This window comes from Selenomonas sp. oral taxon 920 (genome assembly GCF_001717585.1).
Taxonomy (GTDB): domain Bacteria; phylum Bacillota; class Negativicutes; order Selenomonadales; family Selenomonadaceae; genus Centipeda.
The window spans coordinates 1,130,344-1,245,686 of sequence record NZ_CP017042.1 but is presented as its reverse complement, the minus strand read 5'-3'; the positions used below and the strand labels follow the sequence as shown (position 1 = coordinate 1,245,686).

Sequence of the window (115,343 nt, the reverse complement as noted above, 5' to 3'; positions counted from 1 at the left end):
GGCGCCTCCTTTCTCGGCGAGGCGGCACTCGTACCATACGACTCGCCGATCTCACGCAGCGGTATCCTCTTTTACAACACGCTCTTCGATGAGAATGCCTCTTGTCATCTTGCCTTTGGAAAGGCGTATCCAACCTGCATAGAGAATGGCGAAAACATGACAGAGGATGAACTGCGTCAGCACGGCGTCAATCATTCGCTCGTTCATGAGGATTTTATGATTGGTACAGCAGACCTTAGGGTTATCGGGCAAAAGCCGTCTGGTGAGTTGGTTGTCATTATGGAGAACGGAAACTTTACCTTTTAATGAAATGGGGTGGAGAATATGCAGAGATATTTTCGTTACAGTACGCTGATGATCCTATGCTTTATTTTCTTGCTGTTCGCTGGAAATGGAGAGGCGGCAGGCAAGATCAAGGCCGAGGATTTTTCCTATCAAAACATTTCTTTAGGAGACTCTGAGGAGACACTTCGCGCGAAATGGGGTGAGCCCGATGTTCAGAATGAGCAGGTCATCTGGGGGATCCATCTTAAGACGTTTACCTATGGGGATATTGTCGTATCATCTTCTGTTGCAAGTGGAAAAATTGTAGACATTAACCTCATCGGTGAGAAATATCGCTTGCGTAAGGATGTTCACTACGGATCGACGAGCAGCTATCTCCTAAAGGTATACGGCAAGGCACAGCGTCAATTTCTAGACGGAAATGCATGTTATGTGTTCTCGCATCCGGAACATCCGCGTGAACGCCTTATCCTGAACCTGGATGCAGAGAACGGGGCATTGCAGTCGGCGCGCATTACCATGCTCCCGCTCAGCGACGAGGAGGCTGATGAGATGGCGCTGTCCGATGATGAGACCTTTGTCGAGCTCGATCTAAAGAGCGGCTTTATTGCATCCAAGGAAATCGATGTGTCTGACCTTCCGAAAAATGAGCACGTGCAGTTGGGAGGATATGTTCCATGACGCACGATCTGCATATGCGCGTACTGGGACATCAAGTCATGCGCTATGCCGGAATCACCCTCGGTTGCCTAATTGCCAGCTCTGCGATCAATCTCTTCTTGATTCCGGCGCATCTCCTTACAGGAGGTGCAACCGGCATTGCAATGATTGTGTACTATCTCTTCGGGCTGCCGATCGGTCTCCAGACCTTCGTCTATAATATTCCGCTGCTCTTTATGGCGTGGAAATTGATGGGGAAGACCTACACCGTCGATATCATCATCGGTACGACGATTTTCTCATTCCTCCTTGATCTGACACGCCCACTCAATGCCTATGCGCCTGTGAGTGACATGATGCTGACTACTGTATACGGCGGTGTATTTGCGGGACTCGGCTATGGACTTGTCTTTCGTATGAACGGCAGTACAGGCGGGTTTGACATTCTCGCCGCGATTGTTCGGAAATATTACGATCTGCATATGGGCGGTGTTCTCTTTTCGATGAACTGCCTGATCATGCTCATTGCGGCATTCTTGTTCGGTATGGCCCCTGCGATGTTCACTCTCATCTATATGTTCATCAATGCAACGGTGATGGATAAAATTGTTGCAGGATTTAATCATCGCAAGGCGGTTCTTATCATCTCGGATAGGCACAAGGAGATTGCCGCGAGCATTATTGATGAAATGCACAGAGGAGTCACTTTCCTGCATGGGCAAGGGGCATACACACGCCGTGAACGCAATGTTGTCTTTGTTGCCGTCGGTACAACGCAGGTAGGGAAGCTGAAATTCATTGTTCACAATGTCGACCCCCATGCGTTTGTGATCATTATGTCGGCAAACGAGGTCATGGGGCGTGGATTTGGCCGCATCAATCAAAATGATGCCTCGGCATCGGATGAAAGTTTTGAGGAGGAGAGAGAAAGGAGATGAGTTCCTATAATGGAAGTAATCTATCTGCTAAACAGCGGTTTTTTGGTTCACGTGGATGATGTATTGCTCGTATTCGATGCATTTGACGATCCTGCGGGGGTAATTCCGCAGGAGTTGGAGAAGGGGCGTTATGAGTGGTTGTATTTCTTTGCTTCTCATGCACATTTTGATCACTTTAATCCGGAGATTGCCAAATTTTCCACAAAGACTAGGCGCTATTTGCTGAGCGAGGATATTCGTTCCAACGGGGGTGCCAACCGCATGCCAAAGGAACAGACAAGCTGGATTGGGACATATGACAGCTGGCAGGACGACGTAGTTTCCGTCACATCATTTTCCTCGACCGATGAGGGGACATCGTTCCTGGTCGAGGTAAACGGAAAGCAGATTTTCCATGCCGGAGATTTCAACTGGTGGGATTGGACGGGAGATACGGCAGAGAATCGAAAACTCGCAGAGAATGCCTTTCGCAAGCAGATGAAGCACCTTGCAGGACGCAGTTTTGATCTCGTATTTTTCCCGGTGGATGGACGTCTCGGCCCCTCGATGGAGCGAGGCGCAAAGGTGTTCTGTGCCGAGACCCATCCGAAGGCATTTGTAGCGATGCACTCGGTCGGATATCCCGCATGGCAGCCATCTGCGGGATTCTTTGCTGCAGGACATGAGATTCCCGTATGGGCACCAACAAAGGCGGGCGAGCGGCATAGTTTTTGAAATATAGGTTGAAATATAGGAAGGCTTTCGGTAGAATGGGGAAGAAATTTTATCTCCTAGCGCTCGGAATCGCTGTTGCTGCTGCCGCCGTATTATTCGCGGCACACAGCGGGAGTGCAGGGATGTCATTCAACATGCTTTTGGATCACAACAAAGGAGAGAACAGCACTGTGACAAATCGCATTGCAGTATTTACGACCAAGAAGGGTACGTTTGAGGTGGAACTCTTTGAAGACAAAGCACCCGTTACGACGAAGAATTTTATTGATCTCATTGAAAAGGGCTTCTATGACGGACTGATCTTTCACCGCGTCATCGATGGTTTTATGATTCAGGGCGGTGATCCGAACGGAAACGGAACGGGCGGTCCAGGTTATACTATTCCGGATGAGTTCGATCCATCGCTGAGACATGATGATGAGGGCATTCTTTCGATGGCAAATGCGGGTCCCAATACGGGCGGCAGCCAGTTCTTCATTACACTCGCTGCGACACCGTGGCTCGATAACCATCATGCGGTCTTTGGCAAGGTTGTCGAGGGGATGGATGTTGTCCGCGACATTGGTCATACACAAACGGGTTATGGTGATCGCCCCGTACATGATGTTGTGATCGAGAGAATCACCATCAAAGATGCAGAAAAATGAACTATGCATATCTTTTATTGTGTGCGGATGGGAGCCTTTATGCCGGCTGGACAAATGACCTGCAGCGCCGGCTCCATGCACATAATGAAGGACGCGGGGCAAAATATACGCGCAGCCGCAGGCCTGTTCGCCTCGTATATGCAGAGGCATTTGAAACGAAAGAAGAAGCGCAGAAACGAGAATATCAATTCAAGAAGCTGCGCCGCCCACAGCGGCTTTCGCTCATTCATGCAGGCCAGGAAGATGCAGAGATTACTGCATTGGTAGAAAGCATCAATACAGTGAAAATACAATAAAGGGGATTATTTCATGACAGAGAAGAAGGTCATGCTGACCGAGGACGGCTACAACAAGCTCGTCGAAAAACTCAACTATCTCAAGAGTGTCCGCCGCATCGAGGTTGCCGAACGGCTGAAAGCCGCGATTGCGCTCGGTGATCTCTCTGAGAACTCCGAATACGACGATGCAAAGAATGAGCAGGCATTCCTCGAGGGCGAGATTCAGGAGCTCGAAACGAAGATCCGAAATTCCGACATCATCAAGGCAGGCGACGGCAAGACCGTCACCATGGGCAGCCGTGTGACGGTAAAGGATCTGGAGTTCGACGAGGAGGAAACCTTCCTCATTGTCGGTTCTACAGAGGCGGACCCTGATGAGGGAAAGATCTCAAATGAGTCTCCGCTTGGCATGGCACTGCTCGGACAGAAAATTAATCATACGGTCAATGTCAATGCGCCAGCAGGTGTAATACAGTACAAGATTATGGATATTAAGAAGTAAGAGGGGCAAGGATGGCTGACGAAAGAGAAAATACGGCGAATGCGCCGGAGCAGGATATAAATGAGATGATGCGTGTCCGCCGCGAAAAGATGGACGCATTTCGTGCGATGGGCGTTGCTCCGTTTGGACATCGCTTTGAAGTCACGGATTATGCGGCGGATCTCAAGGAAAAATATGACTATCTTGCCGAAGATCAAGAAGGAACAGAGGTGCGTATCGCAGGTCGTTTGATGGCAATACGTGGACACGGCAAGGCATCCTTTTCTACGCTGAACGATCGCACAGGAAATATACAGATCTATTTCAAGATGGATGTTCTCGGCGAGCAAAAATATAGGGAAGAATTCAAGCGGCTCGACATCGGCGATATCATTGGGATTCGCGGCGTTGTATTCAAGACGCGGCGCGGAGAGATTACTGTGCGCGTGGAGGATTTCGACCTGCTTTCGAAGTCGCTGCGTCCGCTGCCCGAGAAGTTCCATGGTCTGAAGGATGTGGACACGCGCTATCGTCAGCGTTATCTTGATCTCATGGTCAACCATGAGGTGCGCGAGACCTTCCGCAAGCGGACAAAGATTATTCAGTCCATCCGCCGCTATCTGGACGAGCGTGACTTCCTCGAAGTCGAGACACCTGTACTCTCGACGCTTGCGGGCGGCGCTGCCGCACGCCCCTTTATCACACATCACAACGCACTCGACATCGATCTCTATCTCCGTATTGCGACGGAGCTCAGCCTCAAGCGTCTCATCGTCGGGGGACTGGATCGCGTCTATGAGATGGGACGTATCTTCCGTAATGAGGGCATGGATGTACGGCACAATCCTGAGTTTACCTCTATCGAAATCTATCAGGCATTTGCTGACCATCGTGATCTTATGGAAATCACGGAGGGGATTGTCCGTCAGGCGGCAGAGGACGTCCTCGGCACGACGAAGATTACGTATCAGGGCATCGAGATCGACTTGAACAATGTTCGTACGATCAGCATGAATGACGCTGTGCGTGAAGAAACAGGGAAGGACTTCCTCTCCTGTCAGACCGTTGATGAGGCGCGTACGATGGCACGTGAGATCAGTGTTCCCTTTGAGGCGCGTCATGGCATCGGCGGCATTCTGAATGCAGCATTCGAGGAGAAGGTCGAGGAATCCTTACTTCAGCCGACCTTTATCACGGGACATCCGACGGAGATTTCCCCCCTCGCCAAGCGTAATGCGGACGATCCGCGCATCACGGATCGCTTCGAGTTCTTCATCTATGGACGCGAGCTCGCGAACGGCTTTACGGAGTTGAACGACCCAATCGATCAGGAGCAGCGATTCTTGGAGCAGCTCGCGCAGAGAGAGGCGGGGGATGCAGAGGCGCATGTCATGGATCATGACTTCATTACGGCACTCGAGTACGGGCTTCCGCCGACAGGCGGTCTTGGCATTGGTGTGGATCGGCTCGTCATGCTGCTGACCGACAGTGCCTCCATCCGTGATGTACTTTTGTTCCCGACAATGAAGCCCTTAGCAGAGTAAGGGGACAAAGAATTTGAGAAACGCCTTGACAAGAGCGCGCGTTATCGCATATACTTGTCACGGTCCATGGGTAGGTGGCCGAGTGGTTAAAGGCAACAGACTGTAAATCTGTCATCTTCGGATTACGATGGTTCGAATCCATCCCTGCCCACCACCGGCGGCATAGCTCAGTTGGCTAGAGCATGCGGTTCATACCCGCAGTGTCCGGAGTTCAAATCTCTGTGCCGCCACCATATGATAATCGAACTCAGTCGATAAAAGAAATCGGCTGAGTTTTTTCGTGTCTAGGAAAAATTCTGTACAAAATCTTTATCAGATAAAAAGAATATATTTTTCCACGAAGGTTTGAACAATTCTCCAAAATCTAATTGATTTTTCTGAATGAGAATGCTATAATGATTCCATAGTTAAGAACTATTGGTATACCCTGTTCCAAATGATGTCACTTATTGCTAGGGATGGGTGACAGGAGAGTTTTTAAGGAGGAAGTACTTATGAAGGTAACTGTTGTTGGTGCAGGTAACGTAGGCGCAACCGTAGCAAATGTCGTCGCGCTCAAGAAGTTCGCGCAGGAAGTTGTCCTCATTGACATCAAAGAGGGTGTCTCCGAGGGTAAGGCGATGGACATGATGCAGTGTTCGCACGCGCTCAACTTTGACACGACGGTCAAGGGGGTTACGAACGACTATGCTGCTACGGCAAACTCCGATGTCGTGGTCGTTACCTCCGGTCTGCCGCGCAAGCCGGGCATGACGCGCGAGGAGCTCGTCGGCGTCAACGCTAAGATTGTCAAGAGCGTGGTGGAGCAGGCGCTCAAGCACTCCCCGAACGCAATCTTCATCATTATCTCCAATCCGATGGATGCAATGACCTATCTGGCACTGAAGTCCACAGGACTGCCGCGCAATCGCGTCATCGGCATGGGCGGCATGCTCGACAGCAGCCGTTTCCGTTATTATCTCTCCGAGGCACTCAATGCAGCAGGACATCCTGCAACGCCGTCTGATGTGGATGGAATGGTTATCGGCGGACACAATGACAAGACGATGGTTCCTCTCGTCAGCATTGCAACGCTTCGCGGTATTCCTGTCACGCAGCTCCTCTCGAAGGAAGTGCTCGCAGATGTCGTTCAGAAGACGAAGGTCGGCGGCGCGACGCTGACGGGTCTGCTTGGCACGTCCGCATGGTATGCACCAGGCGCATCCGCGGCAACGCTCGTTGAGGCGATTGCCCTCGATGCAAAGAAGGTTATTCCGTGCTGCGTCTATCTTGAGGGCGAGTACGGCGAGAAGGAACTCTGCGTCGGTGTTCCTATCGTGCTCGGCAAGGGCGGCTTTGAGAAGGTTGTCGATGTGAAGCTCGAGGGCGAGGAGAAGGCAAAGTTTGATGAGAGCGTTCAGGCAGCTCGTGAAGTCAACGCACAGCTTGGCGATGCGCTGAAGTAATCTATTTCCTTAGCAAAACTCAAAAGGTCTTTGCAGCAGGTCTGTAAAGGCCTTTTTCTATGATATGGGGGGGCTTTTTCTGTGCGAAGGAACATTGCCCCTTGACATTCCCTCTGTATTTCCACTATAATAGCTATGCGCTCGGGGAGCGTATATGACTCACTAGCTCAACTGGCAGAGCAACTGACTCTTAATCAGTAGGTTCACGGTTCGATTCCGTGGTGGGTCACCATGTGCATTTTATCCGCATGACGGTTCTGGAAAGCAGGTTGGTATGCCCAACCTGTTTTTTGTATATGAGAATAGGAGGGCGCATTTTGAATATCCTGATTCTGAATGATGACGGCATTGCGGCAGAGGGAATCCGAACGCTCGCACGTCATCTGGCACAGCGTCATGCCGTCACTGTCGCAGCTCCCATGCACCAGCAGAGCGGTACATCGCACGCGCTGACGATTGGTCGCGCGATTGAGGTGCGTGCCGATGAAAATTTTGATGCAGAATATGAGATTCGGGCATGGGCAATTGATGGGACACCGACGGACTGCGGCAAGCTTTACCTCGATGCGATCGCCGAGGAGCGGCCGGATGTTGTTCTTTCAGGGATCAATCACGGCTCGAATCTCGGGACGGATGTGATTTACTCGGGGACGGTCGGTGCAGCTTTTGAGGGGTTCTTTCACGGGATTCCGTCGTTTGCGCTCTCTCTGATCGAAGGCAGTGAAATCTCGTACGCAGCGGCAGCGGCGTATTTCGAGCCATTTATGGATAATGTATTGGCGACAATGGCTCAGCCGTTTCTGCTCAACATTAACTTTCCAAAAGCTCTTGCAGGAGATGCCCCGCAGTTTGTCTTCTGCCGACAGGGCGGGCGCGACTACATCAATGCGTTCGAGCGCATCGAGGAGAACGGGCGCGTGCACTACAAGGTCGCGGGCGAGGTGTCCGATACGGACAAGGGCGCAGGCACGGATATCTATGCCGTAGAGCACGGTCTGATCTCTGTGACGCCGGTCGGCGTAGATATGACGGATTATCCACTGCTGGAGGAATTCGGCAGACTAGGGAAGCACTGATAAATTCAGTACCGCCATCTTGACGCATCTTTTTGTCCGCACTTCGACGAAAAATCCTCTACACAGCGTTGGCTATGCGCCCGGTTTTCTTCCTCGTTCGGACGAAAAATCTGGGCCAATCTGAGGGGCTATTTTATCAGCGGCTGCCTAGTTGTACCTGACTAATATACTCATTGATAATCACTATAAAGAGAGGGGATTGCTGCTTCTCCTCTTTTATTTTCTGCCTATTTGCGGTATAATACGAACGTGAATAGGATTCATGTTTTTGGTTAGGGGGATCTGCGTGCTGTATCCGCTCAATGTTGATCTCACGGGACGTCTGATCGTTGTCGTCGGCGGCGGCATTGTGGCAGAGCGCAAGGTTGTCGGGATTCTTGCAGCGGGGGAAAGGTCACTGGTGCGAGTGATTGCGCCTGCGGTGACGACGCAGCTTCGCGCGCTTGCGGACAGTGGTCGTATTGATTGGCATTCGGTGCGCTATGCACACGGTATGCTCGCAGGAGCGTTTTTGGTCTATGCTGCGACGGACTGCCCTGCGGTCAATGCCGAGGTTGCAGCGGAAGCAGAGGAGCGTGACATTCTTGTCAACGTCATCGACGATCCGTCTGCGTCCTCCTTTCAGATTCCATCGAGCGTTCGGCGCGGTGATTTCCTGCTGACTGTCTCAACGGGTGGGGAAAGCCCCGCGCTTTCGCGCGCGATACGGATGGAGCTTGAGCAACTCTATCCGGAGGCTTTTGGTCAATGGCTCGAACGCGTTGCACATCTGCGCCGCGAGATGCGGGCGATGCTGTCAACGAGCAGAGAGCGAACGGCGTTTTGGCGCATGGCACTGCGCCCTTATATTTTGAACATGGTTCACGATGGAGAGTTAGAGAAAGCGGAGGTTGAGTTACGCAATGCAGCTCTTGACATTGGGGCTAAATCATCGGACGGCTCCGATTGATGTGCGTGAGCGGGTATCATTTTCCCGCGAGGAACTGCGTTCAGGACTGATGAGTCTTGGAGAATATGATGGTCTGAGCGGTCTGGTGGTTCTGTCCACCTGCAACCGCACAGAGCTCTATGCATCCGTGGATGATCACGAATGCGGCGCACAGGCACTGCGGCAGTTTTTGAACGATCTTGCGCAGGGCGGAGACGACCTTGACGAATATCTTTATACCTACGTCGATGATGAGGCGATTCGTCACCTCTTCCGCGTTGCCTCCAGTCTTGATTCCCTGGTGCTCGGTGAGGGGCAGATACTCTCGCAGGTGAAGGAAGCCTATGCGATTGCACGCGAGGCAGGAGCGACGAGTACAGTGCTCAACTTGCTCTTTCACCGTGCGATTGCGACGGGCAAGCGTGTACGGACGGAGACGCGCATCGCGTATCGCTCGGTATCTGTGAGCTACGCTGCGGTGGAGCTTGCGGCAGCCTCGCTCGGCGGACTGGGCGGATGCAGCGGTCTGATCTTTGGCGCGGGCAAGATGGCGGAGCTGACGGCAGAGCACCTGCGTTCCCATGGGATTGAAACAATCTTTGTCGCCAATCGCCATATTGAGCGTGCTGAACGTCTTGCCGAACGCATCGGAGGCGAGGCAATTCCCTTTGACCGCGCACTGGACTATATGACCTGTGTCGATGTGGTCGTTACCTCGACAGGAGCACCGCACTATGTCATCAAGGCATGGGAGGCGCGCCGTGTCATGGCGCGGCGGCAGGGGCGCAAGCTCTTCCTCATCGACATTGCTGTTCCGCGTGATGTCGATCCCGATGTCGCGGCCATCAAGGGGATTGAACTCTATAACATCGATGCCCTCGAGGCTGTTGTGGACGAGCATCTCAGTGAGCGTCAGGCAGAGGCGGTCAAGGCGGAGAAGATCGTGAACGAGGAGGTGGCATCCCTTCTCGAACGTTTCAAATATCTGTCCTTTCAGCCGCTCATGGCTCTTCTCTCGGGACGCTGTGAGCGGATCCGCGAGCGTGAGCTCAAGCGCGTGAGCGCAAAGCTTCCGGATCTCTCGGAGGAGGAACGGCGGCAGGTGGAGCATATGAGCCGCATGATCGTACGAAAGATTTTGCGAACGCCCATGATGAAGATCCGCGCCTCGGCGGGTACAAAGGACGAGGCATTCTACATTGAGGCGATGCGTGCCCTCTTTAAGTTGGATGCGATAGGAGAGACAGGGACAAGTGAACAGCGACACAATCACTATCGGTACGCGGGCAAGTAAGCTGGCTCTGTGGCAGGCGGAATACGTTGCTGCAGAGATTGAAAAACATCATCCCGCTGTGCGTGTGGAGCTCAGGAAAATGACGACAAAGGGCGACCGCATCCTCGATGCCCCGCTCGCAAAGATCGGGGGCAAGGGGCTCTTTACAAAGGAGCTTGAGCAGGCGATGCTGGGGGGGGAGATCGATCTTGCCGTACACAGCCTGAAGGATATGCCGACGGAAGTCCCTGCAGGGCTCGTCATTGGGGCAATTACAGAGCGCTTGGATGCAGGCGATGCATTTGTCAGCGCTCGCTATCGGTCGATGGAGGAGCTCCCACAAGGCGCGAGGGTCGGCACATCGAGTCTTCGGCGGCGCGCCCAGCTGCTTGCCGTGCGCCCCGATCTTACGATCCTTGACCTGCGCGGCAATGTCAATACACGCCTTGCGAAGCTCGATGCAGGGGAGTTCGATGCAATCGTCCTTGCGGCAGCCGGGCTGAAACGCCTTGGGCTTGGTAATCGTATTCGTACGATTCTCCCGCGAGCCATGATTCTTCCCGCCGTCGGACAGGGGGCACTCGCGATTGAGTGTCGTGCGGACGATATGCGGATTCTGGAGTTGATCGACTTCCTGCGTGATCCGCAGATGACGGCAGCAGCAGCGGCGGAGCGTGCATTTCTGCGGCGCGTCGAGGGGGGCTGTCAGATCCCCGTCGGTGTCTATGCTGAGGTCGGCGAGGGGAATGTGCTCCATGTCGAGGCGATGATCGCCTCCGTCGACGGGATGCGTGTCTGTCGGTCGCGTTCCATGGGGGCTGTGGATGCGGCGGAGAAGATCGGAATTGCTCTGGCAGAGGAGCTGCTGGATGCAGGCGGTCGGGATATTTTGAAAGAGATAGGAATTGCAGTATGAGCGGAAAAGTATTTCTTGTCGGCGCGGGTCCGGGCGATCCGCGCCTTTTGACGGTTGGCGCAATGAACTGCCTGAAGCAGGCGGATGTCGTCGTCTATGACCACCTCGCGGACGAGAGTATTCTCTCCTATGTACCCTCCAACGCAGAGTGCATCTATGTCGGAAAGCAGTCCTGCAAGCATACGATGCGGCAGGAGGATATCAACGTCCTGTTGGCGGACAAGGCGGACGAGGGCAAGATTGTCGTTCGGCTCAAGGGCGGTGACCCATTCGTTTTCGGACGTGGTGGAGAGGAAGCACTTGTGCTTCTCGAACGCAATATTCCATTTGAGGTATTGCCGGGCGTGACCTCGGCGATCAGTGTTCCCGCCTATGCGGGCATCCCCGTGACACATCGCGGTGTCGCAGTCTCCTTTGCCGTTATCACGGGACACGAAGATCCGACAAAAGCAGAATCCCATATACAATGGAAGCATCTCGCGACGGGTGTCGATACGCTGGTATTCTTGATGGGGGTCGCAAATCTCCCTGTCATAACAAAGAATTTGATCGAAAACGGCCGCCCTGCCGATACTCCTGCGGCAATCATCCGCTGGGGGACGCGTGCCAATCAGGAGACCTACGTCACGACCGTGGGCGAGGCGGCGGAGATGGTACAGCGCGACGGCATTCGTCCGCCCGCGATCTTCATCGTCGGTGAGGTAGTAAAGCTGCGCGAGCAGCTGCGCTGGTTCGATCGTGCGGATATCCGCCCGCTGCACGGCAAGCGTATTCTCGTGACGCGCGCACGCGCACAGGCATCTGCACTGACGGAACAGCTGGCGGCACTTGGTGCGTCCTGCATCGAGACACCCGTGATCCGCATTGCTCCGCCGGCAGATGGCTATGCAGCACTGGATCACGCCATCGAAGGCATTCATGTCTATCAATGGCTGATCTTTACGAGCGTGAACGGGGTGGAACATTTCTTTGCTCGCCTTCACCATGCAGGAAAGGACACGCGTGCACTCGGCTATGCGAAGATTGCAGCGATCGGCTCTGCAACGGCGAAAAGACTCCGTTCGTTCGGCATTCACGCGGACATTGTCCCCGAGGAGTTCCGTGCCGAGGCTCTTGTCGATGCACTGACTCCCATTTTGCCGCCGCGTGCGCGTATCCTGCTGGCACGCGCACAGGAGGCGCGTGACGTGCTGCCCGAGTCCCTGCGTGCGCATGGGGCGACAGTCGATGTCGCCTCTGCCTATGAGACAGTGCCTGAACTGGACGGTGGTTCGGAACTCGCTGAGCGACTGCTGCGCGGCGAGATTGACGTTGTCACCTTTACCAGTTCCTCCACGGTCAAGAATCTCGTACAGCAGTTGGGGAACATCACGCCGCTGCAGCAGACAAAAATTGCCTGCATCGGACCTGTTACAGCAGATACAGCGCGGAATTATGCGCTCGAACCTGACATTGTGGCAGAGAATTATACGATTGATGGCTTGGTGAATGCGATAAAGGAGCATGTGCAATGAATCTGATACAGCGTCCGCGCCGTTTACGTATTTCCTCAGGGATGCGCGATCTCGTACGCGAGACAGAGCTCTCGCCGCGTGATTTTGTCTATCCGATCTTCGTCGTGCCGGGAGAGCATGTCAAGGAAGAGATTCCAAGTATGCCCGGCTGCTATCACTACTCCGTGGATCAGGTCGCTGATCTTGCACGCGAGATTGCAGCGCGCGGGATTCCTGCGGTCGAGGTCTTTGGTCTTCCTGCTTACAAGGACGAGATCGGTTCGAGTGCGTGGGATATGACGAGCCCTGTGCAGCGTGCAATCGCGGCGATTAAGGAGGCTGTTCCGCAGCTGCTTGTGGTCGGTGATGTCTGCCTTTGCCAGTATACGAGTCACGGACATTGCGGTGAGCTGCACGATCACTATGTGGACAACGACGCGACACTGCCACACCTCGTTCAGACTGCAGTCAGTCAGGCGCGTGCGGGCGCGGACATCGTTGCGCCGTCTGATATGATGGACGGCCGCATTGCCGCCATTCGCACGGGGCTCGATGCGGAGGGTTTTGTCAATACGAGCATCATGAGCTATGCGGTAAAGTATGCCTCGGGCTACTACGGTCCATTCCGCGATGCGGCGGACAGTGCGCCATCCTTCGGTGACCGCCGCCAGTATCAGATGGATCCCGCTAATGTACGCGAGGCTCTGAAAGAAGCGGCACTTGACGTGCAGGAGGGAGCGGACATCATCATGGTGAAGCCTGCGCTCGCCTATCTGGATGTCGTGCGACAGGTCTACGAGGTGACAGATCGCCCAATCGCCGTCTACAATGTCAGCGGCGAATATGCGATGGTAAAAGCCGCCGCTGCAAACGGTTGGATTGATGAGCAGCGCATCGTCCTGGAAACTCTCACGAGCATGAAGCGTGCCGGCGCAAAGATCATCATTTCCTACCATGCGATGGATGCCGCTGATTGGCTCAGTGCATAAGGAGGTTTGCTATGCGGAGTACAGAAAAATCGAAGGCCGCCTTTTCCGAGGCGAAGCAGCATATGCCGGGCGGCGTGAACAGCCCCGTTCGTTCCTTTGCCAATGTGGGCGGGAATCCGCCCTTTATTGGGCGTGCCGAAGGTTCTAAGATCTACGATATCGACGGGAACGAATATATTGACTATGTCGGCTCATGGGGACCGATGGTTGTCGGGCATGCACATCCGCAGGTAGTCAAGGCTCTGCAGGAAGCGGTGACGCGCGGCACAAGCTATGGTGCACCGACCCTTCTCGAAACGGAACTAGCAAAACTTGTGCAGTCGGTCTATCCGTCCATCGAAGTCATTCGCATGGTGAACTCAGGGACAGAGGCGACAATGAGTGCACTTCGTCTGGCTCGCGGCTATACGGGGCGTGACAAAATTGTAAAATTTATCGGCTGCTATCACGGGCACAGTGACAGTCTGCTTGTCAGTGCAGGATCGGGACTGGCTACGTTCGGCGTGCCAAGCTCTCCAGGTGTGACGAAGGGGACAGCGGCGGATACAATCGCTGTGCCGTACAACGATGAGGATGCCATTCGCTCTGTCATGGAGCGTGATGGCGACCAGATCGCAGCGGTTATTGTAGAGCCGGTCGCGGGCAATATGGGGCTTGTCCTGCCGCGTCAGGGTTATCTCTCCCTGCTGCGTGAACTCACCCAAAAGCATGGAACACTTCTCATCTTTGACGAGGTCATGTGCGGATTCCGCGCCTCGCTCGGCGGTGCACAGGCAGCGTACGGCATTCGTCCTGACCTCACCTGTCTCGGCAAGATCATTGGCGGCGGGCTTCCCGTTGCCGCATACGGCGGACGGCGCGAGATCATGGAACGCGTTTCACCGGCGGGTCCCGTCTATCAGGCGGGCACGCTCTCAGGAAATCCGCTTGCGATGACGGCGGGGATCGAGACGCTGAAGATCCTCACGGCAGAACCAGAGGATGGAAAAGCGGACTACAGCCGCGAGCTGACAATCCAAACGAAGAATCTGCTGCTTGGCTGGCAGAGTGCCGCAAAGGATGTCGGTGTTTCGATCTGTGCGCATCAGGCGGGCTCAATGTTCGGCATCTTCTTCATCGACCGTGAGGTCTATGACTATGCGGATGCAGAGGCAGCCGATCAGGAAGCGTTCCGTATCTGGTTCGAGACGATGCTCGATGAGGGCATCTATCTTGCACCGTCGCAGTTCGAGACGCTCTTCCTCTCGGGTGCACATACGGCAGAGGATATTGAGCGTACAATTGTCGCTGCCAAGAAAGGCTTTGCAGCCGTAAAAACAACACGCAGATGAATTTCATCAGCGCACCTCCTGTAAGCAAAGCCTGCCTGCAGGAGGTTTTGTTTTGAGAAAAGTGCGATTGCTCGAAGGGGTGGCATATGCTATAATTCAAGTGAAGTAGTTTATGTTCAAAATATCGTATTGAGGCGGTGTTTCTCATTCATGAGATAGATATTGCTGAGGGGAAAAGCAGCAAGGGAGAATCCTTCCTCAAGGGAACCTTTGTCCTGACGATCGCGGGATTTGTCGTCAAGGTCATCGGTTCGCTCAACTGGATCTTTGTTTCCCGCATTCTCGGCGGTGAGGGAATTGGTCTCTATCAGATGGCTTTTCCCATTTATTTTTTTGCTATGACGGTTTCACAGGCGGGCGTGCCTGTTGCTATCTCTATCATTACGGCGGAGCGTGTGGCTCTGAATGATATATACGGCGCAAAGCGTGTCTTTCGTATTTCGATGATGTTGATGCTCCTCACAGGGCTGCTCTTCTCGATTCTGACCTATTTGGCTGCGGACTGGCTGATCGATTGGCATCTGATCCGCGATGCGCGTGCCTACAAGGCTGTGGTTGTGCTTGCACCGACGGTCTTTTTCGTGACTCTGCTCGCCAGTTCCCGCGGCTATTTGCAGGGCTGGCAGCGCATGACGCCGACGGCGGTGTCGCAGATCGTGGAGCAGATCTTCCGCGTGGTGACGATGATCGTGCTCGCTAGCCTCCTCATGCCCTGGGGACTCGACTATGCGGCGGCAGGAGCCTCACTCGGTGCCTTTGCTGGAGCAGTCACGGGACTCATTGTGCTCGTCTACTTTCACATCAAGCTCGAACGGGATATTGCCCGCGACTACGGTACGGATCTAACTCCCCTGCCGGGTGCAGCCTATGAATCGCGGCGTTCCATCATCAAGCGGATCTTCAAGTTGTCCCTGCCTGTATCGGCGGCAAGCATCATGCTGCCCGTAGTGTCGAACCTCGATCTCATGATCGTGCCGCAGCGACTCGAGGCTGCAGGATACAGCATCAGTGAGGCTACGGAGCTCTTCGGCTACCTTAACGGCATGGCAGTGCCGCTTGTCAATCTTGCGACCATCCTGACTGCGTCGATGGCAATGAGCATTGTGCCCGCGATCTCAGAGTCTCGCGTACTCGGCGATCAGGCGCGTGTCTACGATCAGACAGCAGCATCGGTACGCATTTCCAATTTCGTTTGTTTTCCTGCATTTGTCATTGTCTTTATGCTGGCCACACCGATTTCGTCGCTCATCTACAATGCACCGGGAGCGGGGCCTGCCGTGATGATCTCGGCGGTGAGCATCATCCTTCTGGGGCTTCATCAGGTATCAACAGGGATCTTGCAGGGGCTAGGACATCCGACCATTCCAATGGTGAATATGCTGCTCGCTGCTGCGGCAAAGGTCTTTCTGAACTGGCACCTCACTGCGATCCCGTGGCTCGGCATCATGGGTGCGGCATGGGCGACGGCGGCAGATATGGGGGTGGCGGCGCTCATCAATCTGTATTTTATATACCGCTTTATCGGCTATCGAATTGAACTGCTGCAGCTCATCAAGACAATCTGTGCCGCTGCGATCATGGCAGGAGCAGTCTATCTGTTCTACACATGGACGATTACATGGTGGGGGATTGCCGCGATCTCGACGTTTGGTGCGGTATTCTTTGGCTGTGCAGTCTATGTTGCGGCGATGATTCTCCTGCGTGCACTGATTGAAGACGACCTTCGTCGTCTGCCGATGATCGGTGCGGTCGGGATTCGCTTCTTACAGCGGATTGGAGTTTTTAAAGCATGAAAAAACTTGGGCTGATCTACAACCCCGTTTCGGGTCATGCACTCTTCAAGGGGAAACTCGACTCACTGATCGATATGTTCCAGCGGCATGGGATTGTGCTCTGTCCCTATCGCACACGCGGAGGAGGACAGGATGACCTCGGACGCTTTCTTCGCGAGATGTGTCCCGATGGTGTACTTGCTGCCGGCGGAGACGGAACGGTGCATGCCGTGGTAAATGCCATACTGGAATCCGATATCGATGTACCCCTCGGCATCCTCGGCAGCGGTACATCCAATGACTTTGCAACGCACCTCGGTATCCACGGGGATTGGGAGGCCTATATCGAACGGATTGCAGCAGATGAATCCCGCCGCGTGGATTTGGGGCAGATTGAGGAGACAGGGCAGTACTTCGTCAATGTCGTCAGTGCAGGCGTACTCACGGGCATTGCCCACGAGGTAAAATCCACCTATAAGAATGCGTTGGGAAAACTTGCCTACTATCTGAAGGGGATTGGCGAGATTCCGCGTCTGAGATCCTTCTCCGTACAGATTACGGCAGATCATGTCCGTTACGAAGAGGAGATATTCCTTTTCGTCATCGCAAACAGTCCTGTGGTCGCGGGAATGAAGAAGATTGGGCAGGACATCGCAATTGATGACGGGATGCTTGATCTTCTCGCCGTCAAAAAAACAGGTCTGCCGCAATTTATGTCTGTTGCGGCAGACCTGTTTTCGGGAAAACCTGTGACGGAACGTGAGAACATCCTGCACGTTCGTGCAAAAAACTTTGAGATTCACGCGGAAGAAGTGCTCCACAGCGATATCGACGGAGAATGTGGGCCCATGCTTCCCCTGCGTGTGCGGACACTGCCGCTCTCACTCTCCGTCTACTGCTGAGTGTATTCAGTGGATCCCAAGATAGTGGGCAACGAATTGCTGTGCTGTGCGCCCGCTGCGTCCGCTGTGGGTCATCTCCCATCGCAGCCCCGCAATGCGAAGCTCTTCCGGTGAGAGATGGATGCCTCTCTGAGACAGCATGTGGTCGATGATCGCCAGATATTCATCCTGATCTGGTGTATGGTAGTGGATGATGAGTCCGAAGCGATCCGAGAGTGAGATCGTTTCATTGACCGTGTCATCGCGATAGAGCTCGTCCTCACGATCGCGCCACGTCTCACGCACAAGGTGACGGCGGTTGGAGGTTGCGTAGAGGCATACGTTCGGGGGACAGGAGGAAACACCCCCCTCAATGGCAGACTTGACCGCCTTGAACTCGGCATCGGAGTCCTCAAATGAAATATCGTCGAGGAAGAGAATGAATTTTCGTCCAGCATAATTTCGCAGGGCGGTCATGATCTCTGGCAGCTTGCGCAGCTGTTCCTTTGTGACCTGCACGAGGCGGAGACCACTCTCCTCATACTCACTGACGAGAGCCTTGACCCCAGAGGACTTTCCCGTCCCGCGTGCGCCGACGAGAAGAACGTGGTTCGCAGGCTTTCCGTCAACGAATGCGCGCGTATTTTGGAGCAGTTGCTCTTTCTGACGCTGGTACCCAATAAGATTCTTCATCTGTGGGCGCTCAAAATACGATATGCCGCGGATTCGGTTTGCATCATCATCCCAACGGAAAACGACATGCGCCGCAATATCCCCGTAACCGTAGCGCGCATAGAAGGTGAGCAGCGCCTCAGCATAGTCCCGCGGTGTTTGTGCCGCTTCGATCCACGGGAGAAGGAAGTCCTCTGTCTTGTCATATCGATTCTCGGTTGGCTCGTAATTGTCCAGTAGCCGTTCCCCGAGAAATGTGCTCGTTGGCTTGGTGAGAATCGGATAGAGGAGCTCAATGTCCTGATAGAATGCCTGCCGCAGACTGCTTCCAGGCGGCAGTCCTGTCCGCTCCATTGTCTCTGAGACGAGGTTGCCCTGATGTGTGAGCACATGAAGAAGGTAGCGGGGCAGTAAATTCCCACTGAGTCCGAGATTCTCCGCCGCGCGGATGAGATGTCCGACACACTCTGCTCGAATCTCTGCATCGTCTGCATCCCATTCAAGGAAGCTGAGAATCGGATCGCAATCCAGAGAGTTCAGTACAAAGAGAGTTGAGAGCTTCAAATTCTGGCTCATAAGTCTGTCCTTTCTTTTATGGAATATATGTGGGGGCTGTGATGAAGTCTGTGCGTCGTCGGTCATCGGCTGCTCTGCCTCTGGTGAGCAGCCGCAATTCCGTCGCGCGAGTGTCAAACGACAGCATTTGCTGTAGCTGTGAAAGCGGTGCCGTATCTCTTCGCGTGTCTGATGAGAGGAATTCTGCCACACGTGTGATGATCGGCAGCGTCGTATCACCTTTGATTGCACGTAGGAGCTTTCGCCCCTGTGGATTGAATGCGAGAGGTCGGATATAGGATGCGCCGTCCGCATCAAAGCGTGCTGCCTGTATTTTTTTTAAGTGCAGGAGCAAATAAATCATGAGACGGGCAATCCGGCTCTGTGCATAGCGTTTTGTTGAGACTTTTAGGAGAAATTCCTCATAATTTCGAGCCGATTCCAGAGAGCGGATCAGTCGGTTTTCGATACCTTCTGTAATGCCGTAGATCTCCGACAGTATGGAGAAATCCGTCATGAGCAGGAGATAGCGCAAAAGCTCAAGAAGTGTATCCAAACTCGGAACGCCCGCATGATGCGTCCTCTGCAGGTCATCCAACACAGACGGCATGACGCTTTTCCGCAGTTCATCCCACGGAGGCACCGTTTTGTTGAGTGACGTGCGGATGGACGAGGAACTTGTAACCCCCGTATGCAGCCTTATATCGTTATGCCGCACTGCCGTCCGTTGGATCGCGATTGGGGTGATCTGCGGTGCAAGGGTTCGAAGTGCACGGAGATACTCTATGGCTAGAATATTGTTCGGTGCACGGAGCACCTCCTCAGATACATCTGCACAATCTATCAGTACAGACGTGAGTGCAGCCGCATAGGAAAGCCCCTCACCAAGTTTTTCATGCAGCCGTATCTGGATGGGGTCCGAATCAATCATTGCTGCAGCCTCAGCAAGCGGGAGGAGCTCCTCCGCCTCCATGCCAAATGCAAGATGTGTGACGATACCGAGATGTGAGAGCAGGGAGATACTGCCGCGTGCAAAGTCCTGTGCACTGCGGCAGGCAAAGGCAAATGGGAGCTCTAAAATGAGATCCGCACCGCCCTCTACAGCGTGTGCCGCCCGTGTCCATTTGTCAAGGATCGATGGTGCTCCCCGCTGGGTAAAGCTGCCGCTCATGACGGCGACGACATGTGCGGCAGGATATCGCTGCCGCACAGCCGCAATATGGTAACGATGTCCGTGGTGGAACGGGTTATATTCGGCAACAATGCCAATGACTTGCATAACGCCCCTCCCACAGATAATCTCTGCATATTTTAACAAAAAAAACAGCATTTGTGTAGGCCTCTGGAACAAATACAATTTCTTGTATTTTCAAGGCGTGAATGCTATACTAAACGAACATTTGAGGAAATAGACAGATCAGTGGAGCAAATGATGAAACAGGAGCGTGTTGTGGTCGCAATGAGCGGCGGGGTCGACAGTTCGTTGGCTGCGGCGCTGCTCATGGAGCAGGGATACGAAGTCGTAGGCGTTACCATGCGTCTTTCGAATGAGAATCGCGATGCATCTCCGGACGACCGCAGCTGCTGTTCTCTGAGCAGTGTTGATGATGCACGTCGCGTGGCGGATGTACTCGGGATCCCACATTATGTTATGGATTTTACGGCAATGTTTGAGCATACGGTCATCGATTATTTTTTTGACGAGTATCTGCGCGGACGAACGCCGAATCCGTGTATTGTCTGCAACCGCTATATTAAATTCGAGGGACTTCTCAATAAAGCCGAGGAACTCGGTGCATCCAGCATTGCAACGGGGCATTATGCGCGAATTGACTGCTGCAGAGATGGAATATACCGTCTGCGCAAAGGACAGGATGCTGAGAAGGATCAGTCCTATGTGCTCTATCATCTCAATCAGAAAACATTGAGACACGTCCTGCTTCCCCTTGGCAGTTTCAGTAAGGGCGAAACGCGTCGCATGGCGGAGGCATATCATCTGCCTGTGGCGCATAAGGCGGAGAGTCAGGAAATCTGCTTTGTGCCGCACGACGACTACAAGGCATATCTGCGTGACAAACGTCCGCTTTCTGTGTGCAGCGGTGAGATCGTGGATCTGGCAGGAAATGTACTCGGCAGGCATGATGGTATTGCCTTTTACACCATCGGTCAGCGCAAGGGGCTCGGCATTGCCGCGCCGCAGCCGCTGTATGTCACAGCTCTGGACGCAAAGGAGAACCGTGTCATTGTCGGGACAGCAGACGATGTTTACGCACAGGAACTTACAGCATCGGATCTGAACTGGACGATGTGGAACGTACTCCAAAAAGCACGTACGGTACAGGCGAAGATCCGTTATGGGAAACGGGAAGCTGAAGCTGTAATTACCCCATGTGGTACAGAGTGTGTACAGGTACACTTTTCAGAACCACAGCGTGCTGTAACTAAGGGACAGTCTGTTGTATTTTATGAAAATGATATTGTGCTGGGCGGTGGGGTCATCGACGAGGTGACTGCCTGAATCAGAATGCACTTGATAGGGAGGGATGACAATGATGAGCCGCACAATGAAAGTAAAGATTGTCTGTGCTGCAATTCTCAGCGTGACTGTATTGCTGATGGGGGCCTTTTGGTATTTCCGTGTATATACAAAGACACCGGAATATGCACTTCATTCCATTGAGTCCGCACTTGAGAAGCAGGACGAGGCGCTTTTTCTGCGTCATGTCCAACTGGACACAGTCCTGAATACAGGATATGATGATTTCATGCAAGGGACAATGGATGCCGAGTTTGGTCACTCAAAGGAGGCATCTGCGGCACTCGAGGATTTCTCCAAAATGCTCAAGCCTGCGTTCATAGTGATGCTAAAGGACGCTGTACACACGCGTCTGACAACGGGGGAATGGCCCTCTGCAGATCCGGCTGAGGAGGGAACGGATACTGAAAATATTCTTTCCCGTATCGGTGTGCGCGATCTCATGTTTCGTGAAATATCCAATCTGACGCTGCACGAGGATACCCGAACAGCAGAGGCGGATATCGTTGCACATCAGGAAGAGGTGGACACCGATTTTACCTTTAAAATCCTGCTTAGTCCATCTGACGAAGGGGATTGGCAGGTCGTATCCATCCAAAATCTGCATGAATATGCCGCACTGCTGGAACAGGCACGCCGGTTGCGCGTAGAGTCCTATCTGAAAGAAACAGATGCGATTATGGCGCGTCATGATCAGGCGGCAAAGTCGGCGCAGCTTCGGCTCTACACCGTACTCGGGGCGGGTGCACTTGGCAGTCAGGCAACGCGTGATATGGCACGGCAGATCATGGAGCAGGACATTCTTGCCGACTGGCAGGAACGTAAAGATGAGCTGAGTGCAGTGTCTGCACCGCGAAGTGTCCAGAGCCTGCATCAACTGCGTCTTAAAATCTGCGATCTGCACATTGCCTACGGACAGGGCTATGCTGCATGGATGACAGACAAGAATGCAGCGACTATTCGCAGTGCGGAGAGCAGTCTGCACCAAGCTGAGGTGCTTGAAGCAGAGGCATCGTTCCTCGTACAGCGCGCAAAGCGTTCCTTTGTTGACAAGACGGAATAAGGAGAGAGACGATGCTCGACTCGAGCAATGATACGGTAGCAATTCTCTATGATATTGAGAACGCACCGATTGAGATGCTTCAATATACAATTGACAAGGCGCAGCGTTATCAGCCCTGCCGCATAATTGTAGTTTCCGATTGGGAGGCACATCCGGAGCAGAAACGTTGGGATCGGCTCATGGAATATCCAGATTTCACCTTTCGGCAGATCAGCCGGACGTTCTTTGGAAAAAATTCTCTGGATTCCGCGCTCTATGATTCGGCGCAGATCCTCTATCAAGAAGGGGTCCGCAAGTATTTCATCATTACAACAGATTCGGATTTCGTCCGCATTGCAGAATCTCTGAATGCGGAGGATCCTTCCTATATCATCGGCGTCGGAACGAAACAGGCGAGTGAGGATCTGCGCAACGCATACAATGAGTTCTTTGTCTATCCGCCGGAGCCAAAATCCAACAGGAGCGGGAGGAAGACCAAGAAAACAGAGCAGAATACAGAGGTGAAGACCGTGGCAAAGAAGAAATCGTCAGAGGATAAGGGGACAAAGCAGAAGCCCATTGTGGAACAGGCGGCAAAAACGGCAGAGCAGAAAAAAAACACGGGCAATTCTTCGAAGAAGACACCCATACCTGAGAAGCCTACAGAGGAGTCAACGAAAACTGCTGCCAAAGCAAAGAAAAAGCAGTCGCAGAAAGCTGCTTCTCCCGTTGAAAATACATCTGCCCCTACGATGGCTGGTTTTCTGACGGTACGGCTTCCGAAGACCCTGCGCAGTTCGTTGGAGCAGAAGATGCTTGAGGAAGAGGTCTCTCTGGACGAACTCGTGACCTATCTACTGATGCGCGGACTCGCGGCAAAATAACGGATTCAATGGCGATGAAAAAAGAAGAGCGTGCACTGCTCTATCAATTTCCCGAAGAGCAGATTGCGGCGGTACAGAATGTATTCCGTACGCTTGGAATTCGTTTGCTGGTGCTTCCGGCAGATGCGTGGCGCGAAAAGATCGGCTTTCTGCTTGGAATCAAGGGATACAAGAAAGCTCTGCGGCAGACGGACGAACATTTCTCCTTTTCGCATCGGCTTTTGCTTCTGGAGCATATTCAGGGCAAACGTTTGACGAAAGTTCTGGAAGCTCTGCAGGACGCAGGAGTTCCCCGTATCTCCTATAAATCTGCAATTACACCGTACAATACGCTCTGGACGCTGCGCTATCTATGCGAGCATATGGCAAAGGAACACGCGGCATCTGCCGAAAGGGCAGATCGGGAGGGAAATGAATGATGAAGAAACTTCTTTCCATGGCGCTGTCCCTCGTACTCCTCTTTTCTGCAGGATGTGGAGGAGCAACGCAGGAAAAAGAGTCGAAGCTCGCAAAGTTAACCATTGGTCTGATGCCGGATACGGATTCCATTCCATTCATCATTGCTGCAGAGCGCGGATATTTTGTGGAGGAAGGCATCGAGGTCGAGCTCGTCCAATTTAAGAGTGCAATGGAGCGTGACGCCGCTCTGCAGAGCGGCAATCTCGACGGTGCTGTCTCCGACCTGCTTGCCGTCATTTTTGCGCGGTCAGGCGGCTTCTCCGTGCGTGCGACCTCTTATACAGACGGAAACTACAATCTCGTTGCTTCCGGAAGTGCCCCCATATCTTCTGCAGCAGATCTGCGGGGAAAGGAAATTGCCATCTCCCGTAATACCATTATCGAGTATGTGACGGATGAAATACTTGCCGTCAATGGTATGGAGGAGCAGAATGTCTCCAAGGTGGTCATTCCGCAGATTCCCGTACGACTTGAGATGCTGCAGAGCGGGAATCTTGCGGCGGCAGTGCTGCCGGAACCGATGGCGAGCGTTGCTGTGGCATCGGGAAGTCGCTATATTACCGGCTCGGGGGATCTCGGGATCAATCCGGGGGTGATCGTGTTTACGGACTCCTCCATCAAGGACAAGGCGCAGTCCATTCGAGCAATGTACCGTTCCTATAATAAGGCAGTCAAATATCTCAATGATACGCCGCATGCAGAATATATTGATCTTGTGATGGAAAAGAGCGGTTTCCCTGAGCCCGCACGTGATGCACTTGAATTGAAACCCTATCGTCCTGCCGGACTCCCAGCAGAAAAGGATGTTGAAGAGGCAGTACACTGGGTAAAGAGTAAGGACTTAGGTGGGGATTATCGCTATGACGATCTCGTATCCAAGGTACTCACGGAGGAGAAGTAATGCCGTACCTCTTGCAGACGAGTGCGCCCATCCAGGAGGCTCTTGAGCGGATGAAGCGCGCTCGTCTTGTTCCCTTTGATGTACCGGGACATAAGCGCGGGCGCGGGAACCCAGAGCTTGCAGCATTCCTCGGTTCCCCCTGTCTCGATGTCGACGTGAACTCCATGAAGATGCTCGACAATCTCTGTCATCCAGTCTCAGTGATTCGGGATGCGGAGATTTTGGCAGCAGAGGCGTTTCGCGCTGCGCACGCATTCTTTATGGTGAGCGGTACAACCGGCTCGGTACAGGCGATGGTGCTCTCGGCGGTGGGGCGCGGTGATAAGATCATCATGCCGCGCAATGTCCATCGGAGCGCAATCAACGCCCTCATTCTCTGCGGTGCGATTCCGATCTATGTGAATCCCGGGATCGACGATATCCTCGGCATTGCACTCGGAATGCGAGTGGAGGATGTCGCCGCAGCAATTGCGCGTCATCCGGATGCAAAGGCGGTCTTTGTCAACAATCCGACGTATTATGGAATCTGCTCCGATCTTCGTGCGATTACAGAACTCGCACACGTGCATAGCATGAAAGTGCTTGTGGACGAGGCACACGGAACACATCTGTATTTCAGTGACCGTCTGCCCATTGCGGCGATGGATGCGGGCGCAGACATGGCGGCAATCAGTATGCATAAATCCGGCGGCTCGCTGACGCAGAGTTCCCTTTTGCTATGCTCAGACACTATGCCTCTCGGCTATGTGCACCAGATCATCAATATTACACAAACAACAAGTGCGTCTTATCTGCTCCTTGCAAGCCTCGACATCAGTCGACGGAATCTTGCCCTGCGTGGGCGGGAGGTCATCGACAAAATTATCGACCTTGTTGCCTATGCGCGCGACGAAATCAATACGATTGGCGACTACTATGCCTATGGGCGTGAGCTGATCGACGGTGCCGCAGTTTTTGACTTCGACACGACAAAGCTGTCCATTTTCACGCGTCCGACAGGTCTTGCCGGCATTGAGGTCTACGACATCCTGCGCGATGACTATGATATCCAGACGGAGTTTGGAGATATTGCGAACCTGCTCGCCTATGTGTCGGTCGGGGATCGTCCGAAGGACATCGAACGCCTTGTCGCGGCACTCGCGGAGATTCGGCGCAACTACCGCAAGGATCCATCCAAGACGTTAAAGATGGAGTACATCGACCCCGTCGTCGTCTGTGGGCCACAGGATGCGTTCTATGCAGAGAAAGAGTCCCTTCCGATTGCAAAGTCCTGCGGACGCATATGCAGTGAATTTGTCATGTGCTACCCGCCCGGCATTCCCATTCTTGCGCCGGGAGAACAGATCACGGAGGAGATTCTGACCTACATTCGCTATGCAAAGAAAAAGGGCTGCCAGATCACGGGTCCAGAAGATATGAGCATACAGTATCTCAATGTGATGACGGAGAGATAGATATGGAATTTTGGTACACAGAACAACATACGCCCGATGTGCGCTTTTCGATTCGCGTGAATCGTCAGCTTTACAGCGGACAGAGCGAGTTTCAGCGCATCGATGTGTTCGAGTCGCCCGAGTTTGGGCGATTTTTGACGCTCGACGGCTATATGATGCTGACGGAGAAGGATGAGTTCATCTATCACGAGATGATTACGCACGTTCCCATGTGCGTACATCCGGAGGCAGAGAACATCCTCGTGATTGGCGGCGGCGATGGGGGAACCGTGCGTGAACTTCTGCGCTATCCTTCCATACGCCATATCGACCTCGTGGAAATCGATGAGATGGTGGTCGATGTCTGCCGTGAATACCTGCCATCGACTGCATCATGTCTCTCGGATGAGCGCGTTCACATCCACTACGAGGACGGACTGCGTTTCGTGCGCAAACCCATCGATACATACGACCTCATTATTGTGGACTCGACGGATCCATTCGGACCGGGGGAGGGCCTTTTCACGAAGGAGTTCTATGGAAACTGCTTCAAGGCACTCAAAGAGGACGGCATCATGATCAATCAGCATGAGAGCCCGTTTTACGAGCAGGATGCCTATGCAATGCAGCGTATGCACCAGCGCATTGTCCACTCATTTCCATTCAGCCGTGTCTACCAAGTACATATACCGACCTATCCATCGGGACATTGGCTCTTCGGATTCTCGTCCAAGAACCGTCGGCCTGTCGAGGGCGTGGACTTTGCACGTTGGAAGTCGCTCAGCATAAAGACACGCTATTACAACACACAGCTGCACGCAGCTGCATTTGCCTTGCCGAACTATGTGGAGGAGATACTCGAAGATGTGGAACCGCAACATTGAAACGTTTCTCGGATGTGACGGGACGTATGAGGACAGCCATATCGTGATCTTCGGCGCACCGTTTGACTCGACGACATCCTATCGCCCTGGAACACGCTTTGCTGCGCGTACCATGCGGGCAGAGTCCTACGGACTGGAGACGTACAGCCCCTATCAGGATCTTGATCTTGAGGATGCACACGCATTTGACGGCGGCGATTTGGAGCTCCCATTCGGAGATACAAAGCGTGCGCTGGATATGATCCATACATTTACGAAGAATATTTTGACAGACGGACGGCTGCCATTTCTGATTGGCGGCGAACATCTTGTGAGCCTGCCCGCGATCAAGGCGGCGGCGGAAAAACACCCCGATCTTGTCGTGATTCATTTCGACGCGCATACGGATCTCAGAGACGAATATCTCGGCAATCACCTCTCCCATGCGACGGTTATCCGCCGTGTTTGGGATTTCCTCGGCGACGGACGCATTCATCAGTTCGGCATTCGCAGCGGTGAGCGTGCGGAGTGGCAGTGGGCACGCGAGGGTCATACGAATCTTCGCCCTTTTACATTTGCAGGGCTCTCCGAAGCAATCGCAGAGGTCAAGGATCGTCCCGTATATCTCACCATAGACCTCGATGTGCTCGACCCATCGGCATTTCCGGGGACGGGAACCCCCGAGGCGGGCGGTGTGACCTTTGTCGAACTCATGAAGGCAGCCCTTTCCGTGATTCGCGGATGTCATATCGTTGCCTGTGATATGGTCGAACTCTCGCCGCCGCTCGATCCGAGCGGTACATCGACGGCGACGGCACTCAAGCTCCTGCGGGAGATGATCCTTGCACTTGAGGCAGATTTTATCCGCCCGCAAACAGTATGAGGATTTCGTTTGATACCTGCGGAACGATTTGTTATAATGATTCGGATATGACAAAGAAAGACGGTGGAGGCATGAAGGTAACGGAACAGGATCTCACGACAACGGCGCATCTCTCGCGCCTTACGATTCCTGTAGAGGAAAAAGAAGAAGCACTCAAAACATTGGGGGATTTTCTAACGTATGTGGATAACCTTTCCAATGTCGATACAGAGCATGTGCATCCGACGACGTATGCACTGCCCATCGAGAATGTCTTCCGTGCCGACGAGGTGCGCCCGTCCCTTTCCAATGAGGCGGCACTCTCGAATGCCCCTCTTGCAGAGGACGGCTATTTCAAAGTACCGAAAGTACTCGAAGGGTAAGGAGGGGCTGTTTTGAGTCTATATGAAAAACCGGCGCATATCCTGCATGATATGCTTACGCGCAAGGAGATTAGCGCACGCGAACTGACCGAAAACGTACTTTCGCGCATGGACGCAGTCGAAAACGAAGTCGGCGCGTATCTTTTGGAAAACCGCGAGGATGCACTTGCTGTGTCAGACCGCGTGGACGCGAAGATCGCAGCGGGGGAGGAGATTCCTTTCCTCGCGGGCATTCCGGGCGCAATTAAGGATAATATCTGTACGAAGGGCGTGCGCACGACAGCAGGATCAAAGATTTTGGAGAGCTTTGTTCCGCCCTATGATGCAACGGTTATGACAAAACTGCATGATGCGGACGCTGTCATCCTTGGCAAGGCAAACCTCGACGAGTTTGCAATGGGCGGCTCGACGGAGAACTCTGCCTATCACCCGACCTATAATCCGTGGGACACGGAGCGAGTCCCCGGCGGATCGTCGGGCGGCAGTGCGGCGGCGGTTGCATCGGGGACGGCGATCTGGGCGCTTGGCAGCGATACGGGCGGCTCGATTCGTCAGCCCGCATCGTTCTGCGGCATTGTCGGTCTGAAGCCGACCTATGGGCGCGTCTCCCGCTACGGACTTATGGCGTATGCTTCCTCCCTTGATCAGATCGGTCCCCTCACACGCGATGTCACGGATGCCGCACATCTCATGAATGTCATTGCAGGGCACGATGTCATGGACTCGACGGCAAGCAGGGCAGATGTTCCGGACTATACGAAGGCATTGCAGAATGACGTAAAGGGACTCAAGATCGGTCTGCCCAAAGAATACTTCATCTCGGGAATGGACAGCGATGTCGAAGCCTCTGTCCGCAAGGCGATTGCGGATGTTGAAGCGATGGGAGCGGAAGTGCGCGAGATTTCACTCCCGCACACGGACTATGCCGTCTCGACCTACTATCTGATTGCACCCGCAGAGGCGGCGACCAACCTCGAGCGTTATGATGGTGTCAGCTACGGTGTACGCGTCGATGGGGAAGATCTCGTCGACATGATGACGCGCACGCGCACGGAAAAATTCGGTGCGGAGGTCAAACGCCGCATCCTTATCGGCAACTATGCTCTTTCTGCGGGCTACTACGATGCATACTATCTCAAGGCACTCAAGGTGCGGACGCTCATTCAGCAGGACTTCATGCGTGCCTTTGAGGAGGTCGATGTCATCATGACACCGACCGCACCGACCCCCGCCTATAAGATTGGTGAGATGACGAGCCCCCTGCAGATGTACCTGCAGGATATCTCGACCGTGCCTCTCAACCTTGCGGGGCTGCCCGGTATCTCCGTTCCCTGTGGCTTTACCGCAGCGGGACTTCCCATCGGACTGCAGATCATCGGACGTCCGCTCGCGGAGGAGACGATCCTGCGTGCGGCATATGCCTATGAGCAGACACATGATTTCCATACAAAAATGGCACCGATTGGAGGAAAGGCATGAAATACGAAACCGTCATCGGTCTTGAGATTCACTGTGAACTTAAGACAAAGACCAAGATTTTCTGCGGCTGTGCGACGGGCTTCGGCGCAGATCAGAATACGCATGTCTGTCCCGTCTGCCTTGGGCTTCCCGGTGTCCTGCCCGTCGTCAATCGTCAGGTCGTAAACTACGCCATCAAGGCAGGGCTTGCAACCAACTGTGAAATCAACGGGTACAGCAAGTTCGACCGCAAGAACTATTACTATCCCGACCTTCCGAAGAACTTCCAGACCTCACAGTTCGACCTCCCGATTGCTGAGCACGGCTGGGTGGATATTGACACGGAGGCGGGCAAGAAACGCATCCGTCTGACCCGCATCCACATGGAGGAGGATGCAGGGAAGCTCGTGCACTCCGGCACGACGATCAAGGATTCCTCCTCGTCCAACGTGGATTACAACCGTACGGGCGTGCCCCTGCTTGAAATCGTCTCCGAGCCGGATATGTCCTCGGCGGAAGAAGCGCGTGCCTACATGGAGAAGATCAAGACGATCATGGAGTACATCGATGTCTCCAACTGCCGCATGGAGGAGGGGAATCTCCGCGCAGACATCAACGTTTCTCTGCGTCCCGTCGGCTCGGACAAACTGGGCACACGCACGGAGATGAAGAACATCAACTCCTTCAAGGCACTTGAGGATGCCATCAACTACGAAATCGAGCGTCAGACCGAGGTGCTCGAGGACGGCGGTCATATCATTCAGGAAACGCGCACATGGGATCCAGAGCGCGGCATCACCCTCTCCATGCGCAGCAAGGAGGAGGCACATGACTACCGCTATATGCCGGAGCCTGACCTGCCGCCGATTGTGACGAGCGCGGAGGAGATCGAGGCGATCCGCAAGGAGCTTCCCGAGTTGCCAGACGCTCGCCGTGCTCGTCTGATGGATGAAGCGGGGCTTTCCGCTTACGATGCGGGCATCATTACAAGCTCACGTGCGATGGCGGAATACTACGATGCCATTACGGCGACGGGCGCGGACGCGAAACTCGCGGCAAACTGGCTGATGGGCGATCTCGCAAAGAACCTCAATGCAGAGGGCAAGACGATCGAGGATTCACCCGTTGATGCAAAGCGTCTCGGTGAGATGATCCTGCTCATCTCGAAGGGCACGATTTCCTCGAAGATCGGCAAAACCGTATTCAAGGAGATGTGGATATCGCCCAATGCACCGGAAAAGATCGTTGCGGACAAGGGGCTTGTCCAGATCACCGACACAAAGGAGATCGAGGATATTGTCGATCAGGTCATCGCAGCGAACACAAAAGCCGTTGAGGACTATAAGGGCGGCAATAAGAAGGCAATCGGTGCACTTGTCGGACAGGTGATGAAGCAGTCCAAGGGTAAGGCGAACCCACAGATGGTCAACGAACTCTTGGCAAAAAAACTCGGCTGAGACAAACAGCCTTTTCCGAAAGGGAAAGGCTGTTTTTGTCAAAGGGGGCATTTCCATGAACTATAAAGCCGCTGTATTTGATTTGGACGGAACACTTGTCAACTCACTGGACGATCTGGCGGACAGTGCCAACGCCACTCTTCGCGCACACAGCTTTCCCGTGCATGAGGTGGAGGCGTATCGCTATTTTGTCGGAGACGGCACACGAAAGCTGATGGAACGCATTCTCCCGCAGGAGAACGCTGCGGATACGATCTTTGTGGAGCAATTTATGTCTGAGTACAAGGACTGCTACGCGCGAAATCTGCTCCAAAAGACGAAGCCATACGACGGCATTATGGAGATGCTTGAGGAACTACGACGACGCGGTATTCCGATGGCAGTTTGCACGAACAAACATCAGTCTGCGGCAGAGATGATTGTGAAGACGCTTTTCCCGCACGGTATTTTTCAGGAAATCATCGGCGATCAGGAAGGACTGCCGCGTAAGCCCGACCCGCAAAAGGTGCTTCACATCATGAGAAATTTTGGGGTTACGGGAGAGCAGACCGCATATTTTGGCGATACAGACGTGGATATGGACACAGCACGCAATGCACGAGCGTTTGCGGTCGGCGTTCTCTGGGGATTCCGACCAGAGGAGGAACTCGTGGCACATGGGGCAGATATTCTCTTGACACACCCGATGGAACTATTTGAAAAGGTGACGTTTGCAGAGCGATGAAACATAGAAAAGCGATAAAGCAAGCCGCGCAGACGATTCCCGTCTGCAAAGGGCGAACCTATGAACTTCAAATTGACCGCCTCGGGACAAGCGGGGAGGGAGTCGGACGCTATGACAACTTTACTGTCTTTGTCCCGAATGCGCTCCCAGGCGAGACTGTCTCCGTCATCATAGAAGAAGTAAAGAACAGCTATGCACGCGGACGCATCAAGCAGATCCTGCATGAGAGTGTCGATCGCGTTGCCCCCCTCTGTGAACTCTACGAGGAATGCGGCGGCTGTCAGCTCCAACACCTCTCCTATGAGGCTCAGCTGCGTACAAAACGTGCACAGGTCACAGACGCACTGATCCATATCGGTAAGCTTCCGCAAATTCCCGTGATGGAAACGCTGCGTGCAGAAGAACCGTGGAACTATCGGAACAAGATGCAGTTTCCAATTGGACGAAATAGCGGAAAGATCGTGATTGGCTGCTTTGCACAGGGCAGTCACAGGATTATCAATACGGAAAACTGCCACATCCAGCGTGCGGAGAACAACGACCTTGCAAATGCTGCACGCGAGATTGCAGAGCAGCTTCACATTCCGGTCTATAACGAGGACACCCACAAGGGCGTTCTGCGCCACATTGTCGGGCGCGTCGGACGCAGCAACGATCTCATGGCGATCATTGTCACTGCAACAAAGCAGCTCCCACGCGCAAAGGACTTTGTTCGCATGATGCGCGAGCGTCTGCCAAACCTCGTCAGTGTCCATCAGAATATCCAGACCTATCGCAACAACGTCATCATGGGGCGCGACACACAGCTGCTCTGGGGACGACCGACGATTATCGATTCTTTGGGGCGGCTGAACTTCCACATCTCCCCGCGCTCCTTCTTTCAGGTCAATACAAGACAGGCAGAACGCCTTTACGAGCAGGCACTCGCCTATGCCGACCTGCATGGGACAGAGACTGTCATCGACGCCTATTGCGGCACAGGAACAATTACGCTGTTTCTTGCTCAAAAAGCGCGAAAGATCTACGGCATCGAAATCGTACAGCCCGCCATCCTCGATGCACGAAAAAATGCACGCGACAACAATGTAAAGAATGCCGAGTTCATCGTTGGCGATGCGACCGCCGTCATGCCTGCACTCTACAAGCAGGGGATTCGCCCCGATGTCGTCGTCGTCGATCCGCCGCGTGTCGGCTGCACCGAAACCGTCCTTCGCACCTTCGCAAATATGAAGCCGCAGCGCATTGTCTACGTCTCCTGCAACCCTGCAACACTAGCACGCGACCTCGCCATCCTGAAAGAACTCGGTTATCTTGCGCAGGAAGTTCAGCCGGTGGATCTCTTTCCACAGACTTCGCACGTTGAGAACGTTTGCCTGCTGAGAAAACAAAAATAAATGAAAGGGACAAATCATGGATACATTTCGACCAAGATATCAGGTTCCATTCGACGAATATGAGCCTGCTCTTATTGAATGGGATGCAGACGAAGAGATTATCCATATACCTAATGATTTGTTTGAGGAGAGTATGGATTATGATGATCAAGATGACCAGCATCTGCATCGCCGCGAGAATTTTGTAGATTACGATATTATCTTAGATAATCACATATTAAAGGGACAACACGGAAGCCTGTTGACAGCTGCAGCAGGGGGGCTTGCCTTTGGCACGGTTGGAGCGATTGCTGGGTATTGGATGGGAGCAAAGCCGGATAAAAAGCTGTGTTCACGTATGAGCTTAGTACTCTTCTTTACCGATGGAAAACGGGTAGAACGTATTGATCTTATTCAACCCACTGCTCCTGTAGAATATAACTCCTTTCAGTATGACCAAAAGTTTGATAATCTAAAAGAATGTATTTGTGCTTTAGAAGCATTTAAGCTGGCAAATTCCGGTAGAGAGGATGTATCACAGTCCGAAATAAATGATATAGCAGCAGATGTTATATACAAACTAAATAATCTCATCATGGGCGAATATGATACGTAGAAAGGTCATAATGGAAAATAACAACATTATCGACATCCCAAGCCTCCAGTGGTACCCGGGTCATATGCGGAAGGCAGAGCGGCTGGTCAAGGAGAATCTGAAGCTGGTAGATGTAGTTGTCGAACTGCTGGACGCACGGATTCCGCTGAGCTCTGCGAATCCTGTGCTGCGCGAAATTGTCGGTGATAAGCCGCGCCTTATCGTGCTCAACAAGGCGGATCTTGCGGATGAGGCGGCGACACGTGCATGGGTGAAATACTTCGCTGCAGGAGGGATCGCGACGGTTCCAGTGGATGCGGTCAAAGGACGCGGTGTCAAGGAACTCGTACAGGCAATCACAAAATGTGCGAAGCCGAAAACGGACAAGCTCGTTCAGCATGGGGCGAAGGCGCGTGCTGCACGCTGCATGATTCTCGGCATTCCGAATGTCGGAAAGTCCTCGCTTATCAACCGTCTGTCGGGTGGGGCAAAGACGAAGGTGGAGAATCGTCCCGGCGTCACACGCGCAAAGCAGTGGATTCGTCTTGGTGCACAGCTTGAACTTCTTGATATGCCGGGGATTCTCTGGCCGAAGTTCGAGGATCAGCAGGCTGCACTTCACCTTGCCTTCACGGGGGCAATCAACGACAATGTCTACGATGTGGCGAGCGTTGTCCTCCTGCTTCTAGATACGCTTCGCATATCATATCCATCCGCTCTCATAGAACGCTATCGACTGGAGGGGGAGCTTCCAAGCGGCGTAGAGCTGCTTGAGGAAATCGGACGCAAACGCGGCTGTCTGCGTGCGGGCGGCAAGATCGACTACGAGAAGGCGGAGCAGATTGTGCTGACGGACTTTCGCAGCGGACGGTTGGGATATGTAACGTTGGATGAATTGCCAACCATTCCTTGACAGCATATGTGGTGAAGGAAATATTGAAAATGACGATAAAAGAGATAGAGAGTATCTTTTTGCAGGGCTCTGTAACGGAAGATTTTATCGAAGCCTGTCGAAGTGACTCACGCAAGTCGATGCAGACAATCCTCCGCCGCTATGAACGCATACAGAACGAACGCGCACGTCTGAGCACGATGTATGTGTATGAACGCGCCGCCATAGCGGCGGGACATGCTTTTGTTGCAGGTGTGGATGAGGCTGGGCGTGGTCCTCTGGCAGGCCCCGTTGCTGTCGCTGCTGTCATTCTGCCGCAAGAGTGTTACCTGGCGCGTCTCAACGATTCCAAGAAGCTCTCGCATACTGTACGCGAGGAGCTTTTCACACAGGTTACGGAGCAGGCAATTTCGTATCATATTTCGCTGATTGATGTGGAAACAATAGATCGAATTAATATTCTGCAGGCAACACGCATGGGAATGTATGAGGCAATTGCATCACTTTCCCCTGTGCCGCAGGAGGTTCTGATCGACGCCGTCGAACTCCCGAATCTTTCCATCCCATCACAGTCCATTATCAAGGGCGATGCGAAGTCCGCATCAATTGCGGCTGCCTCCATCTTGGCAAAGGTAACGCGCGATCGCTTGATGGAAGCATACGATGAAAGATATCCAAACTATGGTTTTGCAAAACACAAAGGGTATGGAACACGTGAACATATTGAAGCAATTCAGAGATACGGTATATGTTCTCTGCATCGCAAATCGTTTGAACCCATACGATCTATGTTAAATATAATGTAACAGAAAAGGCAGTGAATATCGTGTCGATGGAAGCAAATACAACAACCGCATCTGCGGCAATTCCCTCTACACCGCGGATTACACCGGGGCGCACAACAGAAGGAGTTCAGAGCCGCGGAGATCAGGGGAATTCGTCTGCCGCATTCAGTCAGAGAACAAATGTCACGATTGATACCGCCATCGACCATATGGCAGATATTCTCTCAAAGGTCAGCGGACGTCAGCAAACAAATGTTCAACAAATGCCGCAGGAGCTCAAAGAAGTCATTCAGAATATGATACGGCAGTCCTTCTCCATTGAGACTACGCTTGGACAGGGACTAGGAAGCACCGCTGCCAGTCAGCGTTTTTCGACCGATCAGTTGACGACGCTGGCACGTATGTTGAATCAGTTGGGCTCAATGGCAGAGACAGAAGGCAGTATCCCGCGGGTCAGTGACGATCTAGCAGCACTTTTGACTGGTCTCAAAACAGCACTTACCAAAGAATACGGCGGTACGTTTGAGCCGATTATGCTGACAAAGGCCGCCTTTCAGCTGCTTGACACAGGGAATGCCGAACTTTTGCCGAAAGAGCTGCAGGAATTTCTAACCCAACTGAATGTGGCTTCGGGTTCACCGAGTGGTACGACTTCGTCATCGCTGACCTTTTTGAATCAGTTGGTTCAGCTTCTGATGCCGCGCGGTACGGAAAACAACACCCAACAGATGCCTGCAAATGGAAATATCTCTAATGCAGAAACATCGTCAACATCGCAAAATTCAATGGGTGGATCGTCTGTCCTTGCACACAATACAGGTGCAACGATGTCAGAGGACGTGCCGCCGGAACAACAAATGCCTCGTCAACAGACGAGTATGCCGGGAACAGACGCAGTGGCAAAAGAAAATCCTTCTGGTACACCTCGACAAACAGGGAGTGTATCGCAGGAAATCGTTGGAAAAATGTCAGAGCCTCCTGCTCAGGGGCAACCCTCCTCATCCGCAGAACCGGACAGTACACAGAAGTCCATGACGAACAAGCCTTCTCAGATGGGGACAAACTCCATGGAACGGGGGCAAAATTCTGCACCCCCAACTGGGAATACACAAAATGCTCTGTCTGGTAAAGAGTCTCAGTCAATCGTGGAAAACAAGTCTGCGTTGGAATCGAATGTACGCCCCGCTGGAAGTCCTGAGGCGCAGAGCCAATCTGCAAAATCCAATATGCAGGCGGGGCATGACACGGAACTTGCAAATACTGCAAAAACGTCGGCACAGAATGTTGCACAGGTCAGATCTCCTGAGATGCAGAACACGATTCCACGATTTGTTACGCAGACGATGGAGAATACACCGCAGACAATGAATGTTTTGCGAAATCTTGCACAGGCTCTTTTACAGAACGAGAATCTCAGCCAACGTGAGGTGCTTCTGCTGCAAAATTTTGTGAACGGGCGTGGTCAGACGATGAGCGAGGGAGATGCCAAACAACTGCAGCAGCTTATCCAACTAACCCAGCAAAATATTCCAGGAACGGTGCGTCAGGCAGCACTTGAACAGCAGCTGCCGGATCTCCCGCGCCTCTGGGCGTTCATGCAGATGGCGGACATTGTAAAGACGCGCAGGATGACAGCAGAGCAGTATAAACGTGCGGGCAGAGATGTTGCTGCACTTGCCCTCACTATGCGAAACGCGCTGGAGGGGGAGAACGCTACACCACAGCCGGGACAACGTTCCATGAACTTTGTTATGCCGCTCTTTATGGGAGCTTCTGAATATCCTGCCTACATTCACGTCTATGATGAATCACACACAGATGAGGAAACGGATCGTCTTAAGAAAGAAACATGGCTTCGTATCTGTGTACTCACGGATAACATTGGTACCGTTGAACTCATCAACCGGATCTATGAAGAAAATCACGTCGATATGCGGCTCTATTTTTCGGATGCCGACGCGGCGTGGGAATTTCGTAATGCGCTCGACAGTATACGTGAGTCGGCAGACGGCACAGCGCTCATCATTGAGGGCATCCAAATCGGTGCCATCGGCGAGCGGCGGTTCTTTACGAATTGATGTCGGCAGACCTCTGTGTTCTTGTCTGATGAAGAAAGAACCGGAATTGCATAATATGGACAAAATATATCAGTTGCAAGGATGGGTGAGATATGGCAGAACAGTGGGATAATGATACTTCACCTGTCGAAGATATACCTGTAGAACAGGAGCAGCGTGCTGTTGCAATCAAATACGATGTCAAGAATGACCGTGCCCCGCGCATTACGGCAAAAGGACGTTCACTTGTTGCTGATCGCATTTTAGCAGAGGCGAAAAAAAACGGCATTCCTGTCTACCAAAACAAATCCCTTGTCAATATGCTGATGGCTCTGGAGATTGACCGTGAGATTCCGCCGGAACTCTATCGCACAATCGCGGAGGTCCTTGCCCACGTCTACCGGATTGATCGCCATGCGGGTGAACGGAGACCACGCACATGAGCAACAAGGCACTTGGCAATCAGGGTGAAACCTATGCTGCAGAGTATTTGCGTCGGCAGGGCTGCCGCATTCTTACACGCAATTATCGGACGAAGATCGGAGAAATCGACATTGTTGCAGACGATCATGGAACACTGGTCTTTATCGAGGTGAAAACACGGCGCGGCATGCACTATGGGACACCTGCCGAGGCGGTGCATTACCGAAAGCAGCAAAAGATTGTCCAGACGGCACACTGGTACTTGCGTGAACAAAACAAAGAAAATGCTCACTGTCGTTTCGATGTACTCGAAATCTATGCTTTTGGCGATCTATGGCAGGTGAATCAGATAAAAAACGCCTTTGAGGCATAGTCACCATTTAGATAGGATTTTATGATGTCGGCGTATTCTAATGGAACACGTCAACGTCTTTTTATTTTTGCAAAAATTGAATCATATCTATGAGTATGGTATAATGGATGGCAAAGTATGCGGCATGTGGAAGCCGCGATAGGGAGGTATCATCTTGAACGTTGCAAAGCCGATCTATGTCATCGGACACCGCAATCCGGATACGGATTCCATCTGCTCTGCGGTCGGATATGCACATCTGAAACAGGCACTGGGTGTCAATGCCGTCGCGGCACGTGCCGGTAAGGTGAATAAGGAGACAAAGTTTGCCCTGGAGTATTTCCATGTAGAACAGCCTCTTCTCATTCCGGATCTCTATCCGCGCGTAAAGGATATTGCGATGGACTGCAAGATCGTTGTTCGTCAACACGACACCTTGCGCAATCTTGGCGAGGTTCTGCGCGAAAACGATCTGCGCTCGATTCCCGTGACAGACAGCAAGGGAATCCTTGTCGGCATTGTCTCGGTCAGTGATTTGGCAAAACGCTATTTTCAAGAACTTGGTATGACGAACCTCTCCGATATGCGTGTGCGATATCGCGATATCATACGTGCAACGGACAGCAATGTCCTCGTGGCGGGAGAAGAGGGCGAGACCATCAAGGGACAGATTCGCATTGCAGCCGGCAGTGTGGAGACCATTCACAAACTCATCAAGGAGAATGACATCGTACTTGTTGGTGACCGACGTACAGAGACAATTCTCTCCTGCATCCGGCAGGGAATTGCCTGTCTGATTGTGACGGGCGATGGCAGGATTCCCGCCGAAGCACTTGAGGAGGCAGAGACGCGCGGAATCTTTGTATTGTCCACCCCCTATGATACCTACACGGTGGCACGGCTCATCAATCAGTGCGTTCCGGTGCGACGGATTATGCATGACAATCCCGTCTGCTTCAAGCCGCTTGATCTCCTCTCGGACATCAAAGGCACGATGGAGGAGACGAATTTCCGTAACTATCCAGTTCTTGAGAACGGGCGCATTGTCGGACTTGTGAGCCGTGACCGTCTCGTTGTCTCAGAGCCGGCGCAGGTCATTCTCGTGGATCACAACGAGCGAAACCAGGCTGTTGAAGGCATTGAGGAAGCAAAGATCATCGAGATCATTGATCATCATCGCTTTGGTGGAATCAGCACGAGTGAGCCGATCTACACACACGCGGAGCCGGTTGGCTGCACGGCGACAATTGTGTCCAATATGCATTGGCAAAATGACATCGACATTCCGCCGTCGATTGCGGGACTCCTGCTCTCGGCGATCATCTCAGATACGGTACTCTTCAAATCTCCAACCTGTACACCAAAGGATAAGGCGACAGCAGAGCGTCTGGCGGATATTGCAAACGTCGACCTCAACACCTATGGTCTTGAAATGCTCAAGGCGGGATCGAGCATCGGCAATATGTCACCGATGGAGATTGTCCGCAACGACCTCAAGGAGTTCACAATCGGGGCATACCGTGTCATCGTCAGCCAGACCTCTGTCATGGATACGAAGGAAATCATGGCAAAGGAGGACGAACTGCTCGCCGCGATGAAGACCATCTGTGATACAGAGGGCTTTGATCTGAGCCTCGTCATGATTACAGACATCCTTGAGGAGGCAACCTATCTTCTCTTCACGGGATCGCCGCGTACACTGATCGGCGAGGCATTCCGCAAGGACACGAGCGGTACGCATCTCTATCTGCCTGGAGTCATGTCACGCAAGAAACAGATCATCCCGCCGCTCTCAGAGGCGGTCAAGCGAATTAAAACGTAACGTATTATTTGACGGCAGGGGCGGAGTTGGCCATTGTGGCGGCCCCGCCTTTCTTATTTGAAAAAAGGGAGTTTTCATGGATTTGTTTCAGGGGCTGAACGAGCCGCAGCAAAGAGCCGTAGCCTGTCTTGAGGGACCTCTTCTTATTGTGGCAGGAGCGGGGTCCGGCAAGACACGCGTGCTGACCTTCCGTATTGCAAATCTTTTGGAGCACGGGGTTCCGCCGTACCGCATTCTTGCCATTACCTTTACAAATAAGGCAGCACGTGAAATGCGTGATCGTGTAGATACGTTGATCGGTGATTCCGCACATGACGTATGGCTCAGTACATTTCACTCCTTCTGCGCTCGCTTCCTTCGTACAGAGATTGAACAACTTGGTACTTATGCAAAGAATTTCATCATCTATGATGCCTCGGACACGAAGAGCCTCATTCGCGAGTGCCTCAAAGAGCTGAATATTGACGAGAAACACACGGCACCAGGTGCCGTACAGTCGCACATTTCGGACGCAAAGAACCGTCTGCTCGATGTCAAGGAATTCACGGCACAGGCGACAGACTTCTTTACGGAGCAGGTGGCGAAGATCTATGAGCTCTACCAGTCAAAACTGCGTGCAAACAATGCACTCGATTTCGATGACCTTTTGATGCTGACGGTGGAGCTGCTCTCGAACAACGCGGAGATCCGCGAAAAGTACCAAAAAAAATTCCAGTACATCCTCGTGGACGAATATCAGGACACGAACGGTGCACAGTACGCGATCACGAAGCTGCTTGCCGCAGGACATCGCAATATCTGCGTCGTCGGTGACGCGGATCAATCCATCTACGGCTGGCGCGGTGCGGATATGCGAAATATCCTGAACTTTGAGCGTGACTATCCCGAGGCGACTGTAATCCTGCTTGAGCAAAACTACCGCTCAACGAAGAATATCCTTGCTGCGGCAAATGCTGTGATCGAAAACAATCTGACCCGCAAGAAAAAAGATCTCTGGACGGACAATCCAACGGGCGATCCCATCACAATCTATGAGGCTGGAACGGAGAAGAACGAGGCTTCCTATATCGTACGTGAGGTAGAACGTCTGCACACAATGTTCCATGTAAAGTATGGTGATATTGCCGTACTTTACCGTATGAATGCACAGTCTCGCAATATCGAGGAGGCATTCTATGCAACAGGCATTCCATACGCAATGGTTGGCTCAGTACGATTCTATGATCGCCGTGAGATCAGGGACATCATCGCCTATCTGCGTGTGATCTACAATCCGCGCGATACGCTGAGCCTCCTGCGCATCATCAACGTACCCAAGCGTGGACTCGGTCAGACCACCCTCGGCCGTATGATGGAGAAGGCGTCCGAATATCGTATCTCACTCTTTGAGCTGATCACGGACGCGCAGCTGCTCAGTACGATCCCAAAACTCTCTGCAAAGGTAAAGCTCGAACTCGAGGATTTTGCTGCACTGATCTTCACCTTCATGGGACAGCTTGGTACACGCCACCTTCACGAGATCGTCGAGGATATCATTGAGGAGTCCGGCTATGCTGCAGCTCTGGAGGAGGATCCCAAGGAGGATAACCGCGATCGTCTCGAGAACCTGCGTGAGTTCATCAGTGTTGCAAAGAACTTTGAAGATGGTGCACCAGAGGGAGAGAGCGGACTTGAGGACTTCCTCGCCCAGATTTCACTCATCTCCGATGTAGATGCGACAGATCAGTCGGACGGCAGTGTTACTCTCATGACATTCCATGCGGCAAAGGGGTTGGAGTTTCCAACCGTGTTCATGACAGGCATGGAGGAAGGCCTGTTTCCGCATTCGCGTACACTGCTTGACGACACAGAGATCGAAGAGGAACGACGCACCTGCTACGTTGGTATCACACGAGCCGAGCGACGCCTCTACCTCACTTATGCGCGTCAACGCACCATTTATGGGCGAACAGAGATGTCGCGACCGTCACGCTTCCTTGCCGAGATCCCGGAGGATTTGATTGAGCGCAAGGAAGCAGACTTTTTTTCGGATGTGGAACGCGGGCGTTCCGATGTTTGGGGACGCCGTTCATCGGGGGGACGACGTCCCTATCCGACTCCTTCGCCGCAGCATACAGCAGAGGATGGCAGTGTCATCCGCCCCGATGCTGCCGCAAAGTTCACGGCGGGGGATGCCGTGCGTCACAGCAAGTGGGGAGACGGACGTATCGTTGCCATCAGCGGTGAGGGAGAGGATGCAGAGCTCACGATTGCATTCCCGGGGGAAGGAATCAAGAAGTTTGTGCAGAAATATGCACCAATTTTGAAGCTATGAGGGAAATATGAGCGATATCAAGGAAATCAAGAGCGAGCTCACGGAGCTGCGGAAAAAGATCCGCAAGTATTCCAAGCAGTACTATGATGAAAACGCATCCGACATTTCGGATTATGAGTTCGATCTGCTCATGCAGCGGCTCAAGGCAATCGAAGCAGAGTATCCCGAGCTCATCACAAAGAATTCGCCGACGCAGAAGGTGGGCGGCACTGCCCAGCGTGAGGTGGGCGTACTCGTTCCGCATGATGTTCCGATGCTTTCGCTCCAAGACGTATTCACGGAAGAAGAAGTTCGTACATTCGTCACAGGTGTTCTTTCACATTTCCCCACAGCGGAGTTTGTTGTAGAAGAAAAGATCGACGGTTTGTCTCTCGCCCTACGATATGAGAACGGTGTTCTTGCGCGCGCGATTACACGCGGCGACGGAGTCGTGCAGGGGGAGGATGTCACGCTGAACGCACGCGCTATTGACGACGTTGTAGAGACTCTGCATGATTCTATTCCATATTTTGAAGTGCGCGGAGAGGTCTATATGGAACGCGCGGCATTCGCAGAGGTCAACGAACGGCAGGAACTGCTCGGTCTGAAAATGTTTGCAAATCCACGCAACTGTGCCGCAGGAACACTGCGTCAGCTGGATGCACGCGTGACAAAGGAGCGAAAGCTCTCGATGTTCGTATTCAACTTGCAGCGTGCAGAGGGGCATACCTTTGTCTCACATACCGATGCCTATGATTTTATGCGTGCACAGGGCATCAAGATCATTGCAAACTATAAGGTCTGCCATACAGCAGATGAAGTCTGGAACGCAATTACGTCGATTGGTGTACGACGCGGGGAACTACCCTACGACATTGACGGTGCCGTCGTCAAGGTCAATGACTTCGCGCAGCGTGCGGAGCTCGGCGCAACGGCAAAGGCACCGCGCTGGGCGATTGCCTACAAATATCCGCCCGAGGAAAAGGAGACAATTCTCCGCGATATTGAGCTGTCCGTCGGACGGACGGGGCGCATTACGCCGACGGCAGTGTTCGATCCCGTGCAGCTCTGCGGTACACGCGTCGAGCGAGCGACCCTGCACAACCAGGATTATATCGACAGTCTGGATGTGCGTCTCGGCGATACGATTCTCGTCTACAAATCGGGGGAGATCATCCCACGCGTCAAAGCAGTCGTCAAGGAGAAGCGTCCGCAAAATACGCAGCCCTTCGTGATTGGTGATCGTTGTCCCATCTGCGGCTCCCATGCCGTACGTGAGGCGGATACGGCGGATATGAAGTGTCAGAATCCGGCGTGCCCCGCACAGGTGGAGAACCACATCCTGAACTTTGTCAGCCGCAACGCAATGGATATCAAGGGATTTGGAGAATCAGCGATCATTGCACTGACACGCGCAGGTTATCTGCATGATATTGCGGATATATATTCGTTGCATTTACATCGGGATGAACTCATCTCATCAGGGCTGATTGGACGGGAAAAGAGTGTCGATAACCGCCTTGCTGCCATCGAGGCAAGCAAGGCAAACACACCGGATCGTCTCCTCACGGGACTTGGGATCTCGGGCATCGGACGTGCGGCAGCAGTCTCGCTCATGCAGGCATTCCCGTCCATCGATGCCTTGCAGGAGGCAGCGTGCACAGATCCCGAAAAAATCCGTGCCGTTCCCGACATGGGAGAAATCAGCGTGCTGAAACTCACGGAGTTCTTCACATCGGAAACGGGGAAGGCATTGCTCGACAAATTCCGTGCGGCGGGCGTGAACTTTGCGAGTACCCCGATGGAGCACGCAGGTACGGCACTGGACGGCAAATCTTTTGTCATTACGGGTACACTTCCGACGCTTTCCCGTGAGGAGTGTGCCGCTCTGATTACGTCTCATGGCGGTACGGTAAAAAGCTCTGTGTCGAAGAAAACCGACTACCTTGTCGCCGGTGAAGCAGCAGGGAGCAAGCTGCAAAAGGCGGAAGATCTCGGCATCCCCATCTTGGACGAGGCATCGCTCAGAGATATGATTACCACAAAATGAAAGGATCAACGATGAAACTCAGCAGATATATCGATTCTTCTCCTCTGAATCCTGCGATGACCTCCGATGAGGTGCGTGCGGCGATTACGGAGGCGGTACGACAGGAGTGCTGTTCGGTCTGTGTCCAGCCGGCTGATATCCCGCTTGCCGTTCAGCTTTGTCAGGGTACCGATACACGTGTGTGTACGGTGCTCGACTTTCCGCACGGGAAAGCCCCCGCCGCAGTCAAGGAACTTGAGGCACGCTATTATATGGAATACGGCGCGGAGGAGCTTGACATGGTGATGAACTATGGGCTTGCCCGCTCCGGGAAATGGGACGAGGTCGAGGCGGAAATACGCGCCGTTGTCAACGCTGCCCATGCGCGTAACGTTCTCGTCAAGGTCATTTTCGAGGCAAGCCAGCTGACATCGGAGGAGATTGCACGGGCAACGGAGGTCAGCATTGCAGCGGGAGCAGACTTCGTCAAGACGGCGACGGGATTCCTCGGCACGGGAGCGACGGAGGAGCAGCTGCGTATCATGCTGGATACGTCGCACGGGCGATGCAAGGTCAAGGCATCCGGCGGCATTCGAGACTATGCTACCGCAAAGAAATTTTTGGACATGGGTGTGCATCGTCTGGGCATCGGCAGTTCGTCTGTCGCAAAAATTCTGGCTGAAGCAGATTCATGAGATGAGGGGATGTCATGCGGTTCATCCATACGGCAGACTGGCATTTGGGAAAACTCTTCGGACAGCGGCATATGACAGAGGATCAGGCGTATGTATTGGAGGAGCTGCTTGCACTGTGCAGGGATCTGCGCCCCGATGCCCTCGTCATTGCCGGTGATGTCTATGACCGCGCCATTCCTCCTCCTGAGGCGGTTGAACTCTTCAACGAAATATTGACACGGCTTGCTGCGCAGGGAATCCGCGTGCTCTTTATTGCCGGAAATCATGACAGTGCTGTGCGCCTTGGCTTTTGCGCACAGCTTCTTCGTGCGTCCGGCATCTATCCGGCAGGTGTTGTGCATGCCAAGGAGCCGCCCGTCGTTCTCTCAGATGAACACGGGGATGTCTATTTCTCGCTCATTCCCTATGGAGATCCCCCACATGTACGCGAGGCATTTGCGCTCGATGAAAACGTATCCTTCGATGGTGCTCTTGCCGTACAGATTGCGGCGGCACGTGCACAGATTCCATCGTCGACGCGCAGTGTGGCAATCGCGCACGCTTTTGTCATCGGCGGTCAGACCTCGGAGTCCGAGCACGCGCTGTCCGTCGGCGGCAGCGATCAGGTCAGCGCGGAGCACTTCACTGCATATTCCTATACGGCACTTGGACACCTCCACGCACCCCAGCGGGCGGGTGCGGAGAACATACGTTACTCCGGCTCATTGCTGAAGTACTCCTTTGATGAAGCGCACCAGAAAAAGGGCATTGAGCTCGTCGAACTCGATGCCGCGGGTGCAGCATCTCACACGTTCTACCCGCTGACACCGCGCCATGATGTACGCATTGTACGCGGCATGATGGATGAGATCATGACGGATACGTTCGATTCGCTTCCGCATGATGACTACATCTGTGTGGAACTGCTCGATACGGATGCGGTGCTCGCCGCACATGAGAAACTGCGGCGAATCTATCCGAATCTCTTTACCATCACACGCCCGAACATCAACGTCAACCGACTTTCCTCCACCGAGCGCAGCTATGAACGCGGGAAATCCGACCTGCATCTCTTTTCCGATTTCTTTGCAGAAGTAACAGCCGTGCAGATGACAGAGACAGAACAGGACGAACTCGTTCGTATCATTGATTCGATGGAGCAGGGGGAGCGTGCAGAATGAGACCTCTGAAACTTCGCTTACAGGCATTCGGCTCCTATGTCGAGGAGCAGGTACTGGACTTCGAGACGGCACTGGCAAACGCGCCGTTCGTTCTCATTCATGGCGCAACGGGGACGGGAAAAACAACCATATTGGATGCAATTGTATTTGCACTGTATGGCGAATCCAGCGGCAACATTCGCGAGGGGGCAACACTGCGTTCCTCCACCGCCCCTCCGGAGCGGGTCACGGAAGTAGAGTATGTCTTTGCGCTCGGTCGCCGTCGCTTTCGTGTCCTGCGCTCCCCTGCATACGAACGCATGTCGCGCGGCAAAATGACACGGCGTGCGGCAACGGGACAGCTCTATCGGCTTCCCGATGAGGGAGAAGATGGAGAGGAGACTCTGCTCGATTCAAATGTGACCGAGGTGTCGAAGCGCATCGGTCAGCTCATCGGCTTTGATGCAGATCAGTTTCGTCAGGTCGTCTTGCTGCCGCAGGGGCAGTTTCAGCGTTTTTTGCTTGCCGAAGTCAAGGACCGCAGTGCCATCATGCAGCGCATTTTTCGCACGGAACGGTATCAGCGACTTGAGGAGGCACTGCTGCAGGAATCCATACGTCTGGAAAATGCGGCAAAAGAGGAACGCGCCCAAATCGATCAGATGCTGCATACAGAAAATCTGAATACGAGCGATGAACTTCGTGCGCGTATTTCCGAGCTGAAAGAAGCGATCGACCGCCATTCCGAAGAACTCAAGAGCTTTGAGGCGCGTCAAAAGGAAGCACGTCGTGCGCGTGAGCTCGGTGCGTCGGCAGAACAAAAATTACAGGAGCTTGCAGCTGCACAGAAACACCTCGCAGAAAAACAGGCGCAGGAAGAGGATGTGCGGGATTTTCGCGTACGTTTGGAGCGTGCACAGCGCGCCCATCCTGTCCTCTATGCGGAACGCGAAGCAATACAGGCAGAGGAGCTAAAAAAGCGTCGGACGGATGTGCTCAATGCGGCAGAGGCTCGTTTTATCGCTGCAAAAACAGCGTTTCAAACAGCGCAGGAAGCACGGAAGGCGGCAGAGGAACAGGAGCCGGAACGCGCGAAGAAGGTACATCGGATGCAGCAGCTTGCGGAATACGCAGAGCGTGCAGCACAGCTCCAAGACTGTCGAAAGGTCGTAGAGGAGCTTCGCTCCTCCAATGCACGCGCCGAAGAGACGGCAAAAAGCAACGCGCACACAATTGAGAATCTGCGTACGGAACAAGCCGAGAATGCGGAGCGCATCGCTGCGCTTGAAAAAATTTTGGCGACACGCGAGGCGTTTCAGCACGAACAAGATCTTCTGAAACGCTGCCAGAATACCGCTGCCCGCATTGCAGAATGGAATGTGCAAATAGCAGAACTGGGCAAGAGGGAAGAATCGGCACAGCAGAAATGGCAGACTGCCGCCGAGACATTGACCGCCGCAAAGACGAAGCTGCGGCAGATGCAGACACTCTATGACCTCGGCAGTGCCGCACGTCTCGCCGAGATGCTTGCGGATGGTGCGCCCTGTCCCGTCTGCGGTGCGCTTTCACACCCGACTCCCGCCATCCACACAGAGGATATCCCATCCGAGCAGGTCTTGGAGGAGTGCACAAAATCCGTCGATCTCGCAGAGAAGGTCGTGCAGGAATCCGCCCGGAAGCTGGAAGATGCCAAAGCGGCTCATGCGAACGCATTGCAGAGCCGCACCCGTGAACAGGAGCTGCTGCACGAGTATCTTGCTGCTGATACATTGGAAGAACTCTCACAGCGCGTTGAGCAGCGCGGGACGGAATTGAAAAACACCGCACGGGAGCATCAGGAACGTGCAGCGCAGTGTACCGCGCAGAAGACGCGCTTGGAAAAATTGCTGACCGATCAACAGAGGCAGGATGCAGAAGCACAGAAAAAACGTGACCTCCTGCGCGTGCGCGAGGGAGAGCAGAGTGCGCTGGAGGCACAACTCCCCGAGGAATACCGTGACCGCGCGCTCCTTGATGCACACATTTCTCGTCTGAAAGAGGAAGTGGAGCGGGAGAAAAAAGCATATGCGGACGCACTTCAAAGAGCAAACGAGACATCCGCAGAATATGCACGCGCGGAAAATGGAAAGAGTACCGCTCAGAGCGTTGCAGAAGAAGCATCGCAGAACGCGCAGAACGCACAGACAGCGTATGCAGATGCACGTACATCTGCCGGATTTTCCTCGGAGGAGGAATACCATGCGGCTGTCGAGGGGAAATGGGCAGACAGCAAGCATCTGGACGCAGTGCGTGAACGACTGACACTGTATGACAGCGAGCGCAAAGCCGCAGAGGAGGTATTCCAAAAGGCAAAAGATGCCGCTGACGGGTACGTCGCGCCCGATATGGAAGCACTGAAGGCCGCAGAGGCGGCCGCTGATCAGGCGGTGCAGGATGCGGCGCAGGAGCAGGGCAAGCGTACGGAGCGTTGGCATACGCTAAACCGTATGATGCAGAGCATCGTTGCACTCGAACAATCCGGCGCAGCGCGTGCACAGCGTTACCGCATCATCGGCAAACTCGCTTCTGTTGCGGCGGCAAAAGCACCCTATCAGGTGCATTTTCAGACCTACGTACTGCGCTCAATTTTGAGCGATGTCATCGAGGCGGCGAATGCGCGTCTCATCGTGATGAGCCGTGGACGCTATCGCCTCATCCACGGGGAGGGCGGACACAAAAACAAATGGTGGGGGCTCGAAATTGACGTATTCGATGAGTACACGGGGCTGCCGCGCGTCTCACGCACGCTGTCCGGCGGCGAGACCTTCCTCGCGTCCCTTGCCCTTGCACTTGGACTGTCGGATGTGGTGCAGCACTATGCGGGCGGGATGCACCTTGACATGATCTTCATCGACGAGGGCTTTGGTTCGCTCGACAGCGAGACCCTCGACATTGCAATCCGTGCGCTGCTTGAGGTACAGCAGGAGGGCGGGCGTCTTGTCGGCATCATCTCCCATGTGGAGGAACTGCGCGCGCGCATTCCCGTCCATCTGGAGGTATTACGTACGGCAAACGGCAGCAGGGCTCGCTTCACACAGGGCGGCTTGGAGGCATTATGACGGCAAAACTCGAGTTCATCATTGGACGCGCAGGAACGGGCAAGACCCACACCTGCCTTGCCGCGATGAGACAGGCACTGGAGCGTGAGCCGCTCGGCAGACAGCGCATCCTCCTCGTTCCGGAGCATATGACCTATGCCGCAGAGCGCGCACTGGCAAAGACGCTGACGCACAGCGCGGGATTTTTACAGGCCTATGTATTCGGCTTCCGCCGTCTCGCACGGCAGGTACTTCTTGAGACCGGCGGTGCGCACCTGCCGCGCATCAGCGACATCGGCAGACGCATCCTCCTAAAAGACATCCTGCTCAAGCACGAAAAGGAACTATCGGTCTTTGCACGCTCCGTCGGAAAGCGCGGATTTACCGAGACATTGGGACATACCATCGCCGAACTCAAACGCTACCGCCTGAGCACCGATGTCCTCCGTGCTGCCGCCGATGATGATGCACATACGCAGGGGCGGCTCTCTCAAAAACTCAGGGAGCTCGCCCTCATCATGGATGATCTCTCCGCACGCATGGAGGGACGGCTGACCGATCAGACCGATCGCATGGAACGCCTCGCCGCCCAGTTGAAGGACGCACCGTTTTTGCGCGGGGCTGAGATCTGGGTGGACGGGTTCGATTTTTTCAATCCGCAGGAAATGGCAGTTTTCGTGGAACTCTTTCACACTGCGGATACAATTCATATCAGTCTGACGATGGACGGACAGCGCGAGGGGAGCCGCGTGCGGGTCAATCTCCCCGAGAACACAAGGGATACGGGGCTGTTCGCGCGTTCTTATCAGACCATGCAGGCACTGACGAACCTTCTTGTCGAGATGGATCCAACTGCTGCGCCGGAAATACATCTTACGGAGGAGCAGCAGCGTGCACAAAAGCCATCGCTTGCAGCGATTGAACGACATCTGTTCGGACACGCACGTCTTGCTCCCATCGCGGACAATGCACTCAAGCTCGTCGAAGCGGCAAACCCGCGCCTTGAGGCGGAGGCGGTCGCGTCAGATATACTGCGCCTGGCACGCGAGGAGGGATATCGCTATCGTGAGATTGCCATTCTCGTACGCGATATGGATACCTATGCGGATCTCCTGCTGCCGGCATTTGCCGACTGCGGCATCCCATGCCATCTGGATGCAAAGCGTCCGAGCACCCATCATCCTCTCGCAGAGCTTCTACGCGCCGCCGCACAGACGGCATGGCGCGGCTGGGGATACGATACTGTATTCCGTGCCCTGCGCACGGGATTTTTTCCTGTTGTGGCAGAGTCGGCAGAGGATGGCGGCTTTTCCTGCGGCGATTGGCAGGAAGCGGTCGACCGACTGGAAAACTACTGTCTGGCGTTCGGCATCCGCAGCGAGAATCAGTGGACGGCAACGGAGGACTGGGATTTTGTCCGCCGTACGATCCCTGAGGATGCGCGGGAGACTGAGCAAAATGCCATGCGCATTTCCGAGGAGATTGCCCTCGATGACATTCGTCGGCGCATTGCGGCACCGCTCTCACTGCTGACACAGAATCTTCGTCGGGAGGGATGCTCAGCGCAAGAGCGTGCCCATGCACTCTACAGATTCCTCACTAAACTGGAAGCACCACAGACGCTGGAGATGTGGAGAGCGGAAGCAGATGCCGAAGGGCGTCTTGCGGATGCGGCGGCACACCGACAGATCTGGGCTTCCTGTATGACACTCCTAGAGCAGTTGGTCGAGGTCAGCGGCGACGAGAATCTCTCTGCCCGTGACTTTGAGGAGCTGCTGGAGGACGGTCTGGATGCACTCGAGATTGCCCTGATCCCGCCGGGGCTCGACCATGTCACGATTGCCGCCTTCGATGAGAACAGTCTCGCGGGCACTCGTGCCGCCTATATTGTCGGTGCAAATGCAGGGACGATGCCGCGTGTGGGGGCGCAGCAGGGCGTGCTGTCGGATGCAGATCGACTTTCCATCCGCGAGTCGCTCGCACATACGAATCATACGATCTTCGGTGGCAGCCATGAGCAGAGTTTTCTGGAACGCTATCAGCTCTATCGTGGTTTTACCGAGGCACGGGAGTATCTGTGGGTCTCCTATGCACTCTCCTCTGTCGATGGAGCGGCACTCGCACCGTCGCCCCTGATCGCTCGTCTGCGCACGATTTGTCCGACGGTGCTCTCCATCCCGCTCGCCATGGTAGAGCGTACGGATGATCTTGTGCTCTCCGCTCCGTATCCCGTACTCTCATCACTGGCAGGGGCTCTGCTCGGACAGAAGGAGCGCGGGAAAATGCTCCCTCTCTGGGGCGATGTCTACAACTGGATGCGCAGCAATGCTGTGATGCATCCGCTGCTTCGTCTAATGGTGGGCGGTCTGGTTTCATCGCCGCGCGAGGAGGAGCAGCTGTCTTTGCCGACGGCAAAGCAGCTGTTTGCGCGTGACGGGCGGATCAGCGGCAGCACGACACGTCTTGAGACCTTTCGTCAATGTCCGTTCCGCCACTTTGCAATGTACGGTCTCGGTCTCAAGGAACGCGATGTCTATGAGTTTCAAAGCAATGACTTTGGCACGCTCCTGCATGAGATCCTGCACGGATACGGTGAATGGGTGCGTACGAAACACGCGAACGACTGGTGCGCGGCAGAGCCGGACAGCGCGGCAAAGATTGATGAGCTGATGCACGAGGTCATCCCGCGCATCCGCAGCTCCGTTCTGATGAGCCGCGCCAGTTACCGCCATCGGATCGAACGCATTCGGCGCACTGCGCAGCAGGTCATCCGTCACCTAACATCGTGGGCAAAGGCATCGTCATTTCATCCGCTTGGATTTGAGATCAGTTTTGGACGCGGCATGGATGATGTCCGTTTGGAGGAGTTTCAGCTTGCGGGCGGGGCAACACTCTCCCTGCGCGGGCAGATTGATCGCTTTGATGTGACAAAGGCGCGTGACTACTATCTCGTCCTCGACTACAAGACGGGGGGAACATCCCTGCTCCTGCCCGAGATTCGCCACGGGCTGAAGATGCAGCTGCTGCTCTATCTCTTTGTCATACGCAGCCTCCTCCATGACACAGACAGTTTTCCGGCGGGGATGCTCTATGCCCCTGTCGTGAATCCCATCATCAAGAGCGATGTGCGTCTGGATGACAGCGACCTTCACAAGATGGTTGTAAAGGACATGGTACTCACGGGGATGCTGATCGATGATCCGGAGATCACACAGAGCATTGACGCGATGGGGGAGCATCTCTGCATCACCTTTAACAAGGACAAAAGCATTTCCAAGGCATCGGCAAGGCATATTCGTTCACGCGAGGAGTTTGAACAGCTGCTTGCCTATCTGCCGCAGCTGATCCGCACGACTGCCGAGGAGATCCTGCGGGGCAACATACAGGTTGCGCCCTATCGTTTTCGGGATCGCAATGCCTGTACCTTCTGTACCTATCGCTCCATCTGCTCGTTCGATCCTGAGCTTGGGCAGGGGGATCGTTATCGTGAGATTGCAGACAATGCACAGGCAGCGATGGAGGAGATTGCACAGATGGTGTGCGGGGAGGTGAAGTCCGATGGCTGAACGGATGCAGTTTACCGCCGATCAACAAAAAGCGATTGAGACGCGTGGACAGAACATCCTCGTCGCTGCGGCGGCAGGGTCGGGAAAGACACGCGTGCTGGTTGAGCGCATCATCTCGCAGGTGCGTGCAGGAACACTGTCGCTCGACCGTGTCCTCGTTCTCACCTTTACCAAGGCTGCTGCATCGGAGATGCGTGAGCGCATTGAGGCGGCACTCAATGCCGAGATTGATGTCATTGTCGAGACCGGTGGGGCACTCGAAGAGGTCGCTGCGCTCGAACGGCAGCGCGTCTTCCTTACGGGGGCGGACATCTCGACATTTCACTCCTTTTGTCAGCGTCTGATCCAGTCACATATCGATGCGACAGAGATCCCACCGACCTTTCGCATTGCAAGCGATCAGGAGATTCGGCTGCTGAAAAACGACGTGTTTGAACAGATGATTGAGAGCGAATATGAGAAAGCTGCAGTGGACGATCCCGAGGGCTTTCTTCCCTTTTCCGATGCCTATGGAGGCGTGAAGGGGGACGACGAAAAACTGCAGGGAGAAATCCTCGCACTGCACGCCTTTTCGCTCAGTCAGCCCTCGCCCGTGACATGGCTTGCGGCACAGGGAAACGAGCGCAGCGATGCGCCGCATTGGGCGCGCAACGGGTTTCAGACACTTGCGGATGAGTTGGAGCACAGTCTTTCACAGGTCTGCACGAACTATGCGGCGGCAATCGAGCTTCTCAAGAGCGGCAGCAATGACCTGCGTACGGCAGCCGCCAAATGTCTTGAAGCACTTGCACATAACAAGGGAATCTATGAAGATTTGAAGGCAGAACTCAATGGCTTTGTGAATGCGAAACAGGACAGCGCATGGGAAGCTTTTCTGGCGCAAGCGGCTGCGGCGAAAAAGGCGAAAAAAAATATACCGCGCAAAGCGGTAGAGGACTGTGATCCCGAGATCGGAGCACAGCTCAAGAAGCTGACGGAAAAGATCCATGCCCCGTGGGACGGCTGCATTGCTCGTCTCCCCGCGACAGCAGAGGAGCTATGCGACACCGAGAATGCTGCAAATGCCGCCATCCGTCAGTACGTTCGCCTGACAACAGCATTTCACAATGCGTTTCAGCAAAAAAAAATCGAGCGCGGCATCCTCGATTTCAGCGACCTTGAACATACGGCACTCGAACTGCTCTGTCGCGACCCGAAGCAGCTGCAGGAGGATCCGGCCATTGCCGCACCAACCGAGATTGCCGATGAGCTGCGCACCCATTACGACGCAATCATGGTGGACGAGTACCAGGATACAAACGGACTGCAGGAGGGGATTCTGCGGCAGATTGCACGCGAAAACAACCGCTTCATTGTCGGTGATGTGAAGCAGAGCATCTATCGGTTTCGCCTTGCTGATCCGTCGCTCTTTCAGCATACCTATGAGGCATACCGTGGTGACAGCGCAGAGGGCGAACTCGTGACGATGTCCGAGAACTTCCGCAGCCGCGCCGAGGTGCTTGAGCCCATCAACGAGATCTTCTCACAGATCATGAGCAAAGAAGCGGTCGACATTTCCTATGATGTTCATGCGCGTCTCAATCCGGGACGCGTATTTGCAGAGCCGACAAAGGGAACGTCACTTGCAGGGCCGCTTGAGATCAACCTCCTGCGTGCAGACTATTCCGCTGACGCGGAGGAGCAGGGGGGGGAAGAGCGAAAAGCGTTTGAAATTGAGGCGCATTTTATTGCACGCCGTATTCAGCAACTCAAATCCGAGGGGTACGTTCTGCACAACGGGGATGCCGTCCAAAACAAGGATATTGTCATTCTCCTGCGTGGCGCGAAGGAGCGTGCGGGGATTCTGCTCGATGCGCTGCGAAAAGAAAACATCCCCGCATATGCGGACGATACTTCCGGCTATTTTGAGGCGAGCGAGATTCGCATGATGCTCTCCCTGCTTGCCGTACTGGACAACGCCCGTCAGGATACGCCGCTCGCCGCCGTACTCGTATCCCCCATGATTGGCATGACAATGGAGGACATGGCGGCACTGCGCATACATACACCGCTTGGCGGTATCTATGACATCCTGACAGGTGCAACAGGGGAAGGACTTTCAGACAGTCTCACAGCAAAGGCGGCAAATGCACTGGAGCGCATCCGACGTTGGCGACGCTGTGCCCTCGTGCAGAGCGTTCCCGAACTGCTCCGCCTGCTCTATCGTGAGACGGGCTACTATGACTACGTCGGTGGACTCCCCGGCGGCATCCTGCGGCAGGCAAATCTGCGTATGCTCATCGACCGCGCTGCCGATTTCGAGCGAACAAACGAGCGCGGACTATTTCGCTTTCTGCGTTACATCGATGCACTGAAGCGGCGCAGCACAGATCTCTCTGTCGCGCGTACCCTCGGTGAAAGCGAGGATGTCGTGCGCATCATGACGATTCACCGCAGCAAGGGGCTGGAGTTTCCCATCGTCTTTCTTGCGAACATCTCAGGTGCATTCAATACGCAGGATACAAGGGGCGATTTGCTCTACCATGCACACGAGGGGATCGGTCTGCGTGTCTATGAGAACAGCATGACCGGACGTCAGAAATACGATACCATGTCGCGCAGGAAGATCAAAGCCGTCATTCAGCGCGAGACGATGGCGGAGGAGATGCGCATTCTCTACGTCGCCATGACGCGCGCACAGGAAAAGCTCATCCTGACGGGCACACTGAACATCACACGTACGGGCAAGGACGCATTGGAACAGCTGCGTGAGAGCTGTCTCAAATATGCACAGACAGAAGACACTGTATTTCCAAAGGAGGCCGTTCTCAGTGCGAAATGCTATCTCGACTGGATTGCACTTGCGCTGATGCGCCATTCCGACGGAGCTGCTCTCTTCGACGAGGTGGACGAGATTGTTCACCGCCCGCCAACCAATGAAAAGGCACGTTTTGATCTGCGTCTCCCGCATGAGGATGTGCACGTTCCGCAGGATCTGTCAGAGGAAAGGGAAGACAACGTCCTTTCTGCCGTCCGTGCCGATGACCCCCTCCCGGCGGGCAAGGATGCCGACCGTGTCGCGGCGGTTCTGGGCTGGGTCTATGATTTGCGCGGAACAGCGCAGATCCACGCAAAGACCAGTGTCACAGAGCTCAAGCGGCAACAGGCAGCTGAGGAGGAGTTGATCGCTCCATTCCTGCCGGCTGTTGCTGATTCAGTAGATACGCCCCAGGAATGGGAAGTTCCGCGCTTCCTGCGCTCATCGGAACGAGAGCATCTAACGCCAATGGAGCGCGGCACGGCAATGCATACCGTCATGCAGCAGCTCGACCTGTCGGATATCCCAAATATCTCCGCCATCGAGCGTCAGCTCGAACAACTCGCCGAAAAGGGGATTCTCACGGAGGCGGAGCGCGGCATCATCGACATTGGGAACATATGGACATTTGTCTCTTCAAAACTGGGGCGGCGTATGCGTGCGGCAAAGGCGATCTATCGCGAACTCCCCTTCGGACGTCTCCTTCCGGCACATACCTACTACAAAGAGGCAACGGATGAGGACGATCAGATTTTTTTGCAGGGCATCATCGACGTTCTTTTTGAGGAGGAAAACGGTGACTACATCCTGCTCGACTACAAGACCGACCGTAAAATCTCCGCGGCAACTGCGCGAGCCCGCTATCAGTTCCAGATTGATCTTTACTGCGATGCCGTGGAGACCATCCTTGGAAAATCAGTAAAAGAATCCTATCTCTTCCTGCTTGATACAGGCATGGAGGTAAAGATGTGAAGAACACTGTACACATGAAAAATCGAATTGATTCGATGTAAGCAGGAATAATTTTCTTCTCGTCGAATTATTCCAATAAATATAATATAAAGGAAGTGAATTACATGGGAGATTGTATCTTTTGCAAGATTGCACAGGGAGAAATCCCATCAACAAAGGTCTATGAGGATGATCAAGTGCTTGCATTTCGTGACCTTGATCCACAAGCACCCGAACACGTTCTTATCATCCCAAAGAAGCATCTTGCGAGTATTATGGCATTAGGAAGAGATGATCGGGAACTGGCCGCACATATCCTTACGGAGGTTGTACCGGGGATTGCCCACAGTCTCGGCGTTGATGTCGGGGGCTTCCGTCTTGTGACAAACACAGGAGCAGACGGTGGGCAGACCGTCGAACATCTGCACTTTCACCTTCTTGGGGGGCGCTCACTTACATGGCCGCCCGGCTAAAGGATAATATTACATCTCATTAGGGCAGTGTTATGTCACGTTATATTGTGATAAATACTGCTTTTTTTGTTTAAGTTCCATCACAAGCAAACGATATTATTAATATAAGATAGAATAGTGTGTCAATATTGATGGGAGGTGTCAGCGATGGTAGAGCGTATTGAACGAGTCATGCGAATCAAGCGGCTGCGGTTCAACAACGACGAACTTTTTGAGCGCAGGAAAGGCTTTGAAGAGAGGGAGCAAGGTGAAACCTTTGCCTCTATTTTCGAAGATGAGATAGAGAAGAAGAAAAAGCGCCAGGCAGAAGAATCCTCTTCGAATCGAGCATATCAACTCGAAGTTGGTCGTCCGACGCAATCCCTCTTTTATCAGGGAAAAGCTGATATCTCAGACGTAAAAGGGAAACTGCCCCATGCAGGATGATGACCATGGAATGCGGCTTGCACTAAGAGAAGCAGAGTATGCATATGCATTGGGAGAAGTTCCAATTGGCGCGGTTATCCTAAGTGATGCCGGTGAACTCATTGCCAGCGGATATAATCTTCGTGAAACACGGCATGATGCAACGGCACACGCAGAACTGATTGCAATTCAACGTGCTTGTCAAGAGCTTGGACGGTGGCGTCTCACGGGGATGACACTCTATGTTACGATTGAGCCATGTCCAATGTGTGCCGGTGCAATTGTCATGAGCCGCATTAGTCGTGTTGTCTATGGCAGTACGGATGCAAAAGCGGGTGCCTGTGAGTCACTATTTAACATCACAAATTGCCCAGCCCTAAATCATCAGCCGGAAATGCGTGCGGGTGTATTGGCAGACGAGTGTTCAGAGATCATCAAGCGCTTTTTCCGCGAACGAAGAAAAGATAAATTCGCTTCAACATAACCAGAATCCTCCATAATATGAGGTATGTCCCATTGTATGACAAAAGACCTTCACCGCAAAAGCAGTGAAGGTCTTTCCCGTATACGAAGATTATTGCAGAGCTTCCTGCAGTATCTTCATATTCTTTTTCATGGTATCGATATAGGCGTTCTTTGCCTGCGGTGTTGCCTCACCTGTCACAACTGGATCGAGCGTGTAGATCTTTGCGCCCGTCTCACGTGCGATGGTCTCAGCAGCAGCAGGAGAGTACTGCGGCTCTGTAAAAAGCACCTTCGAGGGGAGAGCATTGACCTGTTCAATCGTCTCCTGTAATTCTGTCGGCGTTGGCTCTGTGCCAGGCTCACGCTCCACTACACCAATGATGTTTAGGTTGAATTCCTTTGCAAAGTAGGGGAATGCCTCGTGGAATGTGACAATATCCTTGTGCGGAACATTGTCGAGTGCCGCATGCATTTCGCTCTTGAGCGACGTGAGTTTTTCGATGTATGCTGCAGCATTCTTCTCATACTGTGCCGCATGAGCGGGATCAGCCTCCTTCAGCTGATCTGCAATGTTTCGTGTCTGCGCAATTGCATCCGTAACACTCAGCCAGACGTGGGGGTTATCTCCCTCCTCATCATGTATGAGCTCAATGCCGCGTGAAGCGTCTATGACCTTCAGCTTCTTTTGCTGCTCGGTCACTTTATCCATAAAGTCTTCCATACCGGCACCATTGATAACAAAGGCATCCGCTTTCTCAAGCGTCTTCATATCATCGGTCATCAGCTGATAATCATGCAGACAGCCGGTCTGAGGTTTCGTCATATTATAGACTTCAACGCCGTCCACACCGTCGGTGATGTTGATGGTCGCAACGTACATGGGATAGAATGATGTCACGATACGGAACGGCTCTGCCGTTTTCTTTTCTGCCGTCTGATTTGCTCCGCCACAGCCGACGAGGGCAATGGAAAGGACAAGCAGCAGGAGAGACAGCATTTTAGTTGTTGTACGCATGGGTAACAGATCTCCTTAACAGTTGAATATTGGGTTAAGTCTCACAAATAAAATCATATCCCAAAATGAGATGGATTGTCAATATAAAACATAAAAAATTTTTATTATTGCATACTATGTATAAATAGATGTTCAAGCGATTAAATGATTATATCAGCCTCTGTTTTGTGAAAATTTCATTACGCGATTGACACAGATTATCCCCATAGGTTATAATGTGCTTGCATCATTTATCGGTGCCAAATTACTCCGCGCGTGGAGGGAGGGGAAATGCATGGCAAATGAAATCAAGGTCGGCAAGAATGAGTCGATCGATAGTGCTCTCCGCCGCTTTAAGCGTATGTCACAGAAGGCCGGCACTCTTGCCGAAGTTCGAAAGCGTGAACATTACGAGAAACCGAGCGTTCGCCGTAAAAAGAAGTCTGAGGCAGCGCGTAAACGCAAATACAGGGGCTGATTGCAAAAGGCATCCGTGGACGCTGTGCCACGGATGTTTTTTCTATTATGTCTTACCAGAAAGGATGAAACACATGCCGTTGATGGAACAACTTACTGCGGATATGAAGGATGCTATGAAACAAGGCGAGAAGGAGCGGCTCTCTGTGATCCGTTTGGTGCGCGGCGCCATTCGCCAGGCAGAAATTGACGGAAAAAAGACACTAAGTGACGATGAAATTATTGATGTTCTCACAAAGGAAGTAAAGATGCGCCGAGACTCAATTAAGGAGTTCGAACGGGGCGGTCGTACTGATCTTGTAGATAAGACTAAATCAGAGATCGCTATTCTGATTCCATATCTCCCAGAACAGCTCAGCGCTGATGAGGTCAAAAAGATTGTCGAAAACGCCGTTGCCGAGGTCGGTGCAACGACAGCGAAGGATATGGGCAAGGTCATGGGTATTCTTATGCCGCGTTTAAAAGGGCGTGCAGATGGGAAACTCGTGAATGAAATTGTTCGCTCTCTTCTGAAATAGGTGTTCGAATCATATCAAAATCCCCACACATTCCTTTTGACAAAAGTGTGGGGATTTTCGTATAATTGGAAAGAGAATAGAACATCAAAGGAGTACATGATATGGCAGAGAAGGATAAAAAGGATAACAAGCGGGATAAAGTGATGACACGCAAAGAAGCATTGGAGAATGCACTCAGGCAAATTGAAAAGGCACATGGCAAGGGTGCTATCATGCGCCTCGGCGAAGCTAAGGCAAATATGAATATTGAGGTCATTTCGACTGGCATTCTGCCCCTTGACATTGCTCTCGGTGTCGGCGGTATCCCACGAGGGCGTATCATCGAGGTATATGGTCCCGAATCCTCCGGTAAGACAACCGTCACCCTCCACATGATTGCTGAAGCGCAAAAGGCAGGAGGGCTCGCTGCATTCATCGATGCAGAGCACGCGCTCGATCCTGAATATGCACGTAAACTCGGAGTCAATACCGAGGAGCTTCTGATCTCTCAACCAGACACGGGAGAACAGGCACTTGAAATTGTGGACGCGCTTGTACACAGTGGTGCTATTGATATCATCGTTGTGGACTCTGTTGCAGCTCTTGTGCCGAAATCCGAAATAGATGGAGATATGGGATCTTCCGTTGTCGGACTTCAAGCGCGGCTTATGAGCCAGGCAATGCGAAAACTTACCGGTATTATCAGCAAGACGCGCACTGTAGCAGTCTTCATCAATCAGCTGCGCGAGAAGATCGGTGTGACCTATGGCAACCCCGAAACAACGACAGGCGGTCGGGCGCTGAAATTCTATGCGTCTGTACGCATCGATGTACGTCGTGCAGATTCGATCAAACAGGGAACTGAATCTCTTGGCAACCGCACACGTGCAAAAATTGTCAAAAACAAGGTCGCCCCCCCTTTTAAAACGGCTGAATTCGACATTATATACGGCGAAGGCGTCTCACGTTTGGGCAGTATTATTGATATGGCTGTAGAACTAGACATTGTGAACAAAAGCGGGGCGTGGTATGCCTATGAGGGTGCGCGTCTCGGCCAGGGCAAAGAAAACGCCAAGGCAACATTGGAAGAAAAACCTGAACTGATCGCTGAGATCGAAGAAAAGATTCGTACCAAACTTCTCGTGGAGGGGGTAACCTCCCCAAAGAAATCATCCTCAAAAAAAGCTTCTGCGGATTCTGATCAGGATGCACCAGATACACCAGATGAGGATATTGTCCCGGAGATGTATGAATGATCGATACCAACGATGACGTGTCTAAGCACTCCCGAAAAGCAGCGGATAAAACTGCTCTCATGACCGCTGTTGACTACCTTGCACGACAGGCACACAGTGAAAAGAAGCTGCGCGAGAAACTGGAGCGCAAAGGGTTTCCGTCAGATGAAATCGACACAGCCATCGCGCATCTCATCGCATGTCGCTATCTCGACGATGCCGATCTCTGTATGCAGCAGTTTATGTATCTCTATAACGAAACTCAGAGTTCCGTTCGTCAAATCTGTGCAAAACTCATGCAGCGCGGGTTTGATCACGACCTTGTATGGAGCGTTGTCCCCGAGAATACCTACGAACGGGAAACAGCAGCCGCCGAGCGCGTGCTTGCAATGAAATTCAAGCCAACGGACAAGTATCAAAAGATGATGGCAAATCTCTATCAGAAAGGGTTTTCCGTCGACGTATCACACGCAGCCGTGCAAAATTTTACAGAAGCAGGAGACTAGAGAGAAAGGGACATCCATGATGAACAGACCCGAGCCCTCGGAAATGATTTTGGTACTGGATTTCGGTGGACAGTACAACCAGCTCATTGCACGCCGTGTGCGGGAAAACCACGTCTATTGTGAGGTGCATCCGCATACGTTGTCACTTGATCGCATTCAAGATCTTGCTCCAAGCGGTATCATTCTGACGGGTGGTCCGAACAGCGTCTATGGAGAGGAAGCGATTACCGCACCGAAGGAGCTGTTTTCACTCGGAATCCCAGTGCTTGGCATCTGCTACGGTGCCCAGCTCATAGCGCATCTCTGTGGTGGACGTGTCGAGACTGCTCCCACAAGCGAATATGGAAAGACTGAGGTCGATGTCACTGACAGAACCTCCCTTTTGTTTGACGGAATTCCCGAAAAAAACATCTGCTGGATGAGCCACACGGACTATATCAGCGAGCTCCCTGCAGGCTTCCATACAACGGCAAGCACCCCCGTCTGTCCGATTGCGGCGATAGAGAATCCTGAGGAACGGCTCTATGCTGTGCAGTTCCATCCCGAGGTCATGCACACGGAGCACGGGACTGAGATTCTGAGAAACTTTGTCTATCACGTCTGCAAATGCACGGGCACGTGGCGCATGGATTCCTTTGTACAAAAGACGATAGATGAACTGCGCGAAAAAATCGGCGTAGGACGTGCCCTCTGCGCACTCTCTGGTGGTGTTGACTCTTCCGTTGCCGCCGTACTGCTCTCCAAGGCAATCGGCAGCCAGCTCACCTGTGTATTTGTCGATCATGGTCTTCTTCGAAAGAACGAGGGGGATGAAGTCGAAGCGGTTTTCGGAACATCCGGAACCTACGATGTCAACTTCATCCGTATTAACGCACGTGACCGCTTCTATGCAAAGCTCAAGGGCGTGACGGAGCCAGAGCAGAAACGCAAGATCATCGGTAAGGAGTTTATCCGTGTATTCGAGGAGGCAGCACATGAGATCGGTGCTGTGGACTTTCTCGTGCAGGGAACGATTTACCCCGATGTCATTGAGAGCGGACTTGGAAAATCTGCCGTCATAAAGTCGCATCACAATGTCGGCGGGCTTCCGGACCACGTTGACTTCAGGGAGATTGTTGAGCCGCTCCGCCTGCTCTTCAAGGACGAGGTGCGTGCTGCCGGGCGTGAGCTTGGGATTCCGAACTATCTCGTTGATCGTCAGCCGTTCCCCGGCCCCGGTCTCGGCATCCGCATTATCGGCGAGGTGACAGCAGAGAAGGTTCAGATCGTGCAGGACGCGGATGCCATCTACCGTGAGGAGATTGCGAAGGCGGGCATCCAAAAAAATCTCGGGCAGTATTTTGCCGCCCTCACCAATATGCGCTCTGTCGGTGTCATGGGCGATGGGAGAACCTATGACTACGCTGTTGTTCTGCGTGCAGTCGAAACCAGTGATTTTATGACAGCAGAGGCAGCACAGCTTCCGTGGGAAGTTCTGTCAAAGGTGACTACGCGCATTGTTAACGAGGTACATGGAGTCAACCGCGTCCTCTATGACTGCACAGGAAAACCTCCTGCAACCATAGAACTCGAATAACTTAGAAGCCTGTCTCACCTCCATCGTTATGAATCTTATATGTATTATGAAACGAGGGTATTATGAGCATACGAGGTGTAGTATTTGATGTTGACGACACGCTGTACGATATGGCGCAGCCTTTCTATGCGGCTTTGAGAAAGCTTTTTGGGGAGCGCGCCGAGTTCGACCTGCCTGCACTTTTTCTGGCGTTTCGCAAATACAGTGATGAGCGGTTTGAAGAGTCGCAGACCGGAAAAATCAGTATGGATGAGTTCTACATCTATCGCATCCGTATGACACTCAAGGAGGCCGGCGTTCAGGCAACGGATGCACAGGCACTGGCATTTCAACGTGTCTACATGGGGCTTCAGTATCAGATTAAATTGTCACCAACCATGGTGCGGCTGTTGAATGATCTCCGTACACGTGTGAAGCTCGGCATCATCACGAATGGCGAGTCTGTCCATCAGCGAAAAAAAATCGAATCCCTCGGCATCTCCAAATGGATGAAGGAGGAGGCGATCATTATCTCAGGAGATCATAAATTCCACAAGCCGGACCAGCGTATTTTTCAGCTGATGGCGGAGCGTCTGGAGTTGGATGGAGGACAGCTTCTCCATGTCGGCGACGCTTTTGATCTTGATGTCGCAGGTGCTGTAGAAGCCGGATGGAACGCGGTCTGGTTCAACCGACGCAGTCGGAGTGTGCCGCAAACTGGGGCAGGCCTTTCCTTTTTCGAAGTTCCCTCAGAGGACAAACTGCTCTCAGTGGTTATAAAGGCCGTACGCGGATAGAATCAATTCATTGACGTAAATGAAAGGGGCTACTGCACGAGTTAACGCGCGGTGATCTCATATTAATCAATTCGCATGAAACCACCATGGATCAAGGGTTGACAGCACCACACGAATATGCTATCATCCTGTAGCGTAGGCGTATAGCCTGTTTGGGCGTAAGCCCATCCCCAACCGCACGACGAGGTCATCGAATCGGCTCTGCCGAACCGTAGTCGGCGAGTAACGATATAGGGAGGTGTTTTCATGTATGCAATCGTAAAGACGGGCGGCAAACAGTACAAGGTCGCTGAGGGCGATACCATCTTCGTGGAGAAGCTCGAGGCGGGCGAGGGTGAGACCGTCGTATTCGATCAGGTTCTGACCGTAGTCAACGATGCCAGCGTCAAAGTCGGTCGTCCAATGGTGGACGGCGCGAAGGTGACTGGCAAGGTTATGGCGCACGGCAAGGGCAAGAAGATCCTGGTCTTCAAGTACAAGGCGAAGTCCAATTACCGCAAACGTCAGGGTCATCGTCAGCCGTTCACGAAGGTCGTCATCGAGAAGATTGAGGCATAATTCGTGATCTCGGTTGAGATTTTCACCAATGCGGACGGGATGATTGCAGGGTATTGTGTCAAAGGACACAGCGGTACAGCAAAACGAGGACAGGATATTGTCTGTGCAGGTGTATCGGCTCTGACTCAGTCCGCACTGCTTGGGATCATAGAGCACCTGCATCGTACCGTCGACTATGACATTGCGAGCGGGAATCTCGAAATGTGGCTCTCCGAGCCGCCGGATGATCGTACCGAAGCGATTCTGCGCACTATGTATATTGGACTCGCAGAAATTGAGAAAATCAGCCCAAAGGGCATTCAAATCCAGGAAGTAAAGGGGTGAACAGATTGTTTTCGTTTGATTTGCAGCTTTTTGCACATAAGAAGGGTGTCAGCTCTACCCGCAATGGCCGCGACAGCCATTCCAAGCGTCTTGGCGTGAAGGAGCAGGCAGGCACGCACGTGACGGCAGGCAGCATCATTGTCCGTCAGCGCGGCACGCATTTCCATCCGGGGCACAATGTCGGTATTGGCAAAGATGACACGATCTTTGCGAAGATTGACGGCAAGGTTGCCTTTGAGCGCAAGGGGCGTCATCAGCGCCAGATCAGTGTGTATCCGCTTGCGGAGGCCGCTGTTTAATTTTGTTCTATGCGGATGCCTGTACCTTGGTGGTGCAGGCTCTTTTCTATAGGGGGACGTATGCAGTTCATAGACCGCGCACAGGTCACGGTAAAGGCAGGAGACGGCGGACATGGAAAATCCGCGTTCCGGCATGAAAAGTTTATGCCAAAAGGTGGTCCGTCGGGCGGAGACGGCGGACGCGGTGGAGATGTCATCTTCCGCGCCGACCGCAATTTGAATACACTGCTCTCGTTTCGTTTTCATCGTAAGTTTAACGCGAAGAACGGTGAGAATGGCGAACATAAGAACCAGTTTGGCAGAAACGCACAGAATCTCTATGTCGATGTCCCGCCTGGTACGATTGTGATGGATGAAACGACGGGGGAGGTACTTGCCGATCTCATCGAGGTCGGCATGGAGGCTGTAATTGCACGTGGTGGACGCGGTGGACGCGGCAATGCAAAGTTTGCAAATTCTGCAAACCGTGCACCGTCCTTTGCCGAGTTCGGCGAGCCGGGCGAAAGCCGCAAGCTGCGGCTGGAACTGAAACTGCTCGCCGATGTCGGTCTTGTCGGCTATCCGAGCGTCGGCAAGTCGAGCCTCGTTGCATCCTGCTCTGCAGCACGCCCTGAGATTGCAGACTACCATTTTACGACATTGACGCCCGTGCTCGGCGTTGTACAGACGGACTATGAAAAGAGTTTCGTCATGGCAGACATACCAGGGCTCATTGAGGGTGCTGCCGATGGCGTAGGGCTCGGGCATGACTTCCTCCGCCATGTGGAACGCACGCGTCTCATTCTGCATATCGTGGATGCCTCCGGCATCGAGGGGCGCGATCCCGTCGAGGATTATTACAAGATCAACAAGGAACTCGCGCGCTATAGTGAGAAGATTGCAAAACGTACACAGATCCTTGTCGCGAATAAGATTGACCTTCCGTCTGCCGAGGAGCATTTGCCTCGTCTGAAGGATCTTGCCGAGCGCGAGGGGATAGAGTTCTTTGCAATTTCCGCCGCAACACGCACAGGAGTGCAGGAACTCATTGATCACGTTGGTACATGGCTGGATGCCTATGTGCCCGAACCCGAAGCAGAGGAAGATGATGTTGCCGTATTCAATCAAAATGCCGAAGATGACGAGAAGGTAACGATTTCACGCAATGATGCGGGAGACTTCATCGTATCCGGCAGGGCACTTGAAAAGCTCGTTGCTATGACAAACTTCAACAACGATGAAGCTGTTCGTCGCTTTCAGTATATCTGGCGTCTCAAAGGGTTGGACGAAAAACTGCGCGCACGCGGTATCAAAGAGGGCATGACTGTTCGTATCGGGGATATGGAATTCGACTATCAAGACTGAGAAATGGAGGAAAAGATTTGCTGCGAAACACGCTGACCAGCAAGCAGATTCGGAAATTGCGCTCACTCGGCATGGCGGAGGAAGCTATCGTCATGATCGGCAAGGAAGGTGTGACACCGACGGTCGTCGCCTCGGCGCGTGAGGCCATCAAGAAACGCGAGCTCATCAAGGTTCGTGTCCTGCAAAATGCACCGGACGAGCCGGAGGAAGCGATCACCATGCTCGCAGAGCGGGCAGACGCAAACCTCGTGCAGGTCATCGGCAGAAATGGTCTCCTCTTCCGACGCAACTTTGATAAACCAAGGATCGAACTATGAATGTAAGAGCGCGTCTGCGTGAGGCAAAACGCATTGTTGTCAAGGTGGGGACGAGTACCCTCACACATCCATCGGGCGGGATGAATCTTCATCGCATGGAGCATCTCGTACGCGAACTCATTGACGAGGCAAATCAAGGGAAGGATATCCTGCTCGTTTCCTCCGGCGCGATTGCCGCAGGAATGAACACACTCGGGCTCAAGGAGCGTCCTGCAAACATTCCTGCGCGGCAGGCGCTTGCTGCAATTGGGCAGGGCGCACTTCTGCACATCTATGAAAAATTCTTCCACGAGTACGGACGGACAATGGCACAGATCCTCCTCACAAAGGAGAATGCCGCACGCCATCACCAGTATATGAACTCACGCAATGCGCTCCTCGCACTCCTCGGGATGAATGTCATCCCCGTCATCAACGAAAACGATGCTGTTGCCGTCGACGAGATCAAGATCGGGGACAATGATAATCTGTCGGCTGTTGTTGCCGCACTTGTTGATGCGGATGCGCTCATCATCCTTTCGGATATTGACGGTGTCTATACGGCGAACCCGCGCACAGATGCGTCAGCACGACTCATCTCCGAGATTCCGGAGATCACGCCGGAGATCGAGCGGATTGCCGGCGGTGCCGGCTCTGCGCAGGGAACGGGCGGTATGCAGACCAAGATTGAAGCCGCAAAGATTGCCCAGAATGCCGGTGTGACAATGGTGATTGCACGCGGCGATGAGGACGGTATCATCCGTTCCATCCTGCGCGGGGAAGAAATTGGCACACTGTTTCCCGCACGCGAAGCGCACCTCAAGACCCGCAAGAGCTGGCTCGCATTCGGAAAGCGTCTCACAGGTGAGATTCTCGTGGATGAAGGCTGTATTGCCGCCATGCGGCGCGGGGCAAGCCTGCTGGCGGTCGGTGTGACAGCGGTATACGGTGACTTCTCAGCAGGTGAGACAGTGCGCGTCCTCAGTCCCGCAGGACAGGAGATCGCACGCGGCATTGCAGCATATGATGCCGCAGATGTGATGCGTCTGATGGGACACAGAACAACGGACTTTCATGAACTTGTGACAGATGGTGCACATGAGGAGATCATTCATCGGGACAATATGGTTCTGATGGTATAAGGAGTGTTCATGGTGATGGAGCAGGAGATTCGTGCGCAGGCAGAGGCAGCAAAGGCAGCATCTTATCACCTCGCAGCACTTCGGACGGACGCACGCGACAAAGCACTCTGTGCAATGGCAGATGCCCTGATGGCACACAGAGACAAAATCCTCCATGAAAACGCAGCAGATGTGGAGGATGCCAAAACATCCGGGATGCGTGCTTCCTATCTGGATCGTCTGCGTCTTGACGAGGCGCGTATCGCCTCTATGGCAGAAGGGCTTCGTTTGACCGCCGCCCTCCCTGACCCGCTGGGGAGAGAGGACTATTCGGTGCGCCGTCCGAACGGGCTTGAAATTCGTCGTATGCGCGTGCCGCTTGGTGTCGTCGGTATAATCTACGAAGCTCGTCCGAACGTGACGGCAGATGCGATCGGTCTCTGTCTGAAATCCGGGAACGCGGTTCTCCTGCGCGGCGGTTCCGATGCGCTGCGCTCGAATCTTGCCATCGCAGAGGTGCTTTCGCGCGCCGCCTATGCGGCGGATATTCCGCAGGGAGCAATCCAGCTGCTTGCAATGAAGGACCGCGCCGCCGTCGATGTCATGACACATCTGACAGGACTGCTCGATGTCATCATTCCGCGCGGCGGGGCGGGTCTGATTCGCCGCATTGTCGAGAGCAGCACCGTCCCTGTCATAGAGACGGGAGCCGGCGTCTGTCATATCTATGTGGATTGTGCGTCAGATATCCCGATGGCACTCCGCATTGTGGAAAACGCAAAGGTTTCGCGTCCCTCTGTCTGCAATGCCGCAGAGACCCTTCTGGTACACGAAAAGATTGCGGAGGATTTCCTTCCGCAAATGGCGCAGCTCCTCCATGCGAATGGTGTAGAACTGCGCGGCTGCCCGAAAACGTGTGCAATTCTCTCGGGCATTGCGGCGGCAAGTGAGGAGGATTGGTCTACGGAATACGGCGACCTCATCCTGTCAATTCGCATGGTCACAGATATGGAGGCGGCAATCGCACATATCAATCAATACAATACGGGGCACTCCGAGACCATCGTTACCAATGACATTCGTGCGGCACATGATTTCCAGCAGCGCGTCGACGCTTCGACGGTCTATGTGAATGCCTCCACACGCTTTACGGATGGCTTTGAGTTCGGCTTTGGCGCAGAGATCGGCATCAGCACGCAGAAACTCCATGTACGGGGTCCGATGGGACTTGAAGCCCTGACTAGTACAAAGTATCTTGTCTACGGTGAGGGACAGGTACGCTGACGATGTTTGCTGCGACAACGAGGACGTGCCACAAATGTACCGCCTGATTGGATATCTTCGGACACTATGTCAGTATACGGCAACGGAAAAGGGACGACATGATATTCTCGACTATCTGTATGCGGTTGTCACGTTTTTCATCATCACCGCTTTGGTACTCGTGATTCTTCAATTTGTGAGGTGAGCAGAGATGGGAAGCCGCATTGGAATTATGGGCGGAACATTTGACCCCATTCATATGGGACATCTCATCACAGCAGAGATGGTGCGCTCGGCAGTCTGCCTGGACAGGGTTCTCTTTATCCCGTCTGCGCGTCCGCCGCATAAGGATGGAACGCGTGCGGCATCCCCCGAAGATCGGCTTGCCATGACAGAGTGTGCCATACAGGAAAATCCGCATTTTTCGGTATCGGATATCGAACTGCGCCGTGAAGGGCCTTCCTATACGGTGGATACCATTGCGGAGCTCCAACATCGACTGGACGGAGCGGAGCTCTTCTTTATCACCGGAGCCGACGCAATGAACGATCTCTATCGTTGGCATGAGCCGAAACGCCTGCTGTGTTCCTGCCAGTTCATCGTTGCGACGCGGCAGGGTGTTCCACTCGATGAGCTCCTGCTCGCAGAAAAATTTACGGCAGAGGAACGCAGTCACATTCAAGTGCTGCCAACGCCGCATTTGGAAATCTCCTCAAGTGCGATTCGCGCACGCATCCGTGCAGGGCTTTCCATTCGGCATCTGGTGCCGCGTGCGGTAGAGGAATATATGGAAGACAGGGGGCTGTATCGTGAGCATGACAAAGAGCTATGAGGAGATGCGTGCTATTCTTGAGCAGCAGCTCACCCCAAGCCGTTACAAGCACTCTCTGGGGGTTGCCGAGACAGCGGCGACAATGGCGCGCCGTTTTGGCATGAACGAAGAACGCGCACGTGTGGCAGGCCTCCTGCATGACTGCGGTCGTGTCTATGAGACGGCCGATCTGCCAAAAGAGGCACGTCGTCGCGGGATTCCCATCGGGAAAATCGAATCTGCCATGCCGCTTTTGCTCCACGCCTATGTGGGGGCTTATCTGATTTACGAGGTCTACGGCATTAACGATGCCGTGATTGCACAAGCGGTCTGGCGACATACCGTCGGCGGCACGAACATGACGGCACTGGATAAGATCATCTACTATGCCGATATGATCGAGCCATCGCGCGCCTATCCCAAAGTGGAGCATTTGCGCGAACTCGCGCGTACGGCCTCGCTGGATGAAATGATGCTGGTCGGACTGACGGAGTCCATTCTCTTTGTTGCACAGAAGGGTGGGCTCATTCATCCGGATACCGTTACGGCACGAAATGAACTTCTTCTTGATCGACGCTGAATGATTCTATTGCATGGACAGAGAGGGGGGGATGATGTCGGAATACGACGCAGAGGAACTTGCTGCTCAATTACAAAGTGAAAACTCACGTGAAAATATCAACAAGCGCCGCAGTCAGCGAAAACGCAAACGCCGTATGGCATTTCTGCGCGGCATCATTCGCCTCATCTGCACCATTATCCTCCTTGCAGCACTCAGTATCGGAGGATACTATGTCATCGGATGGGGCGTACAGGCGTACCGTGATGTGCGAGATATGTATGAGGCATACCTGATCCGTCAGGAAGCAAATCGCGGAGAGGTTGACGTTCGCTTTGACGGCTATACGAATGTACTGGTACTCGGTCTGGATGATGCGGTCAATATGGATAACGACGAGGAAAAACGAGCCGATGCCATTCTCCTCATCAGCATGGAAAATGCAACGGGCAAAGTGCGTATCCTCAACATCCCGCGCGATACATGGGTGGTCATGGCGCAGGACAAAGGCGAAACCAGACTATCCAATGTCTACGCCGTCGGCGGAGCTCCCCTGATGGTGCGGACGATCAACCAAATGTTTGACATCTCCATTCATCAGTACGTTATCATCGATCTTGCGACATTTGCACAGATTGTGGACACGGTCGGCGGTATCGACCTCTATATCGAGCAGAACATGGACTATGACGATCCCGAGGCGCAGCTTTCGATCCATATGCGGCAGGGGTATCGCCATCTGGACGGAAAGAGCGCAGAGCACTATCTGCGCTATCGGAGCGACGACCTCGGCGATCTCGGGCGGACACAGCGGCAGCAGAAATTTGTCAAGGCATTCTATGCCAAGCTCCTGCGCGTCGATACACTGCCAAAGATCCCGACCATCGCAGATATCCTGAAACAAAATGTCACAACCAGTGCTGAGCTCTTTGACTCCGTGCACATTGGCAATGTCATTCGGAAACTGAGCAGCGATCCGCCGCGCACAATCATGCTGCCCGGTGATTTCTCACGGAGCGATGATACCATCTGGATCATGGATCGTGCGGCAACGGATGAAATTATTCATGAACTTTTCCCGCCGGAGACAGCGGGTACGGAGTAACAGGAGGGAACAGCTTGACAGAGCAGGAAAAATGCCGTGTGATTTGCGCGGCGGCGGATGAAAAAAAAGCACGCGATATCGTGCAGATGGACATGATCGGTCTGATGTCAACGAATGACTATTTTGTCATCTGCTCGGCGAATACCGCAACACAGGTGCGCGCAATTACAGATAACATTGAGGAAAAAATGGAGGAAGCGGGGATTTCATTTCTCCACAAGGAAGGCTATCGTGAAGGAGAGTGGGTTCTGCTCGACTACGGTGATACCGTCGCGCACATCTTCCAGCAGGACGCACGCGAATACTACGCGCTGGAACGCCTGTGGGGCGATGCCAAGCTGACGCCATACGAGGAATAGGAAAGATGCAGGAAAGAACGCGAAAAACGGGGCATAACCAACGCCCATCCAAATACGGTCCGAGTCAGGTCGCCGAACTCACCGCCGTACGCGAGAGTGAACTTGGCGTATTTTTGGATGCAGAGACCGGGAACACCAGTGACGACATCCTGCTGCACCATGTTCAGCAGACAGCCCCCGTCAAGATTGGTGATCGCGTTCGCGTCTTTCTTTACCTCGATCCAAAACGCCGCCTCACTGCGAGCATGCGGACGCCCCGCATGAAGGAGGGGCAGGTCGCTCGTCTGCGCATCATCAACGTCACAAAGGAAGGCGCGTTTCTCGATGTCGGGGCTGAGCGCGGTATCTTTCTACCCTACGCAGGGATGCGAGGCCGCCCCCAGGTCGGTGAGACTGTCTGGGCAAAGCTCTATACCGACAAATCCGGACGCCTTGCCGTAACCATGGAGGTCGAGGACGAGCTGCGCCGCGCCTCACGTCCTGCCGAAGGCGTACGCGTAGGAGACCGCCTGAGAGGTTCCGTCTACAATATTACGGAACGCGGTGTATTTCTCTTTACCGAAGAACGCTATATTGTCTTTATCGACCACCGCGAGATTCCCAAACGGCCGCGTGTCGGCGAAACCGTCGAAATGCGCGTGACCTACCTGCGTGAGGACGGGCGACTGAATGCCTCCCTGCGATCACCAAAGGAAACGGCACAACAGGAGGACGCAGATCGGCTCCTCGCTCTCCTGAACGACCATAACGGCAGGATGCCATACACCGATGCAACATCGCCGGAGGTCATTCAGGATCGCTTTCACATCAGTAAGGCTGCATTCAAGCGTGCGCTTGGTCGCTTGCTGAAGGAAGGGCTCATTGAGCAGCGTGATGGATGGACATATTTATCCACAGGCAACAAAAAGTCCTAGTTTTTTTTTAAACAGGCAGGATTTTTTTTCTGAAGGGCGAATAGAGAGCATAGCAAACAATGTTTACAAGCATGGGGGAGAGAGATAAATGGCAGAGACGGTTGCAGAAGAGAGAAAAGGTATCCTGCTTGAGACAGGAACAAACGAATTTGAGATTGTCGAGTTCAGCATTGGGAAGGTGAACTACGGCATCAACGTCGCAAAGGTCCGTGAGGTCATTACACGCACCCCGGTCACAGCAATGCCCGAAGCACATCCCTATGTCGACGGACTGTTTACGCTCCGCGGCAAGGCAATCCCGCTCGTCAATATGGCACGCTGCCTGAATCTCCAGACGGCAGATGAGCTCCAGAACATCATTGTTACGGAGATCAATAACTACGATATCGGCTTCCTTGTCGGGAGTGTCTACCGCATTCACCGTATCTCGTGGAAGAACATGGAGCCGGCACCGAACGTCGGTGAGGGATCGCGCGTTGTCGGTATCATCAAGATGGAGGATCGCATCGTTCTCCTGCTTGACTTTGAAACCATCATTGCCGAGATCAACCCGGAGATCAACCAGAAGCTCACAACGGTCACAGAGGCAACACAGGATGCCAAGACCCGCCGCGGAACAGCGCATATCGTGGTCGCAGAGGACTCCAAGATGCTGCGTGACCTCCTTGTGAACACATTACACGAGGCGGGGTACAAGTTCATCCGCGACTTCGGCAATGGGCAGGATGCATGGGATTACTTGCAGGATCTTGCACGCAAGAATGGTCCGATCGAAAACCATGTGCGCATCATTATCTCCGATGTTGAGATGCCGAAAATGGATGGACATCGTCTGCTCAAGCTCGTGCGCGAAGATAACCGTCTGGGCGAGGTTCCGCTCGTTCTTTTCTCCTCCCTCATCAGTGAGGAAATGAAGCGCAAGGGTGAAAGCCTCGGCGCATCCGGACAGGTGTCGAAGCCGGAGATCAATCAGCTCATCGATCTGCTGGATACGCTCATCTTCGGCGAGCCGCTTCATGATACCACCGACGAACACTAAGTTTGGATAATATAAGGACTGCTGTACTTCTGTACGGCAGTCCTTTTCGTTCTATTGACATGACTCTAAAATCTCGTTATCATAGAGATCAAGGAGATGGTAAAATGAAGGTAGCAGTCCTCATGGGAAGCGACTCTGACTGGCCAATCTTAAAGCCTGCAGTGGAGCTCCTTAAGCAATTCGGCATTGAGCCTGTAGTCAAGGTTGCTTCAGCACATCGCACCCCGTCAAACGTGCGTGATTTTGTCATGGAAGCAGATCACCGCAAAGAGTTTGCAGCATTCATTGTTGCAGCAGGAGCTGCGGCGCATCTTGCAGGAGTCGTGGCAAGCTATACGATCAAGCCTGTCATTGGCATACCGGTCAATGCAACCCCATTAAACGGTATGGATGCCCTTCTCAGTACGGTGCAGATGCCGTCCGGCGTTCCGGTTGCCTCTATGGCAATCAACGGAGCAAAGAATGCCGCCATCTTTGCGGCTGAAATTCTCGCTGTCCATGATTCTTCCATTGCAGAAGCCCTGATGGACTATCGAGAAAAGATGGTACTTGAAGTCGAAGCGAAAGCAGATCGGGTTGCGGCTCAGCTTTAATCTGTACTGCGGTATATGATAGATTTCCAGTGATTGGATAAAAAGGAAAGGCAGGCCTATGATGGAGCGTAAAGAAGCTCTTTACGAGGGAAAGGCAAAGATTATCTATGCAACGGATCGTCCGGATGAATATCTGGTCTATTACAAGGACGACGCAACGGCAGGGAACGGAGCGAAAAAAGGGACAATTGCGGACAAGGGTGTCATGAATAACAAGATGACGGCATTCTTCTTCGACCTTCTTGCCAAGGAGGGAATTCCACATCACTATATTTCCATGCCAAGTGACCGTGAAATGCTTGTCAAAAAACTGACGATTATTCCGCTCGAGGTCATCATTCGCAATGTTGCGGCGGGCTCACTTGCCCAGCGTTTGGGACTCGAAGAGGGGATACCAATGCCGTTCCCTGTCATTGAGTACTGCTACAAGAATGATGATCTCGGTGATCCCATGCTCAACCGCTATCATATTCGCGCGATGAAAATAGCAACGGATACGGAACTGGATGAGATTGAGCGGATGTCCCTGAAGATCAACGATGTACTGACCAAATTCCTAAAGACAAAACGCGTTGACCTTATTGACTTCAAACTTGAATTTGGCAAAGATACCAATGGAAATATCATTCTTGCTGATGAGATCTCTCCGGATAACTGCCGCTTCTGGGACAGTGACACGAAAGAAAAATTGGATAAGGATCGTTTCCGCCGTGACCTTGGCAATGTAGAGGATGCCTACAAGGAAATGCTCCACAGGCTGACGGGAGAATCGTAAGAGACATGTACGAAAAAGTGCCAAAGTGGAAAGAAGAGTGCGGCATCTACGGGGTCTATTCCCATGCAGAGGACGTTTCCGAGATGACGTATCTTGGACTCTTTGCACTCCAGCACCGCGGACAAGAGAGTGCAGGCATTGCACTCACGGATGGGTATTGGATTGATGTGAAAAAAGGTATGGGGCTGGTCAGCGAGGTATTTCGCGAACAGCTTCCGCATCTTGATAATGCCAAGATTGCCATCGGGCACGTCCGCTACGCGACAACAGGCTTCAGTCTTGCTGCAAACGCGCAACCTCTGCGTGTCAACTACGCAGGTGGAGCCCTTGCCCTTGCCCACAACGGCGACCTTACGAATGCTGCGCTGATTCGCCGCGATCTTGAAAGCAAAGGGACGGTCTTTCAGACAACAATTGATTCCGAGGTGTTTGTTCATCTCATCGCACGCTCACAGAAGACTTCCATCGAGGAGCGCATCCTCGAGGCAGTCAGTGTGGTACGCGGTGCTTTCTGTCTTTCGATCATGACAGAGGATAAGCTGATCGGCGTGCGTGACCCACAGGGATTCCGACCACTCTGCATCGGACGGACATCGGAGGGCGGATGGGTTCTGTCCTCAGAGACCTGCGCCCTTGATGTCAACGGTGCTGTATTCGTGCGCGATGTATTGCCGGGTGAAATGGTCGTCATCGACAGCAACGGGCTCAAGTCCTATCGCTTTTCCAATGGGGAAGATGTCGCTTCCTGCATCTTCGAATACATTTATTTTGCGCGCCCGGATTCCATCATTGATGGGCAGTCCGTCCATGCGGCGCGCTTTGAGATGGGACGCGTTCTCGCACGCGAGTCCGGTTTTCGCGGCGATGTCGTCATCTCTGTCCCGGACTCCGGCACAACTGCAGCGACCGGTTTCGCCTATGAGACAGGCATTCCATTTGCCGAAGGGCTGATCAAGAACCGCTACATTGGACGCACATTCATCCAGCCGACGCAGAAGCAGCGCGATGCGGCAGTCAAGCTGAAACTGAGCCCCGTACATTCCGTTGTAGCGGGGAAGTCGGTCATCATGGTAGACGACTCCATCGTACGCGGTACGACGAGCGGAAAGATCGTGCGGCTGCTGCGAAACGCCGGAGCGCGTGAAATTCACGTCTGCATCAGCAGTCCACCGATTACCGATCCGTGCTACTATGGCATTGATACATCCATCCGCAAAGAACTGATCTCCGCGACCAAGAGCGTGGAGGAGATCTGCGACTTCATCGGGGCTGATTCACTCCATTTCATCTCAATCGAAGGGCTGCAACAATGTGTTCCGGCACTAAACCCAAATCATATGTGCTATGCCTGCTTCAACAACAATTATCCTGTGCCAGAGGAAGATGCTACCCTCGATGAGGACGATAAGATCATTCTCGAACGGAGAAGGATTGCACAGCGTGAAAGGGGGCTTTGAGAGCCGATGGAGAGAATGACCTACCGTGATGCGGGTGTTGATATCGATGCAGGAAACGAGTCTGTATCTCTGATTAAGGATGCCGTCCGTGCGACCTATCGCTCGGAGGTGATGGGGGATCTCGGCGGCTTTGGCGGGCTGTTTGCCCTGAATACCAAGGACTATAAAGAGCCGGTTCTTGTATCGGGAACGGATGGTGTCGGAACGAAGCTGCGTCTCGCTTTCCTACTGAACAAACACGATACGATTGGGCAGGACGCAGTCGCGATGTGCGTCAACGATATTCTCGTACAGGGGGCAGAACCTCTTTTCTTCCTCGACTATCTTGCCGTCGGCAAGCTCGAGCCGATGCAGGTCGCCGAGGTCGTTACAGGTGTTGCGCGTGCCTGCAAGGAGTCCGGCTGTGCCCTGATCGGCGGCGAAACAGCGGAGATGGCGGGGTTTTATCCCATAGGAGAATACGATATTGCAGGGTTCTCCGTGGGCGTCGCAGAACGCTCCAAGCTCATTACCCCCGCCCGTGTAAAAGCAGGCGATATCCTGCTCGGTTTGCCGTCGTCAGGGGTACACTCAAACGGATACTCTCTCGTACGCAAAATTGTCTTTGAGCGCAAGGGCTTCAAAGGCGATGAGTATATAGAGGAACTCGGCCAAACCATTGGCGAGGAACTGCTGACGCCGACACGTCTCTATCCGCGCACCTGTCTGCCGCTCATTCGGGCGTTTGATATTCACGGCATGGTGCATATCACAGGCGGCGGTTTCTACGAAAATATTCCACGCGCTCTGCCAGAGCATATGGGGGCAGAGGTAAACGGTGCGGCATGGACGATCCCGCCGGTCTTCCGCCTGCTGCAGGAGTGGGGGAATGTTGACTGGACGGAGATGTACCGCACATTCAACATGGGCATCGGTATGGTACTCATTGTTTCATCGGACGAAGCGGATCGTATCAAGGCTCAGTTGAATGCGCAGAATGAGACAGTGTACCACATCGGTCATGTAACAGAAGGGGCGCATGAGGTCGTTATCAAGGGCGGTGTCTTTGATGCGTGAGGAAAAGCTTGGCATACTTTGCTCAGGACGCGGTTCCAATCTGGCATCGATTATCGAGGCAATTGAGCGTGGAGAGATCCCTGCTGAAATTGCCGTCGTCATCGCAGACAAGCGCGATGCCTATGCACTCGAACGCGCGCGGGCGAAGGGGATTCCCGCCGTTGCCGTCGTCCATCGGGACTTTGCGGAGCGTGCAGACTTCGAGCGCGCCATGCTGGATGAGCTGCATGCCCACGGTGTAACCCTCGTAGTTCTTGCAGGATTCATGCGGATTCTCTCTCCCGTTTTCGTCCATGCGTATACGGGTCGTATCTTGAACATCCACCCTGCACTCCTGCCGAGCTTTCCGGGAGCACATGCCCATCGTGACGCACTTGCTTACGGTGTGAAGGTCAGCGGCTGCACCGTTCACTTCGTGGATGAAGGAATGGACTCCGGCCCCATCATTCTACAGGCGTCTGTTCCTGTGATGGAGGACGATACCGAGGAAACACTTGCAGCGCGCGTTCTGGAACAGGAACATCGGATATTCCCGGAGGCAATCAAACTCTATGTGGAAGATAGACTGCGTACGGATGGGCGAAGGGTTCACATCCTGCCCGTCGCTGAAGGAGGATCATTATGAAGATAAAACGTGCTCTGATCAGTGTATCCGACAAGACAGGTGTGGTGGAATTTGCACGCGTACTGCATAAAGCAGGAGTCGAGATTGTCTCCACGGGCGGAACAATGAAGACACTCCGTGAGGCGGGTATCCCTGTCATCTATGTCAGCGATGTGACAGGCTTCCCCGAGATCATGGACGGACGCGTCAAGACGCTGCACCCCTTCGTGCATGGTGGCATTCTTGCCGTGCGCGGCAATCAGACACATGAGAAGGCATTGCGCGAGCTAAAAATTACACCGATCGATCTCGTTGCGGTCAATCTCTATCCCTTTAAGGAAACGGTTGCAAATCCGAATGTTACGCTTGCTGAGGCTGTTGAGCAGATTGACATCGGCGGTCCTGCAATGATTCGCGCTGCAGCGAAAAACTTCAAATTTGTCACCGTGATTACAAATCCCGCGCGCTATGCGGAGATTGCGGAGAAGATCGAGAAGGACGGCGCGGTCGACGGCATGACACGGATGCGGCTTGCACATGAGGCATTTGCCCATACCGCTGACTATGACAGCGCAATCAACGCATATCTTGCCGGGCAGTTGGAAAAATGAGGAAGACGACGTGAACATTCTTGTAATCGGATCAGGCGGTCGCGAGCACGCGCTTTTCTGGAAACTCAAAGAGAGTCCGTTGACGGACAGCATCTACGCCCTGCCAGGAAACCCAGGGATGGGGGAGCAGATCGACATCTCTGCAACGGACAACGAAGCCATCCTGAAATTTGCCAAGGAGAAAGAAATCGGGCTTGTGGTCGTCGGTCCCGAGATTCCTCTCACAAATGGGCTTGTGGACGATCTCGAGAGTGCAGGGATTCGTGCATTTGGTCCGCGCGCAAATGCGGCAGAGCTTGAGGGTTCAAAATCCTTCGCAAAGGATCTCATGAAGAAGTATGGGATTCCAACGGCACATTACGAAGTCTTTACTGAGGCAGAACCTGCGCGCGCATATATTCGCAAAGAGGGCGCGCCAATCGTTGTCAAGGCAGACGGACTTGCCGCAGGCAAGGGCGTCATTGTTGCCATGTCGGAGCAGGAGGCACTCGATGCCATAGATACAATCATGGAGGATAATACCTTCGGCAAGGCTGGAACACGCGTCGTTATCGAAGAGTTTATGGAGGGGGAGGAAGCGTCGCTGCTTGCCTTCACCGATGGGAAGATCATCCGTCCCATGATCAGCGCGCAGGATCATAAGCGTGCTCTGGACGGAGACAAGGGTCCGAACACGGGCGGAATGGGCACCTATGCTCCAGCCCCTGTCATGACACCGGAGATGACAGAACGTGCAACAGAGGAGATTCTGAAACCGACAATTGCCGCCATGGCAAAAGAGGGCAGAGTCTATCGCGGCTGTCTTTATCTCGGCCTAATGATTACAAAGGACGGACCAAAGGTCGTCGAGTTCAACGCACGCTTTGGTGATCCCGAGACACAAGTGGTTCTGCCTTTACTCGATGGTGATCTCGTCCAGATCATGTGCGCCTGTTCTGATGGAACACTCGCGGATGTGCCTATACATTGGAAAAGCGGGGCAGCCGTCTGTGTTGTCTTGGCGGCAGGCGGATATCCTGCATCCTATGAAAAGGGGCATGAGATTCGTGGGATCAGAGATGCGGAGGACACGGGCGCGCTTGTGTTCCATGCAGGAACGGCGAAGCAGAACGGAAAAATCATCACGAACGGTGGGCGCGTACTTGGAGTTGTCGGTATGGGGGAAGACATCGCATCTGCGGTGAAAAAATCCTACGCTGCGGTCGAGAAAATATCCTTTAAGGATGCCTATTATCGTAAGGACATTGCACATCGTGCATTAAGGAATCGCTGATAAAATGAAGTCTGTCAGATTGGTGTAGATTTTTTGTTCGATCAAGGAGACAAACCGGACGCATAGCCGAAGCTATGTGGAGGATTTGTCGACGAAGAGAGGGCGAAAAAGATGCGCCAAGATGACATGGCTGAATTTATCAGTGCTTCCTTAAATCGCTAGTAAAAAAGTTGGGGTCGCCGTTATCTTTCGGTGCCCCTTATTTTTATGCAAAATTTATCAGCCCTTCCTAGGGCGGCACTGATAAATTCTGCACCACCATCTTAGCGCATCTTTTCGCCCTGTCTGTGTTGACAAGTATTATCATTCTGTGATAGTTTTGTTGAATTGGAATATGGGGATAAACAGGGAGATGGTAGCGTGCTGACATCCTATGACAAAAATTATCTGAGAATAGGCCTTCCTGCCGCACTGGAAGGTGTCCTGATGATCTTTCTGAGCAATGCGGACATCATTATGGTTGGCAGTCTGGGAACGGGTGCCATTGCTGCCGTCAGCATCTTTTCACAGCCACGTATGATGCTCCTGACGGTTGCACGTTCAGTCGCGTCGGCCGTCACCATACTGATTGCGGAGCGATTTGGCCGCGATCAGCACGACGCCTATGGTGATATTCTCAAAAAAACAATCGTTCTTGTTTTTGTTGTCCTTGGACTCGCACATATCGGATTCTTCATCTATCTCGATGCAATTCTCCTGTGGATGGGTGCACAGCAAGACTATCTCTCCGATGCGATGATCTACGGGCTCTGGACGCTGCCCGCTGTCTTCATCACCTCCGTGACGACGCTCATGCAGGCGGTCATGTTTGGACGCGGGGAGTCCATGCGTGTTCTCTCGATCAACATACAGGGGAACGTCGTCAACGTCATCCTCAATGCTCTCCTGATCTTTGGACTTGGGCCATTCCCACAGCTCGGCGTTCTTGGTGCTGCGCTTGGAACAATCGGCGGAACACTTTGGTCAACCTATCTCACCCTGCGCGTACTCTATGCATGGGGGATCTTTGCACAGGGAAATTATCGTCTGACGCGCACCTATCTGCGTGAATTCCTCAGCGTATTCGGCGGTATCTTCAGTGAGCAGGGATTTGAACGCATCGGCATGGTCGTCTACACCCGCATGGTCGCGGAACTGGGGACGATTCCGTATGCCATCCATGCAATAGCAATGAACTTCTGTGATTTCTATTACAGCTTCTGCAATGGGATGGGAAAAGCAAGCACGGTTCTCGCCGGACACAACCGAGACAGCCATAAGCAGAATGAATGGCGCCGCTATCTCTGGACGGGGATGCGCTGGAGTTTGATTTTCTCCGTCATTGTATTCCTCATAACCTTCTTACTGCGCGAGGAAATCTTTGCCGTCTATGCGCGTGATGCAGCTCTCCTACCTCTTGGCAGCCTGATTATCGCATACGTCGCAGCGGTCAGTTTTCCAGAGGCGTACCAGATGGTCTGTGCCGGTATTCTGCGCGCAAGCGGAAAGACATCACAGGTAGCAGCCTATTCCTTTATCAGTATAACGGTACTGCGGCCGATTATCACCTATATTTTCCTCTATGAGTGCAATATGGGACTTGAGGGTGCATGGCTTTCACTAGCACTCGATCAGAGTATACGCGCCATCTGTGCAGCCATACTCCTGCGTAAGGTATATCATGAAAGAAATTCCACGCATGCATTGAATCTATGTTAAGGAAGCACTGATAAATTCAGCCGCGCCATCTTGGCGCATCTTTTTTGCCCGCACTGTGTCGACAAATCCTCCACATAGCCCTTGCTATGCGTCCGGTTTGTCTCCTTGTTCGGACGAAAAAATCTACGCCAATCTGACGGACTTCATTTTATCAGCGATTCCTTAAGAAAGAATCAAGATGAAATACAAGGGACTTTTTGACTATCCCAATACAATAATCTGAAATAAATGGCTTGACAAGCATATCTAATATGGATATACTACGTTTGAACTTATGTTGAAAACCAAATAAATGACGTTGCGAGTGTCGACGGATGAATATTGCTTTGTGCGCATTCCGTTGAGCGATGAGAGGAAAATGGGTGAAATTCCCATGCTGTCCCGCAGCCGTAAATAGGGAGTGTTCTTCCACAGGCGCAGAGCCTGTGCCTGTAAAGTCACTGGGATAATCCTGGGAAGGCGGAAGAATGCAGCGATCTATGAGCCGGAAAGCCTGCTCGCAATAAGATTCATTGATGGACTCACGAGAGATGGGAAGATGGATGTGCGATTTACAGCACTAGGGAGTGCCGTAAGATCGTTGTTTTTTGTGTGCATTCTTCCGCCTGTCTTAAAAGAGACAGGCGGTTTTATTTTCTACACGACAACAAAGGAGTTGGGGAGTTGAGTGCAAAAGCGATCCTGATGCGTCTGGGGCAGATGATCATTACCCTGCTGGGGGTCAGTTTTCTGACGTTCAGTCTGACATTCATTGCGCCGGGCGATCCTGTGGATGCGATTCTCGAAACCGGCGATACGATTGTATCACAAGAGACCATCGAGCGTACACGTCACGAGTTGGGGCTGGATCGACCGTTCCACGAACAGTATCTCAGTTGGCTGAACGGTGTGGTACACGGGGATATGGGGCGTTCCTACTCGGCAAAAATTCCGGTACAGGATAAACTCTTGCAGAATCTGCCGGGAACACTGTTGCTTGCGGGGACAGCGGTGGTGATGATGCTCTCGATCTCCATTCCGGCAGGAGTTATCTCAGCACTCTATCGTAATCGGTGGCCGGATCAAGTCATACGATTCTTCACCTTTCTCGGTGTCTCCATGCCGAGCTTCTGGGTGGGCCTTATTCTGCTCTATGTATTCGGTCTGAAGCTTGGACTTTTCCCGATTGCAGGCGGCGAGGTCAGCCTTGATCGTATGATTCTCCCTGCCTTTACACTTGCCATCCTGCTGTCATCGAAGTATACGCGTCAGGTGCGTACGGCGGTGCTTGAGGAGCTCGGGCAGGACTACGTCACGGGTCTCAAGGCACGCGGCATGTCGATGACACGCATCCTCATTCGTCACGTTCTGCCGAATGCCTTCCTGCCGCTCATCACACTGCTTGGGCTTTCCATTGGCTGGCTGCTCGGCGGGGTTGCCGTCATTGAGATTGTCTTTTCGTGGCCGGGCATCGGACGCGTTGCGGTGCGTGCGATCGAAGCACGCGACTATCCGCTCCTCCAGGGCTTTGTCCTCTGGATTGCAACACTCTATATGTTTGTGAACCTCATTGTTGATATATCCTATGCGTACCTTGATCCGAGACTCAGGAAGGGGGCGAAAGCATGACGCGGGATCAACTGCTGTTTCGTATCTATACAGGCATCATCCTGCTGATTGTGCTTGTCGCCATCTGTGCACCGCTGATCTCGTCATACGATCCATATGAGTCGCAGATTCAGAATTCTCTCCTGCCGCCATCCGCTGAGCATTACTTTGGCACAGATAAGCTCGGGCGCGATATCTTTACGCGTATTCTCTACGGTGCACGCATCTCGATTACGATGGCGCTCACAGTTGTCATCATCTCGTCAGGACTTGGCACATTGATCGGTGTGATCTCTGCCTATGTGGGCGGTAAGGTGGACAATGCCATCATGCGTCTGACCGACGTGTTCCTTGCATTTCCGGGCATCGTGCTTGCCATTGCGATTGCCGGCGTGCTCGGCGGGAGTGCAGTCAACGCAGTGCTCGCCGTTGTTATTGTAGGCTGGACAAAGTATGCACGTCTTGCACGCAGTATGACGTTGAAGGTTAAGCAGCAGGATTTCCTAGCTGCTGCAATTACAAATGGTACACGACCGCTTGCGATGATTCGTCGGCATATCCTGCCGAATATCATACCGATTATCATTGTGACCGCCGCACTCGACATCGGCGCACTCATGATGGAGCTTGCGGGGCTCTCCTTCCTCGGATTTGGCGCACAGCCGCCGACACCGGAGTGGGGGCTCATGCTGAATGAGGGGCGTCAGCTGATCCAGACGGCACCCTGGCTTATGATCTTCCCCGGACTGGCGATCGTATTCGTCGTCGCGGTATTTAATCTTTGGGGAGATAGTCTGCGGGATATTATGGACCCGCGCAAGGCAAATTAAAGGAGGAACATATGGGAAAGAAAAAACGATGGCTGACAGCACTGCTGACAGGCTGCATGGCAGCTGCACTGCTGACGGGCTGCGGCGGCGGTCAGTCTGCAGGGGACAAGACGACGCTGAAGGTTGGCGTAACGAACTTTGCAGACTCGCTCGAACCGACGGAAAATGCCTTCGGATGGGTCGTCATGCGCTACGGCATGGGCGAAACACTAACTCAGTTTGATGAGAAAATGAATATCCAACCGTGGCTTGCTGAGAGCTGGGAAATCAGCGATGATAAGCTGACGTGGACATTTAAGATTCGTGATGTCAAATTCTCGAACGGGCGCCCACTTACGGCAGAGGCGGTCAAGGCATCACTTGAGCGTGCGTTTGCAAAGAATACACGCGCAGCAACATTCTTCACGTATACAAATATGACTGCAGACGGGCAGATACTCAAGATTACAACGGATAAACCTGCACCGAGCATGCTCGGCTACCTTGCAGATCCGCTTTTTCTCATTGTCGATGTTGAGAGTGAGAAGGAGCGCAACTTCGCAACGCAGGGTCCCATCTGCACAGGTCCCTACGTCTGCGAATCCTTCGTGAAGGAAAAGGCCGTCATGAAGAAGAACCCGAACTATTGGGGCGGCGAAGTGCCGTATGAGACGGTCGAGATCCCGTCGATCGACGATCCGAACACGCGCGCAATGGCACTCCAGTCGGGAGAAGTCGATATGGCGGTCAACATCGCCGCAGGTGATCTTGGCCTCTTTAATGATACGTCGAAGTTCCATGTAGATCGTATCGCATCGCTGCGTACGGTTCTCGCACGCATTAATCAGAAGGGGATTCTCGGCGATCCGAAGGTACGCGCTGCGTTTATCTCAATGACAGATCGTAAGTCGTACAATGAGGTCATCCTGAAGGGAACCTTCATCCCGGGCAAGGCTCCTGTCCCGCCCTCTCTCGACTATGGCTTCGATCAGCTCACCGACCCGAATGCCTACAATGTCGATCGCGCGAATAAGCTCCTCGACGAGGCAGGCTGGAAGGATACGGATGGTGATGGCATCCGTGACAAGGACGGCAAACCGCTTTCCGTTGACTTTATTATCTACAACAGCCGCGCAGAGCTGCCGATCTATGCAGAGGCAGTACAGGCAGATGCCAAGAAGGTCGGTATTGACGTAAAGGTAAAGTCTGTCGATTACAATTTGCTCGACAAAATTGGAATCAACGGAGAGTACGATCTTCTGATTTCCAATATTACCACGGCAAATACGGGTGATCCCGAGATCTACCTCAACTGGTACTGGCGCACGAACGTGAACGGCAACAACCCGCAAAACGGCTCCGGTTACAGCAACCCCGAATATGATGCACTCTGCGCACAGCTTGCCGTTGAGTTTGATCGTGCAAAACGCCGTCAGCTGATGATCGACATGCAGCAGATTCTGCTGAATGATGGAGCTGCATTGTTCCTCGGCTACCCCGAGACAAACATCGTCAGCTCGACCAAGATCACGGGTGCGATTATGCATCCTGCGGATTACTACTGGATCACGAGCAAGATCAAACCTGCGAAGTAATAAGGAGGAGAAGCCCGAATGTTGATTGAGGTGCGAGGGCTAAAAATCGCATACGAAGGCACAGAAATGGTGCACGGTGTGGACTTCACCCTCAAGGACGGGGAAGTGCTGACCATTGTCGGCGAAAGCGGCAGCGGGAAGACCACCGTCATTCGGGCGATGCTCGGCTGCCTGCCGCATGTCGGCAGAGTAACGGCGGGCGAGATCCTCTATGACGGGAAGGATATGACGAAGTGCAGCGCTGAGGAGTGGCGTCACGTAAGCGGAAAGACAGCTGCGATGATCTTCCAGGACAGCGGCAGCATGATGGATCCGATTCGTACCATCGGTGAGCAGTTTGTGGAGTATATTCAGACTCATGAGTCCATCGGTGCGAAGGAGGCAGCTGCGCAGGCACAGGATATGCTTGCACGTATGCATCTGTCCAATCCCGCGAATGTAATGAAGAGCTTTCCGTTTGAACTTTCAGGCGGCATGCGTCAGCGTGTTGGCGTTGCAATGGCGATGTTCTTCAAGCCGGCACTCCTGCTGGCTGACGAACCAACGTCTGCGTTGGACGTGACCACGCAGGCACAGGTCGTCAATGAGATGATGGACATCTGCCAGAAGGATGGCACATCCATTGTCCTTGTGACACACAACCTCGGTGTCGCAGCCTATATGTCGGATCAGATCATGGTCATGCAGAACGGCAATGTCATCGAGCATGGCACTGCCGAAGAAATTATTGAACACGCGCAGAAGGACTACACCAAGGAACTCCTGCGTGCCGTACCACAGATTGGAGGAAAGCGTTATGACGCAGTCGGAGCGTGAGATCATCCTGCGCATCGAGCATATTACCAAACGCTTCCCCCTTGAGGGCGGCAAAGTTCTTACGGCATGTAATGATGTGACATTTCCCGTATATCGTGGAGAAATCCTCGGCATTGTCGGTGAAAGCGGCTGTGGAAAAAGTACGCTTGTGCGCACACTGATGCAGCTTCATGCACCATCTGAGGGTCAAATCTTCTTCAGAGACAAGGAAATTACGGGGCTGAAGGGCGAGGATGCCCGCAATATGCGGCGCAATATCCAGATGGTCTTTCAGGATCCTACAACATCCTTCAATCCGAAGATGAAGATTAAGGACATCATCTGTGAACCGCTGCGGAACTTCGGACTCCTCAAAGGGAGCGCACATGACAAGGCAGCCGAGCTGCTGCGTCTTGTCGATCTTCCTGAGGACTTTGCCGAACGCTACCCCGCAAATATGAGCGGGGGACAGCGCCAGCGCGTTGGAATTGCGCGCGCACTGGCATTGGAGCCGGAGATTCTGGTCTGTGACGAGGCAACGAGTGCGCTTGATGTTTCTGTGCAGGAGACGATTGTTGAACTGCTTGTCCGTATTCAACGGGAACGAAATCTGACAATCCTGTTCATCTGTCATGACCTTGCACTCGTGTCGCGTTTATGCACGTGCGTTGTCGTCATGTACTTTGGAAAGGTTGTGGAGCAGCTGGATGGACAGGATCTTGCTCATGCAAAGCATCCCTACACCCAAAAACTCCTCTCGTCCGTATTTACACTCCTGCCGAAAGGGAAAGCTCCGCGCATTACCATCTCCGAGATAGACGTCCCTATGTAACGCATACAATACAAATATCAGATAGATAAATTATAGTAAGAGGGCAGCAACTCAATGCTGCTCTTTTGCTATATTGCTATTATGAATATTAGGTTGCATAAATATTGAATTACAGTGTCGACTGTTTTCAAATTTTTGTCTTGCTGTCAATCTGAAATAATGATATTATTAGTCTATAAGTTTTGTGTATACGCCTCCAACTTTTACATCTTCTTAGGGAGGATCTGGATATATGTTTAATTTCAAGCAGAAAGATGACGAATTCTTTGACCTATTCCTTGAGAGCGCGAAGTTCTTTCATACAGGCGCATTGGTTTTAGATGATGTTATGAAGGACTATACGACCACAGGAACAAAAGTGGAGGAAATCAATCGTATTGAACACGAAGCAGATGCTATCAATGACCGTATTATTGATAAATTAAACCTTACCTTTATCACCCCCATTGATCGAGAAGACATCTATGCCTTGGCAAATGACCTTGATGACGGAGTCGATCTCTTACAGGGAATACTGCAGCGCTACGAGATGTACCGCATGGGAAAGCCCATGGCAGGTGCAATCAATCTGACAAACCTCCTAATCTCTGCTACGGAAGAAGTTGTACGGGCCGTTTCTTATCTTGAAAACATCCGAAAAAACCAAGTACAGATACTGGATGCATCGCACAAAATCGAACGCTATGAAAGCGAAGGAGATCTCATCTATCGAAGTGAGGTTGCCTATCTTTTCGATAATGAAAAAGATCCCATCGAACTGATTCGATGGAAAGACGTGTTAGAACAGCTGGAAGATACGCTGGATCATTGTGAACTCATTGCGGATATGCTGCGGGGAGTGGTAATGAAATATGCCTGATTTCCAGCTTTTGATCTTTCTTGTTATACTGTTAGCCCTTATATTCGATTTCATTAACGGGTTCCACGATACGGCAAACGCGATTGCCACCTCGGTTTCGACCAGAGCCATTCACCCTCAACACGCAATTATCATGGCTGCCGTACTTAATTTTTTAGGTGCCATGTACAGTACCGGGGTTGCAAAGACCATTGGATCGGATATTGTCAAATCAGCCTCCCACGTAGATGAACACGTGCTGATTGCGGCACTCTTTGGCTCGATTATATGGAATATCATTACGTGGAGATTCGGTATGCCGTCCAGTAGTTCCCATGCACTTATCGGTGGTTTGATCGGTGCTGTGCTCATGTCTTCCTCTGGTATGGAGGGCTTAAATTTCTATGGAATTGGAAAAATCATTCTTTCCCTGATCCTCTCACCGCTTGTGGGCATGGCATTGGGATGTGTCATTATGTTGTTCTTATTCCGTTTCTTCGGTCGTTTCCGCCCCACATCCATCAACGGAAAATTCAAGAAGATGCAAATTCTAACAGCAGCAACGATGGCATTTTCACATGGTTCCAATGATGCACAAAAATCTATGGGTATTATGACACTCGCGTTGCTTGCCGGCGGATATATCGACGCATTCGAGGTTCCAACCTATGTCAAGGTACTCGCAGCGACTGCTATGGCCTGTGGAACGGCCGTAGGGGGCTGGCGTATCATCAAGACAATCGGTGGAAAAATATTCAAGCTTCAGCCGATTTCTGGATTTGCGGCAGATCTTAATTCCTCCATCATCATATTCGGTGCAACTCTCTTACATCTTCCCGTGAGTACAACACATGTGGTTTCTGGATCGATCATGGGCGTTGGTGCAGCAAAACGCATCAATGCTGTTCGCTGGGGGGTCGCCCAGCAAATGGTGGTTGCTTGGGTCATGACAATCCCTTGCACAGCTGTCATGGGAGCTATTACATATCAGGTTGTGATGCTCTTCATCTAAGATAAGTTTGAAAAATCCTGCTCGTAATTGGAGCAGGATTTTTATATAGAGAAGAAGGGAAGGGGTTTTCCATGGAAAAAAATTTGATTGAGATGGCTTCCGAAGCACAAGCATCATATCGAAGTCAAATTGTGGCTGCAAAAATCAATGGTGAAATACGGGATATTCAAACACCATACACGGATACGGATGAGATTGGTTTCATCGAATTGGACTCAGCAGTAGGATGGAGTATCTATCGCCGTTCTGTACTCTTCCTCTTGATCACAGCAGTAGATCAGCTGGAAAAGAATGCAGAGGTAACAGCAAAATTCACGGTAAATAAGGGCCTCTACTGCGAAATTAAGCGCCCCAACGGAGTAGTTAACGATCATTTCATACAGGAAGTAGATTCCAAAATGAGGGAGATGATCGCCGCTAATCTTCCCATTGTTAAACGGAGCATTCCACGCCAAGAGGCCATTGAACTCTTTCGAAAGCCAGGTCGTGAGGGAAAGGTAAATCTGATCTCTGCTTTGCAACAACCAGTCATCAGCATATATACATGTGAGGACTATGTTGATTATCTATACGGTCCTATGCTTCATGAGACAAAAGATCTCAGTCGATTTGAGTTAGACCATGAATCTGACGGTGTATTGATTCGTACACCGGATGAAATGACAAAAGGCCGCATAAGAGAACGAGTTAACCAACCAAAATTTGGTTCAATCCTAGCTGAATCAAAAGCATGGGCTGATATCTTAGAATGTCGCTTTATATCTGATCTGAACCGTATCAATAAAGAAAATGACATTGGGGAACTGATCCGTATCTCAGAGGGGTTGCAGGAAAAGCGAATTGCGCAAATTGCAGACCATATTTCTGCACACAGAGAGGATATCCGACTCATACTGATCGCAGGTCCATCCTCATCTGGGAAAACATCCTTTGCGCAGAGACTTAGAGTTCAGTTACGCGTCAATGGACTTCGTCCTGTTATGATCTCCTTAGATGATTACTTCCTTAACCGAGAGGACACTCCACTGAATGAAAAGGGTCAATATGACTACGAAGCTCTTGATGCACTCGATACAAAGTTGTTTAATCAAAATATGATCAGCCTTTTGGCAGGACACAAAGTCCAGATTCCACGATATAATTTTATCTCTGGGATGAGAGAATGGAGGGAGGATACATTTCTCTCAATCAAAGAAGATCAACCAATTATCATCGAAGGAATCCACGGATTAAACGAGTATCTAACAAAAGATATTCCATGTATTAACAAGTACAAAATATATATCAGTGCACTGACACAGCTAAATATTGATGCACATAACAGGATTCCCACAACAGAGGTGAGATTCTTACGCCGTCTTGTACGGGATTATCAATTCCGCGGAGCAAAAGCGCTGAAAAGTATTCGTCAATGGCCGGATGTCAGAGCAGGAGAGGAGAAGTACATCTTCCCATTTCAAGAGAATGCAGATGTCTTATTCAACTCAGCTCTGATTTATGAAATCGGGATCTTAAAGAAATACGCTGTCCCTCTTCTTGAAGAGATCAATCGTGGGGAAGAAGGTTATACTGAAGCACGTTGGATTCTGCGTTTCCTTCAATACGTCGATGAAATCAACGCAATCGACAATATTCCTAACAACTCCATACTAAGGGAATTCATCGGAAAATCGGTATTCTTCCCATGAAAAAAGCTAGGGTTCTATTGAATGAGCCCTAGCTTTTTTAAAGAAGAATTTACGTATTACTCTTTGACATATGCCGTAATCGGCTTGTAATGCTTCTGGAAGAACTCCTCAGCAACCTGCGGGAAGAGAGCATAGGAAAGAACATCCTCATCCGAGGGGTTGATATATCCCTTGTTCTTGAGCTCCTCTTTGAACTCCGCGAACGTCGTTGCTTTTGCATCCTCGATGGAGCAGTCATCAATGATGTCCTCAGGAGCAATACCAAGCGTGTCAGTCAGGAACTTGCGATCAATTTCAACCGGTGTCCTGCCGAACTTGCCGCGTGCGAGATCTTTGAACTCGGTCGGTACCATCTTGTAGCGCTCACCGGTCATGACATTGAAGGTCGCCATCGTACCGACAATCTGCGAGGACGGCGTAACGAGCGGGGGATAGCCGACATCCTTGCGAACACGCGGCATCTCATCCAGCAGATCCTGATATTTGTCCTCCATACCCGCTTCCTTGAGCTGGTTCGCAAGGTTCGAAAGCATACCACCGGGAATCTGGAAGTCGAGAACATTCGGGTTCACATCGAAGTATCCCTTGAGGTTGAAGGTCTTAATGAGATCCTGTTTGACACCAAGGAAGTACTTGGAAATCGGCGTCATCGCCTGACGATCCAGCCCTGTATCGCGATCCTCACCCTCGAGCATGGCAACCATCGTCTCCGTGCACGGCTGCGAAGTATCACTGGAGAAGGGGGCAAGTGCAGTATCAATGATATCAACACCGGCTTCAACCGCCTTCAGATAGGTTGCATGGCCAAATCCTGATGTGCAGTGCGTGTGCAGATCGATGGGAATCTTTACAGCTGCCTTGAGCTTCTTGACCAGATCCTCTGCCACATACGGCTTCAGAAGTCCCGACATATCCTTGATGCAGACGGAATGGCAGCCCATCTTTTCAAGCTCAACTGCCAGCTCAACAAAGCTCTCATTCGTATGAACAGGGCTGATCGTATAGACCAGACAGCCCTGAACATGCGGTTTCTCAGGGCACTTGAGTGCTGCATCAATCGCGACTTTGAGGTTACGAATATCATTGAGTGCATCAAAGATGCGGAATACGCCGATACCATGCTCGGATGCCTTCTGAACGAACTTCTCTACCACGTCGTTGGAGTAGTGGTTATAGCCGAGCAAGTTCTGACCGCGGAGAAGCATCTGAATTGGCGTCTTGAGGTTTTTCTTCAGGATATCCAAGCGCTCCCACGGATCCTCATCAAGGAAGCGCAGGCAGCTATCAAACGTAGCACCACCCCATGCTTCAAGCGAGTTGTAGCCAATGGCGTCAAGCGCCGCAAGCTGCGGAAGCATGTCCGAGATTCTCATGCGGGTTGCCAACAGTGACTGGTGGCCGTCACGGAGGACAGTCTCAGTGATTTTGACCGGATTCTTTGCCATAAAAGAACACTCTCCTTGATTAAAAGTATAATCAAAAATTATATAACCCAACATCTAAATTATAGATTCAAATTGCGTTATTGTCAATGACAAGTTATAAAATTCACATATTTTTACACAGCTCTCACGATAAAAACGTTAGCTTCTCCAACTATCCATAATTACCATTATGGATAGTTGGAGGGAGTAATCGCTGTAAAAATTACATATCCGGACGCATTCCTGTTTTTCCGGCAAACTTATGATAGCTGCCGCCGTTGTGTCTCCGCTTCAGTTCTTCGAGCAAATCCTCCGGCGTCATATTGTGATACGCGAGCAAGACCAGGCAATGATACCAGAGATCTCCCATTTCATAGAGCACATCCTCACGGATGTTATTTTTAGACGCAATAATTGTCTCTGCTGTTTCCTCGCCAAGCTTTTTCAAGATCTTGTCTTGACCTTTATCGAAGAGATAATTTGTATAGGAACCTTCGACTGGGTGCAGACGGCGGCTCTGAATCACCTGATAGAGATCGGACAGAACCTCTGCAAGCGGCATCTCATCTCTCGCATCAACAGGAATAATACTGTTTTCACTGGCAGGATAGAGTTTTCTGCCATTAAAGCATGAATATGTCCCCGTATGACAGGCTACCCCCGTCTGTTTGACACGCAGCAGAATCGTATCACCATCACAGTCATAGGAAAGTTCCTGCACGCGCTGCACGTTTCCGGAGGTTTCACCCTTTTTCCACAGCTTCTTGCGGCTGCGGCTGTAGTACCACGCGAATCCCGTTTCCATTGTTTTCTCAAGGGATTCACGATTCATGTACGCAAGCATGAGGACTTGATTGTTTTCTTCCTGCACAACAACAGGAACAAGCCCGTGTTCGTCAAAATTCACCATTGAAATATCAACACTCATCAGAATCGAACCTCCAGTCCGCGCGACTTCAAATACATCTTCACTTCATTTATGGAAAGTTCTCCATAGTGGAACAATGACGCAGCCAATACGGCATCCGCTTTTCCTTCGGCAAGGACATCATAGAAATGCTCCAATTTGCCGGCACCTCCGGAAGCAATGACGGGTACGTTGACATTTTCCGATACCGCACGCGTGAGTGCAATATCATAACCATTCTTTGTACCATCAGCATCCATACTAGTCAACAGGATTTCCCCCGCACCAAGCGCAATAACATCCTTTGCCCAAGAAATACAGTCCATCCCTGTCGGTGTTCTGCCACCGTTGACATAGACCTCCCAGGAGTCTATGCCATTACGTCGTGCATCAATTGCAACGACAATACATTGACTTCCGAACCGCAAGGCTCCCTCACGTACAATTTCCGGATTTTTCACCGCCGCTGTATTGATAGAGATTTTATCTGCCCCCGCGTTCAGCATACGATGCATATCTTCTAAAGTGCGGATTCCACCGCCAACCGTAAGTGGGATAAAAACTTTTGAAGCGCAGTCAGATACGACATCGACCATTGTGTTGCGTTCTTCATGTGACGCCGTGATATCCAAAAATACGAGCTCGTCCGCACGTTCTTTGTCATAGCGTTCGGCTAATTCCGTCGGACTTCCCGCGTCTCTTAAGCCGACAAAATTCGTCCCCTTGACAACGCGTCCATCTTTGACGTCGAGACACGGAATAATACGCTTTGCAAATTTTTTTCTCAAGACGAAATTCCCCCTTTCAGAAGATGCGATCATCTCAACGAGCTGCGGCAATCGCCTCAGGTAAGGAAAGCGTTCCTTCATAAATGGATTTTCCGGCAATTACACCGATAATACCATCTTCCTCTCTGACTTTTAAGGCATGAATATCTTCCAATGATTTTACGCCACCGGAAGCGATGATATCTATACCGGACGCTGCCGCCAGCTTTGTAGTTGCCTCAATATTAACACCGGAGAGCGTTCCATCCCGTGCTATGTCGGTATATATAATTGTCTTCAAACCATAGGAAGCAAGCTCTTTCGCTAGGTCGACAGCAGAAATACCGCCCGATATGCCCCACCCGTCCACGGCGGCAATGCCATCCTTCGCATCAATACCAACAGCGATGCGATCGCCATAGAGTCGACAAGCCTCTTTTACAAGGTCGCGGTTCTGTACTGCAGCAGATCCAAGAATCACACGTGTCACACCAAGAGCTAAGGTGTTTTCTATCGTTTCGAGAGTGCGAATGCCTCCGCCAAGTTCAATGGGAATTTGAACATTGCTGAGAATCTTCTTGATGACCTCAGTGTTTTTCGGCTTGCCGGCAAGTGCTCCATCAAGATCAACCACATGCAGGTACTCAGCACCCTCCCGCTCCCAACGCAGTGCAACCTCTTCGGGTGCGCTGCTGTAGATTGTTTCCTGTGCAAAGTCACCTCTGAGGAGACGAACACATTTGCCGTCGTGTAAATCAATAGCGGGGAAAATAATCATCTGCTTCCCTCCTGTCCGTGACAAATAAAGTTCTGAATGATGTTTAGTCCAATATCCCCCGATTTTTCGGGATGAAATTGTGTTGCCATGATATTTCCGGCAGATATGGATGCTGTAATTTCCTCTCCATAGAAGCAGGTCGATGAAACAATATCCTTATCCTCCGGTACTGCATGATAGCTGTGCACAAAATATACATAGGAACCCTGTGGTACCCCTACAAACAATCCATTATCCCTATGTGCCTCCGCGATATCGAGTGCATTCCAACCCATATGCGGAATCTTTTCATGCGGTGCAGATATCTTTCGCACACAGCCATCCAGGAAACCAAGTCCCTCTACACCGGAGGATTCCTCACTGCCTGCAAAAAGAATCTGAAGACCGACGCAGATGCCAAGCAATGGCGTCTGACGATCAACACATTCGCGAATGGCAGGGATCAAACCGGATGCCTTGAGCTGCTTCATGCAGTCGCCAAAAGCGCCCACCCCTGGCAGGACGATTTTGTCCGAAGCAAGAATGTCGTCGGCTTTTCCGCTCACGCGAACATCCGCGCCCAATGCAGCAAAGGCCTTCTCAACGCTGAATAAATTTCCGGCTCCGTAGTTTATAATTGTAATCATAGCGTTTCCTTACAGAACACCTTTGGTCGACGGAATCATATCCCCCAGTCGCGCATCCTTCTCTGCGGCGATCCGAAGTGCATGTGCGACTGCCTTAAATATTGCCTCCACTTTGTGATGTGAGTTCCTTCCGTAGAGAATCTTCACATGAAGTGTGAGTCCCGCATGAAAGGCAAATGCACGCAGGAACTCCTCCGTGAGCTCCGTATCATAGCCGCCAATCATCGGAGTCATCGGCGTATCCCCTGGATCGTAGACGAGAAAGGGACGCCCGCTGATATCCAGAGCCGCCAATACAAGTGTCTCATCCATGGGCAGATAGAACGCCCCATACCTTGTAATACCGCGCTTTTCCCCAAATGCGGCGTGAAATGCCTGTCCCATCGCAATGCCGATATCCTCAACGGAATGATGTCCATCGACTTCAATATCGCCATCACATTTTACAGTCAAATCAAAGAGTCCGTGAGATGCAAAGAGAGTCAGCATATGATCGAAGAATCCGATGCCCGTATCAATCTCAGACATGCCCGTTCCGTCCAGTCCAACGGAGACACGCACATCGGTTTCCCCTGTCTTTCGATGTATGTCTGCATTGCGTGTACTCATGGATTTCCCTCCACAAAAGACTTCATAACACGATATACCGCATCATTTTCATCCGGTCGGCCGATGGAGATACGCAGCGTATTCGCCAGCTGCGGTGCTTTTCCAAAACTACGTACCCCGATGCCGTATTGGATGAACTCTTCATTGAGTTCCTCTGCATGAGGATAATGAAGCAGAATAAAATTGGTATGAGACGGATAGACGGTTACCCCCGCGAGACGTTCATATTGTTCCCGCATACGCTCACGCTCTGCACAGATCATCTGAATCTGCGGCTCAAACTCCGACCGCATTTGGAACACAGTATCTGCTGTCACCAAGGACAGCACGTTCATATGATATGGCATATAGGTCTTTGCAATCATCTCGATCACATCCCCATGCGCCAACATATAACCAACACGGCATGAGGCAAGCGCATACGCCTTTGAAAAGGTGCGCGCAATCATCATATGCGGATATTTTTTCAGAAGCGGAATGGACGTGTCTCCATAAAACTCGACATATGCTTCATCAATCAGAAAGGCACATGAGATATGCTCCGCAATGTGCTCAATTGCTTCGAGCGGCAACACGCCCCCCGTCGGATTATTCGGGTTGCAGATAACCGCAAGCGAAGCATTGTTTTGATTGACCGTCTGAATAAACGCATCTACATCCAGCGTAAAATCATCCCGCAGCTGAACAGGAATCCCCTCTGCATCTGCTGCCGCCGCATAGATTCCATACATGGAGAACGAAGGCGTTGGATAGACAATCTTATGCGCTTTGTTTCCGCCAAATGCATGAAATACCTTCTCTATAATCTCACTGGAGCCGTTTCCTATGATGACGTTTTCCCGACGATATCCATACGACTCCCCGATCTGTTCACAGAGCAAATTGTATTCCTCATTGGGATAGCGTGCAAAAGCAACGCGCGACAAGCGCGACAGGATACGCTCCTCGACCAAGGGAGGCTGTCCGATATTGGACTCATTTGCATTGACTTTGATGCGCCAGTCCAGCTCACACGTGTCATACGTTGGCATGGACGCCAATCCATCACGATAGTTCAGCATGTTCTCCCCTCCTGATCTGAATTGCACGCGCATGGGCATCAAGGCCTTCCGTCTCAGCGAGACGGATAATATCATCGCTGACCTCATCCAGAGCTTTTTGCGTATAAGAGATGATACTCGTGCGCTTCATAAAGGTCTCGACGTTCAGAACAGAATAAAAGCGTGCAGTCCCCCCCGTTGGCAGCACATGGTTTGGACCCGCAAAATAGTCCCCGAGCGGTTCCGGCGAATACGCTCCGACAAAGATCGCACCAGCACATCGAATCTGGGGCAGCATATGGAAAGGATCTTTGACAAGAAGCTCCATATGCTCCGGTCCCGATATATTTGCAAGAACGACTGCCTGCTCCATATTCTCCGTCACGATAATGCGTCCATTGTCCTCAATCGAGGCACGCGCAATATCTTTGCGCGGAAGACGTTCCAGCTGATGCTGTACTTCGTTCAGAGTGTGCTCCGCCAAGGCTCGATCATTCGTGATAAGAATGCTTGAAGCAAGCGGATCATGCTCTGCCTGACTGAGGAGGTCGGCTGCAATGTACTTTGGAGAGGCACTGTCATCTGCAAGAATCAGGATCTCGCTTGGCCCTGCAAGCATATCAATATCTACATGACCATATACTTCTTTTTTCGCTAATGTAACGAAGATATTGCCGGGGCCTGTAATCTTATCGACACGCGGAACACTCTCTGTCCCATATGCCATCGCCGCAATGGCCTGCGCTCCCCCCATTTTGAAGATCTTGCGGATACCAAGAAAACGTGCCGCAACGAGAACATACGGGTTGATCACACCGTCCTTAGTCGGGACAGACATGATAATTTCCTCGACGCCCGCAACCAGTGCCGGAATTGCGTTCATCAGAACGGACGAAGGATATGCCGCCGTCCCCCCAGGGACATAGATGCCAACGCGTGAGAGCGGAAGAATTTCCTGCCCAAGGATTGAACCGTGTGCGCGGTAGGTCATCCACGAGCGTGGTTTTTGCTCCTCGTGGTAAGAAAAAATATTATCCGCCGCTTTTTTCAGTGATGCAATAACCTTTGGGTCGGCACTGTGTTCCGCCACCTGAAATTCTTCCTCGGACACCATCAAATTATCCGATGTCAAATCAACGCAATCCAGTAATTTCGTATAGTGGAAGAGTGCCTGATCGCCCTTATGACGTACTTCCTGAACAATACGGTGAACCAGCTCTGTCGCAGAAAGATCCGCGCCGAAAAGATCTTTATTGCGCGCGCGAATACGGTCACTCAGTACAACCTCATCAAATGCCTTCTTCTGAAGCAGTCGCCCCGCTTCTTCCATGCCAATATCTGCAACAGATACGATATTCACCGTACTTCCCCACCTTCCAAAACTTGCTTCAGATCATTTACAATTCGATAAATACGATCAAATTTCAGCTTGAAGCTCACACGGTTGACGATTAGTCGTGCACTCACATCCATGATGTGGGCAATTTCCTCCAAATCGTTTTCGACCAGCGTTGTCCCTGTTTCTACGATATCGACGATACTCTCCGAAAGCCCCACAAGCGGTCCCAGTTCAATCGATCCGTTGAGTTTTATATACTCCATCTGCATTCCCTGCTGTGCAAAGAATTGCTCTGCAATATGCGGATACTTGGTCGCCACCCGCGTATGTGCATAGTCCAACAGGCGGCTGCGGCGTTCTTCCCGTGGAACGGCCATCATCAGCCGACATTTTCCAAAGCCTAGATCGAGCAGCTCATAAACATCCTGCCCGGACTCCACCAAAACATCCTTGCCAATCACGCCAATATCCGCAGCACCATATTCGACATAGGTCGGGACGTCGGAAGTCTTTGTGATAATGAACCGAGCCTTGCATTCATCATTTGATATAATGAGTTTGCGGGATTTTTCACTCAGGTGCTCCGCCGTAACGCCGACCTTCTCAAACAAATTCGCAGAAAGAGAGAACAGCTTTCCTTTTGGCAATGCTATAGTCAGATAATCGTCAACGTATTTCGCCATATAATCCCTTCTCATCCTTTAGTCAATTAAAGAGCTAATATTAGTGTATAGTACCACGTTGCTGTCTGTAGGTCAATCCATCAAAAAAGGGTTTTCAACAATCATCGCGAATAATATTAGAAAATCCATCCATACGTACGAAAAGGAGTCGCAGATGACACTTCAAATACTATCATTTGTGCGATTAAGCGACAAACAAATGGAGCTGATCCATCAGAGCTATCCGGATTGCACGCTCAGATGCATACGTCCAAAAGACTTGAAAGACGATCTCTCGGATGTCGATATCCTACTGGGATATGATGCGCAGATGGAGATGGAGAAGTATCTCCCCCAAATGCCGCATCTAAAATGGATTCACACATACAGTGCGGGTGTTGAAAAACTACTCTCGCATGAGGTTTTCTGCCAGTCTGATATATTGCTGACAAATTCACGCGGAATTCACGGCATCCCCATGGCGGAACACGTTCTCGGAACAATGCTCGCGTCCAGCCGCTGTCTCATCGAGGCATGGGAAAATCAAAAGGCACATGTTTGGAAACGGCTGACCGATCCCGATGAGCTATTTGGTAAGACTGCCGCCATCATCGGCTTGGGAAGCATTGGCAGAGAGGTTGCAAAACACCTCAAAAACATGGGAATGCGGATCGTTGCCGTAAAGCAAAAGGAGTCCACAGAACCATTCGTGGATCAGCTGTTCACCATTGATTATCTGTCCGATGCTCTGTCCTGCGCAGATTATGTGATCGTTACGCTCCCGCTGACACCTCAGACAAAAAAATTGTTTAACACACATACCTTTCATATGATGAAAGGAAATGCCTTTTTCATCAATGTCTCCCGCGGTGACGTTGTAGAGGAGGACGATTTGGTGGAGGCACTCAGATCGAAATGCATACGGGGTGCTTCTCTGGATGTCTTTGCCACCGAGCCGCTTCCTGAGGATTCCCCGCTGTGGGGTGTTCCGAATCTATTCATTACACCGCATTACTCTGCAATCTCGCCGATGTATCTGGATCGCTCGCTCAAGATCTTTCGCAACAACTTACAGATCTTCCCGCAGCGAATTGGGATGCTCAACGTAGTAGACAAGCAGCGCGGTTACTGAGCCATTGCTTCAATTCTGTGCATCCGCCAGCTTTAATATGGACAGCACCGGAGAATCCTCCGGTGCTGCTTTTTTTTGATGCTGCTCAACAATTGCTGCCTCACGGATATCTCCGATCTCACGCAGTGCCGCTGCTCCGATATAGGGATGGGCAATATGGACATAGAGTGCCATCCCTATACGTCCACACAAATCGCGGGAATCCTTGTGCCGTAGGAAATAAGGGGCTGCAAAAGGAAAAAAACGATCTGCAAGAACGGCAAATACCTTGCCCCAGATATCCGCCGTCCCTTTGATACGACCGATATCGTGAAGCAATGCGCATCGTATCAGCAGGATATACGAATCTGATTCTGAATATCCTTGCTGAAGATAGATTCTTTTTGCCGTAAGAGCGACACGAAAGGCATGGTACTGGTCCGCTTCGTGCATTGCGTAGAATAATTTTTGCTCTGCTGCACTCAAATAGGATTTGATGAACGTATGTCCTTCCGCATCCAAGCGACCGAACAATGCCCGCAGGAACTGCCGTACACGCTGTTTCATTCAAAATACTCAAGCTGCTCACATCCGCGCTCCACACGCGAAGATTCCGCTTTCTCATAGGACTGCGAGCGAAGACCAAGCTCTACGGTATTGCCTGCATGACGCAATTCAGATGCCCTCTGAATCGCGCTGCCGATGGCTGATTCCCCATACCCAATATAGAAATTCTTGGATGGAGACGGTACACGCCCCCCCTGACGTTCAAGCGTCAATAAAAGCCGCTCGATCCCGAGTGCAAATCCCGTTGCCGGCATGGGATGCCCATACTCCGTCAAAAGGCGGTCGTATCGTCCGCCTCCGCAGAGAGGGAATCCCAACCCGGGTGCGTATCCCTCAAAAACCATCCCCGTATAATAGTTGAAATCCCGAATGATGCCCAAATCAAAACGGACATAGTCCGAGAATCCGTAGGATTTCAAAATTCGATAGATCTCTTCCAAATTGTCAATGGCAGAGTGACTTTGCTCACTGCGCGGGAAGTCATAAAGTTTTTGCAGGAGATCCTCTTTCCCGTTCAGAAGAGGAAGCTGCTTGATCGCCAGCTTATCCTGTTCAGAGAGCGGCAATGCATCAACGATTCGATCCATGAGCACAATATCATGACATTCGATTGCAGACTTCAGTGCCTTTCTTTGCACATCCTCAATCTCAAAATAGGACAAGACAGCATCGAGAAAGGCAATCTGCCCCATATGAATCTGAAAGTCCTTGATTCCGGACTTCAAAATTGCTTCGATTGCAAGCGCGATAATTTCTGCATCCGAAGCAGGACTGTCACTCCCCATCACTTCGACTCCTGCCTGATGAAATTCGCACTGTCGCCCCATCTGGGTCTGCTCCATACGAAACACATTGCCAATATAGGATAACTTCAACGGTCTTGGATCATCCTTCAGACGGCTGCTGACAAGGCGTGCAATCGGTGTCGTCATTTCGTTGCGAAGCGCAAGAAGCTTATTTTTGTTGCCAAGCAACATGAAAAGAGAGTTCTCATCCTGCATTCGTGGAGCAAGTGTTTCCAAGTGTTCGATCGTCGGTGTCACAACCTCATGATATCCCCAGCATAGGAACAAAGAGGACAACATATTCTCCATATGGCGCATTGCCGCTGCATCTGCAGGAAGAAGATCGCGCGTGCCATATGGTGTCTCTAAAATCAATTGTTCAGAATTCATCGCTCTTCTCCTTATGAATATCCGTCGTAGAAATGCCTTTTTCCAGCACGAGGGTGTACCCATCCGCACCGTAGTTCAGACAGCGTTTGACACGGCTGATGGTCGCAGTGCTGGCACCGGTATGTGCAACGATATCGTCGTAAGTGTTTCCCTCGTGCAGCATGCGTGCAACGTCCAGACGCTGTGCCATGGCACGAAGCTCTCCTATCGTACAGATGTCTTCAAAGAATTGATAGCATTCCTCCATTGTATCCAATGAAAGGATTGCACGACACAGCTGATCGGTCAGATCATCTCTCAATTTTTCATTTACCATATGCAGATTCCTCTCATGAGTGCCCCATCTTGCCTTGCTTGCTATTCGTTCACAGTATAGCACAGAATAAGATGCCCGAAAAGTTCAGTCGCATGCTCTTTCAAGGCAGAAAATGGAGTGTAATGTTTTCCTCATGCCCTGTGATTCGATCATGCGGCACAGATATGCGAACATTTTTTTTGTCTTCAGGCTCCGTGTCAGAATCTGTAATTTCTTCAACGGTAGCCTCAGCAGGCAGACCGCTCAGTTCATATCGGACAATCTGCCCCGGATAGACCCTATTCATATCCTCTACAGAAATCTCGGCTTCAATCCAGCAGTTCTCCACAAGATCGAGTGTGAGAATCGAAGCTCCACTGTCGATAAGGTCACCTTTTTTTACGTGGATCTTCGAGACCACACCTTCTCGCACAGCAAAGAGCCCTGTTGTCCCCGCATGATCGCGCGCTTTTGCTAGGGTCTCCTCCGCCTTTTTCAGCTGCTCCTCTGCTGCCTTGAGCGCTGCGGCATTTGGTACGGCCATTTGTCCACTTCCCATCGTCAGCGCGTTCTTTTCCTGCTCATATGCAGCAGCCGCCTCATTTCTTTTGGCTGCACTGACTGCCCCCATCTCATAGAGTTCGTTCATACGCTCCATACGCATTCGTGCGGCATCCAGCCCTTCGGAGGATGCGGGGGGATTCTGAGATACCGCAGCTGCGCCGTATCGAATCTGTTCGACATTCCTTTGTGCAAGCTCGACATTCTTTTGCAAGCGTGCGAGTTCTTCATCCGAAAAGACACTCTGTACCGTGACAAGGAGCATCCCCGCGGTTACATGGTCACCCTCCGCAATATGAAGCTCTTGAACGATGGACGTATTCGCCGCCTGCAAATCACTTTGTTCATAGACGAGGCGCGCATTGGACAGCATGAACTCATTCGATCCGCCCCGTTGATGCAGCAGGATAAACGACGCACAGAAGACGATCAGCAGCAGACCGATAAGGAATAGGTACACTCTCTTTTTCAGCAGCTCGGTGATGTCATTTTCCATGAAAACCCTTCTAAAAAATATGGCTGTCAACCAGTGACAGCCATAGACCAATTTCTTTATTCGGCTGAGACCTGCTGACGGATCACAGCAATCGCCTCTTCAAATGCCTGCGGGAGTTTTTCGGGATTCTTGCCACCCGCCTGTGCCATATCGGGACGTCCGCCGCCCCCGCCGCCGACCGCTTTTGCAGCCGCCTTAATGATGTTGCCCGCATGAGCCCCAAGTTTTACAGCATCCTTATCCGCCTTGACGACAAGGCTGACCTTATCGTCAATAATAGCTCCAAGGACGACAATGCCTGTCTCAAGTTTCTCACACGTCAAATCTGCAATGTTACGGAGTTCATCCATCGCGTCCACATTGGCTTTTCCAAGGACTACATGGAAGTTCCCAATCTCTTGAACCCCCATAAGCAGCTTCTGTGCATCTGCCTTATCACGGAACTCAGCAAAACTGCGCAACTGTTCCTGCATGCTCTTTCGCTCACTCATAAACTTATCAACCTGAGCACAAAGCTCCTCTGGTCTCGCCTTCAGTTTATGCGAAAGTTCCTGAACAGTCCTTGCCATCTCTGCCGCATATGCACATGCGGCACGACCGGTAATCGCCTCGATGCGGCGCACACCCGCCGCAACCCCCGACTCACTGACAATCTTGAACAGACCAAGCTGTCCTGTATTCGCCACATGGGAACCGCCGCAAAGCTCAATGCTGAAGTCCGGCACACGAACCACACGAACGATATCGCCGTACTTCTCTCCAAAGAGTGCCATAGCACCCAGTGCCTTCGCCTCATCAATCGGCATCATAGAGATATGAAGATCAGTTGACCGCAGAATTTCCTCGTTGACCAGCTCCTCAACATCGCGCAGCTGCTGCTCGCTCACAGGCTCAAAATTCGTGAAATCAAAACGCAGTCGTTCCGGTGTGACAAGAGAGCCCGCCTGCTGAACATGATCACCGACAACGCGCCGAAGTGCTGCCTGCAGGAGATGTGTCGCTGTATGGTTTCGCGCAGATGAGAGTTTTTTCTTCGTATCAAGTCCGATCTTTACGGTGTCACCACACTGTATCTGCCCTTCTTCGACATAGGCAAGATGATAGACCGTTCCATCAGGGAGTCTCTTTGTATTGCTGACCGAAAGATACCCCAAATCACTGCGAAGGACACCTTCATCGCCAACCTGTCCGCCGCCTTCTGCATGAAACGATGTCGTGCTCAGGATAATACCGGCACTCTCACCATCGTGCAGCGAATCAACAAGTTCACCCTCACGCCAGATCGCAACAACCACAGCACTCGTGGCCGTGGCATCCTCCGTGAGGCTTCCGGTATCAATGCCCGAAAGATCCGGAACAGCAACCGCCTGATTTTCTCCGCGTGCACTGCGTGCCCGTGTACGCTGCTTCTCCATCTCACAGTGAAACCCCTCATCATCCAAGGTGATTCCATGTTCGTGAAGAATCTCCTCGGTGAGTTCCCGTGGGAATCCATAGGTATCGTAGAGCTTGAAACCAACCTCACCGTGCAGAACCGTCTCATGCGCATCCTTCAGACGGGCGACCTCTTCATTCAAAAGCTCAATCCCCTGCGCCAGCGTAGAGGCAAACCGATCCTCTTCCACGCGAATTACGCGTTTGATATAATCCTGTTTCGCAAGAAGTTCGCTGAAATCCTTTGCATCACGGAAAATCTCAATGACGGCATCTACAGTGCCGTCAAGGAATGGCTTTGTGATCCCAAGCATACGTCCATGGCGAATCGCACGGCGGAGCGTACGGCGCAGAACGTAGCCGCGGCCCTCGTTCGACGGCAGAATTCCATCCATAATCATAATAGCAACAGAGCGCGCATGATCTGCAATGACTTTGAGCGAAATATCCTTTTTCGGATCTGCTCCATAGGGCACGTCTGCAATTTTAGACGTATATTCGATGATCGGATAGAGGAGATCCGTCTCAAAGTTCGTTCTCTTGTTCTGAACGACCGAGGCAAGCCGCTCTAAGCCACAGCCCGTATCAATGTTCTTGTGAGCAAGGAGGTTGTACTCCCCCGCCTCTGTACGATCATACTGCGTAAACACGAGATTCCAGATCTCGAGGAAGCGGTCACAGTCACAGCCGACCCCACAGGTTGGTTCACCGCAGCCACGCTCCTCACCGAGGTCAATATAGATCTCAGAATCCGGTCCGCAGGGACCGGAACCGATCTCCCAGAAATTGTCCTCCAACGCGACGATATGTTCCGGCAGCACATCCGTCTCTGAGAGCCAGATGGAGCGTGCCTCATCATCCTCTGGATAGATGGAAACCCAGAGTTTATCTTTTGGAAGTTCAATAACCTCTGTCAGGAATTCCCACGCCCACGGAATCGCCTCCTTCTTGAAGTAATCACCGAAGGAGAAGTTTCCAAGCATCTCAAAAAACGTCTGATGACGTGCGGTACGTCCGACATTCTCGATATCTCCTGTACGAACAGAACGCTGGCAGGTGGTAATACGAGGACGTGGAGGTTTCACCTTACCAGTAAAAAAAGGCTTCAGGGGTGCCATACCGGCCCCAATCAAAAGAAGTGTAGGATCGTTTTCCGGCACAAGGGAGTAACTAGGCAAACGAAGGTGGCCCTTTTTTTCTGCGAAAAACTGCAAATACGCTTCTCGCAGTTCATTTCCGGTCATGTACTTCAACGTAATCGCCCTCCTAAAATCATGTTCATCAAGGGAAGCACTGATAAATTCAGCCGCGCCATCTTAGCGCATCTTTTTTGCCCGCACTGTGTCGACAAATCCTCCACATAGCCCTGCTATGCGTCCGGTTTGTCTCCTTGTTCGGACGAAAAAATCTACACCAATCTGACGGACTTCATTTTATCAGCGATTCCCAAGAACTTGAGTGTGCGTAAGTATAGCATAAAATCAAGAAAAAATATAGAAACCTCGGCATCAGAAACCAGTATACATGATACGCTGCCCCACATCACATGAGACTTTTTACCAGTTCTTTTGCCTGTTCCGATGTCATAAGGATTTCCCGCGGCTTATTGCCGCCGGCACTTGGGCCGATGATCCGCAGTTCCTCCATTGTATCGACCAGACGTGCTGCCCTCGTATAGCCAACACCAAGCCTGCGCTGAATATTGGATGAAGATGCTTGACCCGTGGACATGACGAGTTCTACCGCATTGGGAAGAAGTTCATCATACCGTACAGAAACCTCGTCTGCGTCTGCACGTTCGTCTTCTGCCGCCTCACTCTCCATAAAGTCGATCAGTTCCTCATTCTCACTGATCTCCTGTCCCTGTGCACGGATGAAGTCCAGCAGCATTTCAACCTCTTCATCGCTGATAAATGCTCCCTGCACGCGAATCGGTTTAGGTGCACCCTGCGGAGAAAAAAGCATATCGCCTTTCCCAAGAAGAGTCTCTGCTCCGCCGCGATCCAGGATCGTACGCGAATCCACCTGCGACGAAACTGCAAACGAAATGCGTGACGGAAGATTCGCCTTGATAATTCCTGTAATGACATTGACCGATGGACGCTGCGTTGCAAGGATCATGTGAATGCCCGCTGCACGTGCTTTTTGCAGGATACGACAGATGGCATCCTCCACATCTTTCGGTGAAACCATCATCAGATCCGCCAGCTCATCGATGACAATGACGATGAGCGGGAGCTTTTCCTCCGGATACCGGCGGTTGAAAGACTTGATGTCACGAACACCGTGATTTGCGAAGATCGAATAGCGTTTTTCCATCTCCTGTACTGCCCAATTCAGGACAGAGGACGCTTTTTTCGGATCGGTCACAACGGGAACCATGAGATGTGGAATCCCGTTGTAATTCGAGAGTTCCACCATCTTCGGATCGATCAGAATGAACTTTACTTCATCGGGGGTTGCCTTAAACAGGATGCTCGAAATCAAGGTGTTGATGCAGACGGATTTCCCCGAGCCTGTTGCACCTGCAACCAGGAGATGCGGCATTTTTCCGATATCCGCAAAAATAGCTTGGCCGCTGATGTCCATGCCAAGACCAACGGTAAGTTTAGACGATGCCTCCTGAAACTTCGGATTCTCCAGAACCTCGCGGAGCTGAACGCTTTCCAGTGTGCGATTTGGGATCTCAATGCCGATGGCCGCCTTTCCCGGAACCGGCTCAATACGAACCGAGGAGGTCGCAAGCTGCAGTGCAATGTCCTCGGCAAGATTCGTGATCTTGCTCACCTTCACCCCGGGTGCAGGTTCAAGGTCGTATCGCGTTACTGCAGGGCCATGACAAAAACTGACAACCTTTGCATTCACATGAAAGCTCTCAAGTGTATGCTGTAAAACATGTGCATTTTCCTTGATTTCCTGTGCCAGCGTATCGTTCTCTTTCTTGATATGTTTGGAAAGAATATGTGTGACTTTGGGAAGCTCATAGGGACGCTCACCAGTCTCATCAGCGATGACAGCACTCGGAGGTGCGGGAGACGGGGAAATTGATGGAACAATCACGCCTTCCGAAGAGATGGCGGAAACATCCGTATACTCCGCAGCCTCGTCGGTATGCTCTTCCTCCAATGACACGCTCTCATCCATGCTGATGGGAGACGATGCCACAGGCATAACAGGATCGTCATCTTGTGTTTCTATTTCGTGTTCATAGTCAAAGAGAATCGGCGTCAGAGCCTCCTGCTCTTCTTCTATAGGAATCGGCTCTGCTGCCGAAACAGGAGCATCATGTACCTGTACGGGCTCTGCTTCATGCACCTCATTTTCTTCAGAGGGAACGGATTGTGCTTCCGATTCAAGCGGTGGTGTTTCCACGTTCTCTTCCATAGCCGGATGGTCAGGTTCTTTGTGTTCCTCCACAAACATGGGATCGTTTGCCTGATTATACGGAACGGCAGACAAGGTATCATGGACAATCGCCGATGTTTTCGTTTCGATTTTCTCTGCCGCCACGCTCACCTTTTCGCGTGTCGTTTGGAGGGCTGCTCCCGCTGCATTTGCCCCTTTTTTTGCCTGTTCTTTTGTTTTCATATAGCCGGAGGCAAGCGACCATGTCGTAGCCAAAAGAACCGATCCGACAATGATGGTGCTCAGCAAAATAATTGCACCATCTACACCAAAGCAGGTGCGAAGCAGGAAGAGAAGCCCACCGCCGATCAATCCCCCGCCATCTGCGAGATTCTGCGGGAGTATCTCCTCGTCAACAGGAACAACAGCGTGATGCCATACGGCAAGAAGTGAAACGAACAAGCCGATGACACCAAAGAATTTTTTTGTATAGAGCAGCCCACGATGATGTATGATGTATTGCAGGCTTATGAGGGCGATGATCAAAAGAGCGAGTGGCGCGCCCCAACCAAAGAGATAGCGAAAGAAGTCCGCGAAAAAGAAGCCGACAAAACCAACATTCAGTCCGAGAATCCCAACCCCTGAAATCAGAGCAAACGCAAGAAGGATAAGACCAATGAGTTCATACTTCCGTCCTGATCCGTTCGGCGCCGTACTCTTCCGTTTGGCGGAAACAGACCGCGACGTTCGTCGGCCAGAACTTTTCTTGCCCAACAACAATCCCTCCATATCACATTATGCCCCCGCCCTAAGAGGGCGGAGGCATAGCAAATGAAATCACCTTTGTCTACGGTACATCAGTATACTATTTTGTCAGGCGATCTGCAACTTTTTGTGCTTCAAACAGGATGTGTTCTTCATCCAAGGTCGTGAGTGCACCATTCTCCATGAGGAGCTTTCCATCCACCATCACCGTGTCAACGGATGAGGATTTCGCAGCGTACGCAAGGAGTGACACGGGATTGTAGCACGGCGTCCATGCCGCCCCGTGCATGGAGAAGAGTACGATATCCGCCTTATCCCCCGCCTGCAGACGACCAACATCGTGGAGGGAAAGTGCCTGTGCACCGTACTCCGTCCCCATCTTGACCGCAGTGAGCGCAGGAACGGCAAGCGGATCAAGCGTATGCACCTTGTGCATCAGAGCTGCTAACTGTACTTCGTCCAGCATATCCAGATTATTGTTGCTCGATGCCCCATCTGTACCGAGTGCGACACAGATGCCCTCTTCCAACAAACGAGGTACGGGGGCTGTTCCGCTGGCGAGCTTCATATTGCTGCCGGGATTATGTGCAACACGAATCCGGTACTTCTTGATGATATCGATATCCTCATCATCCAGATGCACACAGTGCGCCGCAAGCGTTCCATTCTCAAACAGACCTGTCGAAGCAACATGGGCAAACGGCCGCTTGCCATATTCCTTCAGGCAGTTCTCAATCTCACCCACGGTCTCCGACATATGGATATGAACCTCAGCACCAAGAGCCTGTGCCTTAGCAGCAATCTTTTTCAGATAGTCCGGCGGACAGGTATAGAGAGCATGGGGGCCAAACATAACGGTAATGCGCCCCTGTGCCGCTCCATGATAGTTCTCATAGAGTGCGGCATTCTCCTCCAGCTTCTTGTCACTGTCAGGCGCAACACCGATAAGACCACGCGAGAGCACACCGCGCAGACCTGAGACCTCAACGACCTCGGCAACGCGCTCCATATCCGGCCCGTACATATCGGCAAACGCCGTCGTACCGCTGCGGATCATTTCGACCGCCGCAAGCATTGCACCCCAGTAGATATCATCCGAACGCAGCTTTGCTTCGATCGGCCAAATCATCTGCTCCAGCCAATCCATCAGCTTCATATCGTCCGCATAGCTGCGCAGGAGCGTCATGGACGCGTGTGTATGCGCGTTGACAAATCCGGGAATTGCAAAATGCTGCGTCCCATCAACAACCTTATCCGCTTGGAAATCCTCCGGAACGTCTCCCACGGCCGCAATCCGATCATCGGTAACGGCAATGTTGGCAATCGGAGTTGTTCCGTCAGGCAAAAGGACAGTGGCATTTTTGATCAGCGTATTCAATACAGTCTCTCCTATGCCAGCCCGAGGTATTCTTTTTGATCCGCGCTGAGTTCATCAATGGCGACACCAAGAGAATTCAACTTGATATTTGCAATCTCAACGTTGATCTCATCCGGCATAAGGTGTACGCCCTTCTTCATCTCTTTTCCATGTCGAACAAGGTGAAGTGCTGAGAAGAATTGCACACCAAACGAGAGATCCATAATCTCTGCGGGATGTCCATCCCCTGCCGCGAGGTTGACAAGACGGCCTTCTGCAAGGAGATAGAGACGGCGCCCATCCGGCTGGACGAATTCCCTGATATTCTCGCGCACGACTTTATTGGATGTCGAGCCCTCAGTCAACTCTGGAATGTTGATCTCAACATCGAAGTGTCCGGAGTTCGCCATCATAGCGCCGTCCTTCATCACATCGAAGTGACGTTTGCAGAGAATATCCTTATTGCCCGTAAGTGTCAGGAAAATATCGCCTACCTTTGCCGCCTCGTCCATCGGCATGACATAGAAGCCATCAAAAACGGCTTCAATTGCCTTGATCGGATCTACTTCCGTAATGATGACATTGGCACCTAGCCCGCGTGCACGCATCGCACCGCCCTTGCCGCACCAACCGTAGCCAGCGATGACAACCGTCTTGCCGGCAATAACGAGGTTCGTCGTGCGCATGATGCCGTCCCATGTGGACTGACCTGTTCCATAGCGATTGTCAAAGAGATACTTGCAGTATGCGTCATTTGCCGCAATCATCGGGAACTCAAGCTTGCCTTGACGCTCCAACGCCTTTAGGCGATGCACACCCGTCGTCGTCTCCTCCGAGCCGCCAATGAGTCCGGAAAGAAGATCACGCCGCGTTGTATGGAGCATATCGACCAGATCGCCGCCGTCATCAATGACAATATCCGGTTTGATGTCGAGTGCCTTGTTGAGGAACACTGCGTATTCTTCCTCGGTGCATCCATGCCATGCAAAGACATGAATGCCCTCCTCGACAAGCGCAGCCGCGACATCATCCTGTGTGGACAGCGGATTGCTCCCTGTGACGGCAACTTCTGCGCCGGCGTGCTTGAAGATCGTCGCCATGTAGGCCGTCTTTGCCTCAAGGTGCAGAGTAATGACCATCTTGATGCCGGCGAACGGCTTTGTGACCGAATACTCCTTGTCGGCTGCTGCCATCACCGGCATAAAACGCTTCACCCAATCAATCTTTGCGTGACCGGACGGTGCCAGCGCAATATCCCGAATCATTGATTCCATATAAATTCTCTCCTTCAGTTTTCAATTCCCTTACGCGCAGGAACGTCCTGTTCGTAATAATGCCGTATCTCCCGCATTTCGGTGATGAGATCTGCACGATCCATCAACCATTGTGGGGCATTTCGCCCCGTACAAACAAGCTCTGTCTCAGCAGGCAGGACTTGCAGAAGCTGCTCCATCTGCTCCCGCTGCAAGAGCTCAAAAGACAGAGCAATATTAACCTCATCCAAGATGACGACATCTGCCTCATGCCTGGCAATGACATCCATCACTCGATGGAAACCGGCGGTAAGCAAGGCAACGTAATCGGCGGGCGGATGCCCTTTTGGAAAGATGACGACATCATCGCCAAGCTGTTCCCGCGCTTTTTCATCCATCATCCCCTCTTCTGCAATAAAGAAGGGTTTTCCGCTGGTTTCGAGTGTCATATTGGGCAGTTCACACAAGAGGCCCTGCTCGCTATACGCAAGACTCTTCATAAACTGCATCATGAAGACACGTCGCCCTGCCCCGAGAGCACGTATGGCAAGACCAATTGCCGCTGTTGTCTTTCCCTTACCGTTTCCGGTGTAGACCTGAATCATCAGAGAAGAGCCTTGTGGCTGACGTTGATACGCCCCTTCTCGTCAATCTCAATGACCTTGACCTCAAGCTGGTCGCCGATCTTCACCACATCCTCGACACTTTCCACGCGGTGTTTTGCGAGCTGTGAGATGTGGCAAAGCCCTTCCTTGCCGGGCAGAAGTTCAACGAAGGCACCGAACTTCAGGAAACGTGTAACACGCCCCGTATAGACCTCTCCCACCTCGACCTCGCGCACAATATCTTCGATCATCTTGCGGGCGCGATCCATCGCATCCATATTCGGAGATGTGATGAAAATATTTCCATCCTCGTGAATATCGACATCCACACCGGTTTCATCAATGATCTTACGGACAACCTTGCCGCCCGTTCCAATGACATCGCGAATCTTATCAATGTCAATGGTAATGACTTCCACACGCGGTGCATAGGGTGAGAGCTCTGCTGCCGGCTTGTCAATGCAGGCAAGCATCTTCTCAAGGATGAACGCGCGTCCCTGCTTTGCCTGAGCCAAAGCGGATGCGAGAATATCTCGCGTGATTCCGGCAATCTTGATGTCCATCTGAATTGCCGTAATCCCCTTGGTCGTTCCGGCGACCTTGAAGTCCATATCGCCGAGTGCATCCTCCATCCCCTGAATATCCGTCAGGATGGAGTAGTCATCACCATCGCGCACAAGTCCCATCGCAACGCCGGACACAGGCCGCTTGATTGGAACACCGGCACACATAAGCGACAGCGTGCTCCCGCAGACACTCCCCATCGAGCTCGAGCCGTTCGATTCGAGGATCTCCGAGACGAGGCGGATCGTATAGGGGAAGTCCTCAATCGATGGAATCATCGGAAAGAGAGCACGCTCCGCGAGTGCTCCGTGCCCAATCTCACGCCGTCCAGGGCTGCGCATCGGACGTGCCTCACCAACGCTGTACCCTGGGAAGTTATAGTGATGCAGATAGTGCTTCGTTGTCTCAGGGCCCAGACCGTCAATGATCTGCTCATCTCCAATGGAGCCAAGTGTCGTGACGGTAAGCACCTGCGTCTGTCCTCTGGTGAAGAGCCCCGAGCCGTGCGTACGCGGCAGGATGCCAACCTCGCAGCTGACAGGGCGCACCTCGTCCAGCGCACGTCCGTCCGGACGGATCTTCTCGTGCGTAATCATATGACGGACAATGCCCTTTTCGATCTTGTAGAGGATCTGCGAGATTTCCTTTGCCGCTTCCGGATACTCCTCAATGAAATGCTCGACCGTCTCCGCCTTAATCGCTGCGATATCAGCATCACGCATGAGCTTGTCACTGTTCCGCGTAGCAGTGTCGAGACGATCCTCCGCATATGCACGTACCTTAGACTCCAGTTCCTCCGATACCGTATAGATGGCGGGCGTCTGTTTTTCCTTGCCACAAGCACTTTGAATCGTTTGCTGAAACTCAACAAGACGACGAATTTCGGCATGACCAAAGAGAATTGCATCCAACACAACTTCTTCGGAAAGTTCATTAGCGCCCGCTTCTACCATCATCACAGCATCATAAGAACCAGCTACAGTGAGATTCAGCTCAGAAACAGCACGCTGCTGTTCCGTAGGATTGATAACGAACGCGCCATCGACATAGCCAACACGAACGCCCGCAATCGGTCCCATAAAAGGAATATCGGATACAGTGAGTGCACACGAGGCACCAAGCATCGCAGCGATTTCCGGAGGATTATCCTGTTCAACACACAAGACCGTCGCCACAATTTGAACGTCATTCCGAAAGCCATCGGGAAATAGAGGGCGAATAGGACGGTCGATCAGACGTGCGCAAAGGACTGCATCACTGCTCGGACGTCCTTCTCTCTTGATAAAGCCTCCAGGGATCTTCCCAGCAGCATACATTTTTTCTTCGTAGTCCACCGTGAGAGGAAAGAAATCAACGCCCTCCCGCGGCGCACTCGAGGCAGTCGCCGTCACAAGGACAACGGTATCACCATAGCGAACCAATACGGCTCCGTTTGCCTGCTTTGCCATCTTTCCATGCTCTACGATAAGCTTGCGCCCACCTAGTTCAGTTTCGAAACATTGCATAATATCCTCCTAGGTATCTCTATTCGTTCCATATGACAAAAGCATTCGACAAAATATCTTGGAATCCTTGTCCCCCATAGCAAAAAGGCGGGGAATCCCCCGCTCTTTTCTCTCCGTATCGGAAATATTACTTACGCAGATTGAGCTTCGTGATGATCGAGCGATAACGCTCAATATCTGTCTGATACAGATAGCTCAGAAGGCGACGACGATGACCAACCATCTTCAGAAGCCCACGGCGTGAGTGATGATCTTTCTTATGTTCTTTCAGATGTTCCGTCAAATACTGAATACGCGCCGTAAGAACGGCAATCTGCACCTCAGGCGACCCTGTGTCTCCCTCATGTACCGCGTATTCCTTGATGATCTCCTGCTTCTTTTCCTGTGTGAGCATATTGAATCCTCCTAATAAAAGTTCCACCACTGACTAAGAAAGCGTCGGATTACTCGCAATCTGAGTCATGGTTCTGTTGGCGCTCATCATATTACCATAGAAATATTTTCTTGTAAATGAAAACTTTCCTCAAGCAATCGTACAGATGTTTTCTTATCTTCATCAATTTGGGCAATCAATGCATCAACAGAAGGAAATTTCTGCTCATCCCGTATTCTCGCATAAAATGTAACCACAATTTCTGCGTCATACAGATTTCCGGAAAAATCTAAAATGTGAACCTCCAACCGTCGGTCACATCCATCAAAGGTCGGATTATTCCCTATATTTGCCACCGCATGATAGAAACGATTCTGATGTAGAACCGTTACTGCATAAACACCATTCGGCAGACGTTCGTAATCCTCATGCAGGGATAT

At 52.2% G+C, this 115,343-nt stretch carries 109 protein-coding genes, 3 tRNA genes, 2 pseudogenes and 1 riboswitch (2 of these 115 only partly in view); of the genes and pseudogenes, 88 read left to right on the top strand and 26 right to left on the bottom strand.

The window, feature by feature from the left end; translation table 11 throughout:
• The 21 genes from BCS37_RS05830 to BCS37_RS05730 all read left to right on the top strand — a co-directional run.
• Positions 1-306: the end of an aminopeptidase gene (locus tag BCS37_RS05830; RefSeq protein ID WP_069180580.1), read on the top strand. The gene continues 927 nt to the left of window position 1, outside the view; the window shows 306 of its 1,233 coding nt (coding positions 928-1,233); its start codon lies off the left edge, out of view; its stop codon occupies positions 304-306.
• 18 nt (positions 307-324) lie between these two features.
• Positions 325-966 (top strand): hypothetical protein, encoded by a 642-nt coding sequence (locus BCS37_RS05825; RefSeq protein ID WP_069181560.1) that lies wholly within the window; start codon positions 325-327, stop codon positions 964-966.
• Positions 963-1,883 (top strand): YitT family protein, encoded by a 921-nt coding sequence (locus BCS37_RS05820; protein ID WP_069180579.1) that lies wholly within the window; start codon positions 963-965, stop codon positions 1,881-1,883. The genes BCS37_RS05825 and BCS37_RS05820 overlap by 4 nt, the downstream gene beginning before the upstream one ends.
• A 9-nt stretch (positions 1,884-1,892) precedes the next feature.
• Entirely contained in the window at positions 1,893-2,597 is a 705-nt protein-coding gene (locus tag BCS37_RS05815; RefSeq protein ID WP_069180578.1) for an MBL fold metallo-hydrolase, read from the top strand.
• Positions 2,598-2,632: 35 nt separating this feature from the next.
• Positions 2,633-3,244 (top strand): peptidylprolyl isomerase, encoded by a 612-nt coding sequence (locus tag BCS37_RS05810; RefSeq protein ID WP_069180577.1) that lies wholly within the window; start codon positions 2,633-2,635, stop codon positions 3,242-3,244.
• Entirely contained in the window at positions 3,241-3,540 is a 300-nt protein-coding gene (locus BCS37_RS05805; protein ID WP_069180576.1) for a GIY-YIG nuclease family protein, read from the top strand. The genes BCS37_RS05810 and BCS37_RS05805 overlap by 4 nt, the downstream gene beginning before the upstream one ends.
• 13 nt (positions 3,541-3,553) lie before the next feature.
• A complete protein-coding gene (gene greA / locus BCS37_RS05800) occupies positions 3,554-4,024 on the top strand; it encodes a transcription elongation factor GreA (RefSeq protein WP_069180575.1) in 471 nt (156 codons plus the stop codon).
• 11 nt (positions 4,025-4,035) lie between these two features.
• Positions 4,036-5,547, top strand: a complete 1,512-nt coding sequence (lysS, locus tag BCS37_RS05795; protein WP_069180574.1) for a lysine--tRNA ligase — start codon at positions 4,036-4,038, stop codon at positions 5,545-5,547.
• A 68-nt stretch (positions 5,548-5,615) separates the two neighbouring features.
• A tRNA-Tyr gene (locus BCS37_RS05790) sits at positions 5,616-5,701 on the top strand.
• A gap of 2 nt (positions 5,702-5,703) precedes the next feature.
• A tRNA-Met gene (locus tag BCS37_RS05785) sits at positions 5,704-5,780 on the top strand.
• 261 nt (positions 5,781-6,041) lie between these two features.
• The gene (gene mdh, locus BCS37_RS05780) at positions 6,042-6,992 is read left to right on the top strand and encodes a malate dehydrogenase (RefSeq protein WP_009656634.1); all 951 of its coding nucleotides are present in this window, start codon (positions 6,042-6,044) and stop codon (positions 6,990-6,992) included.
• A 156-nt stretch (positions 6,993-7,148) separates the two neighbouring features.
• Positions 7,149-7,224: transfer RNA gene (locus tag BCS37_RS05775), tRNA-Lys, on the top strand.
• Between the two features lie 85 nt (positions 7,225-7,309).
• Positions 7,310-8,068: a 5'/3'-nucleotidase SurE gene (surE, locus tag BCS37_RS05770; RefSeq protein WP_173862593.1), complete on the top strand. Its 759-nt coding sequence runs from the start codon at positions 7,310-7,312 to the stop codon at positions 8,066-8,068.
• A gap of 286 nt (positions 8,069-8,354) precedes the next feature.
• Positions 8,355-9,017: a precorrin-2 dehydrogenase/sirohydrochlorin ferrochelatase family protein gene (locus tag BCS37_RS05765; protein WP_069180572.1), complete on the top strand. Its 663-nt coding sequence runs from the start codon at positions 8,355-8,357 to the stop codon at positions 9,015-9,017.
• Positions 8,971-10,290: a glutamyl-tRNA reductase gene (gene hemA, locus BCS37_RS05760; protein ID WP_069180571.1), complete on the top strand. Its 1,320-nt coding sequence runs from the start codon at positions 8,971-8,973 to the stop codon at positions 10,288-10,290. Before BCS37_RS05765 ends, hemA begins: the two co-directional genes overlap by 47 nt.
• Positions 10,250-11,185: a hydroxymethylbilane synthase gene (gene hemC / locus BCS37_RS05755; protein ID WP_069180570.1), complete on the top strand. Its 936-nt coding sequence runs from the start codon at positions 10,250-10,252 to the stop codon at positions 11,183-11,185. The genes hemA and hemC overlap by 41 nt, the downstream gene beginning before the upstream one ends.
• Positions 11,182-12,699: a uroporphyrinogen-III C-methyltransferase gene (gene cobA, locus BCS37_RS05750; protein ID WP_069180569.1), complete on the top strand. Its 1,518-nt coding sequence runs from the start codon at positions 11,182-11,184 to the stop codon at positions 12,697-12,699. The genes hemC and cobA overlap by 4 nt, the downstream gene beginning before the upstream one ends.
• A complete protein-coding gene (gene hemB / locus BCS37_RS05745) occupies positions 12,696-13,667 on the top strand; it encodes a porphobilinogen synthase (protein WP_069180568.1) in 972 nt (323 codons plus the stop codon). Before cobA ends, hemB begins: the two co-directional genes overlap by 4 nt.
• Positions 13,668-13,678: 11 nt before the next feature.
• On the top strand, positions 13,679-14,998 hold the full coding sequence (gene hemL, locus BCS37_RS05740) for a glutamate-1-semialdehyde 2,1-aminomutase (RefSeq protein ID WP_069180567.1): 1,320 nt from the start codon (positions 13,679-13,681) through the stop codon (positions 14,996-14,998).
• A gap of 137 nt (positions 14,999-15,135) precedes the next feature.
• Positions 15,136-16,791 carry a putative polysaccharide biosynthesis protein gene (locus BCS37_RS05735; RefSeq protein ID WP_069180566.1) on the top strand — a complete coding sequence of 552 codons (1,656 nt, stop codon included), beginning with the start codon at positions 15,136-15,138 and terminating at the stop codon, positions 16,789-16,791.
• On the top strand, positions 16,788-17,672 hold the full coding sequence (locus tag BCS37_RS05730) for a diacylglycerol/lipid kinase family protein (RefSeq protein WP_069180565.1): 885 nt from the start codon (positions 16,788-16,790) through the stop codon (positions 17,670-17,672). Before BCS37_RS05735 ends, BCS37_RS05730 begins: the two co-directional genes overlap by 4 nt.
• A 6-nt stretch (positions 17,673-17,678) precedes the next feature.
• On the opposite strand, the gene BCS37_RS05725 is transcribed toward BCS37_RS05730, so the two are convergent.
• Both BCS37_RS05725 and BCS37_RS05720 read right to left on the bottom strand, forming a co-directional pair.
• On the bottom strand, positions 17,679-18,899 hold the full coding sequence (locus tag BCS37_RS05725) for an ATP-binding protein (protein WP_069180564.1): 1,221 nt from the start codon (positions 18,897-18,899) through the stop codon (positions 17,679-17,681).
• A 16-nt stretch (positions 18,900-18,915) separates the two neighbouring features.
• Complete coding sequence (locus BCS37_RS05720) at positions 18,916-20,157, bottom strand: tRNA(Met) cytidine acetate ligase (protein WP_069180563.1); 1,242 nt, start codon at positions 20,155-20,157, stop codon at positions 18,916-18,918.
• A 153-nt stretch (positions 20,158-20,310) separates the two neighbouring features.
• Here BCS37_RS05720 and mnmA point away from each other — a divergent pair, with 153 nt between their 5' ends.
• The 30 genes from mnmA to tadA all read left to right on the top strand — a co-directional run bounded on the left by mnmA (position 20,311) and on the right by tadA (position 58,088).
• Positions 20,311-21,396: a tRNA 2-thiouridine(34) synthase MnmA gene (gene mnmA, locus BCS37_RS05715; protein ID WP_237142749.1), complete on the top strand. Its 1,086-nt coding sequence runs from the start codon at positions 20,311-20,313 to the stop codon at positions 21,394-21,396.
• Positions 21,397-21,427: 31 nt separating this feature from the next.
• Entirely contained in the window at positions 21,428-22,477 is a 1,050-nt protein-coding gene (locus BCS37_RS05710) for a hypothetical protein (RefSeq protein ID WP_069180561.1), read from the top strand.
• 11 nt (positions 22,478-22,488) lie between these two features.
• Entirely contained in the window at positions 22,489-23,340 is an 852-nt protein-coding gene (locus BCS37_RS05705; protein WP_069180560.1) for an NYN domain-containing protein, read from the top strand.
• A gap of 8 nt (positions 23,341-23,348) precedes the next feature.
• The gene (locus BCS37_RS05700; protein ID WP_069180559.1) at positions 23,349-23,759 is read left to right on the top strand and encodes a DUF3783 domain-containing protein; all 411 of its coding nucleotides are present in this window, start codon (positions 23,349-23,351) and stop codon (positions 23,757-23,759) included.
• Positions 23,759-24,700, top strand: coding sequence for an ABC transporter substrate-binding protein (locus BCS37_RS05695; protein ID WP_069181559.1), 942 nt, complete (start codon positions 23,759-23,761; stop codon positions 24,698-24,700). The genes BCS37_RS05700 and BCS37_RS05695 overlap by 1 nt, the downstream gene beginning before the upstream one ends.
• Entirely contained in the window at positions 24,700-26,154 is a 1,455-nt protein-coding gene (locus tag BCS37_RS05690) for an aminotransferase class I/II-fold pyridoxal phosphate-dependent enzyme (protein ID WP_069180558.1), read from the top strand. The genes BCS37_RS05695 and BCS37_RS05690 overlap by 1 nt, the downstream gene beginning before the upstream one ends.
• A 2-nt stretch (positions 26,155-26,156) precedes the next feature.
• Positions 26,157-27,017, top strand: a complete 861-nt coding sequence (speE, locus tag BCS37_RS05685) for a polyamine aminopropyltransferase (protein ID WP_069180557.1) — start codon at positions 26,157-26,159, stop codon at positions 27,015-27,017.
• Positions 26,998-27,879 carry an agmatinase gene (speB, locus tag BCS37_RS05680; RefSeq protein WP_069180556.1) on the top strand — a complete coding sequence of 294 codons (882 nt, stop codon included), beginning with the start codon at positions 26,998-27,000 and terminating at the stop codon, positions 27,877-27,879. Before speE ends, speB begins: the two co-directional genes overlap by 20 nt.
• A gap of 71 nt (positions 27,880-27,950) precedes the next feature.
• Entirely contained in the window at positions 27,951-28,241 is a 291-nt protein-coding gene (gatC, locus tag BCS37_RS05675; RefSeq protein ID WP_069181558.1) for an Asp-tRNA(Asn)/Glu-tRNA(Gln) amidotransferase subunit GatC, read from the top strand.
• Positions 28,242-28,253: 12 nt separating this feature from the next.
• Positions 28,254-29,720: an Asp-tRNA(Asn)/Glu-tRNA(Gln) amidotransferase subunit GatA gene (gene gatA / locus BCS37_RS05670; protein ID WP_069180555.1), complete on the top strand. Its 1,467-nt coding sequence runs from the start codon at positions 28,254-28,256 to the stop codon at positions 29,718-29,720.
• Positions 29,717-31,156: an Asp-tRNA(Asn)/Glu-tRNA(Gln) amidotransferase subunit GatB gene (gene gatB, locus BCS37_RS05665; protein WP_069180554.1), complete on the top strand. Its 1,440-nt coding sequence runs from the start codon at positions 29,717-29,719 to the stop codon at positions 31,154-31,156. Before gatA ends, gatB begins: the two co-directional genes overlap by 4 nt.
• A gap of 55 nt (positions 31,157-31,211) precedes the next feature.
• Positions 31,212-31,880 carry an HAD family hydrolase gene (locus BCS37_RS05660; RefSeq protein WP_069180553.1) on the top strand — a complete coding sequence of 223 codons (669 nt, stop codon included), beginning with the start codon at positions 31,212-31,214 and terminating at the stop codon, positions 31,878-31,880.
• Positions 31,877-33,274, top strand: a complete 1,398-nt coding sequence (gene rlmD / locus BCS37_RS05655; protein WP_069180552.1) for a 23S rRNA (uracil(1939)-C(5))-methyltransferase RlmD — start codon at positions 31,877-31,879, stop codon at positions 33,272-33,274. The genes BCS37_RS05660 and rlmD overlap by 4 nt, the downstream gene beginning before the upstream one ends.
• 16 nt (positions 33,275-33,290) lie before the next feature.
• On the top strand, positions 33,291-33,869 hold the full coding sequence (locus BCS37_RS05650) for a hypothetical protein (protein WP_069180551.1): 579 nt from the start codon (positions 33,291-33,293) through the stop codon (positions 33,867-33,869).
• A gap of 10 nt (positions 33,870-33,879) precedes the next feature.
• On the top strand, positions 33,880-34,761 hold the full coding sequence (ylqF, locus tag BCS37_RS05645; RefSeq protein WP_237142691.1) for a ribosome biogenesis GTPase YlqF: 882 nt from the start codon (positions 33,880-33,882) through the stop codon (positions 34,759-34,761).
• Positions 34,762-34,790: 29 nt separating this feature from the next.
• Positions 34,791-35,546, top strand: coding sequence for a ribonuclease HII (locus BCS37_RS05640; RefSeq protein WP_069180550.1), 756 nt, complete (start codon positions 34,791-34,793; stop codon positions 35,544-35,546).
• Between the two features lie 26 nt (positions 35,547-35,572).
• Positions 35,573-37,603, top strand: a complete 2,031-nt coding sequence (locus BCS37_RS05635) for a hypothetical protein (RefSeq protein ID WP_237142748.1) — start codon at positions 35,573-35,575, stop codon at positions 37,601-37,603.
• Between the two features lie 92 nt (positions 37,604-37,695).
• Positions 37,696-38,025, top strand: coding sequence for an EscU/YscU/HrcU family type III secretion system export apparatus switch protein (locus BCS37_RS05630; RefSeq protein WP_069180548.1), 330 nt, complete (start codon positions 37,696-37,698; stop codon positions 38,023-38,025).
• Positions 38,022-38,378, top strand: coding sequence for a YraN family protein (locus tag BCS37_RS05625; RefSeq protein ID WP_069180547.1), 357 nt, complete (start codon positions 38,022-38,024; stop codon positions 38,376-38,378). Before BCS37_RS05630 ends, BCS37_RS05625 begins: the two co-directional genes overlap by 4 nt.
• Before the next feature lie 154 nt (positions 38,379-38,532).
• Positions 38,533-40,179, top strand: a complete 1,647-nt coding sequence (locus tag BCS37_RS05620; protein WP_069180546.1) for a putative manganese-dependent inorganic diphosphatase — start codon at positions 38,533-38,535, stop codon at positions 40,177-40,179.
• A 76-nt stretch (positions 40,180-40,255) separates the two neighbouring features.
• Positions 40,256-42,493, top strand: coding sequence for a DNA helicase PcrA (pcrA, locus tag BCS37_RS05615; RefSeq protein ID WP_069180545.1), 2,238 nt, complete (start codon positions 40,256-40,258; stop codon positions 42,491-42,493).
• 7 nt (positions 42,494-42,500) lie between these two features.
• The gene (gene ligA / locus BCS37_RS05610; protein ID WP_069180544.1) at positions 42,501-44,522 is read left to right on the top strand and encodes an NAD-dependent DNA ligase LigA; all 2,022 of its coding nucleotides are present in this window, start codon (positions 42,501-42,503) and stop codon (positions 44,520-44,522) included.
• Positions 44,523-44,533: 11 nt separating this feature from the next.
• Complete coding sequence (deoC, locus tag BCS37_RS05605) at positions 44,534-45,196, top strand: deoxyribose-phosphate aldolase (protein ID WP_069180543.1); 663 nt, start codon at positions 44,534-44,536, stop codon at positions 45,194-45,196.
• A gap of 14 nt (positions 45,197-45,210) precedes the next feature.
• Entirely contained in the window at positions 45,211-46,356 is a 1,146-nt protein-coding gene (locus BCS37_RS05600; RefSeq protein ID WP_069180542.1) for an exonuclease SbcCD subunit D, read from the top strand.
• Complete coding sequence (locus BCS37_RS05595; protein ID WP_069180541.1) at positions 46,353-49,433, top strand: AAA family ATPase; 3,081 nt, start codon at positions 46,353-46,355, stop codon at positions 49,431-49,433. Before BCS37_RS05600 ends, BCS37_RS05595 begins: the two co-directional genes overlap by 4 nt.
• Positions 49,430-52,978 carry a PD-(D/E)XK nuclease family protein gene (locus BCS37_RS05590; RefSeq protein ID WP_069180540.1) on the top strand — a complete coding sequence of 1,183 codons (3,549 nt, stop codon included), beginning with the start codon at positions 49,430-49,432 and terminating at the stop codon, positions 52,976-52,978. Before BCS37_RS05595 ends, BCS37_RS05590 begins: the two co-directional genes overlap by 4 nt.
• Positions 52,971-56,747 (top strand): helicase-exonuclease AddAB subunit AddA, encoded by a 3,777-nt coding sequence (gene addA, locus BCS37_RS05585; RefSeq protein WP_069180539.1) that lies wholly within the window; start codon positions 52,971-52,973, stop codon positions 56,745-56,747. The genes BCS37_RS05590 and addA overlap by 8 nt, the downstream gene beginning before the upstream one ends.
• Positions 56,748-56,851: 104 nt before the next feature.
• On the top strand, positions 56,852-57,199 hold the full coding sequence (locus tag BCS37_RS05580) for a histidine triad nucleotide-binding protein (protein ID WP_069180538.1): 348 nt from the start codon (positions 56,852-56,854) through the stop codon (positions 57,197-57,199).
• Positions 57,200-57,346: 147 nt separating this feature from the next.
• Positions 57,347-57,625: a hypothetical protein gene (locus BCS37_RS05575; protein ID WP_069180537.1), complete on the top strand. Its 279-nt coding sequence runs from the start codon at positions 57,347-57,349 to the stop codon at positions 57,623-57,625.
• Positions 57,615-58,088: a tRNA adenosine(34) deaminase TadA gene (gene tadA / locus BCS37_RS05570; protein WP_069180536.1), complete on the top strand. Its 474-nt coding sequence runs from the start codon at positions 57,615-57,617 to the stop codon at positions 58,086-58,088. The genes BCS37_RS05575 and tadA overlap by 11 nt, the downstream gene beginning before the upstream one ends.
• Before the next feature lie 90 nt (positions 58,089-58,178).
• Here the strand turns inward: tadA and BCS37_RS05565 are convergent, their stop codons facing one another.
• Positions 58,179-59,084: a metal ABC transporter substrate-binding protein gene (locus BCS37_RS05565; RefSeq protein WP_069180535.1), complete on the bottom strand. Its 906-nt coding sequence runs from the start codon at positions 59,082-59,084 to the stop codon at positions 58,179-58,181.
• 274 nt (positions 59,085-59,358) lie between these two features.
• On the opposite strand from BCS37_RS05565, the gene rpsU reads away from it, so the two are divergent.
• The 28 genes from rpsU to BCS37_RS05430 all read left to right on the top strand — a co-directional run bounded on the left by rpsU (position 59,359) and on the right by BCS37_RS05430 (position 82,189).
• On the top strand, positions 59,359-59,541 hold the full coding sequence (gene rpsU, locus BCS37_RS05560) for a 30S ribosomal protein S21 (protein WP_005841552.1): 183 nt from the start codon (positions 59,359-59,361) through the stop codon (positions 59,539-59,541).
• A gap of 73 nt (positions 59,542-59,614) precedes the next feature.
• The gene (locus BCS37_RS05555) at positions 59,615-60,058 is read left to right on the top strand and encodes a GatB/YqeY domain-containing protein (protein WP_069180534.1); all 444 of its coding nucleotides are present in this window, start codon (positions 59,615-59,617) and stop codon (positions 60,056-60,058) included.
• 101 nt (positions 60,059-60,159) lie between these two features.
• Positions 60,160-61,293 carry a recombinase RecA gene (gene recA, locus BCS37_RS05550; RefSeq protein ID WP_069180533.1) on the top strand — a complete coding sequence of 378 codons (1,134 nt, stop codon included), beginning with the start codon at positions 60,160-60,162 and terminating at the stop codon, positions 61,291-61,293.
• Positions 61,290-61,778, top strand: coding sequence for a regulatory protein RecX (locus BCS37_RS05545; RefSeq protein WP_069180532.1), 489 nt, complete (start codon positions 61,290-61,292; stop codon positions 61,776-61,778). Before recA ends, BCS37_RS05545 begins: the two co-directional genes overlap by 4 nt.
• Before the next feature lie 16 nt (positions 61,779-61,794).
• Positions 61,795-63,354 (top strand): glutamine-hydrolyzing GMP synthase, encoded by a 1,560-nt coding sequence (guaA, locus tag BCS37_RS05540; RefSeq protein WP_173862591.1) that lies wholly within the window; start codon positions 61,795-61,797, stop codon positions 63,352-63,354.
• Positions 63,355-63,416: 62 nt separating this feature from the next.
• On the top strand, positions 63,417-64,130 hold the full coding sequence (locus BCS37_RS05535) for an HAD family hydrolase (RefSeq protein WP_069180531.1): 714 nt from the start codon (positions 63,417-63,419) through the stop codon (positions 64,128-64,130).
• 246 nt (positions 64,131-64,376) lie between these two features.
• Entirely contained in the window at positions 64,377-64,688 is a 312-nt protein-coding gene (gene rplU / locus BCS37_RS05530; protein WP_069180530.1) for a 50S ribosomal protein L21, read from the top strand.
• Between the two features lie 3 nt (positions 64,689-64,691).
• Positions 64,692-65,012 carry a ribosomal-processing cysteine protease Prp gene (locus tag BCS37_RS05525; RefSeq protein WP_069180529.1) on the top strand — a complete coding sequence of 107 codons (321 nt, stop codon included), beginning with the start codon at positions 64,692-64,694 and terminating at the stop codon, positions 65,010-65,012.
• Positions 65,009-65,311 (top strand): 50S ribosomal protein L27, encoded by a 303-nt coding sequence (rpmA, locus tag BCS37_RS05520; protein WP_006691870.1) that lies wholly within the window; start codon positions 65,009-65,011, stop codon positions 65,309-65,311. The genes BCS37_RS05525 and rpmA overlap by 4 nt, the downstream gene beginning before the upstream one ends.
• 60 nt (positions 65,312-65,371) lie before the next feature.
• Positions 65,372-66,655, top strand: a complete 1,284-nt coding sequence (obgE, locus tag BCS37_RS05515) for a GTPase ObgE (RefSeq protein ID WP_069180528.1) — start codon at positions 65,372-65,374, stop codon at positions 66,653-66,655.
• A 17-nt stretch (positions 66,656-66,672) separates the two neighbouring features.
• The gene (locus tag BCS37_RS05510) at positions 66,673-66,972 is read left to right on the top strand and encodes a YhbY family RNA-binding protein (protein ID WP_069180527.1); all 300 of its coding nucleotides are present in this window, start codon (positions 66,673-66,675) and stop codon (positions 66,970-66,972) included.
• Entirely contained in the window at positions 66,969-68,093 is a 1,125-nt protein-coding gene (gene proB / locus BCS37_RS05505; protein WP_069180526.1) for a glutamate 5-kinase, read from the top strand. The genes BCS37_RS05510 and proB overlap by 4 nt, the downstream gene beginning before the upstream one ends.
• Before the next feature lie 9 nt (positions 68,094-68,102).
• Positions 68,103-69,356 carry a glutamate-5-semialdehyde dehydrogenase gene (locus BCS37_RS05500; RefSeq protein WP_173862590.1) on the top strand — a complete coding sequence of 418 codons (1,254 nt, stop codon included), beginning with the start codon at positions 68,103-68,105 and terminating at the stop codon, positions 69,354-69,356.
• A gap of 190 nt (positions 69,357-69,546) precedes the next feature.
• Positions 69,547-70,167 carry a nicotinate-nucleotide adenylyltransferase gene (gene nadD, locus BCS37_RS05495; protein ID WP_069180525.1) on the top strand — a complete coding sequence of 207 codons (621 nt, stop codon included), beginning with the start codon at positions 69,547-69,549 and terminating at the stop codon, positions 70,165-70,167.
• Positions 70,151-70,726 (top strand): bis(5'-nucleosyl)-tetraphosphatase (symmetrical) YqeK, encoded by a 576-nt coding sequence (gene yqeK, locus BCS37_RS05490; RefSeq protein WP_069181554.1) that lies wholly within the window; start codon positions 70,151-70,153, stop codon positions 70,724-70,726. Before nadD ends, yqeK begins: the two co-directional genes overlap by 17 nt.
• Before the next feature lie 34 nt (positions 70,727-70,760).
• Positions 70,761-71,810: an LCP family protein gene (locus BCS37_RS05485; RefSeq protein ID WP_069180524.1), complete on the top strand. Its 1,050-nt coding sequence runs from the start codon at positions 70,761-70,763 to the stop codon at positions 71,808-71,810.
• Positions 71,811-71,824: 14 nt separating this feature from the next.
• The gene (gene rsfS, locus BCS37_RS05480) at positions 71,825-72,169 is read left to right on the top strand and encodes a ribosome silencing factor (RefSeq protein WP_069180523.1); all 345 of its coding nucleotides are present in this window, start codon (positions 71,825-71,827) and stop codon (positions 72,167-72,169) included.
• Positions 72,170-72,174: 5 nt separating this feature from the next.
• Positions 72,175-73,083, top strand: a complete 909-nt coding sequence (locus BCS37_RS05475; protein ID WP_069180522.1) for a CvfB family protein — start codon at positions 72,175-72,177, stop codon at positions 73,081-73,083.
• An 88-nt stretch (positions 73,084-73,171) separates the two neighbouring features.
• A complete protein-coding gene (locus BCS37_RS05470) occupies positions 73,172-74,122 on the top strand; it encodes a chemotaxis protein (protein ID WP_069180521.1) in 951 nt (316 codons plus the stop codon).
• Positions 74,123-74,226: 104 nt separating this feature from the next.
• The gene (purE, locus tag BCS37_RS05465; protein ID WP_069180520.1) at positions 74,227-74,715 is read left to right on the top strand and encodes a 5-(carboxyamino)imidazole ribonucleotide mutase; all 489 of its coding nucleotides are present in this window, start codon (positions 74,227-74,229) and stop codon (positions 74,713-74,715) included.
• A 61-nt stretch (positions 74,716-74,776) separates the two neighbouring features.
• Complete coding sequence (purC, locus tag BCS37_RS05460; RefSeq protein ID WP_069181553.1) at positions 74,777-75,490, top strand: phosphoribosylaminoimidazolesuccinocarboxamide synthase; 714 nt, start codon at positions 74,777-74,779, stop codon at positions 75,488-75,490.
• Between the two features lie 5 nt (positions 75,491-75,495).
• Entirely contained in the window at positions 75,496-76,947 is a 1,452-nt protein-coding gene (gene purF / locus BCS37_RS05455; protein ID WP_069180519.1) for an amidophosphoribosyltransferase, read from the top strand.
• Positions 76,948-76,953: 6 nt separating this feature from the next.
• Positions 76,954-78,003, top strand: a complete 1,050-nt coding sequence (purM, locus tag BCS37_RS05450) for a phosphoribosylformylglycinamidine cyclo-ligase (RefSeq protein WP_069180518.1) — start codon at positions 76,954-76,956, stop codon at positions 78,001-78,003.
• Positions 77,996-78,628 (top strand): phosphoribosylglycinamide formyltransferase, encoded by a 633-nt coding sequence (gene purN, locus BCS37_RS05445; protein ID WP_069180517.1) that lies wholly within the window; start codon positions 77,996-77,998, stop codon positions 78,626-78,628. Before purM ends, purN begins: the two co-directional genes overlap by 8 nt.
• Positions 78,625-79,218: a hypothetical protein gene (locus tag BCS37_RS05440; RefSeq protein WP_069180516.1), complete on the top strand. Its 594-nt coding sequence runs from the start codon at positions 78,625-78,627 to the stop codon at positions 79,216-79,218. Before purN ends, BCS37_RS05440 begins: the two co-directional genes overlap by 4 nt.
• 10 nt (positions 79,219-79,228) lie before the next feature.
• Positions 79,229-80,491: a phosphoribosylamine--glycine ligase gene (purD, locus tag BCS37_RS05435; RefSeq protein WP_069180515.1), complete on the top strand. Its 1,263-nt coding sequence runs from the start codon at positions 79,229-79,231 to the stop codon at positions 80,489-80,491.
• Between the two features lie 28 nt (positions 80,492-80,519).
• Positions 80,520-80,645 carry a secretion protein HlyD gene (locus tag BCS37_RS12240; protein WP_237142746.1) on the top strand — a complete coding sequence of 42 codons (126 nt, stop codon included), beginning with the start codon at positions 80,520-80,522 and terminating at the stop codon, positions 80,643-80,645.
• 206 nt (positions 80,646-80,851) lie between these two features.
• Complete coding sequence (locus BCS37_RS05430; protein WP_069180514.1) at positions 80,852-82,189, top strand: MATE family efflux transporter; 1,338 nt, start codon at positions 80,852-80,854, stop codon at positions 82,187-82,189.
• Here BCS37_RS05430 and BCS37_RS12235 read toward each other — a convergent pair.
• A pseudogene (locus tag BCS37_RS12235) lies at positions 82,186-82,336 on the bottom strand (secretion protein HlyD). The gene BCS37_RS05430 and the pseudogene BCS37_RS12235 sit on opposite strands and share 4 nt — an antisense overlap.
• 168 nt (positions 82,337-82,504) lie before the next feature.
• Positions 82,505-82,704: riboswitch (cobalamin riboswitch) on the top strand.
• A 148-nt stretch (positions 82,705-82,852) separates the two neighbouring features.
• Here BCS37_RS12235 and nikB point away from each other — a divergent pair.
• The 8 genes from nikB (at position 82,853) to BCS37_RS05390 (ending at position 91,345) form a co-directional block, all read left to right on the top strand.
• Positions 82,853-83,797 (top strand): nickel ABC transporter permease, encoded by a 945-nt coding sequence (gene nikB / locus BCS37_RS05425; protein ID WP_173862589.1) that lies wholly within the window; start codon positions 82,853-82,855, stop codon positions 83,795-83,797.
• Entirely contained in the window at positions 83,794-84,606 is an 813-nt protein-coding gene (gene nikC / locus BCS37_RS05420) for a nickel transporter permease (RefSeq protein ID WP_069180513.1), read from the top strand. Before nikB ends, nikC begins: the two co-directional genes overlap by 4 nt.
• Before the next feature lie 11 nt (positions 84,607-84,617).
• Positions 84,618-86,180: an ABC transporter substrate-binding protein gene (locus BCS37_RS05415; protein ID WP_069180512.1), complete on the top strand. Its 1,563-nt coding sequence runs from the start codon at positions 84,618-84,620 to the stop codon at positions 86,178-86,180.
• Between the two features lie 18 nt (positions 86,181-86,198).
• A complete protein-coding gene (locus BCS37_RS05410) occupies positions 86,199-86,996 on the top strand; it encodes an ABC transporter ATP-binding protein (RefSeq protein WP_006691893.1) in 798 nt (265 codons plus the stop codon).
• Positions 86,977-87,807, top strand: coding sequence for an ABC transporter ATP-binding protein (locus BCS37_RS05405; protein WP_069180511.1), 831 nt, complete (start codon positions 86,977-86,979; stop codon positions 87,805-87,807). The genes BCS37_RS05410 and BCS37_RS05405 overlap by 20 nt, the downstream gene beginning before the upstream one ends.
• A gap of 232 nt (positions 87,808-88,039) precedes the next feature.
• Positions 88,040-88,666, top strand: a complete 627-nt coding sequence (locus BCS37_RS05400) for a DUF47 domain-containing protein (RefSeq protein WP_069180510.1) — start codon at positions 88,040-88,042, stop codon at positions 88,664-88,666.
• On the top strand, positions 88,659-89,657 hold the full coding sequence (locus BCS37_RS05395) for an inorganic phosphate transporter (RefSeq protein ID WP_069180509.1): 999 nt from the start codon (positions 88,659-88,661) through the stop codon (positions 89,655-89,657). The genes BCS37_RS05400 and BCS37_RS05395 overlap by 8 nt, the downstream gene beginning before the upstream one ends.
• Before the next feature lie 71 nt (positions 89,658-89,728).
• Positions 89,729-91,345: a nucleoside kinase gene (locus BCS37_RS05390; RefSeq protein WP_069180508.1), complete on the top strand. Its 1,617-nt coding sequence runs from the start codon at positions 89,729-89,731 to the stop codon at positions 91,343-91,345.
• Positions 91,346-91,401: 56 nt separating this feature from the next.
• Here BCS37_RS05390 and BCS37_RS05385 read toward each other — a convergent pair whose 3' ends face one another.
• The 9 genes from BCS37_RS05385 to hisG form a co-directional block, all read right to left on the bottom strand.
• Positions 91,402-92,790 (bottom strand): pyruvate carboxylase subunit B, encoded by a 1,389-nt coding sequence (locus tag BCS37_RS05385; RefSeq protein WP_069180507.1) that lies wholly within the window; start codon positions 92,788-92,790, stop codon positions 91,402-91,404.
• Positions 92,791-92,992: 202 nt separating this feature from the next.
• A complete protein-coding gene (gene hisIE, locus BCS37_RS05380) occupies positions 92,993-93,697 on the bottom strand; it encodes a bifunctional phosphoribosyl-AMP cyclohydrolase/phosphoribosyl-ATP diphosphatase HisIE (protein ID WP_069180506.1) in 705 nt (234 codons plus the stop codon).
• Positions 93,697-94,497, bottom strand: a complete 801-nt coding sequence (hisF, locus tag BCS37_RS05375; protein WP_069180505.1) for an imidazole glycerol phosphate synthase subunit HisF — start codon at positions 94,495-94,497, stop codon at positions 93,697-93,699. The genes hisIE and hisF overlap by 1 nt, the downstream gene beginning before the upstream one ends.
• Before the next feature lies 1 nt (position 94,498).
• Positions 94,499-95,221 carry a 1-(5-phosphoribosyl)-5-[(5-phosphoribosylamino)methylideneamino]imidazole-4-carboxamide isomerase gene (gene hisA, locus BCS37_RS05370; protein WP_069180504.1) on the bottom strand — a complete coding sequence of 241 codons (723 nt, stop codon included), beginning with the start codon at positions 95,219-95,221 and terminating at the stop codon, positions 94,499-94,501.
• The gene (gene hisH / locus BCS37_RS05365) at positions 95,218-95,847 is read right to left on the bottom strand and encodes an imidazole glycerol phosphate synthase subunit HisH (RefSeq protein ID WP_069180503.1); all 630 of its coding nucleotides are present in this window, start codon (positions 95,845-95,847) and stop codon (positions 95,218-95,220) included. Before hisH ends, hisA begins: the two co-directional genes overlap by 4 nt.
• Positions 95,848-95,856: 9 nt before the next feature.
• A complete protein-coding gene (gene hisB / locus BCS37_RS05360) occupies positions 95,857-96,456 on the bottom strand; it encodes an imidazoleglycerol-phosphate dehydratase HisB (RefSeq protein ID WP_069180502.1) in 600 nt (199 codons plus the stop codon).
• Complete coding sequence (hisC, locus tag BCS37_RS05355) at positions 96,453-97,517, bottom strand: histidinol-phosphate transaminase (RefSeq protein ID WP_069180501.1); 1,065 nt, start codon at positions 97,515-97,517, stop codon at positions 96,453-96,455. Before hisC ends, hisB begins: the two co-directional genes overlap by 4 nt.
• Positions 97,501-98,856 (bottom strand): histidinol dehydrogenase, encoded by a 1,356-nt coding sequence (gene hisD, locus BCS37_RS05350; RefSeq protein ID WP_069180500.1) that lies wholly within the window; start codon positions 98,854-98,856, stop codon positions 97,501-97,503. The genes hisC and hisD overlap by 17 nt, the downstream gene beginning before the upstream one ends.
• Positions 98,853-99,518 carry an ATP phosphoribosyltransferase gene (hisG, locus tag BCS37_RS05345; RefSeq protein ID WP_069180499.1) on the bottom strand — a complete coding sequence of 222 codons (666 nt, stop codon included), beginning with the start codon at positions 99,516-99,518 and terminating at the stop codon, positions 98,853-98,855. The genes hisD and hisG overlap by 4 nt, the downstream gene beginning before the upstream one ends.
• 154 nt (positions 99,519-99,672) lie before the next feature.
• Between hisG and BCS37_RS05340 the strand changes: the two genes are divergently transcribed.
• Positions 99,673-100,629: a D-2-hydroxyacid dehydrogenase gene (locus tag BCS37_RS05340; protein WP_069180498.1), complete on the top strand. Its 957-nt coding sequence runs from the start codon at positions 99,673-99,675 to the stop codon at positions 100,627-100,629.
• Positions 100,630-100,638: 9 nt separating this feature from the next.
• Here BCS37_RS05340 and BCS37_RS05335 read toward each other — a convergent pair whose 3' ends face one another.
• From BCS37_RS05335 to BCS37_RS05280, 13 genes and pseudogenes are all read right to left on the bottom strand, one after another.
• A complete protein-coding gene (locus BCS37_RS05335) occupies positions 100,639-101,175 on the bottom strand; it encodes an HD domain-containing protein (RefSeq protein ID WP_069180497.1) in 537 nt (178 codons plus the stop codon).
• Positions 101,172-102,350 (bottom strand): ATP phosphoribosyltransferase regulatory subunit, encoded by a 1,179-nt coding sequence (gene hisZ / locus BCS37_RS05330; protein ID WP_069180496.1) that lies wholly within the window; start codon positions 102,348-102,350, stop codon positions 101,172-101,174. Before hisZ ends, BCS37_RS05335 begins: the two co-directional genes overlap by 4 nt.
• Positions 102,340-102,666, bottom strand: coding sequence for a YerC/YecD family TrpR-related protein (locus tag BCS37_RS05325; protein WP_069180495.1), 327 nt, complete (start codon positions 102,664-102,666; stop codon positions 102,340-102,342). Before BCS37_RS05325 ends, hisZ begins: the two co-directional genes overlap by 11 nt.
• A 100-nt stretch (positions 102,667-102,766) precedes the next feature.
• Entirely contained in the window at positions 102,767-103,702 is a 936-nt protein-coding gene (locus BCS37_RS05320) for an HlyD family secretion protein (protein ID WP_069180494.1), read from the bottom strand.
• 56 nt (positions 103,703-103,758) lie between these two features.
• The gene (gene alaS / locus BCS37_RS05315) at positions 103,759-106,380 is read right to left on the bottom strand and encodes an alanine--tRNA ligase (RefSeq protein WP_069181551.1); all 2,622 of its coding nucleotides are present in this window, start codon (positions 106,378-106,380) and stop codon (positions 103,759-103,761) included.
• A gap of 41 nt (positions 106,381-106,421) precedes the next feature.
• Positions 106,422-106,568, bottom strand: a pseudogene (locus tag BCS37_RS12365) (secretion protein HlyD); the annotation flags it as partial.
• Between the two features lie 110 nt (positions 106,569-106,678).
• Positions 106,679-109,270 carry a DNA translocase FtsK gene (locus BCS37_RS05310; RefSeq protein ID WP_069180493.1) on the bottom strand — a complete coding sequence of 864 codons (2,592 nt, stop codon included), beginning with the start codon at positions 109,268-109,270 and terminating at the stop codon, positions 106,679-106,681.
• 76 nt (positions 109,271-109,346) lie between these two features.
• Positions 109,347-110,624, bottom strand: coding sequence for an amidohydrolase (locus BCS37_RS05305; protein WP_069180492.1), 1,278 nt, complete (start codon positions 110,622-110,624; stop codon positions 109,347-109,349).
• An 11-nt stretch (positions 110,625-110,635) separates the two neighbouring features.
• Positions 110,636-111,877: an adenosylhomocysteinase gene (locus BCS37_RS05300; protein ID WP_069180491.1), complete on the bottom strand. Its 1,242-nt coding sequence runs from the start codon at positions 111,875-111,877 to the stop codon at positions 110,636-110,638.
• Between the two features lie 14 nt (positions 111,878-111,891).
• On the bottom strand, positions 111,892-112,461 hold the full coding sequence (locus BCS37_RS05295) for a cob(I)yrinic acid a,c-diamide adenosyltransferase (protein WP_069180490.1): 570 nt from the start codon (positions 112,459-112,461) through the stop codon (positions 111,892-111,894).
• Positions 112,461-114,530 (bottom strand): polyribonucleotide nucleotidyltransferase, encoded by a 2,070-nt coding sequence (locus BCS37_RS05290; protein WP_069180489.1) that lies wholly within the window; start codon positions 114,528-114,530, stop codon positions 112,461-112,463. The genes BCS37_RS05295 and BCS37_RS05290 overlap by 1 nt, the downstream gene beginning before the upstream one ends.
• Before the next feature lie 127 nt (positions 114,531-114,657).
• Positions 114,658-114,924, bottom strand: a complete 267-nt coding sequence (rpsO, locus tag BCS37_RS05285) for a 30S ribosomal protein S15 (RefSeq protein WP_069180488.1) — start codon at positions 114,922-114,924, stop codon at positions 114,658-114,660.
• An 86-nt stretch (positions 114,925-115,010) separates the two neighbouring features.
• On the bottom strand, positions 115,011-115,343 hold the 3' end of the coding sequence (locus BCS37_RS05280; protein WP_069180487.1) for a bifunctional riboflavin kinase/FAD synthetase. It continues 627 nt past the right edge of the window; the window shows 333 of its 960 coding nt (coding positions 628-960); the start codon falls outside the window, past its right edge; it ends in the stop codon at positions 115,011-115,013.

Bases quoted from the DNA above. Each gene is read 5' to 3' on its own strand.
- BCS37_RS05625 (WP_069180547.1), top strand. From the start codon at position 38,022: ATGAGCAACAAGGCACTTGGCAATCAGGGTGAAACCTATGCTGCAGAG.
- nikC (WP_069180513.1), top strand. From the start codon at position 83,794: ATGACGCGGGATCAACTGCTGTTTCGTATCTATACAGGCATCATCCTG.
- guaA (WP_173862591.1), top strand. From the start codon at position 61,795: ATGATGAACAGACCCGAGCCCTCGGAAATGATTTTGGTACTGGATTTC.
- hemB (WP_069180568.1), top strand. From the start codon at position 12,696: ATGAATCTGATACAGCGTCCGCGCCGTTTACGTATTTCCTCAGGGATG.
- hisC (WP_069180501.1), bottom strand. From the start codon at position 97,517: ATGCTGAACTATCGTGATGGATTGGCGTCCATGCCAACGTATGACACG.
- BCS37_RS05580 (WP_069180538.1), top strand. From the start codon at position 56,852: ATGGGAGATTGTATCTTTTGCAAGATTGCACAGGGAGAAATCCCATCA.
- BCS37_RS05385 (WP_069180507.1), bottom strand. From the start codon at position 92,790: ATGGCAAAGAATCCGGTCAAAATCACTGAGACTGTCCTCCGTGACGGC.
- BCS37_RS05720 (WP_069180563.1), bottom strand. From the start codon at position 20,157: ATGCAAGTCATTGGCATTGTTGCCGAATATAACCCGTTCCACCACGGA.
- BCS37_RS05335 (WP_069180497.1), bottom strand. From the start codon at position 101,175: ATGAAACAGCGTGTACGGCAGTTCCTGCGGGCATTGTTCGGTCGCTTG.
- BCS37_RS05640 (WP_069180550.1), top strand. From the start codon at position 34,791: ATGACGATAAAAGAGATAGAGAGTATCTTTTTGCAGGGCTCTGTAACG.
- greA (WP_069180575.1), top strand. From the start codon at position 3,554: ATGACAGAGAAGAAGGTCATGCTGACCGAGGACGGCTACAACAAGCTC.
- speB (WP_069180556.1), top strand. From the start codon at position 26,998: ATGTGGAACCGCAACATTGAAACGTTTCTCGGATGTGACGGGACGTAT.
- rpsU (WP_005841552.1), top strand. From the start codon at position 59,359: ATGGCAAATGAAATCAAGGTCGGCAAGAATGAGTCGATCGATAGTGCT.
- cobA (WP_069180569.1), top strand. From the start codon at position 11,182: ATGAGCGGAAAAGTATTTCTTGTCGGCGCGGGTCCGGGCGATCCGCGC.
- BCS37_RS05400 (WP_069180510.1), top strand. From the start codon at position 88,040: ATGTTTAATTTCAAGCAGAAAGATGACGAATTCTTTGACCTATTCCTT.
- hisZ (WP_069180496.1), bottom strand. From the start codon at position 102,350: ATGAATTCTGAACAATTGATTTTAGAGACACCATATGGCACGCGCGAT.
- gatC (WP_069181558.1), top strand. From the start codon at position 27,951: ATGAAGGTAACGGAACAGGATCTCACGACAACGGCGCATCTCTCGCGC.
- BCS37_RS05815 (WP_069180578.1), top strand. From the start codon at position 1,893: ATGGAAGTAATCTATCTGCTAAACAGCGGTTTTTTGGTTCACGTGGAT.
- BCS37_RS05470 (WP_069180521.1), top strand. From the start codon at position 73,172: ATGGCAGAGACGGTTGCAGAAGAGAGAAAAGGTATCCTGCTTGAGACA.
- BCS37_RS05710 (WP_069180561.1), top strand. From the start codon at position 21,428: ATGATGAGCCGCACAATGAAAGTAAAGATTGTCTGTGCTGCAATTCTC.
- hisIE (WP_069180506.1), bottom strand. From the start codon at position 93,697: ATGAGTGTTGATATTTCAATGGTGAATTTTGACGAACACGGGCTTGTT.
- BCS37_RS05310 (WP_069180493.1), bottom strand. From the start codon at position 109,270: ATGGAGGGATTGTTGTTGGGCAAGAAAAGTTCTGGCCGACGAACGTCG.
- purF (WP_069180519.1), top strand. From the start codon at position 75,496: ATGTACGAAAAAGTGCCAAAGTGGAAAGAAGAGTGCGGCATCTACGGG.
- BCS37_RS05825 (WP_069181560.1), top strand. From the start codon at position 325: ATGCAGAGATATTTTCGTTACAGTACGCTGATGATCCTATGCTTTATT.
- tadA (WP_069180536.1), top strand. From the start codon at position 57,615: ATGCAGGATGATGACCATGGAATGCGGCTTGCACTAAGAGAAGCAGAG.
- rpsO (WP_069180488.1), bottom strand. From the start codon at position 114,924: ATGCTCACACAGGAAAAGAAGCAGGAGATCATCAAGGAATACGCGGTA.
- BCS37_RS05410 (WP_006691893.1), top strand. From the start codon at position 86,199: ATGTTGATTGAGGTGCGAGGGCTAAAAATCGCATACGAAGGCACAGAA.
- BCS37_RS05590 (WP_069180540.1), top strand. From the start codon at position 49,430: ATGACGGCAAAACTCGAGTTCATCATTGGACGCGCAGGAACGGGCAAG.
- BCS37_RS05820 (WP_069180579.1), top strand. From the start codon at position 963: ATGACGCACGATCTGCATATGCGCGTACTGGGACATCAAGTCATGCGC.
- proB (WP_069180526.1), top strand. From the start codon at position 66,969: ATGAATGTAAGAGCGCGTCTGCGTGAGGCAAAACGCATTGTTGTCAAG.
- pcrA (WP_069180545.1), top strand. From the start codon at position 40,256: ATGGATTTGTTTCAGGGGCTGAACGAGCCGCAGCAAAGAGCCGTAGCC.
- ligA (WP_069180544.1), top strand. From the start codon at position 42,501: ATGAGCGATATCAAGGAAATCAAGAGCGAGCTCACGGAGCTGCGGAAA.
- BCS37_RS05805 (WP_069180576.1), top strand. From the start codon at position 3,241: ATGAACTATGCATATCTTTTATTGTGTGCGGATGGGAGCCTTTATGCC.
- BCS37_RS05545 (WP_069180532.1), top strand. From the start codon at position 61,290: ATGATCGATACCAACGATGACGTGTCTAAGCACTCCCGAAAAGCAGCG.
- BCS37_RS05535 (WP_069180531.1), top strand. From the start codon at position 63,417: ATGAGCATACGAGGTGTAGTATTTGATGTTGACGACACGCTGTACGAT.
- purM (WP_069180518.1), top strand. From the start codon at position 76,954: ATGGAGAGAATGACCTACCGTGATGCGGGTGTTGATATCGATGCAGGA.
- lysS (WP_069180574.1), top strand. From the start codon at position 4,036: ATGGCTGACGAAAGAGAAAATACGGCGAATGCGCCGGAGCAGGATATA.
- BCS37_RS05500 (WP_173862590.1), top strand. From the start codon at position 68,103: ATGGTGATGGAGCAGGAGATTCGTGCGCAGGCAGAGGCAGCAAAGGCA.
- BCS37_RS05690 (WP_069180558.1), top strand. From the start codon at position 24,700: ATGCCGTACCTCTTGCAGACGAGTGCGCCCATCCAGGAGGCTCTTGAG.
- BCS37_RS05295 (WP_069180490.1), bottom strand. From the start codon at position 112,461: ATGATTCAGGTCTACACCGGAAACGGTAAGGGAAAGACAACAGCGGCA.
- BCS37_RS05415 (WP_069180512.1), top strand. From the start codon at position 84,618: ATGGGAAAGAAAAAACGATGGCTGACAGCACTGCTGACAGGCTGCATG.
- ylqF (WP_237142691.1), top strand. From the start codon at position 33,880: ATGGAAAATAACAACATTATCGACATCCCAAGCCTCCAGTGGTACCCG.
- recA (WP_069180533.1), top strand. From the start codon at position 60,160: ATGGCAGAGAAGGATAAAAAGGATAACAAGCGGGATAAAGTGATGACA.
- hisA (WP_069180504.1), bottom strand. From the start codon at position 95,221: ATGATTATTTTCCCCGCTATTGATTTACACGACGGCAAATGTGTTCGT.
- rlmD (WP_069180552.1), top strand. From the start codon at position 31,877: ATGAAACATAGAAAAGCGATAAAGCAAGCCGCGCAGACGATTCCCGTC.
- BCS37_RS05555 (WP_069180534.1), top strand. From the start codon at position 59,615: ATGCCGTTGATGGAACAACTTACTGCGGATATGAAGGATGCTATGAAA.
- mdh (WP_009656634.1), top strand. From the start codon at position 6,042: ATGAAGGTAACTGTTGTTGGTGCAGGTAACGTAGGCGCAACCGTAGCA.
- BCS37_RS05290 (WP_069180489.1), bottom strand. From the start codon at position 114,530: ATGCAATGTTTCGAAACTGAACTAGGTGGGCGCAAGCTTATCGTAGAG.
- BCS37_RS05635 (WP_237142748.1), top strand. From the start codon at position 35,573: ATGGAAGCAAATACAACAACCGCATCTGCGGCAATTCCCTCTACACCG.
- BCS37_RS05600 (WP_069180542.1), top strand. From the start codon at position 45,211: ATGCGGTTCATCCATACGGCAGACTGGCATTTGGGAAAACTCTTCGGA.
- yqeK (WP_069181554.1), top strand. From the start codon at position 70,151: ATGACAAAGAGCTATGAGGAGATGCGTGCTATTCTTGAGCAGCAGCTC.
- speE (WP_069180557.1), top strand. From the start codon at position 26,157: ATGGAATTTTGGTACACAGAACAACATACGCCCGATGTGCGCTTTTCG.
- hisB (WP_069180502.1), bottom strand. From the start codon at position 96,456: ATGAGTACACGCAATGCAGACATACATCGAAAGACAGGGGAAACCGAT.
- BCS37_RS05390 (WP_069180508.1), top strand. From the start codon at position 89,729: ATGGAAAAAAATTTGATTGAGATGGCTTCCGAAGCACAAGCATCATAT.
- nadD (WP_069180525.1), top strand. From the start codon at position 69,547: ATGGGAAGCCGCATTGGAATTATGGGCGGAACATTTGACCCCATTCAT.
- hemA (WP_069180571.1), top strand. From the start codon at position 8,971: ATGCAGCTCTTGACATTGGGGCTAAATCATCGGACGGCTCCGATTGAT.
- alaS (WP_069181551.1), bottom strand. From the start codon at position 106,380: ATGACCGGAAATGAACTGCGAGAAGCGTATTTGCAGTTTTTCGCAGAA.
- BCS37_RS05475 (WP_069180522.1), top strand. From the start codon at position 72,175: ATGCAGGAAAGAACGCGAAAAACGGGGCATAACCAACGCCCATCCAAA.
- BCS37_RS05695 (WP_069181559.1), top strand. From the start codon at position 23,759: ATGAAGAAACTTCTTTCCATGGCGCTGTCCCTCGTACTCCTCTTTTCT.
- BCS37_RS05565 (WP_069180535.1), bottom strand. From the start codon at position 59,084: ATGCGTACAACAACTAAAATGCTGTCTCTCCTGCTGCTTGTCCTTTCC.
- BCS37_RS05395 (WP_069180509.1), top strand. From the start codon at position 88,659: ATGCCTGATTTCCAGCTTTTGATCTTTCTTGTTATACTGTTAGCCCTT.
- obgE (WP_069180528.1), top strand. From the start codon at position 65,372: ATGCAGTTCATAGACCGCGCACAGGTCACGGTAAAGGCAGGAGACGGC.
- BCS37_RS05730 (WP_069180565.1), top strand. From the start codon at position 16,788: ATGAAAAAACTTGGGCTGATCTACAACCCCGTTTCGGGTCATGCACTC.
- BCS37_RS05705 (WP_069180560.1), top strand. From the start codon at position 22,489: ATGCTCGACTCGAGCAATGATACGGTAGCAATTCTCTATGATATTGAG.
- hisG (WP_069180499.1), bottom strand. From the start codon at position 99,518: ATGGCGAAATACGTTGACGATTATCTGACTATAGCATTGCCAAAAGGA.
- addA (WP_069180539.1), top strand. From the start codon at position 52,971: ATGGCTGAACGGATGCAGTTTACCGCCGATCAACAAAAAGCGATTGAG.
- mnmA (WP_237142749.1), top strand. From the start codon at position 20,311: ATGAAACAGGAGCGTGTTGTGGTCGCAATGAGCGGCGGGGTCGACAGT.
- BCS37_RS05575 (WP_069180537.1), top strand. From the start codon at position 57,347: ATGGTAGAGCGTATTGAACGAGTCATGCGAATCAAGCGGCTGCGGTTC.
- BCS37_RS05630 (WP_069180548.1), top strand. From the start codon at position 37,696: ATGGCAGAACAGTGGGATAATGATACTTCACCTGTCGAAGATATACCT.
- BCS37_RS05700 (WP_069180559.1), top strand. From the start codon at position 23,349: ATGGCGATGAAAAAAGAAGAGCGTGCACTGCTCTATCAATTTCCCGAA.
- purC (WP_069181553.1), top strand. From the start codon at position 74,777: ATGGAGCGTAAAGAAGCTCTTTACGAGGGAAAGGCAAAGATTATCTAT.
- hisF (WP_069180505.1), bottom strand. From the start codon at position 94,497: ATGATCGCATCTTCTGAAAGGGGGAATTTCGTCTTGAGAAAAAAATTT.
- BCS37_RS05325 (WP_069180495.1), bottom strand. From the start codon at position 102,666: ATGGTAAATGAAAAATTGAGAGATGATCTGACCGATCAGCTGTGTCGT.
- BCS37_RS05320 (WP_069180494.1), bottom strand. From the start codon at position 103,702: ATGGAAAATGACATCACCGAGCTGCTGAAAAAGAGAGTGTACCTATTC.
- BCS37_RS05810 (WP_069180577.1), top strand. From the start codon at position 2,633: ATGGGGAAGAAATTTTATCTCCTAGCGCTCGGAATCGCTGTTGCTGCT.
- purE (WP_069180520.1), top strand. From the start codon at position 74,227: ATGAAGGTAGCAGTCCTCATGGGAAGCGACTCTGACTGGCCAATCTTA.
- BCS37_RS05725 (WP_069180564.1), bottom strand. From the start codon at position 18,899: ATGAGCCAGAATTTGAAGCTCTCAACTCTCTTTGTACTGAACTCTCTG.
- BCS37_RS05300 (WP_069180491.1), bottom strand. From the start codon at position 111,877: ATGGAATCAATGATTCGGGATATTGCGCTGGCACCGTCCGGTCACGCA.
- BCS37_RS05440 (WP_069180516.1), top strand. From the start codon at position 78,625: ATGAAGATAAAACGTGCTCTGATCAGTGTATCCGACAAGACAGGTGTG.
- purN (WP_069180517.1), top strand. From the start codon at position 77,996: ATGCGTGAGGAAAAGCTTGGCATACTTTGCTCAGGACGCGGTTCCAAT.
- gatB (WP_069180554.1), top strand. From the start codon at position 29,717: ATGAAATACGAAACCGTCATCGGTCTTGAGATTCACTGTGAACTTAAG.
- BCS37_RS05650 (WP_069180551.1), top strand. From the start codon at position 33,291: ATGGATACATTTCGACCAAGATATCAGGTTCCATTCGACGAATATGAG.
- BCS37_RS05340 (WP_069180498.1), top strand. From the start codon at position 99,673: ATGACACTTCAAATACTATCATTTGTGCGATTAAGCGACAAACAAATG.
- hisH (WP_069180503.1), bottom strand. From the start codon at position 95,847: ATGATTACAATTATAAACTACGGAGCCGGAAATTTATTCAGCGTTGAG.
- rplU (WP_069180530.1), top strand. From the start codon at position 64,377: ATGTATGCAATCGTAAAGACGGGCGGCAAACAGTACAAGGTCGCTGAG.
- BCS37_RS05595 (WP_069180541.1), top strand. From the start codon at position 46,353: ATGAGACCTCTGAAACTTCGCTTACAGGCATTCGGCTCCTATGTCGAG.
- BCS37_RS05405 (WP_069180511.1), top strand. From the start codon at position 86,977: ATGACGCAGTCGGAGCGTGAGATCATCCTGCGCATCGAGCATATTACC.
- BCS37_RS05660 (WP_069180553.1), top strand. From the start codon at position 31,212: ATGAACTATAAAGCCGCTGTATTTGATTTGGACGGAACACTTGTCAAC.
- hemL (WP_069180567.1), top strand. From the start codon at position 13,679: ATGCGGAGTACAGAAAAATCGAAGGCCGCCTTTTCCGAGGCGAAGCAG.
- deoC (WP_069180543.1), top strand. From the start codon at position 44,534: ATGAAACTCAGCAGATATATCGATTCTTCTCCTCTGAATCCTGCGATG.
- BCS37_RS05485 (WP_069180524.1), top strand. From the start codon at position 70,761: ATGTCGGAATACGACGCAGAGGAACTTGCTGCTCAATTACAAAGTGAA.